This is a genomic window from Bacillus sp. J14TS2 (genome assembly GCF_018333015.1).
GTDB lineage: Bacteria > Bacillota > Bacilli > Bacillales > Bacillaceae_C > Lederbergia.
In genome coordinates this window covers 115,344-230,686 of record NZ_BORE01000009.1, presented here as the reverse complement: position 1 = coordinate 230,686, position 115,343 = coordinate 115,344, and the positions used below count along the sequence as shown (strand labels likewise).

The 115,343-nt window shown below is 37.9% G+C and carries 108 protein-coding genes, 1 riboswitch and 1 other annotated feature (1 of these 110 only partly in view); of the genes, 85 read left to right on the top strand and 23 right to left on the bottom strand.

Annotated features, from left to right (window positions below; translation table 11 throughout):
• Positions 1 to 302 precede the first annotated feature (302 nt).
• The 19 genes from KI375_RS15475 (at position 303) to KI375_RS15390 (ending at position 11,248) form a co-directional block, all read left to right on the top strand.
• Positions 303 to 593, top strand: coding sequence for a CD3324 family protein (locus KI375_RS15475; RefSeq protein ID WP_207449473.1), 291 nt, complete (start codon positions 303 to 305; stop codon positions 591 to 593).
• A gap of 174 nt (positions 594 to 767) precedes the next feature.
• Positions 768 to 1,190, top strand: coding sequence for a FosM family fosfomycin resistance protein (fosM, locus tag KI375_RS15470; protein ID WP_212974410.1), 423 nt, complete (start codon positions 768 to 770; stop codon positions 1,188 to 1,190).
• 68 nt (positions 1,191 to 1,258) lie between these two features.
• Positions 1,259 to 1,579, top strand: coding sequence for a VOC family protein (locus KI375_RS15465; RefSeq protein WP_244852686.1), 321 nt, complete (start codon positions 1,259 to 1,261; stop codon positions 1,577 to 1,579).
• 158 nt (positions 1,580 to 1,737) lie between these two features.
• Complete coding sequence (locus KI375_RS15460) at positions 1,738 to 1,926, top strand: hypothetical protein (RefSeq protein WP_212974364.1); 189 nt, start codon at positions 1,738 to 1,740, stop codon at positions 1,924 to 1,926.
• Positions 1,923 to 2,486: a GNAT family N-acetyltransferase gene (locus KI375_RS15455; RefSeq protein WP_212974363.1), complete on the top strand. Its 564-nt coding sequence runs from the start codon at positions 1,923 to 1,925 to the stop codon at positions 2,484 to 2,486. The genes KI375_RS15460 and KI375_RS15455 overlap by 4 nt, the downstream gene beginning before the upstream one ends.
• Positions 2,483 to 2,611: a hypothetical protein gene (locus KI375_RS27680; RefSeq protein ID WP_280528651.1), complete on the top strand. Its 129-nt coding sequence runs from the start codon at positions 2,483 to 2,485 to the stop codon at positions 2,609 to 2,611. The genes KI375_RS15455 and KI375_RS27680 overlap by 4 nt, the downstream gene beginning before the upstream one ends.
• Before the next feature lie 67 nt (positions 2,612 to 2,678).
• Positions 2,679 to 3,416 carry a GNAT family N-acetyltransferase gene (locus KI375_RS15450; RefSeq protein WP_212974409.1) on the top strand — a complete coding sequence of 246 codons (738 nt, stop codon included), beginning with the start codon at positions 2,679 to 2,681 and terminating at the stop codon, positions 3,414 to 3,416.
• A gap of 102 nt (positions 3,417 to 3,518) precedes the next feature.
• Complete coding sequence (locus KI375_RS15445) at positions 3,519 to 4,094, top strand: hypothetical protein (protein ID WP_212974362.1); 576 nt, start codon at positions 3,519 to 3,521, stop codon at positions 4,092 to 4,094.
• A 67-nt stretch (positions 4,095 to 4,161) separates the two neighbouring features.
• On the top strand, positions 4,162 to 4,569 hold the full coding sequence (locus KI375_RS15440) for a GNAT family N-acetyltransferase (RefSeq protein WP_212974361.1): 408 nt from the start codon (positions 4,162 to 4,164) through the stop codon (positions 4,567 to 4,569).
• A 100-nt stretch (positions 4,570 to 4,669) separates the two neighbouring features.
• The gene (locus KI375_RS15435) at positions 4,670 to 5,128 is read left to right on the top strand and encodes a GNAT family N-acetyltransferase (protein WP_212974360.1); all 459 of its coding nucleotides are present in this window, start codon (positions 4,670 to 4,672) and stop codon (positions 5,126 to 5,128) included.
• A 33-nt stretch (positions 5,129 to 5,161) separates the two neighbouring features.
• Positions 5,162 to 6,037: a phosphotransferase family protein gene (locus KI375_RS15430; protein WP_212974359.1), complete on the top strand. Its 876-nt coding sequence runs from the start codon at positions 5,162 to 5,164 to the stop codon at positions 6,035 to 6,037.
• A gap of 70 nt (positions 6,038 to 6,107) precedes the next feature.
• The gene (locus KI375_RS15425; protein ID WP_212974358.1) at positions 6,108 to 6,491 is read left to right on the top strand and encodes an NUDIX hydrolase; all 384 of its coding nucleotides are present in this window, start codon (positions 6,108 to 6,110) and stop codon (positions 6,489 to 6,491) included.
• 313 nt (positions 6,492 to 6,804) lie between these two features.
• Complete coding sequence (locus KI375_RS15420; RefSeq protein WP_212974357.1) at positions 6,805 to 7,569, top strand: endonuclease/exonuclease/phosphatase family protein; 765 nt, start codon at positions 6,805 to 6,807, stop codon at positions 7,567 to 7,569.
• A gap of 249 nt (positions 7,570 to 7,818) precedes the next feature.
• Complete coding sequence (locus KI375_RS15415) at positions 7,819 to 8,190, top strand: nucleotidyltransferase family protein (RefSeq protein ID WP_212974356.1); 372 nt, start codon at positions 7,819 to 7,821, stop codon at positions 8,188 to 8,190.
• 573 nt (positions 8,191 to 8,763) lie between these two features.
• Positions 8,764 to 9,444: a phosphopantothenoylcysteine decarboxylase domain-containing protein gene (locus KI375_RS15410; protein ID WP_212974408.1), complete on the top strand. Its 681-nt coding sequence runs from the start codon at positions 8,764 to 8,766 to the stop codon at positions 9,442 to 9,444.
• Positions 9,445 to 9,606: 162 nt separating this feature from the next.
• Positions 9,607 to 10,143, top strand: coding sequence for a GrpB family protein (locus KI375_RS15405; RefSeq protein WP_374706854.1), 537 nt, complete (start codon positions 9,607 to 9,609; stop codon positions 10,141 to 10,143).
• Between the two features lie 76 nt (positions 10,144 to 10,219).
• Complete coding sequence (locus KI375_RS15400) at positions 10,220 to 10,609, top strand: NUDIX hydrolase (protein ID WP_212974355.1); 390 nt, start codon at positions 10,220 to 10,222, stop codon at positions 10,607 to 10,609.
• A gap of 42 nt (positions 10,610 to 10,651) precedes the next feature.
• Positions 10,652 to 10,849, top strand: a complete 198-nt coding sequence (locus tag KI375_RS15395) for a hypothetical protein (protein WP_212974354.1) — start codon at positions 10,652 to 10,654, stop codon at positions 10,847 to 10,849.
• Positions 10,850 to 10,870: 21 nt separating this feature from the next.
• On the top strand, positions 10,871 to 11,248 hold the full coding sequence (locus KI375_RS15390) for a hypothetical protein (RefSeq protein ID WP_212974353.1): 378 nt from the start codon (positions 10,871 to 10,873) through the stop codon (positions 11,246 to 11,248).
• 250 nt (positions 11,249 to 11,498) lie between these two features.
• Here the strand turns inward: KI375_RS15390 and KI375_RS15385 are convergent, their stop codons facing one another.
• Together KI375_RS15385 and KI375_RS15380 are read right to left on the bottom strand one after the other, a co-directional pair.
• A complete protein-coding gene (locus KI375_RS15385; RefSeq protein WP_212974352.1) occupies positions 11,499 to 12,140 on the bottom strand; it encodes a histidine phosphatase family protein in 642 nt (213 codons plus the stop codon).
• A gap of 25 nt (positions 12,141 to 12,165) precedes the next feature.
• Positions 12,166 to 13,917 (bottom strand): alpha-glycosidase, encoded by a 1,752-nt coding sequence (locus KI375_RS15380; protein ID WP_212974351.1) that lies wholly within the window; start codon positions 13,915 to 13,917, stop codon positions 12,166 to 12,168.
• A 304-nt stretch (positions 13,918 to 14,221) separates the two neighbouring features.
• On the opposite strand from KI375_RS15380, the gene KI375_RS15375 reads away from it, so the two are divergent.
• Both KI375_RS15375 and KI375_RS15370 read left to right on the top strand, forming a co-directional pair.
• Positions 14,222 to 15,526 carry an ABC transporter substrate-binding protein gene (locus KI375_RS15375; RefSeq protein WP_212974350.1) on the top strand — a complete coding sequence of 435 codons (1,305 nt, stop codon included), beginning with the start codon at positions 14,222 to 14,224 and terminating at the stop codon, positions 15,524 to 15,526.
• Positions 15,527 to 15,546: 20 nt separating this feature from the next.
• Entirely contained in the window at positions 15,547 to 16,566 is a 1,020-nt protein-coding gene (locus tag KI375_RS15370) for a LacI family DNA-binding transcriptional regulator (RefSeq protein ID WP_212974349.1), read from the top strand.
• A gap of 197 nt (positions 16,567 to 16,763) precedes the next feature.
• Here the strand turns inward: KI375_RS15370 and KI375_RS15365 are convergent, their stop codons facing one another.
• Positions 16,764 to 19,391, bottom strand: coding sequence for a transglutaminase family protein (locus tag KI375_RS15365; RefSeq protein ID WP_212974348.1), 2,628 nt, complete (start codon positions 19,389 to 19,391; stop codon positions 16,764 to 16,766).
• A complete protein-coding gene (locus KI375_RS15360) occupies positions 19,388 to 20,398 on the bottom strand; it encodes a carbohydrate-binding family 9-like protein (protein ID WP_212974406.1) in 1,011 nt (336 codons plus the stop codon). The genes KI375_RS15365 and KI375_RS15360 overlap by 4 nt, the downstream gene beginning before the upstream one ends.
• A 423-nt stretch (positions 20,399 to 20,821) precedes the next feature.
• On the opposite strand from KI375_RS15360, the gene KI375_RS15355 reads away from it, so the two are divergent.
• From KI375_RS15355 to KI375_RS15305, 13 genes are all read left to right on the top strand, one after another.
• Positions 20,822 to 21,268, top strand: coding sequence for an NUDIX domain-containing protein (locus KI375_RS15355; RefSeq protein WP_212974347.1), 447 nt, complete (start codon positions 20,822 to 20,824; stop codon positions 21,266 to 21,268).
• 111 nt (positions 21,269 to 21,379) lie between these two features.
• Positions 21,380 to 21,550, top strand: a complete 171-nt coding sequence (locus KI375_RS15350) for a hypothetical protein (RefSeq protein ID WP_212974346.1) — start codon at positions 21,380 to 21,382, stop codon at positions 21,548 to 21,550.
• Positions 21,544 to 22,224, top strand: a complete 681-nt coding sequence (locus tag KI375_RS15345; protein WP_212974345.1) for an HAD family hydrolase — start codon at positions 21,544 to 21,546, stop codon at positions 22,222 to 22,224. The genes KI375_RS15350 and KI375_RS15345 overlap by 7 nt, the downstream gene beginning before the upstream one ends.
• A 39-nt stretch (positions 22,225 to 22,263) precedes the next feature.
• The gene (locus KI375_RS15340; RefSeq protein WP_212974344.1) at positions 22,264 to 22,722 is read left to right on the top strand and encodes an NUDIX domain-containing protein; all 459 of its coding nucleotides are present in this window, start codon (positions 22,264 to 22,266) and stop codon (positions 22,720 to 22,722) included.
• 420 nt (positions 22,723 to 23,142) lie between these two features.
• The gene (locus KI375_RS27810) at positions 23,143 to 23,457 is read left to right on the top strand and encodes a helix-turn-helix domain-containing protein (protein ID WP_306419828.1); all 315 of its coding nucleotides are present in this window, start codon (positions 23,143 to 23,145) and stop codon (positions 23,455 to 23,457) included.
• On the top strand, positions 23,423 to 24,298 hold the full coding sequence (locus KI375_RS15335; protein ID WP_306419827.1) for an RNA-guided endonuclease InsQ/TnpB family protein: 876 nt from the start codon (positions 23,423 to 23,425) through the stop codon (positions 24,296 to 24,298). The genes KI375_RS27810 and KI375_RS15335 overlap by 35 nt, the downstream gene beginning before the upstream one ends.
• Before the next feature lie 462 nt (positions 24,299 to 24,760).
• Positions 24,761 to 25,132 (top strand): metallophosphoesterase family protein, encoded by a 372-nt coding sequence (locus KI375_RS15330; RefSeq protein ID WP_212974343.1) that lies wholly within the window; start codon positions 24,761 to 24,763, stop codon positions 25,130 to 25,132.
• An 18-nt stretch (positions 25,133 to 25,150) separates the two neighbouring features.
• Entirely contained in the window at positions 25,151 to 25,273 is a 123-nt protein-coding gene (locus tag KI375_RS27675; protein WP_280528650.1) for a hypothetical protein, read from the top strand.
• A gap of 126 nt (positions 25,274 to 25,399) precedes the next feature.
• Positions 25,400 to 25,792, top strand: coding sequence for a hypothetical protein (locus KI375_RS27420; RefSeq protein WP_244852683.1), 393 nt, complete (start codon positions 25,400 to 25,402; stop codon positions 25,790 to 25,792).
• Between the two features lie 558 nt (positions 25,793 to 26,350).
• The gene (locus tag KI375_RS15320) at positions 26,351 to 27,007 is read left to right on the top strand and encodes a nucleotidyltransferase domain-containing protein (RefSeq protein WP_212974342.1); all 657 of its coding nucleotides are present in this window, start codon (positions 26,351 to 26,353) and stop codon (positions 27,005 to 27,007) included.
• Positions 27,008 to 27,027: 20 nt separating this feature from the next.
• Entirely contained in the window at positions 27,028 to 27,459 is a 432-nt protein-coding gene (locus KI375_RS15315; protein ID WP_212974341.1) for a GNAT family N-acetyltransferase, read from the top strand.
• Between the two features lie 57 nt (positions 27,460 to 27,516).
• Entirely contained in the window at positions 27,517 to 27,861 is a 345-nt protein-coding gene (locus tag KI375_RS15310; protein ID WP_212974340.1) for an ASCH domain-containing protein, read from the top strand.
• A gap of 22 nt (positions 27,862 to 27,883) precedes the next feature.
• Positions 27,884 to 28,324: a GNAT family N-acetyltransferase gene (locus KI375_RS15305; RefSeq protein WP_374706853.1), complete on the top strand. Its 441-nt coding sequence runs from the start codon at positions 27,884 to 27,886 to the stop codon at positions 28,322 to 28,324.
• A 183-nt stretch (positions 28,325 to 28,507) separates the two neighbouring features.
• On the opposite strand, the gene KI375_RS15300 is transcribed toward KI375_RS15305, so the two are convergent.
• Together KI375_RS15300 and KI375_RS15295 are read right to left on the bottom strand one after the other, a co-directional pair.
• Positions 28,508 to 29,917, bottom strand: coding sequence for an MDR family MFS transporter (locus tag KI375_RS15300; protein ID WP_212974338.1), 1,410 nt, complete (start codon positions 29,915 to 29,917; stop codon positions 28,508 to 28,510).
• 147 nt (positions 29,918 to 30,064) lie between these two features.
• On the bottom strand, positions 30,065 to 30,532 hold the full coding sequence (locus KI375_RS15295; RefSeq protein ID WP_212974337.1) for a MarR family transcriptional regulator: 468 nt from the start codon (positions 30,530 to 30,532) through the stop codon (positions 30,065 to 30,067).
• Positions 30,533 to 30,848: 316 nt separating this feature from the next.
• Here KI375_RS15295 and KI375_RS15290 point away from each other — a divergent pair, with 316 nt between their 5' ends.
• From KI375_RS15290 to KI375_RS15265, 6 genes are all read left to right on the top strand, one after another.
• Entirely contained in the window at positions 30,849 to 31,184 is a 336-nt protein-coding gene (locus tag KI375_RS15290) for a hypothetical protein (protein WP_212974336.1), read from the top strand.
• A 233-nt stretch (positions 31,185 to 31,417) separates the two neighbouring features.
• On the top strand, positions 31,418 to 31,954 hold the full coding sequence (locus tag KI375_RS15285; protein WP_212974335.1) for a sugar O-acetyltransferase: 537 nt from the start codon (positions 31,418 to 31,420) through the stop codon (positions 31,952 to 31,954).
• A gap of 113 nt (positions 31,955 to 32,067) precedes the next feature.
• Positions 32,068 to 32,799 (top strand): class I SAM-dependent methyltransferase, encoded by a 732-nt coding sequence (locus tag KI375_RS15280; RefSeq protein WP_212974334.1) that lies wholly within the window; start codon positions 32,068 to 32,070, stop codon positions 32,797 to 32,799.
• Positions 32,800 to 32,917: 118 nt separating this feature from the next.
• Positions 32,918 to 34,294 (top strand): VanZ family protein, encoded by a 1,377-nt coding sequence (locus tag KI375_RS15275; RefSeq protein WP_212974333.1) that lies wholly within the window; start codon positions 32,918 to 32,920, stop codon positions 34,292 to 34,294.
• 27 nt (positions 34,295 to 34,321) lie between these two features.
• Complete coding sequence (locus KI375_RS15270) at positions 34,322 to 35,155, top strand: class I SAM-dependent methyltransferase (RefSeq protein ID WP_212974332.1); 834 nt, start codon at positions 34,322 to 34,324, stop codon at positions 35,153 to 35,155.
• 21 nt (positions 35,156 to 35,176) lie between these two features.
• Positions 35,177 to 35,734 carry an AAA family ATPase gene (locus KI375_RS15265; protein WP_212974331.1) on the top strand — a complete coding sequence of 186 codons (558 nt, stop codon included), beginning with the start codon at positions 35,177 to 35,179 and terminating at the stop codon, positions 35,732 to 35,734.
• Between the two features lie 236 nt (positions 35,735 to 35,970).
• On the opposite strand, the gene KI375_RS15260 is transcribed toward KI375_RS15265, so the two are convergent.
• The gene (locus tag KI375_RS15260; RefSeq protein WP_212974330.1) at positions 35,971 to 36,786 is read right to left on the bottom strand and encodes a class I SAM-dependent methyltransferase; all 816 of its coding nucleotides are present in this window, start codon (positions 36,784 to 36,786) and stop codon (positions 35,971 to 35,973) included.
• A 236-nt stretch (positions 36,787 to 37,022) separates the two neighbouring features.
• Between KI375_RS15260 and KI375_RS15255 the strand changes: the two genes are divergently transcribed.
• Positions 37,023 to 38,135: an AbrB family transcriptional regulator gene (locus KI375_RS15255; RefSeq protein WP_212974329.1), complete on the top strand. Its 1,113-nt coding sequence runs from the start codon at positions 37,023 to 37,025 to the stop codon at positions 38,133 to 38,135.
• A gap of 152 nt (positions 38,136 to 38,287) precedes the next feature.
• Here the strand turns inward: KI375_RS15255 and KI375_RS15250 are convergent, their stop codons facing one another.
• A complete protein-coding gene (locus KI375_RS15250; protein ID WP_212974328.1) occupies positions 38,288 to 38,560 on the bottom strand; it encodes a DUF2277 domain-containing protein in 273 nt (90 codons plus the stop codon).
• 145 nt (positions 38,561 to 38,705) lie between these two features.
• Positions 38,706 to 38,954: a binding site (T-box leader), on the top strand.
• Positions 38,955 to 39,005: 51 nt separating this feature from the next.
• On the opposite strand from KI375_RS15250, the gene metG reads away from it, so the two are divergent.
• A complete protein-coding gene (metG, locus tag KI375_RS15245) occupies positions 39,006 to 40,652 on the top strand; it encodes a methionine--tRNA ligase (RefSeq protein ID WP_212974327.1) in 1,647 nt (548 codons plus the stop codon).
• 250 nt (positions 40,653 to 40,902) lie between these two features.
• Here the strand turns inward: metG and crcB (KI375_RS15240) are convergent, their stop codons facing one another.
• Positions 40,903 to 41,262 (bottom strand): fluoride efflux transporter CrcB, encoded by a 360-nt coding sequence (gene crcB, locus KI375_RS15240; RefSeq protein ID WP_212974326.1) that lies wholly within the window; start codon positions 41,260 to 41,262, stop codon positions 40,903 to 40,905.
• Complete coding sequence (crcB, locus tag KI375_RS15235; RefSeq protein ID WP_212974325.1) at positions 41,259 to 41,645, bottom strand: fluoride efflux transporter CrcB; 387 nt, start codon at positions 41,643 to 41,645, stop codon at positions 41,259 to 41,261. Before crcB (KI375_RS15235) ends, crcB (KI375_RS15240) begins: the two co-directional genes overlap by 4 nt.
• Positions 41,646 to 41,702: 57 nt before the next feature.
• Positions 41,703 to 41,761, bottom strand: a riboswitch (Fluoride riboswitch).
• A 227-nt stretch (positions 41,762 to 41,988) separates the two neighbouring features.
• Here crcB (KI375_RS15235) and KI375_RS15230 point away from each other — a divergent pair.
• Positions 41,989 to 42,837: a DUF72 domain-containing protein gene (locus KI375_RS15230; RefSeq protein ID WP_212974324.1), complete on the top strand. Its 849-nt coding sequence runs from the start codon at positions 41,989 to 41,991 to the stop codon at positions 42,835 to 42,837.
• A 36-nt stretch (positions 42,838 to 42,873) separates the two neighbouring features.
• On the opposite strand, the gene KI375_RS15225 is transcribed toward KI375_RS15230, so the two are convergent.
• The 6 genes from KI375_RS15225 to KI375_RS15200 form a co-directional block, all read right to left on the bottom strand.
• Positions 42,874 to 43,353: a GNAT family N-acetyltransferase gene (locus KI375_RS15225; protein ID WP_244852681.1), complete on the bottom strand. Its 480-nt coding sequence runs from the start codon at positions 43,351 to 43,353 to the stop codon at positions 42,874 to 42,876.
• Positions 43,354 to 43,725: 372 nt separating this feature from the next.
• The gene (locus tag KI375_RS15220) at positions 43,726 to 44,013 is read right to left on the bottom strand and encodes a hypothetical protein (protein ID WP_212974323.1); all 288 of its coding nucleotides are present in this window, start codon (positions 44,011 to 44,013) and stop codon (positions 43,726 to 43,728) included.
• A 106-nt stretch (positions 44,014 to 44,119) separates the two neighbouring features.
• On the bottom strand, positions 44,120 to 44,740 hold the full coding sequence (locus tag KI375_RS15215; RefSeq protein WP_212974322.1) for a hypothetical protein: 621 nt from the start codon (positions 44,738 to 44,740) through the stop codon (positions 44,120 to 44,122).
• Positions 44,733 to 45,599, bottom strand: coding sequence for an ATP-binding cassette domain-containing protein (locus KI375_RS15210; protein WP_212974321.1), 867 nt, complete (start codon positions 45,597 to 45,599; stop codon positions 44,733 to 44,735). Before KI375_RS15210 ends, KI375_RS15215 begins: the two co-directional genes overlap by 8 nt.
• A complete protein-coding gene (locus KI375_RS15205; RefSeq protein WP_212974320.1) occupies positions 45,596 to 47,572 on the bottom strand; it encodes an ABC transporter permease in 1,977 nt (658 codons plus the stop codon). Before KI375_RS15205 ends, KI375_RS15210 begins: the two co-directional genes overlap by 4 nt.
• 885 nt (positions 47,573 to 48,457) lie before the next feature.
• Entirely contained in the window at positions 48,458 to 49,696 is a 1,239-nt protein-coding gene (locus tag KI375_RS15200) for a Bcr/CflA family efflux MFS transporter (protein WP_212974319.1), read from the bottom strand.
• A gap of 194 nt (positions 49,697 to 49,890) precedes the next feature.
• Here KI375_RS15200 and KI375_RS15195 point away from each other — a divergent pair, with 194 nt between their 5' ends.
• Positions 49,891 to 50,679, top strand: a complete 789-nt coding sequence (locus KI375_RS15195) for an AraC family transcriptional regulator (RefSeq protein ID WP_212974318.1) — start codon at positions 49,891 to 49,893, stop codon at positions 50,677 to 50,679.
• A gap of 360 nt (positions 50,680 to 51,039) precedes the next feature.
• Here KI375_RS15195 and KI375_RS15190 read toward each other — a convergent pair whose 3' ends face one another.
• Entirely contained in the window at positions 51,040 to 51,477 is a 438-nt protein-coding gene (locus tag KI375_RS15190) for a GNAT family N-acetyltransferase (RefSeq protein ID WP_212974317.1), read from the bottom strand.
• Positions 51,478 to 51,907: 430 nt separating this feature from the next.
• Between KI375_RS15190 and gltB the strand changes: the two genes are divergently transcribed.
• From gltB to KI375_RS15140, 10 genes are all read left to right on the top strand, one after another.
• Positions 51,908 to 56,428, top strand: a complete 4,521-nt coding sequence (gltB, locus tag KI375_RS15185) for a glutamate synthase large subunit (RefSeq protein WP_212974316.1) — start codon at positions 51,908 to 51,910, stop codon at positions 56,426 to 56,428.
• A gap of 86 nt (positions 56,429 to 56,514) precedes the next feature.
• On the top strand, positions 56,515 to 57,984 hold the full coding sequence (locus KI375_RS15180; RefSeq protein ID WP_212974315.1) for a glutamate synthase subunit beta: 1,470 nt from the start codon (positions 56,515 to 56,517) through the stop codon (positions 57,982 to 57,984).
• Positions 57,985 to 58,012: 28 nt separating this feature from the next.
• Positions 58,013 to 59,251, top strand: a complete 1,239-nt coding sequence (locus tag KI375_RS15175; RefSeq protein ID WP_212974314.1) for an LL-diaminopimelate aminotransferase — start codon at positions 58,013 to 58,015, stop codon at positions 59,249 to 59,251.
• A gap of 14 nt (positions 59,252 to 59,265) precedes the next feature.
• On the top strand, positions 59,266 to 60,144 hold the full coding sequence (dapF, locus tag KI375_RS15170; RefSeq protein ID WP_212974313.1) for a diaminopimelate epimerase: 879 nt from the start codon (positions 59,266 to 59,268) through the stop codon (positions 60,142 to 60,144).
• A 28-nt stretch (positions 60,145 to 60,172) separates the two neighbouring features.
• Positions 60,173 to 61,498, top strand: coding sequence for a type I glutamate--ammonia ligase (glnA, locus tag KI375_RS15165; protein WP_212974312.1), 1,326 nt, complete (start codon positions 60,173 to 60,175; stop codon positions 61,496 to 61,498).
• Positions 61,499 to 61,630: 132 nt separating this feature from the next.
• Complete coding sequence (locus KI375_RS15160; RefSeq protein ID WP_212974311.1) at positions 61,631 to 62,953, top strand: ammonium transporter; 1,323 nt, start codon at positions 61,631 to 61,633, stop codon at positions 62,951 to 62,953.
• A 166-nt stretch (positions 62,954 to 63,119) separates the two neighbouring features.
• On the top strand, positions 63,120 to 64,199 hold the full coding sequence (locus KI375_RS15155) for a carbamoyl phosphate synthase small subunit (RefSeq protein ID WP_212974310.1): 1,080 nt from the start codon (positions 63,120 to 63,122) through the stop codon (positions 64,197 to 64,199).
• The gene (gene carB / locus KI375_RS15150) at positions 64,186 to 67,380 is read left to right on the top strand and encodes a carbamoyl-phosphate synthase (glutamine-hydrolyzing) large subunit (RefSeq protein WP_212974309.1); all 3,195 of its coding nucleotides are present in this window, start codon (positions 64,186 to 64,188) and stop codon (positions 67,378 to 67,380) included. The genes KI375_RS15155 and carB overlap by 14 nt, the downstream gene beginning before the upstream one ends.
• 228 nt (positions 67,381 to 67,608) lie before the next feature.
• Positions 67,609 to 68,601: a DUF294 nucleotidyltransferase-like domain-containing protein gene (locus KI375_RS15145; protein ID WP_212974308.1), complete on the top strand. Its 993-nt coding sequence runs from the start codon at positions 67,609 to 67,611 to the stop codon at positions 68,599 to 68,601.
• Positions 68,591 to 69,346 (top strand): exonuclease domain-containing protein, encoded by a 756-nt coding sequence (locus KI375_RS15140; protein ID WP_212974307.1) that lies wholly within the window; start codon positions 68,591 to 68,593, stop codon positions 69,344 to 69,346. The genes KI375_RS15145 and KI375_RS15140 overlap by 11 nt, the downstream gene beginning before the upstream one ends.
• Positions 69,347 to 69,561: 215 nt before the next feature.
• On the opposite strand, the gene hisF is transcribed toward KI375_RS15140, so the two are convergent.
• From hisF to KI375_RS15125, 3 genes are all read right to left on the bottom strand, one after another.
• Positions 69,562 to 70,338: an imidazole glycerol phosphate synthase subunit HisF gene (hisF, locus tag KI375_RS15135; RefSeq protein WP_212974306.1), complete on the bottom strand. Its 777-nt coding sequence runs from the start codon at positions 70,336 to 70,338 to the stop codon at positions 69,562 to 69,564.
• Positions 70,339 to 70,353: 15 nt separating this feature from the next.
• Positions 70,354 to 70,953, bottom strand: coding sequence for an imidazole glycerol phosphate synthase subunit HisH (gene hisH / locus KI375_RS15130; protein WP_212974305.1), 600 nt, complete (start codon positions 70,951 to 70,953; stop codon positions 70,354 to 70,356).
• Between the two features lie 170 nt (positions 70,954 to 71,123).
• Positions 71,124 to 71,891, bottom strand: a complete 768-nt coding sequence (locus KI375_RS15125) for a MerR family transcriptional regulator (RefSeq protein WP_212974304.1) — start codon at positions 71,889 to 71,891, stop codon at positions 71,124 to 71,126.
• 124 nt (positions 71,892 to 72,015) lie between these two features.
• Between KI375_RS15125 and mutM the strand changes: the two genes are divergently transcribed.
• The 10 genes from mutM (at position 72,016) to map (ending at position 81,331) form a co-directional block, all read left to right on the top strand.
• Positions 72,016 to 72,825: a bifunctional DNA-formamidopyrimidine glycosylase/DNA-(apurinic or apyrimidinic site) lyase gene (mutM, locus tag KI375_RS15120; RefSeq protein WP_212974404.1), complete on the top strand. Its 810-nt coding sequence runs from the start codon at positions 72,016 to 72,018 to the stop codon at positions 72,823 to 72,825.
• Between the two features lie 17 nt (positions 72,826 to 72,842).
• Positions 72,843 to 73,685 carry a deoxyribonuclease IV gene (locus KI375_RS15115; RefSeq protein ID WP_212974303.1) on the top strand — a complete coding sequence of 281 codons (843 nt, stop codon included), beginning with the start codon at positions 72,843 to 72,845 and terminating at the stop codon, positions 73,683 to 73,685.
• A 54-nt stretch (positions 73,686 to 73,739) separates the two neighbouring features.
• Positions 73,740 to 74,618: a putative RNA methyltransferase gene (locus KI375_RS15110; protein WP_244852677.1), complete on the top strand. Its 879-nt coding sequence runs from the start codon at positions 73,740 to 73,742 to the stop codon at positions 74,616 to 74,618.
• A gap of 585 nt (positions 74,619 to 75,203) precedes the next feature.
• Positions 75,204 to 75,773, top strand: a complete 570-nt coding sequence (locus KI375_RS15105) for an ECF transporter S component (protein ID WP_280528649.1) — start codon at positions 75,204 to 75,206, stop codon at positions 75,771 to 75,773.
• 87 nt (positions 75,774 to 75,860) lie between these two features.
• Positions 75,861 to 77,378, top strand: coding sequence for an ABC transporter ATP-binding protein (locus tag KI375_RS15100; RefSeq protein WP_212974302.1), 1,518 nt, complete (start codon positions 75,861 to 75,863; stop codon positions 77,376 to 77,378).
• The gene (locus KI375_RS15095; protein ID WP_212974301.1) at positions 77,353 to 78,135 is read left to right on the top strand and encodes an energy-coupling factor transporter transmembrane component T family protein; all 783 of its coding nucleotides are present in this window, start codon (positions 77,353 to 77,355) and stop codon (positions 78,133 to 78,135) included. The genes KI375_RS15100 and KI375_RS15095 overlap by 26 nt, the downstream gene beginning before the upstream one ends.
• Positions 78,136 to 78,437: 302 nt before the next feature.
• Complete coding sequence (locus tag KI375_RS15090; protein ID WP_212974300.1) at positions 78,438 to 79,331, top strand: LysR family transcriptional regulator; 894 nt, start codon at positions 78,438 to 78,440, stop codon at positions 79,329 to 79,331.
• Positions 79,332 to 79,565: 234 nt separating this feature from the next.
• Positions 79,566 to 80,081, top strand: a complete 516-nt coding sequence (locus KI375_RS15085; RefSeq protein WP_212974299.1) for an acyl-CoA thioesterase — start codon at positions 79,566 to 79,568, stop codon at positions 80,079 to 80,081.
• A gap of 32 nt (positions 80,082 to 80,113) precedes the next feature.
• Positions 80,114 to 80,485 carry a hypothetical protein gene (locus KI375_RS15080; protein WP_212974298.1) on the top strand — a complete coding sequence of 124 codons (372 nt, stop codon included), beginning with the start codon at positions 80,114 to 80,116 and terminating at the stop codon, positions 80,483 to 80,485.
• 99 nt (positions 80,486 to 80,584) lie between these two features.
• Positions 80,585 to 81,331 carry a type I methionyl aminopeptidase gene (gene map, locus KI375_RS15075; protein WP_212974297.1) on the top strand — a complete coding sequence of 249 codons (747 nt, stop codon included), beginning with the start codon at positions 80,585 to 80,587 and terminating at the stop codon, positions 81,329 to 81,331.
• 596 nt (positions 81,332 to 81,927) lie between these two features.
• Here map and KI375_RS15070 read toward each other — a convergent pair.
• Positions 81,928 to 83,958, bottom strand: a complete 2,031-nt coding sequence (locus tag KI375_RS15070; RefSeq protein WP_212974296.1) for a beta-galactosidase — start codon at positions 83,956 to 83,958, stop codon at positions 81,928 to 81,930.
• Between the two features lie 359 nt (positions 83,959 to 84,317).
• On the opposite strand from KI375_RS15070, the gene KI375_RS15065 reads away from it, so the two are divergent.
• The 11 genes from KI375_RS15065 to KI375_RS15015 all read left to right on the top strand — a co-directional run bounded on the left by KI375_RS15065 (position 84,318) and on the right by KI375_RS15015 (position 99,971).
• Positions 84,318 to 87,218: a glycoside hydrolase family 3 protein gene (locus KI375_RS15065; RefSeq protein WP_212974295.1), complete on the top strand. Its 2,901-nt coding sequence runs from the start codon at positions 84,318 to 84,320 to the stop codon at positions 87,216 to 87,218.
• An 18-nt stretch (positions 87,219 to 87,236) separates the two neighbouring features.
• The gene (locus tag KI375_RS15060; RefSeq protein WP_212974294.1) at positions 87,237 to 89,060 is read left to right on the top strand and encodes a sensor histidine kinase; all 1,824 of its coding nucleotides are present in this window, start codon (positions 87,237 to 87,239) and stop codon (positions 89,058 to 89,060) included.
• Positions 89,038 to 90,558 (top strand): response regulator transcription factor, encoded by a 1,521-nt coding sequence (locus KI375_RS15055; protein WP_212974293.1) that lies wholly within the window; start codon positions 89,038 to 89,040, stop codon positions 90,556 to 90,558. Before KI375_RS15060 ends, KI375_RS15055 begins: the two co-directional genes overlap by 23 nt.
• A gap of 15 nt (positions 90,559 to 90,573) precedes the next feature.
• Entirely contained in the window at positions 90,574 to 91,239 is a 666-nt protein-coding gene (locus KI375_RS15050) for a DUF624 domain-containing protein (RefSeq protein WP_212974292.1), read from the top strand.
• Between the two features lie 18 nt (positions 91,240 to 91,257).
• Positions 91,258 to 92,265: a DUF4340 domain-containing protein gene (locus KI375_RS15045; protein ID WP_212974291.1), complete on the top strand. Its 1,008-nt coding sequence runs from the start codon at positions 91,258 to 91,260 to the stop codon at positions 92,263 to 92,265.
• Positions 92,266 to 92,517: 252 nt separating this feature from the next.
• Positions 92,518 to 93,456: an ABC transporter permease gene (locus KI375_RS15040; protein WP_207450422.1), complete on the top strand. Its 939-nt coding sequence runs from the start codon at positions 92,518 to 92,520 to the stop codon at positions 93,454 to 93,456.
• 18 nt (positions 93,457 to 93,474) lie between these two features.
• A complete protein-coding gene (locus KI375_RS15035) occupies positions 93,475 to 94,359 on the top strand; it encodes a carbohydrate ABC transporter permease (RefSeq protein WP_212974290.1) in 885 nt (294 codons plus the stop codon).
• A 45-nt stretch (positions 94,360 to 94,404) separates the two neighbouring features.
• Positions 94,405 to 96,072 (top strand): ABC transporter substrate-binding protein, encoded by a 1,668-nt coding sequence (locus KI375_RS15030; RefSeq protein WP_212974289.1) that lies wholly within the window; start codon positions 94,405 to 94,407, stop codon positions 96,070 to 96,072.
• 144 nt (positions 96,073 to 96,216) lie between these two features.
• On the top strand, positions 96,217 to 98,532 hold the full coding sequence (gene yicI, locus KI375_RS15025; RefSeq protein WP_212974288.1) for an alpha-xylosidase: 2,316 nt from the start codon (positions 96,217 to 96,219) through the stop codon (positions 98,530 to 98,532).
• A 180-nt stretch (positions 98,533 to 98,712) separates the two neighbouring features.
• Positions 98,713 to 99,081 carry a cytochrome-c oxidase gene (locus tag KI375_RS15020; protein WP_212974287.1) on the top strand — a complete coding sequence of 123 codons (369 nt, stop codon included), beginning with the start codon at positions 98,713 to 98,715 and terminating at the stop codon, positions 99,079 to 99,081.
• 557 nt (positions 99,082 to 99,638) lie between these two features.
• Complete coding sequence (locus KI375_RS15015) at positions 99,639 to 99,971, top strand: L,D-transpeptidase (protein WP_207450375.1); 333 nt, start codon at positions 99,639 to 99,641, stop codon at positions 99,969 to 99,971.
• 66 nt (positions 99,972 to 100,037) lie between these two features.
• Here KI375_RS15015 and KI375_RS15010 read toward each other — a convergent pair whose 3' ends face one another.
• The gene (locus KI375_RS15010; protein WP_212974286.1) at positions 100,038 to 100,625 is read right to left on the bottom strand and encodes a hypothetical protein; all 588 of its coding nucleotides are present in this window, start codon (positions 100,623 to 100,625) and stop codon (positions 100,038 to 100,040) included.
• A 174-nt stretch (positions 100,626 to 100,799) separates the two neighbouring features.
• Between KI375_RS15010 and msrA the strand changes: the two genes are divergently transcribed.
• From msrA to KI375_RS14995, 3 genes are all read left to right on the top strand, one after another.
• Positions 100,800 to 101,756 (top strand): peptide-methionine (S)-S-oxide reductase MsrA, encoded by a 957-nt coding sequence (gene msrA, locus KI375_RS15005; protein ID WP_212974285.1) that lies wholly within the window; start codon positions 100,800 to 100,802, stop codon positions 101,754 to 101,756.
• 299 nt (positions 101,757 to 102,055) lie between these two features.
• Positions 102,056 to 103,063, top strand: coding sequence for a dienelactone hydrolase family protein (locus KI375_RS15000; RefSeq protein WP_212974284.1), 1,008 nt, complete (start codon positions 102,056 to 102,058; stop codon positions 103,061 to 103,063).
• A gap of 15 nt (positions 103,064 to 103,078) precedes the next feature.
• A complete protein-coding gene (locus KI375_RS14995) occupies positions 103,079 to 104,362 on the top strand; it encodes a Gfo/Idh/MocA family protein (RefSeq protein WP_212974283.1) in 1,284 nt (427 codons plus the stop codon).
• A gap of 292 nt (positions 104,363 to 104,654) precedes the next feature.
• On the opposite strand, the gene KI375_RS14990 is transcribed toward KI375_RS14995, so the two are convergent.
• On the bottom strand, positions 104,655 to 105,971 hold the full coding sequence (locus tag KI375_RS14990; protein WP_212974282.1) for an ABC transporter substrate-binding protein: 1,317 nt from the start codon (positions 105,969 to 105,971) through the stop codon (positions 104,655 to 104,657).
• Positions 105,972 to 106,150: 179 nt separating this feature from the next.
• Here KI375_RS14990 and KI375_RS14985 point away from each other — a divergent pair, with 179 nt between their 5' ends.
• The 7 genes from KI375_RS14985 to KI375_RS14955 form a co-directional block, all read left to right on the top strand.
• Complete coding sequence (locus KI375_RS14985; protein WP_212974281.1) at positions 106,151 to 107,008, top strand: helix-turn-helix transcriptional regulator; 858 nt, start codon at positions 106,151 to 106,153, stop codon at positions 107,006 to 107,008.
• A 349-nt stretch (positions 107,009 to 107,357) separates the two neighbouring features.
• Positions 107,358 to 108,698, top strand: coding sequence for a glycoside hydrolase family 28 protein (locus tag KI375_RS14980; RefSeq protein ID WP_212974280.1), 1,341 nt, complete (start codon positions 107,358 to 107,360; stop codon positions 108,696 to 108,698).
• Between the two features lie 18 nt (positions 108,699 to 108,716).
• Positions 108,717 to 109,577 (top strand): pectinesterase family protein, encoded by an 861-nt coding sequence (locus KI375_RS14975; RefSeq protein ID WP_212974279.1) that lies wholly within the window; start codon positions 108,717 to 108,719, stop codon positions 109,575 to 109,577.
• A 27-nt stretch (positions 109,578 to 109,604) separates the two neighbouring features.
• Positions 109,605 to 111,173 (top strand): glycoside hydrolase family 43 protein, encoded by a 1,569-nt coding sequence (locus KI375_RS14970; protein WP_212974278.1) that lies wholly within the window; start codon positions 109,605 to 109,607, stop codon positions 111,171 to 111,173.
• Between the two features lie 12 nt (positions 111,174 to 111,185).
• Positions 111,186 to 113,483 (top strand): glycosyl hydrolase family 95 catalytic domain-containing protein, encoded by a 2,298-nt coding sequence (locus KI375_RS14965; protein WP_212974277.1) that lies wholly within the window; start codon positions 111,186 to 111,188, stop codon positions 113,481 to 113,483.
• A 227-nt stretch (positions 113,484 to 113,710) separates the two neighbouring features.
• Positions 113,711 to 114,979 carry a nickel pincer cofactor-dependent isomerase, group 22 gene (locus KI375_RS14960; RefSeq protein ID WP_212974276.1) on the top strand — a complete coding sequence of 423 codons (1,269 nt, stop codon included), beginning with the start codon at positions 113,711 to 113,713 and terminating at the stop codon, positions 114,977 to 114,979.
• Positions 114,980 to 114,997: 18 nt separating this feature from the next.
• Positions 114,998 to 115,343, top strand: partial view of an SDR family oxidoreductase gene (locus KI375_RS14955; RefSeq protein WP_212974275.1) — the start only. The gene runs 425 nt beyond the window's last position; 346 of the gene's 771 nt are visible here — the first part of the coding sequence; the start codon lies at positions 114,998 to 115,000; its stop codon lies off the right edge, out of view.

The window sequence follows — 115,343 nt, the reverse complement described above, 5'->3', positions numbered from 1 at the left end:
ATCGTTTTTCCCCTTGTTCAGAGGGGTGGATCTATGAGTTAATAAGAGTGTCGGACCGATAGAATCTTTTCGGAAAGGAGGCTGATTGAAATTGATCACAAAATATGAGGTGATTTCCGCATAGCGGAAATCGCAAAACATGAGGCCGCATTTATATTGCGGTCTCCTTTTCTTTCCAGATCTAATGTATACTAAAAGTGAAAAGGTTTACTAAAATAAAACCAAATGAAAGGAGTTTTATTGATGAATGAGAAAATAATGCATGATCGACACATACATCTTAAAAGGAAGGATGTTCTTGCTTGTCATATAAAAATGGAAAAGAGGTGCTTCCCCCTCATTTGTTGAAGGAACTCCAGAAATATATTCAAGGAGAGCTTATTTATATTCCGAAGCAAACCAATCAGCGGGTAGGATGGGGAGAAGCCAACGGATCACGTCTCGCCCTAGCCAAAAGAAACGAAGAAATCTACCGATTGTATAGGGAAGGTCAGTCATTCGAGGAACTGGAACAAACCTATAATTTATCGATGGATAGTATTCGCAAAATTGTCTATAAAACACGTGAGCTTTATAGTGAAGTTCAACAATAATAAGAGCGAATAAATCTGAAGGCACTACCATTCATCTGAAATGGTGGTGCTATTTTATTTTAGCTTTTGACATTTTCATTAATTGTTGAAATGATATTAAAATAAACAAAATTCTTGATATAATGGAAAAGAATTTTATAGGAAGAAGGAGACATGAAAGAGAGGGAGATAAAGATGACGATCACAGGTCTAAATCATTTGTTATTTTCCGTTTCGGATTTAGAAACATCAATTGATTTTTATCAGAAAGTATTTGGAGCTAAATTGTTAGTGAAAGGAAGAAATACTGCATACTTTGACCTAAACGGCATGTGGCTTGCACTTAATGTAGAAAAAGACATTCCTCGTCATGAAATTAACGAATCATACACACATATTGCCTTTTCGATAAAAGAGGAAGAATACGATAGCATTTATGGAAAATTACTTGAATTAAATGTAAATATTTTAAAGAGCCGTCCAAGAGATGAAAGAGATAAGAACTCGATTTATTTTACCGACCCGGATGGGCATAAATTTGAGTTTCACACAGGTACTTTGCAAGATCGATTGGATTATTACAAACAGGAAAAAACACATATGGAATTTTTTGATTAATGATTATTCAAAATACTTGATTTTAGAAAAGAGGAAGTCAAAGAGAGCTAGAATAGGAGATGATCTTAATGGAGAAAACAGCCATAAAAAATCAAATGAACAGTGTCTTTGTTCATGTAACAAATTTGAAAGCATCGGCTAAATGGTATTGCGATTTATTAGCGCTACAGGTTGATTTAGATAAAATAGTATCACCGGTATTTAATGTGCCTGTAGTCGGAACCACCTCTTTAACATTAGATGATCATGCCTTTGATCCCGATTTCCAGCATAAACCTAGCTTAAGTGCGATTTTTAATTTTTATACGTCAGATATTGACGAAGCATATTATTGGGTTGAAGAAAAAGGCATTGAATTGTGCGAGAAATTGAGAGAGCAGGCGATATAGCTTGCTTCAACATCAAAGATCCAGATGGAAATATTGTAATGATTTGCGATTGTTGAATGTGGGTGGGACATATATACATTTGACGGGAAGAGGATACTCTATGAATTTGAAAAGTTACATTCCAATTCTGTATAGGAATGAAGAGGGGGAGTCTTAATTTGGTCCTATTTATTTTTATCAGTATGTATGTAAGTCCGATTTTAGCCCTTATTTTTTGTCTTAATCTTGTAGGAATATTAAAGAAAATAAAAAAAGATCAGCCTACAGCTAAAAACACATTCTGGTTATCTTTTTCATTTGTTCTAATTGTATGGAGTATTGCTGTAACAGCTTCTTTGGGAACATGAGGGGAGCGTTACTCGATAATCTACCCATTCAACCACAAGTCACTACATATGACCTTATGTATATTGAAACAAGTAAGTTTACCGAACTTAAAGGAAATCCTAACTGCTCTGTAGTAAAGGCAGCTAACGATCAAGTCTTAGAAGATGGCATCAATATTGATATTATTGCGAATCAAGCAGACATGGGTCTTGATTTTGCGAAGAGAAGAATAAACAGAAAAGCTGAGATTTATCGAAGTGCCGATAACAATCTAGAACTTTTTGTTTGTTATTGTGATGAAACACCGATTGGCAATATTGAATATATGCCCAAAAATAAAATTGCAAAATTAGAGGATTTTGATATCATTAAAGCCTATCAGCGACAAGGATTTGGTACGTCAGTCCTCAAACACTTATTAGAAAACGCATACAGAAATAAAATAGATATCGCCTATTTAATTACTGATAGCGCCGATTCTGCGAAAGAGATGTATAAAAAGAATGGTTTTACAAAGATTGGCGAGAAAACGGAGCTGTTGTTTTTCTTAAATAGGGACGAGGGAGGGGGTAGACTTTGAGTAGAAAAAGGATCACGATTATATTTCTTATTGGTATTTTAGTAGGTATATTGATTGTATCGCCTATTTTAACTTTTCTAGGAGTACCTTCATTTAGCGATTTTCTAACAAATATTTTTGGATAGGATCATCATCAAATATTTATCAAATTAGAATAATAGGTTACGAGAAAAGGGAGGGGTACCATTGAATATGACATATAATGAAATGCTGTATATCGTGCAATCGCAACTTGCAATAGACCTAAATTGCACAATCAATGATCTCAACGGAGAAAAGGACAGTATTGTTTTTGTTGAGGCCAAGGAAAATCCCGGGCGCAGACCATTTCCCAGGAATGCCCGTTATTTTGAAATTGTGTCTATGGGGAAATCGATTGTGGTATCAGCTACCCCTGAACGGTTATTGATCGCCAAAGCAATGATGCAAGGCAAGGACAGGGATAACGTATTTTCTTTACCCTTCATTAGGGGTCTTTACATACATTATTTACCTGACCCGAAAGGGATAAAGTCAATCTTACCAACGGAAAATTTCACTTTTTTATTAGTTGAGGAAGATGGAGTAGCAAATTTGCTTGAAAAAACAGGCTTTCACAATGCTATTATTTATGATACGAAACTTCCTTGGCAAACAGGTATGGCGATGCTTGCAAAGAAAGACGGTGAAATTGTTGGTGTGGCAGGGGCAAGCAAAACCTGCGGAAAATTGTGGCAAATAGGTATCGATATATTACCCGAATATCGCAATTTGGGATTGGCTAGTTATCTTGTAAATAAGTTAACTTTTGCCATATTGGAACGTGGAGATGTACCGTCTTATGACGTAATCGCAAGCAATCTTGCTTCACAAAAAGTGGCCCAAAGATCAGGCTATTTTCCTGCATGGATATCTGATTGGCGATGCAATTTTGATGGATTAGAAGCTTAATCGCTTCATTCTGTCTCAAGCTACTCCTTTAACTAAGGAATATTCTCCAGTCTCATGGATGCCTATTTGTGAATGCGCCTAAAAAGAAAGGACGGAAATTCAATGGATTTTATCATTTTTCATGGCTCACCTGGATGTGGAAAAACAACAATGGCTAGAAAATTTCATGAATATTATAAATCTCCATATTTCGAATTTGGCTGGATTCCTGAATTCAGGAGTCTAACGCCATCAATGAATATATCTCAGAAGCAAGAGGAACAATTATCTTTCGAGAACCTCATGTTAGTAGCAAAAAATTACAACAAACATGGATATAAAAATGTCATTCTAACGGATTTAGATGACATAAGAATGATCGATATACCAAATGAGCTTGGTAATTATAACTATGTCATCATCACGCTTTACGTTGATCGTGATGAAGTCATTAAACAAAGAATTATGACAAGGGATAATGGAAATCATTTTAAAGATTGGGAGCAATCTTTAAAAACAAATGCATTAATACAACAACGACAAAAATTACCGAATGAGTATCGAATACTAAATTCACGAGATGACACCGAAATGACATTTAAAGAAATTAAAGATATTTTGGAATTTCATATTCCTTCTGATTCAAATGATACTTCCCACGTATCTCGGAAAGACTTTTTTAGTTATATTTCTGAATAATTTTCTAGGTGTGACGCTCCTTTAAGGAACTAGTAGGGACTGATCTATATTTTCTCGAGGTGATTAAATGGAATGGTATAAAGATAACTACTTGATTAGTGATGAGCGCAATTTGATCGATTTAGAATCAGTTGCACAACTGCTTTCGTCAACATATTGGGCTTCAAATCGAACAAAAGAAACAATCATAAAAAGTATTGATAACTCAATGACATTTGGTTTATACGAAGGTGATAAGCAGATTGGATTTGCAAGAGTTATTAGTGACAAAGCTGTATTTTCTTGGATTTTGGATGTTGTCATTGCTGAAAATTATAGAGGAAATGGGATCGGTCAGTGGTTAATGGAATGCATATTAAGTCATCCAGAGATTAAACATACAAAGTTTGCTCTTGCTACTTTAGATGCTCATGATTTTTATAAAAAATTTCAGTTTGTAGACAATCAAATTCTGACAAGGACCCGGTTAAATTGAGAAGAGTTTTTAAACCAAAGGTACGAGATATTAAAATACTTATATAAAAATTACCTTAGATCGGAAAGATTGATAAATTAATAATCCTAGGGGGAATACAATGGAAATTGAAAAAGTTACATCACTCGAACAGTATGATTTGGATACACTCATAGATGATAGCTTATCTGAGGGATATAAATTTATAAATAGATTAGTAGATGAATATAAAGCTGGGAGTAACAGATTTGATAAAAAGGGTGAAGCACTTTATGTTGCAAAATTAGACGGCGAAGTGGTCGGCATTGGCGGGCTCAATATTGATCCATACCTTAGCCTTCCTGATGTAGGAAGAGTAAGACATCTATATGTTTTGCAGAAGTGCAGAGGTAATCGTGTAGGGAAGAAACTTCTAAACATAATAATCGTTGAAGCAAGAAAGCATTTTCGAACATTAAGATTATCAGCTACTGATAATCCAGTTGCCAATAATTTGTATATAAAATGCGGCTTTTCAGAAGTAGATGATGTTTATAAAGCTAGTCATATATTGGAAATATCAAAAGCTGATACTAAGTGATGGTGTGTAGCAGAGTAAGGGAGGCTTTAGTAAATGAATAGAAACCATATTGAAAGCATTCAACGGGTCTACCCTGACCTTTCTATTGAGGAATTTTATCCCAATGACATAGGGCAAAATAATGATGTGTTTATGGTAAACAAATCATTGGTATTTAGATTTCCAAAATATCAAAAAGGAATAATGTGCTTGAGAAGAGAAACAGAAATTTTGAATTACATTAAAAATATAGTTTCCATTCCTATTCCTAAGCCAATTTATCAATCTTTTGAAGAGATGGAACCGCAAAAAGTCTTTACTGGCTATAAACTAATAGATGGTGTTCCTATGTGGAGAGAAAGTTTAGAGGGTGTTAAAAGTGTTGAGGTAATTAAAAGATTAGCATCACAACTGGTCTCTTTCCTCTTAGAAATCCATTCTGTATCAAAAGAAACAGCAAGTAAAGATTTAAATCTAAAGATCAGTAATCCTCAAGAAGAAATGTCAATCCTCTATGATAAAATTCAAACTAAATTATTTCCTTATATCAGCCAAGAAGCTCAGAAAGAAATAACAAAATCCTTTAATACTTTTCTTAACGGGGAGGCGTGTACAAATATCGAAATAACCCTTATTCATGGAGATTTCGGAGCATCGAATATCTTATGGAATCCAGACATAAGGAAGGTTTCAGGGATAATCGATTTTGGTGGTTCTTATTTAGGAGATCCAGCGTATGATTTTGCTGGGATACTATCCAGTTATGGCAAAGAATTTTTTGATATATGCATGAATCTTTATCCTAATGGAGATCAAATTCGTGAGCGTGTAGAGTTTTATAAAAGTACATTCGCATTACAAGAAGCGTTGCATGGTTTTGAGAACCAAGATAGTCAAGCTTTCGAAAGTGGGATCAAGGATTATAAATAGATGATAGAACGTAGGCTTCCAATCCAGTAATGAACAGAATGAAATTTAACCGAAAAGAAGGGAAATGGCTATGAGAGATAGAGGTTCGGTAGTATTGATAAAAGATAAAAAGGTTGGATTGATTAAAAGGATTAGAGAAGGTTCTGTATATTATGTTTTTCCAGGTGGTGGTATTGAGGAAGGAGAAACACCTGAAAGAGAGGCTTTAGAAGAATTAGGGGTAAAAGTGAAAGTTAATGAGTGCATTGCGAAAGTCCAATTTAATGGAATACAATACTTTTTTAACGCAGAGATTATTGGTGGAGTATTTGGAACTGGAAAAGGTGAAGAGTATACAGATGAAAATAGAGATAGGGGTACATATTTACCAACATGGATAGAAATTGAAAAATTATCAACTATTGACGTTAGACCAAAAGAAGTTGCGTTACAACTACAGACATTATTGAAGTAAAAGGGAGAGGTCGCCCTTTCGCTTTTAGGTTGAAGAGTGCCTGTATTGGTATTATCTCTATGATTTTAGTGATTTTCACAGGTCGAACAGATCGTAGTTTGTTAGACTGACGATTAACTGTTTTTTGTATATCAAGTCTGGCACTAGGAAGGAAAACGGTGTGCTGATATTACCTTCAGATTGATTACTCCTCGGATATTATGGATGTTAAGTAAAAAGTGAAACAATAAAAGATAGCGTGGTCTGTTACTTTTAAAATAGCTAACGGTCTTGCTTTTTTAGTCTGAAACAATATTGAATGGAAGTGAGCTAGGTGAAGATTGCAACATTTAATTTATGGAACAAAGACAGTACTTGGTCAATAAGAAAAGGTTCAATTATTAAAGAGATATTAAGTATTAATGCTGATATTATTGCTCTTCAAGAGGTTCCCCGTATACAGGAAATTGAGTCGATTTCAAAACATGTTGATGTAAAATATTACAATTTTATGCAATATGAAGGTGAAGAAGAGGGATTAGCCATTTTATCTAAGTACCCAATAGAGTGCATAAGTAATAAAATAAATACTATATTAAATCAATGTGCACAAAGAGTTATAGCTAAGGTAAATGGTATGAATATAGGTATTACGAATGTACATTTAAATTGGGAAAGTGTATATCAGAGAGAGATGGAAATAATAGAGGTGGTAAATTGGATTTCCGAGAGTAATAGTCCTGACTATGAAATACTTTGTGGTGATTTCAACAGTACCCCTTATAAATCGAGTATTTATAATTTCTTAGTAGGTGAAGCATCAATAAATTCAATTGATACAAGTTGGATTGATTTAGGACAATCTTTAAAATCACCAACATTAGACTTCATAAACAACAATTGGTTACATAATAGAGATAACTTAAATAATATACGAGTCCCGGTTCGTTATGATTGGACATTATTAAAGTCTTGTTATCCTAAGGAAGAGTCTAAACTTTCTAATATTGAAATATTTGCAAATAAAACAACAGCTATGTACAAAAACTTCCCGAGTGACCATTATGGTGTATACGTTGATTTAGATTTTGGAAAGTAAATGATGCAAGAATGTGAAATAGATGACGGTGTTAGGAGGGAAACGTGCGAGTTTCGAATGCTGATATTACCTTTAGATTAATTTACTCCATCAGATATAGACAGAATTGTCAAAATGATAACTTTTTTTCCTTCAATCTAACTATAAGAGAATTAACTACTCCATTGAGTTTACACCAAGATAAGTTATCACTATGATACGGTCTTTTAAAAATATAATTATATGATCAATAACGGGAGAGTGTGTGAAATGAATGGAGAGACTCTAATACACCAATTCTCTAAAGAGATGCAAACTGAATTTGGACAAAACCTTAAGTCGATTATTTTATGTGGAAGTTATGTGAGAGGAGATAACACTGAAGATTCCGATATGGATATCTATTGTTACTTCGACCATTTAACTGCCACAGATTTATTCACAGTTGGAGAGGTCGTAAAGAAGATGCCTGTGTTGTACAAGAATTTTGAACTGAACACTCAGTGCATGACGATAGAAGAGTTCAAGAATCAAGGCTTTGCTAGGGCCTTTGTAGCACCTATTAAATACTTCGAATCAAGGGTTATATATGGCGAAGAACTAGGAACCAAACCATCACGTAATGATTTTATCCCGCATTAACGGGCAGTAATACCCCCACCTCAAGGCTTTAGAGAATACGGAGTAGCATAGGTGGGGGATAACTGCCCGTAAAAGCCCGATTGGTTCAACTAACAATCAGTGGGGGATGAAAGAAAACCCCCACTGATTGAAGGTTCACTTTATAGAGTTTTTCCAAAATGTTATCTCAGATACAGTGATGAGTATAAGGCATTATATGACTTCTATGGAACCAGCAGAGAGCTTAGCAGATGGACGATTAAAACGATGGGTTTTGAAACCTCTTTGTGTAGCATTGCGTGTTGAGAGATACATTAGTACGGGAAAGTTACCCCCGTAACCATACAGAACTTTTGGAGCAATCATCTGAATTACCTCAAGCTAAAGCAGTTCAATGGTTGCTAGACAAACACGAATCTGAAGCGACTATCTCCAATTCACCGAAGACTCTTTTAATCACGCTAATGAATATTGCTACTGAAGCTTCAAAGCGAGTGTCAGACTTGAGTGACAAAAATTAAACCGATTTTACTGATCACACAGAAGCTAAAATCAATAGTAAGTACAAATACATTTTTTGAAAAAGGTGATTCTATGAGTCTATTAAAAGGAAAAAAGGTTCTGATTACAAGTGGAGGAACTCTTGAAAAATGGGATAACGTAAGAGGACACACTAATTTAGCAAAAGGTACAATGGGATGCTACCTAGCGGAACAAGCATTGAGCTTAGAAGCAGAGGTCATATATTTGTACGGTTATTTTGCAAAACTACCAGAAAATCATGAAAAAATGCGCTTGCTTCAATTTGAAGGAATTTATGATTTAGAGGAAAAGATAAAAAAGCTTGTTCAATCTGAACATATAGATGTTGTCATAATGGCGGCTGCTGGCTCTGATTGGGTTATTGATCAAGTATTCGATCAAAAAGGAAATCGAATTTTGGAGTTTGGGAAAATGTCTAGTGATGAACCTCCAATCATTCATTTCAAGAAGGCTCCTAAAGTATTACCGCAAATAAAAAAGTGGAATTCAGACTTGGTGCTGGTAGGATTTAAGCTAGAACACACAAATGATGTTGATTATTTAATCGAAAGAGCTAAGCTACGAATGGAGACTTCCCATGCAGAATGGATGGTGGCTAATAAATCAGGTTCACTATATGGTGAGGAAGAAACCCATTATATCGTTACAAAAGATCAAAAACCCCTATGCTATTCAAGTAAAAAGGAAACGGCTATCGGTTTAATAAATTTACTAGCGACCCATTTAAACTAACCATTTATTCAATATACTTTCAGTCTATAGTCTATGCCGTAAAAAAGCACTTGTTCTAGGGATGATGCTTATACTAAGGGACTAAATCAAAATGAAATATCACTTTTTGAAAAAGAGAGTAGATATACCTTCTATGGAAAAAGGAAATAAGGGGGAAAGAGAGTGCCGTCACATTCTGGCATAGAGATTGTCAATTTCGATGAGCAATGGGGAGTAAGATTTCAGTCAATCAAACAAGTGATAAGTAAAAATTTAGGTGATTTGATTATAAAGATTGAGCATGTTGGAAGCACTTCCGTTCGAGGGCTTGGAGCGAAACCAATATTGGATATCGATGTTGTAATAGAAAATTACGGAATTTTCTCTAGTGTCATTAAAGGACTGGAAAGGATAGGATACTTTCACCAAGAAGATTGGAGCTATGAAGGTAGAGAAGCGTTTGGTAGAAAGGATCGTTCAACACCGTGGGATGGAAAAGGTACGCAATGGATGGAGCATCATCTGCATGCTTGTATTAAAGATAGTCAAGAACTTGCAAGGCATTTAGCATTCAGAGATTATTTGCAAACTAACCCTCAAGCTGTAACAGAGTATGAAAAGCTAAAAAGGCACCTAGCCAAAACAGCAAAAGACCGATCTTCCTATACAATAGGTAAAAAGGAATTCATAACTAACATAGTAGAAAAAGCAATGGAATAATAAATTAGATATAGCTCTTATTCAATTAATAACACTTGGCTTTGAAGCTGAACTACACGATCGGAGGTGTTCTATTTTGAGTTTAAAACTTTCCATCTCAATTAAAGGAATACTATTTAATCATGGACGCGTCTTACTTTTAAAAAATGAGAGAAACGAATGGGAATTACCTGGTGGAAGAATTGAAGAAAACGAGAGTCCAGAACAATGTGTAGTAAGAGAAATGCAAGAAGAACTTGGCATAAATTGTACAGTGGAAACGATCATTGATTCTTGGGTATTTGAAGTATTGAAAGAAAAGTTTGTATTTATTGTAAGTTATCTTTGCAAATGTGATGATCCTGCAAATATTCTCATCAGTGAAGAACATATAGAATATAAATGGGTGCATTTGGACGAACTGGAAGACATACATATACCCAAAGGCTATAAAGAATCCATCCATAAAGCCAAGTGGAGTCTGTAATAATAGCATAATATTTAATTTAAAAGCTAACGGAGGAGCGATATGTCTAAATATATAATTATTCGCACTGCTTATTTAGAAGATGAGCCAGCAATATTACATATACAACGTGAAGTTGTTGAAGAAAAGGATAATTGGCCTCCATATCATTCATTAAGTGGTTTGTGTAAATATGATCGGTTTGAAGGTGTGAATGAAAATTATCGGATTCAAGGGATTGCTTATTGTAAACTCCCTTAATTTAAGAATGGACGTGCATTAATGAAAATAAAACGAAGTTATTTTTTCTTAATAGTTTTATTATTAATGTTAGTAATAATGTTTTTATTGTATTTATTGAATTCTAGGCCGATTGGATCTATTAGATTATATGAAGATCTAAGTACAGCAAATGAATACAAAGACATTGAAAACCTTATTGATGATGAATACAACGATCAATTTAGAGAAACGGATTTTAAATTATTAAAAGCTAGTATGGATAAGGAGAGCCCAAATGTAATAAATGAGTACTCAATATTTGAGTACAATGATAAATGGGTACTGATTAAAAAATCTCCAGGAACTAAAAACAATATTTTAAATATAAAAGTCTTAGATGAAGATGATATTGAAACGTTGAACCAATTTTTTAACTAATTGTTATTTATAATGGCAAACTTATATTCTGAATCGCCCATCTTTACAAAGAAATACTAATTTAGATGTGTGTATGCAACAACTTGACGATTATACTCATAGGCAAAAAATATGAAAATCTCACATATTAATGAATTGTGAGATTTTCATACTAGCCTAAGGATATCAGGTATGCAATTCCAATTGTTCAAAGATAGCAGTGGAGGGGTGTTCAAAACTGACACCAATCCCAGCTTTTTCATAGAGCATTTTAGTTAAGAAGTGATTCCTCACTCAAATGCTCCGTCGATCCATAAGCAAATGTCCATTTATCATCTGAACGTACATATTTGTTTAGCGCGCACATTTTGAAATTAAAGCCATCCAGTGGTTCAGGATACATTAAAGCTTTTGCACCCGATTCCGCAGATGCCCAATGACCAACAACTAAAATGGTGCCATCGTAATTCTCCATGATTGCATCCAAGGTTTTTTTCACGCGATTTAATACATCTACCTCATAATCAATTTCAGGATATGTCGGACGAACAAGCGATTCATAATCAGGGTTTACATTTGGAAATATAGACAATGCTTCTTCTTTGGAGATGGTTTCAGGGTAGCCAGGGAACCAACCCTGATTAAGATGTTCAATAAATCCATGCTCTATATTAAAGGATTTATCTAATTTTTCCGCAACCTCTTGTGCTGTTTGCATTGTTCGAAAAAAAGGTGAGCAAAAAATATAGTCTACATTCTCCTTCTTTAAAAATTCCCCAGTCTCTTTCGCTTGAATAATGCCACGATGTGATAAAGGGATATCCTTCTTCCTTTTCAAGTAATGCCGACAATATTTATTATCATCAACATCAAGTCTGATACCATGTCGCAAAAATATAATTTCATTTACCATATTGAACACCTCTTATTAGCTGTAATTATTTATTTGAAACTTCTAATATAGCAAATCCCTTTGCACGCAGATCTACTATTTCATCATGCAGCTTATTTCCAGTCCATAAATCTATTGTTTGCCCTCTGAAAGGTTCAGGTAATGGAAAGGATTCCACTTTTTCGGCTAGGTTAAAAATCACTAACACTTTCGTCTCTTCTGTCTCTTTAATAAATGCAAAGCAATTGGAATTTGGCTCCCCAGACAAAAAGCGAAGATTTCCTTCATTTGCCAGTAAAGGCTGCTTTTTGCGGAGGGCAATTAATTTTTTAATATGTTCCAATAAATGCTGGTCTTGTTTGTCACTCTCCCAAATCATACATTTTCTACAGCCGGGGTCTTTGCCGCCATCAATGCCAATTTCATCTCCATAATAAATGCAAGGTGTACCAATAAAGGTTAAAAGAAATGTGAAAATTTGTCGCACCTTTTGTTTGTCTCCGGCACACTCATGCAAAACCCGTGGTGTATCATGGCTTCCAACTAAGTTGAATGCGTTTGCGTTAATAGGGGAAGGATACTTATGAATCACTGAAGTCATATTTTCAACAAAATGATTACAGTCAATGGTTTCTTTGGCAAATAAGTCAAGAATATTTCGGGTAAAAGGATAATTCATAACAGCATCAAACTGATCTCCGCGTAGCCACGGCATTGCATCATGCCATATTTCACCGAGTATATATAAATCAGGTTTTATCCCTTTAACAGCACTGTGAAAATCTTTCCAAAATGTATGATCTACTTCATTTGCTACATCAAGTCTCCAGCCATCAATATCAAATTCTTCAACCCAATAGCGTCCTACACGTAACAAGTAATCTTTTACCTCTTCGTTTTGTGTATTTAACTTCGGCATAAAAGGTGTGAAGGCAAAAGTATCATAATTGGGCATTGGCTCAGTAGATAATGGGAAATCCCTAATATGAAACCAATCTTTATACTTAGATGCTTTGCCTTTTTCAATCACATCTTGAAATTGCGGGAAGTAAAAGCCGGAATGATTGAAAACAGCATCAAGCATCACCTTTATCCCATTATCATGGCAGACTTGTACCAATTGTTTCAACGTTTCTTTGTCACCGAATTGTGGGTCGATCTCTAAATAATCGATAGTGTCATACTTATGATTGGAATAAGCTGTGAAGATTGGAGTAAAATAGATCCCTGTGATTCCAAGTTCCTTTAAGTAGGAAATATGATCAATTACCCCCTGTAAATCTCCACCAAAAAAGTTATCTGCCTTTGGTTCACGACTCCCCCATTCAAGTGTTCCTTTGGGATCGTTTTCAATATTTCCATTGGCAAATCGTTCAGGAAAAATCTGATACCATACTGTATCCTTTACCCATTCAGGTGCTTGAAACGTATCGGAAGTATGAACGAAGGGGACCGCAAAGTAGAATGCTGTATCCTTAGGTTCTTGTTCCGAAAATCCGCCTTCTCCAAAATAAACCTTTTCTTCTCCATCGCTAAGCTCAAAACCATAACGAAGCCGTCGATAAGGAGGTTTAATTACTACTTGCCAATAATCAAAAAACTGGTCAGTACCCGTTTTTTTCATCTTCAAGTTTTGATTCTGCCATTTTTTGTTAGACCAATTGTAGGGGTCTCCATAAATAATTTGGGCGGTTTCACAATCGCCTTTTTGCGTTTGAATCATAATATTTACGCTGCCATCAATGCAAACGTATGCATAATTATCAACTGGCCTATGTATAACAGGAGACTTATTCACTTTATCATTCCCTCCTTATGAATAATCTCTATTCGACTATAATGTAGACCATATGCAAGCTGATTGTCAACAAAAAATTAGAAAAATTTGTAATTTTTTGTTGACAAATTGTTAAATAGAGTATAATTTTATAGAAGATTTAGTGAAAACGTTTGCGCAAACGTATTGTCATTGTGTTATTAAGATGGGTGATAAGAAGGAGCTGATTATAAGACCTTTCGCAGCCCGGTAAGATTATTTTATAAATGAGCTAAAAATAGGCAAAAACAATGTCTAAATACACTATAATAGGAGTGAGTGAACGATGAAACGTTGGGTAAGCGGGATAGTTTGCTTGTTTGTATTTTCTTTACTGATGGTTGCTTGTAGTCCGAAACCAACGGAACAAGCAGCAGAACAAGAAAATGGAGAGAAAAAGCAAGAACCAGTCACTATAACCATGTCAGCATCCCATGTCAATGGGGAATGGTTAGAGGAAATGAAGGAAAAGGTTGAAGACAAATTCCCCCATATTACGCTTGAACTAGTGGATGTACCATCTGTGAATGACGAAGAATTTGCGGATTTGATATACAAAGGAGCTGTTCCAGATATACTTTCGGTCAGGGAACAACGTAGAGATTTTGCAAAAATAAGAGAATATGAGTTGGAGTATGATTTTGAGGAGATGATCGAAGCAAAAGGCTTTGACTTATCTGTTTATGATGAATCGATTATTGAGAGTTTACGAAATGCGACACCAACTGGAGGCATTGTAGGCTTACCCTATCAATCCAATTATTTTTCGATTAATTACAATAAAGATATCTTTGACCGTTTTGGGATTCCATACCCTGATGAGCCAATGACATGGTCTGAGGTTATAAATCTGGCAAATAATATGACGCGAGAAGTCGATGGTGTGCAATATCATGGGCTCACAATGAATTCATATCTCGCTTGGTTTATGTTCACTCAGTTTAAAGAGAACTTGATTGATCCTGATACGAATGAGGTTAATGTCATCAATTCAACAGCGATGAAGGATATTTTTGAAATGCTTGATAACTATGCCTCGATCCCAGGTAATGTGCCAGATGGGGAATGGGGTGGAGTTTTTGAAGAGGGCAATGTAGCAATGGAAGTGAATTGGGCGAGAAATTATGATGTTGAAGAGGGGATTCCAGGCGTAACCTTTGATTTTGCCCCATTTCCTACATGGGATGCCAATCCAGGTGTTGGTGTTGAACCAAATGTCTCTTCATGGATGATCATGGATACATCAGAACATAAAGACGAGGCGTTTGATGTAATCGCCTATCTCACCTCTGCTGAAGTTCGTCTTTCCTATATCCGGAAGGGGGCGGTTCCTGCGCTTGCAGACCCAGAAATTAAAGAACAATTTATGGCAGATATTGAGAACTCGGAAGATTATAATCTAGCTGCACTAGAAGAAGTAACACCATCAAGTGGACCACCTAAAATTAGTCTTTTTGAAAATGAAGCTCCCCTTCGCGAATTAATGGAAAAGTATGTAATTGAGAAGCGGGGGACAGATGTGAATTCATATTTGCGTGATGTTGAGAAGGAGTTAGAGAATTATGTTATTGATGAAGAGGGAAAGGAATAAAACTTGAAAGCAGGGGTAACATGTCAATAACCATAAAAGACGTAGCCAAGCGTGCAAATGTTGCTCCCTCTACTGTTTCAAGAGTCATTGCTGATAATCCAAGAATTAGTGATGAAACGAAAAAGAAAGTAAGAAAAGCAATGAAGGAACTTGGGTACCATCCTAATCTGATTGCGAGGAGTTTGGCTAATAAATCAACTAGTGTAATTGGCATAGTGATGCCGGAATCCGCTGACGTTATTTTTCAAAATCCTTTCTTCCCAAGCGTATTGCAAGGGTTGAGTGAAAGCGCTCATGAAAAGAAATATGCACTGCAGATGACAACAGGAAAAACGAAGGACGAAATTTTTGATGAAGTTGTCCAAATTGTTCAAGGTAGACGAGTTGATGGTCTTGTGTTATTAAATTCTCATGTAGAAGACCGCTTAATGTCTTATTTAATGAATGATGATTTTCCCTTTGTTGTGATTGGAAAACCTTATAAGCACGAGGAGCGGATTATCCATATTGACAATGATAATTTTCGCGCAGCTAAGGAGGTTACTGAGTATTTGCTAAGCTTGCATCACGAAAGGATCGCTTTTATCGGCGGGGATCGGGATCTAGTCGTCACAGTGGATCGACTTCTTGGCTATGAAAAGGCATTAAGAGAGGCAGGGATTGAGCTGCGTGATTCCTATATTGTTCATGCAGAGTTCTTAGAAGAAGGTGGAAGAGAGGCAATTGTCGAACTTTCGAAGCTAGAAGAGCCACCTACTGCATTAGTTGTAACAGACGATTTAATGACTCTTGGAGTCTTGCATACACTTGATGAAATGGGCATTTCCGTCCCAGAAGAGATGTCGATTGCTAGTTTTAATAACGTCTTTCTCGCCCAAATCACACAACCGCCGTTAACCTCGGTTGACATTAATATATTTTCATTAGGCTATGAAGCCGTCAAAAATCTCATTTTAAAAATTGAAAATCCCAAAGAGCCAGTTAAAAGAATTATCATTCCTCATCAACTGGTTATGCGCTCATCCTGCGCACCGCTTTAAAAAAATTATTTGAAAAGGCCATTTTTAGTAGATAACTAGAGATGGTCTTTTCTTTTATACTAAAATGCTGATAATACTAGTATCCCATTAAATAAGAATCCAATTTGATCATTAAGTAATAAAGATTTGAAAAATAAAAAGGAAAAAACTTTTAAGCCAATCCGAAGCAGACTCTACTGCTGCGGATTGGCTTAAGTTTATCCTAAAATTTGTTTATAGATATCGATTGCTTCTTTTGAGATCCCCAGTTTATAGCCTTCTGAAATATGGCGAATTTGCTGATTCTCATCCACTACATATACAATCGGCCATTCATTTCCGACCTTTTTGCCTGCTGGTATTGTCTGACCAATCACATTTAAAGCCTCTTCGCTGATGGTTTCTTTTAATAGCATCATGTTGTTTGGCAAATCACCTGCGGCCTGGAGTTGTTGGGCTGTTCCCCATTTTTCTTCTCGAACAAAGCCGTTTATTTGGACATCGAGCGCTTCCCACTCAGCTTTCATTTCTCTGAGCTCACGAAGTAAGTGTTTCGATGGTTCGCGGTCTGGTTCAAGCCAAACAAAGGTGGTTCCTTTTGCACCGATATTTTGAACTCCATTTAGCATGGTACCATCCACTGATTCTGCTTGATAATCCAAGTTTGCTTCAGCAATCACAGGAACATCATACACATGCTTAGGAAATTGTAACGGTACAGTCGTTTCTGCGTTCGCCTTCACTTGAAAATAGCGGAAGCGAATGAGCGCTGTGCCATCATTTAAGCGGATACTAGTCGTCAGACGGTAATACCCTGTAGGCAAAGCCAATTTCTGTTGCTCAGCTTCATCAAATTTGAAAAATAAGGATTGATAGCTCCCTTTTTCAAAACGAGCAATCGTAACATTTTCCCCATATTTGATTGGTTCTGCTGCATGTTCTTTCTCCCATAAAGCGAATCCTATTTGATCCGAGAAATCGGCAGTGTTAGGATCGATTGCACTATTACGGAATTGTACATTTTTCCATAATCCGTCCACCATATATTGTGGACGTTTATCACTTAGTTCAAGCCGTGCTGGAATGCCAATCGTTCTTGCAAGAGCGACAAATAATATATTCCGAGAAAGTGTGTCTCCTTTTTTCAATTTGAAGCTTCCAACAGGTGTCGCTGAGCCGCGAAAATAATTGACTCCCTCGACGATTTCGAATTCTCGATCTAAAAAATCTACCAAGAAAGGTGGATGATCCAGTGCAGCTTCAACCTTTTCTACTCCAAATTCTTTTAGGAAATAGGAACGATAAGATGTCAACATTTCAAAGTCCACACGTGGTCGTAAAATATACTGAGCAAAAATTTCATCATCAAGTTCAGGGAGTATGCTGTCTTTGACAATCATCGCTTGGATTAGGTGATCAGCTAATGTTGGACGAAATGTATCTGTTAAATCTTTTTCGTTTAAAACTTCTAGAAGCCGCAAGCTCCATTCTTTATATGGCTTGGAATACTCTTTTAGAAAGGCCGCTATTTCATGACTGTTTCCACGCGCTTTTTTTAGGACCTCCCACACTCTTGTTTTCGGTAAAGAGCACTCATCGGCAAGCTTATGGGCATCTTTCTCTGTTAAAAAGGTTGCTTCATAGCTCCCGCGAATATTAGCCCCATTTTTTACTCGATCATTATGTTTTTGTCTTTCTGCTGCTGTCACTTTCATATTTGCATCATCTGTTGGCTCGAAAGGGGGAACCATTTTGAAATCTACTTCAGTATCAACGGGTATCTTTTTGGTTAGGGAAATCGTGATTCCATCGGTTGCTTTGACATCACATTTGCCAAAGCCCCAGCCTTTAGCACCATATGCAGAAATATACACATCCCCAAGCCCAAGCGTTAATGCGGCGATTCCTTGTTCATCCGTTTCCTTTACAAGAATATTTCTTAATCCACCAAAATTAAATAGCTGAAATTGCACTTTGGCTTGTGCAGGTTGTCCTTCTTCATCTGTGCATCGCACTTGTATCGTCTTCGTTTCAGCGTAGAGATTGGTTAGATTAAGCTCAGAATACCAAGGATGGGCTAAAGTGATTTCCTCGGGACCATTATAATTGGCACCCACTTTAGTATGGATCAACATAGCGCGTTTTGCCGGATTTTCAAACCAGCCTTGATTTAATTTTGGCTCAGGCTCACAAGCGCCAAAGAAATACCATTTTCCGTCTGCCCAAGCTTCTACCCAAGCGTGATTGGAATCAGAATGAGCCCATAGTGGCGTATACACTTGTCTGGCTGGAATGCCAATGCTTCTCAGTGCTGCAACTGCAAGAGTGGATTGTTCCCCGCATCTTCCTAAGGCTGTACGTATCAATGTAAGTGGTGACACGGTTCGTGGGTCATTACCAATATAATTCGCTTTCTCATGACACCAATGATTGGTCTCTAAAATCGCATCCGCCATGGATAGATCTTGAACACGAGGATAAATTTCATCAAAAAAGACTCCACGTATATCTTCAATATTCTCGTTATTGATTCTATAAGGAAGAATAAAATGCAGAAAGAGTGAGGCTGGCACACGTTCACCCCATGGTACAACACTTTGAATATGAAAAGCTTCTCTTACATGATTCAATAATAGTGTGCCATCATAATCAGCTAAATCATTTAACGGCATGTATGCAAGCAAATATTCTAATGCCAGTTCCTCATCTTCTGTCTGTGCTTCGTTTAAGGTACCGAATAATTCTTTTTCTTTCCCCTTCGCCAATTCTCTTTTGTATTGAAATTTTTCCTCCATTTGCAATATAGTTTTATCATCTAATGTCATCGAAAGTGTTTGCTGACTCATATTGCCGACTCCTCCCATACCTTTCCATCTTCACGAATATAGATTCTCTTTTGTCCATCTGTACTTTTGACAGAGGCAATGAATGTGCGTGAAGTTGTTTCAATCTCCCAATCAACAGGCAGTTGCTGTTGTAATTCGTCACTAATATCGCTAGTAAAAGAATTATGTTCTGCGTAATAATTTCTCTGCCAATAATAAATTTTCCGCAGTTGCCACTTCTTTTCTTCATCCTTTGGGATCATTGGAAGTGGCTGATTTTTTGTATCCATAAAGAAAACATATCCCCATAATTCCGGATAATGCATGTTGATCACACCTTGAGGGGACCAGACCCAGTTGTCCTCAGGGTAGGGTTTAGCTGTTTCAGGATTGATTTTTTTCACATACTGTCCATTTTCCACTTCAACTTGCCACTGGACACGCGAGAAGTTGACCCGCCAAAATTCTCCTGATTTTGGTGGACGTCCATCGCGTGCACATTCTTTTAATATCTTCCATGGCATAGCGACTTCCACAGTCCACTTATGGTTCTTTTTTATTTGGTCAGGAGCATTGAGCTCACCATCAATGTGAACGGCTGTTTTCATGCCTGAAATGTCCCAGCCATTCACAGAAGGCCCTCCATCACGATAAGGCTTGATTAATAAAAGATCCCAAACTGTATTAAGAGCATTGATTTCAAATTCATAATAATGATGGGTATCGCCATCAGGGTCGATAAAAATCTCGAAATCGTTATCATGAAAGATTACAGAATCTCTCTCTGTCAATGTTGCCCAGATTTCATCTTCTATTAATTCTGCTCCAAAGTAAAAATATTCATCATCCCATAGCATTTTGACACGTGTTTGCTTATGGGGAAGGGGTTTCATTTCTCCTTCAATATCAACAAAATCCTCACTCCAAGGAGCTTGTTCCCAAAAAGGTTTATCAAGCCTTCCATCTAGTTCAAGTTTTTCAGACGTTTTTTGACAAAGATAGCGATTTGGTGAATAGGTCTGAATCATAGGTTCTGGTATAGCACTTTTCAATACAACACACCCTTTTTAAAATATAGCAATCATTCTCTTTTCTAGTATAAATGATATGGAACAGTTAGCGAGAATTCCATCTTCTTTATGGTATAACATTATGGAGAGAAAGTGGAAGTATTTTGCAAAAGGAGCAGTAGAAAAAGAATAGATTAGTAGGGGATGCTGCTGGAGAGTTATTTTGTTTGATGTACATCAACAAGTGACATGGGCAGATTCTTACAAGTAGCTTTAGAAAGATTTTGATACTAGTGGAGTTTGTTTTAAGTGGTGATTTTTAAGGAAATTCAGGTTAAGTTTTTGACATCCCTAGGTTATGATAGAGTTAAGGGTATGATAGCGCTTAGAACGTAGGAATGGAAACACCATTGACTTAAGTATCCCAAGAGGAGGTTAATAATGAAACCAAAACTACGAACGGAAGCGATTGCATGGCGTGGAAAGCAAGAACAGATTCAATTTTTGGTCCAATGTGATGATGAGGAATCATTTTATCGTTTTCCAGGTGGCACGATTGAATTCGGAGAAACCACTGATGTAGCACTTCAGCGTGAATTTCATGAAGAATATGGATTGGATATCCAAGTTAGGGATTTGAAATTTGTGTCCGAAAAATATCTGACCTATGGAGGAAACACGCAGCATCGAGTGACACTCATTCACGAGGTACAGTTACATGATCAAATTGTAGAGGAAATGAGACATCAAGAATACGCAGATGTGAAGATGGTGTGGCGTACGATAGATCAGTTAGGATTGAAAGAAGTTGCCCCCTTAGGGATTTTTGAATACCTCAAAAAATACTTTGAAATAGAGACAGTGCATCTGAGGAATGGGTTTAACTGACTTTTTAAAAGAGTAAGTAGAGGAAAGTATAGAAAAGATGAAAAAAGATGTGCAATATAGCTAATTATTATAATCAGTTTGATGAGTGGAGGAGGCCTAGGAAAATATTCAATGAAGCTCGCTAAAGAAGCTTACAAGGTAATATTAACTGATTTAATTCCAAAATTAGTTGAAAAATACAACCATTTCATTGACATAAAGCTTATGGAGAATAATTTATTTCACGGAATAGAGGAGAAATTCTTCTCTCCGACTATCAATAGGGAGAAAAGGTTATGGTAGAATCAGTCATTTTTGATATGGATGGAACACTATTTCGAACAGATAAAATTTTAGAATTATCACTTGATGATACATTTAGCTATTTACGGTCAATGAATAAATGGGATGAAGCAACCCCTGTTGATCAATATCGTGAAATCATGGGGGTACCCTTACCAAAAGTATGGGAAACTTTGCTGCCTAATCATAGCAGTACAGATAGAGAACGAACAGATGCTTATTTTCTAGAAAGACTAGTTGAGAATATAGAAGCTGGAAAAGGTGCTTTATATCCAAATGTAAAGGAAGTTTTTAGTTATTTGAAAGAGAATAACTGTTCAATCTTTATAGCAAGTAATGGATTAACTGAATATCTCAACGCCATTGTCCACTATTATCAATTGGATCATTGGGTAACTGAGACATTCAGTATCCAAGAAATTAAGTCATTAAATAAATCAGATTTGGTTCAAAGTATATTAAGGAAATATAACATGACAAATGCGGTTGTAGTGGGAGATCGCTTATCAGATATAAAAGCAGCGAAAGATAATGGTCTTGTTTCAATAGGCTGCAATTTTGATTTTGCCTGCGAAGATGAGCTCGTTCAAGCTGATATTGTGATTAATGATTTGATTGAGCTATTATCCATAACACCTAGGTTAATGGGAATGAAGCCTCATCCGCCAAGATAAAATATTTCTATAAAATGACATGAATGGGAGGGGAAGTCTGTGACAATATTGGTTAGTAACAAGGGGCATATTTTTCTTGATTTTTTAAGAATAAGTGAAAAAGATATTGATAAAAATGTGATTGGTGCCCCTTTAACTCATTCGTTAGTTGTGGCGAAACATAATGAAAAGTATCTATTGATGTTCAATAAATGGCGGAAACATTGGGAATTACCAGGCGGAATCATTGATGATGGTGAAACCGCAAGAGAATGTGCGACTAGAGAGTTAATGGAAGAAACGAATCAATCCATTGAAACTTTGACGTTCACAGGTTTAATGAAATTTCAATTAAAACCGGATGATAGACTGGAGTACGGGGCATTATTTAGTGGTGAGTTAATAGATCTAAATCCTTTTATAGATAACGATGAAGCAGAACAAATTGTGCTTTGGGATAAGGTGACAGATATTGGTACAGTAGATGAAATTGATGAAAAGCTACTTGAATATTATTAGATGGAGTTTTGAGTGAATACTAGCTAGTTCTTATGCTTAAGGTACTGGTTACTTCAATTTAAATTAAATTAAGAGGTTGAGGGTAATGAGAATAATTTATGCTTCAGATTTACATAGCAATAAGGACTTCTATTATTAAATATATGACCTTATAAATAATGTTCAGGCGGATGTATTTATTTTAGGCGGGGATTTATTTGCCTATTCAACTTCACATGAAGAACAATCAACTTTTATGGAGAACTTTTTAACAGCCCTCCGAAAGAAGTCCTCTTCCTCAGGAAGCTAAGCGAGCAGGGAGAGGATGAATTTCGGTCGGTGTAGACCGAAATATTTTATTTTCTTCCTATTCTCGCTTGATAAGGGGAATATATGTTTGGTATACTATGCATAACGTATAGGAGTGGAGAGGTGACGATCATGAAAAAGAGGGTTGGAAAGAAGTTCGTTTCGGAAACAGAGATACTTGTGAACTATCAATATGAAATCTATCCAAACGAAGAGCAAAGGGAAAAACTCGATACTTGGCTTCATTATTGTCGCCATCTTTATAACTCTGCCTTGATCGATAGGCATCGTATGTATCAGGAAGACAAGACAAACTATTCTCGTTACGATATGCAGAAGCAATTGGTCGTAGATAAGAAAAAATTCCCTTTCTTAAACGAAGGTCCCTTCTCAACCCCTTCAGGAGGTTTTCGTGCGGCTGGAAAAAGCATTCAATGGATTTTTTGACCAACGGTCTAAGTATCCAAAAATCAAGCAATACAAGGACTACAATAGCCTTACCTTTACCCAATTCGGTTACAACAAGAAAGGAAATCGGATGGCTTTATCGTTCACGGAAGATGGGAAGCTTTTCAATGGGAAACTTGGAAACGTTGACATTAAGATGCATCGTCCCATCGAAGGAGCCATCAAACAGGTCGTCATCAAGCGGAAAGGCGGTCGGTGGTTCGCCATTTTTAGTGTCGCAGGACAAGTGAAACCACAGCCCCTCCGTATTTTAGAAGCTATTGGCATCGATGTTGGCCTGAATAAGTACGCGGTCCTTTCCGATGGGACGGAAATTGAGAACCCACGCTATCTCCGGCAGACTGAAAAGCAATTACGCAAAGCACAAAAGAAACTTTCCCGCATGACTCGTGGTTCTGGGAACTACAAACAGCAGGCGGCCAAAGTGGAGAAGCTGCACATGAAGATTGCCAATCAACGGAAGGATTTTCTTCACAAGAAAAGTTACCGGATTGCGAACGACCACTCTGTCGTTTGCGTAGAAGACCTAAACATCCGTCAGATGGTCAGAAACCGTAAACTCTCGAAGTCTATTTCGGATGCAGGCTGGGGCATGTTCCGGAATATGCTTGGTTACAAATGCCGACGGAATGGCGGACTCCTTGTGAAGGTGATGCCTGAATACACAACACAGGACTGTTCTTCCTACGGAAACCGTGTGAAAAAGTCTCTGTCTGTACGCACCCATATCTGTACGGGATGTGGTGCTGTATTAGGCAGAGACCATAATGCCGCTCTGAATATCTTAGCAAAAGGTCTAGAACAACTTCAGATAGCCTAATCCAATAAAACTGTAGGGCAAGGTCATGTCCGAACAGTATAACCAACGCCTGTGGAGATCATGTAAGACGGAAATGGGGATTCCTCCATTGCGCAAAGATCTGTGAATCAGGAAGCCCCTTCTTCAAGCAGTCTGTAAGGACTGGTAAGGAGGGGTTGTTCACTTCCCTTTTTCACATCAATCAACATTCCTGTCTCCTTAATTGCAGGGAATACCGATTTATATTCTGTATTTAAGGAATTGAGAAATCGCTTAAGTGAAGAGAAGTACCAGTTTTTGAACAATAAGCCACACAGAATCGGTTTGGGGATACCGATTTTCGGTTTTCCAATAATTACACCAAGCCCTTTTAAATTAAAAAACTACTTTGAAAGGTGAGATCTTACAAATGATCATGTGATATGCGAATCTAGCTATATCTTAAATCAGACGGGTGAATCTCAAAAAGTATCAAGAGATTTTTTGAATACCTTGCCAAGTATAGAAGAAGAGATAAAATCCTTTTCCATTTCAGAATCAATATGGGTTACACATGTTCCACCAAGTGGGGGCATATTAGATTTGCTTAGAAATAAACAAACTGCTGGAAGCAAAGTAATAAGACAAAAAATAATGAAAGAAAAGCCCATTCTTTCCTTACATGGACATATTCATGAATCCCCGAGGATGTCAGGAAAATGGTATGAGGAGATAGGAGAAATACTTTCAATAAATCCTGGACAGGGTAATGAATTACATGCTGTGATAATCGACATTGATTCTACCACAATGAATGTTAAACATACTGTTTTTGGAGAGATGTCAAGACCCTTACCCCGAAACATAAGATGTTGAAATTTCATGGAGGAAACTATGACAATTATAAGTATTGATGGGGCCAGCGCAGTTGGAAAAACCACTACTTCTTCAAAACTTGCTAGGAAGTATGGAGGCTATTGGATACCTGAAGTAAATGCATTGTGGAAATCTCCATAACCGATATACCCAAAATGGTTTTTTGAGAAGCAAGTTGAAAGATGGTCGATCGCCCAAAGAAAAAGATCTACCTATCCTTTTGTAGTTATTGATATCGATCCTTTTCAGCCCCTTTGGTATAATTGGGTGTATGATTTTACCTTATTTGGTGGACAATCATTAAAATTTGTCGCTGAATTTTATCGAAAGAAACTATTAAATCATTCCATTGGTTTTCCTGATAAATATTTTGTGTTATATACAGACGAAGTTGAATTAAGAAAAAGGAAAAATGGTGATAACAAGAGACGACGTAGTGGTTTCGAAATGAACCTCAGAATGATTGAACCTCAAAAATGTTATTTTAATGCATTGAAGTCATTTAATCCTGATCTTGTTTGTTTTATTGCATCAGATGACACCGAAACAATTGTTGAAACAATTAATAGAACTTTACCAACTGAACCTTGTCAGCACACATTTTCAGTAGAGTTATTCGATTTTATTATAAATTGGCTTGCTTCCACTCGTGCGACCTAAATTTCTCTTTTTTCACCTTCCAGGATTATTTAATTAAGAAGGGGATTTTTAATAAAACTAATTTGGAGATGAAATCTATGTATAAAATTAGGCTGGCAACAATCGATGACTTACCAGTTATAGCATATGTAGATATTGATAGTCGTGAACAATCGGAGATAGCACTGCTGAATTCCTTTTGAAAAAATGAGTAATAGCTGAATGGTCATAATTATATCGTTGGAGGCTAATTATGTTTTTGTTTTATGCTCTAATATCGATTATTGGAGTGCTGACATTAATATGTATTCTCATAATCTTTGTATACAAAATTATACGAAATAAAAAGAACCCATACTCTTAGTTTACTTTAACAGTAATTATTTTCTTTTTAGCTTTAGCAACTTGGCAAGGCTTAAGGTTCTTTTATTAGATTTCATTGTGGTTTTTCAATCTACATTGCTGTAAGACGTAAGGAACTAGAAAGAACAATTTGTTATTGAAGTAATGGATCGAGATTTTCGGAAGGCTAAGAGGTAAGATGAGGATATTTGAATTGTATAAAAAATGAGGTGCAAGATGGAAGTTATATCCAGTGTGAAAACATTTCTAGGCGATGCAAATTTTAAATGGGCTATATGTGGTGGGTGTGCCATTGAACTGTTTATTGGGAAAACTACAAGAGCGCACACGGATGTTGATATTCTTGCGTTTTGGGAAGATCGACCAAATATCATTACGTTTATGATAAATAAAGGTTGGAGAGTTTTTGAAGCTTGTGGCGGCGGAAAGGTAATTGAGCTATTCGATGCTTCTGGGAGGCAAATGAAACGAAATTTATTTTGTTTTTCAGAAAATAACACTAGGTGTGCTTTACAACCAACAAATGAAATCAATGTATATCAATTTTCAATTAAAACTAATGAACAAATAGATTTAGATTATATAGAAATTCTATTTAATCAGAAGGACGAAAATTATTTTTACTATGTGAATGACGTTTCTATAAAACGATCTTTAGACGAAGCATTTCTCAAAAAAGATGGAGTTCAATATCTGTCACCAGAAATTGTTTTACTATATAAATCAACCTATTTAGACTCAATAGATGCAACTAAGCATAAACACGATTTTAAATGCTCCTTGCCTCTTTTATCGATAGAACAAAAACAATGGTTAAAAAGATCACTTCAAATATGTCAATCTGATACTCATGAATGGATTTCTAAAATATAAAACTTTATGGAGATGTAGAGATGCAAATCAGAGAAGCCACAGTAAATGATATTGAGGTATTAACTTCGCTGATGGAACAACTTGGTTATCCTACTACAATTGAAAGTATGAAGACACGAATGAATCATATTGAAGCGAGTCCTGATTATCATACATTATTAGCATCATATGATGGAAAAGTAATTGGAATGATCGGATTGGTGAAAGGCTATTATTATGAGATGGATGGCTTCTGTATTCGTATTGTTGCTTTTGTGGTGGATTCCAATTATCGTGGTAAAGGGATAGGGAAAAAACTTTTAGCAGAAGCAGAAAGCTGGGCAAGAAAAATTGGGGCTACTGGAATTGGATTAAATAGCGGAAACAGACCAGAAAGATTCACTGCTCATAAATTATATAAGAGTATGGGATATATAGAAAAAAGTATTGGTTTTGCAAAAAGTCTGATCTAAAACTTTCTTTAAAGAAATAACGTGGCAGCTTTAGATAAATGAGCAGGAGTGAAGGCAATGGAACACAAAATGGGACTTTATGAAACACCTTTTAATTCCATGAAGTCAGGTAAAAAAACCGTGGAAGTAAGATTATACGATGAAAAAAGAAGAAAATTAAACATAGGGGACACGATAAAGTTTACAAAACTTCCAGATAGTCATGAGACGTTAGAGGTTGAAGTGGTTGAATTAAGGCAGTATCCAACATTTACAGAAATGTACGAAAGCATCCCAGCAAGTGATTTTGATGCTGTTGGTGATACAGTTTCAGAAATGGTTAATCAGACTTATAAAATATATACTCCAGAAAAGGAGAAGGAGTGGGGCACTGTGGCCATCACAATAAGATTACTAGACTAAGTAAAATCTCTATCAAGGAGGGATGGCTTTGAAGTATGTAAATATTGTTGGCTTTCCTGATCAGCAGTTACTTAGTCAGATTCTAAGTCTACATGAAACAATTTTCAAAGATTCGGACATGTTCATGAGGAAGGCGAAAGATAAGCCGAGACTACTTTTTACAATTGGATTTGAAGAAGGAAAAGTTGTAGGATATAAAATTGGTTATGAACTAAATTCGGATATTTTTTATAGTTGGCTTGGAGGCGTTGATGAACAGCGTAGAAGCCAAGGGATTGCTTCAAAACTAATGAAGGAACAACATTTGTACATAAAAGATAAAGGCTATAAAATTGTCCAAACTAAAACAAAAAATAAATGGCGCAACATGCTTATTTTGAATATAAAATATGGCTTTGATGTAGTCGGAATAGATGCGGCTAAACCAAGTGATCCGAAGATTATCCTTGAAAAAGCTTTATAGTAATCGAACATACCAATCTTTGGAATTTTAGATTAGTAAATTTGGGAAGTTTGGTATAGGCGTTAGACAGACCCTATTTAGAAAAACATAGCGCTGTTTATATAGGTTTAAACAATTTTCTAAAGTAGGGGAGGGACATGGAAATGGAGAACCTGTGCTCAAATGTCAAGCACAGGTTCTTTGTTATGTCTTCTTTTTATGTGTGAGGAATAGGCTTGGGATGAAGATGAATGCAAGGATAATGGCGGATACTAAGAATCCGGCATGGTAACCTTTTAAACCATTGGCAATTGTTGGGTGCAATCCATGTATGACAGTTGCGACAACGGTTGCGATAATAGCCGAACCAAAGCTTGAACCAAGATTTTCAATAATATTAATCCCGACACCTGCTTCTGAAAGTTGTTTGTTGTCAAGTCCTGTATAAGCATCACTCGTCAACGGAAGCATAATCCCCCCAACACCAGTACCCCGAATAAATAATACGATGGAAATCCAAACCATACTTGTTTGATTTGTGATAAAGATAAGCGGAATAGATCCGATCAGCGAAAGAACAAGGCTGACCATAACCACATATTTCGCTCCAATCCTATCAATCATTTTTCCAATCAATGGTCTAGTAACGAGCATCCCAACACCTTGAGGGATTAACGCAAGCGCTGCTCCAATTGCTGTGAAATCACGAAAGTTTTGAAAGAACAATGGAAGTATTAACATAGGTCCCATGATGGAAATATTTGCTAAGAACAAACCAATACTAGATGCTAAGAAGCTCTTATGTGTAAACAAATTCATCGGAAGTACGGTTTGATTTTTTCTGATTTGATTATATATAAGGTAAATAATTGCTAAAATAAGACCAATACTCAGCCATAGGATTGTATCGTGATTATGAAATGAAGCATGGTCTGCTGCTTTCGTAATTCCGTAAATCAATGCTACACTCATTAAGGACAAATCAGTAATTCCAAAAATATCAAGTTTACTAGCTTTGTTGAAGGGTTCAAAGTCTGGAATAGTTTTCATCATAAGTGGGGCGGCAATTAAGACGATGAACACATTGATGAAGAAAATCCAATGCCATGAGGCACCATGAACGATAAAGCCTCCGATTACAGGTCCTAAGATTGGCCCGAAGATCATCGGTGTACTGACGATGGCCATAACTTTTCCTACATTTTCCGGACCTGCTGTTTTAACCAAGAGTGTCATCATAAGTGTGGTAATAATCCCGGCACTAAATCCTTGGAGCAAACGAAAGAAGATAAAGCTGGAAATGTCCCAACTAATTCCAATAAAAATAGAAATTACACCAAAGGCGATAACCGCGCCGACGAAGATTTTCTTTCCGTTAAATCTGTTCATCAACCAGCCAGATATTGGAACCGCAATCGCGAGGGCTAAAACATAACCTGTAATGGACCATTGAATAATATCTAATGTCGTATCGAAATCGTTCATTAGTTTGTCGATAGCAATGTTCACCATCGTGGAGTCAAACATTGGAGCAATGGCACCAAGTGCAATAGCCCAAGCAGCCGCGAGAATTTCTTTTGGTAATCCAGGTTCCTTTACTTTTTGTTTTGACATATGATTCTCCTCTCATAAGTTTTTGTTTCCTTGTCACCAAAAAGATAACACCATTTTGTTTCCTTGTCAACAAAAACTTTTTATGAAAAAACAGCCCATTCTCAATAGAGTTGGACTGTTTGTAATATTATAATTATGATTTTTGATCTAATTAATCGTTATCCCTTGCCTCTTTATTTCTGCATCTAAATGCTTACTATACTTTTCTACGAAACGAAGCATGCTGTCAAATTGTTCCTCTGTTACATGCTCGAATACGACTTTGTCCCGGTCTTGAAACTCTTTGTGTAGTTTTTCGTGGAGTGTATAAATTTTCTTTCCTTGTTCAGTGAGGCGAAAGTAGATTTCTTTTTTGTTATCCGGTTTCTGGTAACTTTCGATAAGTCCTTTTTTAATAAGTTTCTTCGTTAATTTACTGATGGCACCTCTAGTCATATAAAGGGATTCCGCAAGCTTTTTCACATTGGGATTTGTGTTTTTTTCAATGGATTCGATGCAATGTACTTCGGAAGGCATATGCCCCTTAAGACTTTTTTCCATCTTCTCCTTATTCAGCCAAGCCATTTTGTTAAATAAATCTCTAAAATTGATTAAGAGTTGTTCCTCTTTGTTCATGGGCTGTCCCCCTACTCGTTGGTACATCAACAATAGTATATCGTGATCCTGTTTCAGGTTCAACAATGTTAAAATTAAGTGAATTATGCGAATCAGCATTATATGATTTTTCCTGAGGTAAAGTCGAAAAATGTCGAAAACTTTATTTGACTGCAATTAACGAAATATGTAAGATTTTATCTAGGTCTATCTTCCTGCTTTACCTTCGTTTTATTCTCCGATAAATGAAAGCCTATTCATTTATAAAAAATTCTACGATTTTCTACAAACACACAATTCCTAAGTTTAAATCTATTTTAAAGGAGGAGTTATATCAGTGGGTCATGATATCTATTCATATAATCAAAGAGGAGATATATTACAGCATGTACGTTTTACAGCAGGAGATATTTATGCTCCTTGGTTTTACGATTTGTTTGATGCCCATCAATATAATGGGGGAGTGAGCGGCATCGGCGCGACTCTTAACCTATCATCTATACAAGTAGAGGAAGCTTTAGAAAGGTTTATGCAAATAGCGGATCACGCCTTTTTATATGAGAACAGCAAAGGGGAGATCTTTGATTGGCAGCAAAAATCAATCTTAACATTTATCGAAACCTGTCTAAAAATTGCCCGTGAAGAAGGCGAGGTAGAAGTGACCTTTGCTTAACAGTTAGCCCTCTCATTGATATACTCATATCAATGTCAAGCACTGACTGGAGAAAATAAATGTCTAGGTTGGAAGATAGACTTACAATAAAAATTGCTTCATTTACAAAAAGAAATAAATAGGATTGAATTAGATTAATGCTGTTATACTTAAAACAGAATGTGATTGATCATGCATTTAAAGTTGCTAGATAGTGTCATACATATATAAAGCGTCGAAAAGAGGGATTACCGTTGGACAAAAAGGAAAGGATCTATTACGAACGTGGGACAGAGGAACTTAGCATCAAAAGCATTCATTCCCAAAAACTTGTTCAGGAATTAAACAATATGGATGTTGAGAATTCTGAAAGAAAGGTTGAAATCCTTAGGAATTTATTTGGTAGCTTAGGTATTAATCCAAGCATTGAACATAATTTTCATTGTGACTTAGGATATAACATTCATGTTGGTGATCATTTTTATGCTGGGTATAATTGTACTATTTTAGATATGGCTGAAGTGAAAATTGGTCATCGTTGTTTGATTGGTCCGAATGTAGGTATATATACAGCAGGTCATTCGATTGAGCCAAAAGGAAGATATAAGAAGGGCTATGCCATTCCAATCGAAATTGGAAACGATGTTTGGATAGGTGGGAGTTGTGTAATTTTACCTGGAATCACAATTGGGAAGAATTCTATTGTTGCAGCTGGTTCTGTCGTGACAAAAGATGTCCCTTCCGACACAATCGTAGCAGGGAATCCAGCCAAAATACTAAAAAGTATTTAATTTTTTCTCGTATGAATGGCAGTCATATAGTAATAGTAAAGTGAAGACATGTGGTCTTCCTAAAATAATGAATGGATGCTTCTTTTATCTGAAGAATTGGAGTTGTATAATCGATGAAACAAAATAAATATGATGATCCAAATTTCTTTGCTGCATACGAACAAATGCCTCGGTCAGTGAAAGGTCTTGAAGGGGCTGGAGAATGGCATATAGTAAAAGAGCTAATTGGAGATTTAAAAGATAGAAATGTCCTTGATTTAGGTTGTGGCTTTGGTTGGCATTGCCGCTATGCTCGTGCGCAGCAAGCACGATCTGTAACAGGGGTAGATATATCCAAAAAAATGATCGAGAGAGCCCGTGAAATGACAAATGATCCTGCCATTTCTTATATAAGAGTGTCCATTGAGGATATTGATTTTTCCAATAATCAATTTGATATTGTCTTTAGCTCACTGGCTTTTCACTATATTCAGTCGTTCCAAACAATCTGTGAAAAAGTATATGAATGCTTAGTCCCTGGGGGAAGTTTCGTTTTCTCGGTGGAACATCCCATTTTTACTTCTCGAAATGAACAAGATTGGTATTATGATGACCAGGGAAATCGTATGCATTGGCCTGTTGACCACTATCAATCAGAAGGAGTACGGGAAACAAACTTCTTGAATGAGAGTGTGACAAAATACCATCGTACCATTTCAACCTATATGAACGATTTAATTTCATCAGGCTTTTTGATAAAAGCAGTGAAAGAATCCGTTCCTGCTGATGACATGTTAGAAGACCCTGAAATGAAAGATGAAACTCGCAGACCGATGTTTTTAATGATCGCAGCAGAAAAAACATAACTGATTCATCATAGCGAGATCAGGATATTTACTCTATCAGGCGAACAAATACATAAAAAATTAGTGATCTATTGGAGAAGGGAAAAGAACCAGATGAAAGAATAAAAGGAGATAGAAAATGAGGTTACAAGAAATCATCGAAATTATTAAGGGGAATTTTACTTTAGCTTTTACTACGGTCATAGTTTTAGGAATTGTCTTTTTTCTTGGGTATGTCATTATCTATAGAAAACTTTTAGGCGGAAAAAAACGCCTTTCAAGAAAACAATTGCTTTTTACAAGTTTATTTATTGGTTATTTTATTATGGTGATGGGTGTTACTTTCCTGAATAGAGGTTCAACCTATTCGGGTGGAGTGAATTTAGCCTTTTTTAGTTCATACCAAGAGGCTTGGAATAGTTTCAGTGTAAGGGAATGGCAGAATCTGTATTTAAACATTTTAATGTTTGTGCCGTTCGGAATCCTCCTCCCGCTATGGCATGTTCGCTTTCGAAAAGTGAGGTGGACGATTGGGATGGCGGCGATATTTACACTTTTTATTGAAACTTTTCAACTTCTAACAGGGTTTGGTATTTTTGAGTTGGATGATCTATTTAATAATTTATTGGGTGCAAGTATTGGTTATGGGATCATTATGGCTATTCTGACGATTAAAGATAGGGGAATCAAGCACTCTTTATTATATTTATCCCCTCTCTTACTAGTGGTCCTCCTATCCGGCAGCATGTTTGCTTATTATTATACGAAGGAATTTGGAAACCTTATCATTGTGCCGAATTATAAGACAAATATGGCTAGTGCCACGATCACGAATGATGTGCAGCTTGATGATCAAAGAAAAAATGTTCCGATTTATAAGGCACCAAGCTACACAAAGGCTTCTGGGGAGGAATTTGCTGAAGATTTTTTTAAGAGACAACAGCTTGATTCAGAAGATATGGAGGTTATATCATATCCAGATGATGCTGTGTATCGGATTGAGGGATATGATTTATGGTTTGAATACTTAGATGGAAGTTACCGATATGCAGACTTCTCCAGCTTTGATGCAACACCAAAAAATACGGATGAAAAAACATTAAAGGCAAGCGTAACAGCATTCGGAATAGATATCCCTGAGGATGCCGATTTTCAAAAAGTCGAAACTGGTATTTATGAATGGACGGCAGATAAAATAGCCAACGGGAATCAGCTTATAGATGGTGTTTTAAATGTACAATATTATCATGATGATACATTGAAGAGCATTGACAATCAGTTAATCACTTATGACAAGGTAAGAGATGTTCAAATAAAGAGTGAACAAGAAGCATATGATGAAATTTTAGCCGGGAAATTTAAGTATTCCCTTGCAAATAAACAACCCGAAACCTTACATATTGATCAAGTAGAAATCAGCTATTATTTGGATTCCAAAGGCTATTATCAACCGATATATGCCTTTCAAAGTACAATCGACGGCGGGGAAATGACGATCTATATTCCAGGGATATGAAAGATTTTGTAAAGGAGGTTTAAGCAAATGAATCAATTTAACTCTACTTATAATATTGCTCGTTCCAATATTGGGTTCGAGAATGAGGTTGATAGACTTCGGGTGCAAGCGTTGATGAGCTGGGAAAAGGAATTTAGAAACCTTAAGTGGTTTGGCTTATCTGATGGGATGAAAGTGTTAGAAGTTGGTTGTGGACCTGGATTTGTAACCGAGAAGCTTGTGGAGCATTTACCAAAAAGTGGAATTTCAGCATTAGATATTGATGATAGCTTGTTAGCAAAAGCAAAACAACGATTAAATAAGATAACTGATAGAGATATTGAATTTATCCAAGCCTCTGTGTATGATACAGGACTTCAAGATAATGGCTATGATTTTGTTATTGCACGCTTAGTTTTTCTACATCTTTTCGAGCCTAAGAAAGCAGCGATAGAAATATTTAGAGTATTAAAACCAGGAGGCAAACTCGTGATCATGGATGTAGATGATGGCATCTTTGGCATTATTGAACCAACAGTGGAGAATTTCCGTTCAGTGATCGATAAGCTGATTGCGATGCAAGGGGAAGCAGGAGGAAATCGTGAAATTGGACGTAGTTTACCGCGATTACTTGAATCATCAGGATTTTGTAATGTTGAAATGGATGCCATCTCTGTACATAGTGATCTAGTTGGCGTAGAGATGGTTAAAGAGCAATTTAACCCCAAGAGATTCGAAGCATTTTATAAAAAAGGCTCCCTCTCTAAAAGTGATTTTCAAAGCATTGAAAAAGCATTTGAAAATTTGCAGCAGAATCCCGATTCATTGGCGATGATGATTTTTTTTATGGCATGTGGCACCAAGCCTGTATCAGATACTTAATTCGGGATAGGAGGTGTTCCATTGAAATTTGTTCTATTATTCGGTCCCCAAGCTGTTGGGAAAATGACAGTAGGGCAAGAGCTAGCAAAAATCACGGAGTTGAAATTATTTCATAATCATATGACGATTGATTTACTTGAGCCTTTTTTCGGTTTTAGTGCGGAAATGTGGAGATTATCGACCTTATTCCGTGAAGAGGTATTTAAAACATTTTCCCAAAGTGACCAGTATGGCATGATCTTTACATTTGTATGGGCCTTCAACAAGCAAGAGGATTGGGATGCAGTTGAAAAAGTCTGTCATTATTTTCGTACTGAAGGAGCGGAAATATACTTTGTTGAGCTAGAAGCACATGTAGAAGAAAGGCTCAAACGGAATCAAACACCGAATCGACTTGAGCAAAAGCCAACGAAACGAAATATCAAACAATCGGAAGAAAACTTACTCAGTAGCATGGATACACTACGGTTAAATTCCGAAGCTGGAGAAATAAAAGAAGAGCATTATTTGCGCATTGATAATACAAAATTAAGCGCTGTAGAAGTTGCCCAGATGATTAAACATCGATTTCGTTTATAAATCGATGCATATGTTTTTGGTGTAAACTAGGAGGCTTGCTGGGAAAGATTGGTTAAATCCATTCTTTCACTTGTTGGTGAGTGAGGTTTTATGAGTTAATAAGGATGTCGGACCGATAGAAATTCGGAAAGGAGGCTGGTAACAGTGAGCACAAAATACGAGGTGATTTCCGCTTAGCGGAAATCTAAACGGGGGCCGCATTGATTGCGGCCCCTTTACATTTTTATTCACTGAAGTTATTTAATCCCAAGACGCATGCGGTAGCTAAAGAGGATGTCTTGGCTTTCTCCACCGAAAGCTTGTTGCACATGGTGTTGGAAGGCAGTGATCGCATCATGAAGGTCAGTAGCACCTAATTTTAATGCTGTCTGCAATCCTCCTTGGCTTAAAGCGATATTGGCATACCGAGTTGCATCACATTGTTCCCAATGATGAAACACAATTTCTTTGGAAAAAGAAAAAAGCTGAGACTCACGAATTTGTTGAAGATGTTCATCTTTATTCCATTTAAACGCTAATTGCTTGGCGGGTGCAAGTTCGGTCACACGAGATTCAGCAAGTGCAATCAGTGCTTGATAATGTTCCTCTACTTCCATTGTAAAAGATGGCGGCCAGTCACAGTCATAAGCGGCAAAGACTCCTCCAGTACGCAGAACACGAGCAAATTCACGCAATGTGGGTTGTGGATCCATCCAATGAAAGGATTGGGAACAGGTGAGAATATCGACGGAATCAGCATCGATATCTAGCTGATCAGACAGCCCCTTCACAAACCGAAGATTATCAGGCTCCTCCTGGGCTTGCCAATGAGCGAGGGCCGCTTTACGCATATCATCATTCGGTTCCACCCCAATTATATCCTTCGCTTGATCTAACCAGATGAAAGATGATAATCCGGTTCCACAACCGACATCCACTACTCGATTAGGCACCTGAGTCAAATATCTTGTTAGTATTTTGACGATAACATTTGGAGGAACGGGACGATTTTGATCATAAAACTGACTGTAGCCCAAAAAGCGCTCTATATTATTTGTACGAATATCCTGCATACGTTTCTCATCCTTTCTTTTTCTCATACATCGTTGATATGATTATAGCACAGACGGATTTAGAACATTTAGAAATATATAGTCTTAATTCTGCTAGTTGCCACTGATATAAAAGTAAAAAAGACTTTGGGAACGCATTCTAAATAAAATTCCTGTATAGTAGAAAGAAAGATTATTCATGTTCTAGCTTAGTAGGACATTGAAAGGTGTATGTGAAAGAAGGGTTCCTATCTTATATGCAATTTAAAAAAATTATTTTTACGTTTTTAATTGCCGCCATTGGCGGTTTGGTATTTCAGTTTCTACATATTCCTGTACCATGGTTATTAGGGCCAATGATATCTGTATTCATTACGATTAATCTACTTCGGTGGCCTTTGCTATGGCCTAGTTCACTGCGCAATACAGGCATGATCATTGTTGGCTACACAATTGGTCTATCCATGACTGGCACTGCTCTGCACGAAATGGGGCGGCAAATTCCATACATGCTTTTCATGACGATTTTATTACTGGTGTTTTGTGCAGGGATTGCTTATGTCGTTTCTAAGATTTCTGATAGTGATTATCGAACCGCCTTATTAGCGAGTATACCGGGCGGACTTTCACAAGTTTTAATTTTGGCAGAAGAAACGAAGGGAATTCATCTCGGAGTAGTGACGATCACACAGGTGATTCGCCTGATGATCATTATTATTGCAACGCCTTTGATTGTGATGCTTCCATTTTTTCGCGATCCAGCTGATGCTTTAGTCGCCACTGAATCTGCGCTTCCTCCTGATATAGTTGGAAGTTGGGCAGGTTTATTTCCCCGTTTGCCACTCTTTGCAATCGTATGTATTGTTTTTGCTTTTTTGTGTATCAGAATTAAAATGCCAACGGCTTATTTAATTGGCCCTGCGATCGGTACAGCAATCTTGCAAGCAATTGGCATAGCGGGTCCAGTTTTGCCTTCTACTCTGCTTAATATCGCGCAATTGTTGATCGGGACATATGTTGGCTTGCTTTTGAAACCGCAGGATATGCCGCATACCTTCAAAACCTTTGCGATTGCGATTGGGAGTGGCTTGTTGCTAGTGGTGGGCGGTATTGGTTTGGGGTTATTACTCACGCTCATTCAACCAATTTCAAAAGCTACCGGCTTGTTAAGCTTAGCTCCTGGTGGAATGGATCAAATGGGTATCATTGCCCATGCTATTCATGCTGACTTATATATTGTTTCCGGGTATCAACTTTTCCGCACGTTTTTCATCTTTTTTGCTGTTCCCCCTTTAGTAAAATGGTTGTTTACGAGAATGGAGCGGCAAAAAGGGAGAGAACAAGAGGGAAGATTAGAAAAAAATGGTTGATATTTGGAAGGACTATGAACAATATTTATCTTAATAAAGGGCTCCAGGGGCGTACTTTTAGTCGCTGTTCTATTTAAACCTGAGCCAAAGACAGGCAAAACGCCTGTCTTTAACTGAATATTTGCTTGCCTGGTAGCCGAACGCTTTGTGATTTAGTTTTTTCCAAATCTTTTTTCATTTCTAACTCGGGCTCGTTCCGCTTCTACCTGGCGATCTCGGGGAGTGGAGCTGGTAACAAGCGAGTTTAGAAGCTGTTCCGTATTAGCAGCAATATTTTCAACCGCATTATGAAAAGCCTGTTCGTTTACTTTAGAGGGCTTTTGATAACCAGATACCTTGCGGACAAATTGTAAGGCAGCTGCATGGATTTCGTCCTTTGTAGCTGGAGGATCATAGTTAAATAATGGTTTAATGTTTCGACACATGAGGAATCATCCTTTCTTTCGAAATATTTTTAAAATAATTGTATCATAATTTTTAATCTAAAGAGTCGAGGCAATATGTAAAACTGTTTTTTCGTTTTTTTAATCAACTTGCATTTTACTTGCAAAAGAATTACAATCTTTCTAAAGAAAAGCGATGAGAAGGAAAAGTAAAAAGGACTGTGTTTGATAGAGAGCTTCTGCTGGTGGAAATGAAGCAAACGAACCCTTTTGAAAATGACCTTTGAGCTTCGTACCGAAAGCCCGAGCAAGTAGGCTACGACGAGAGTGGCACTCGTTACAACAGCAGCAGTATCCCGTAAGGCGTACTGGGTGAGGCAAGTAGTGTGAGCTATTTGCGAATATAGGTGGTAACACGAGTCCAATCGTCCTAATCATAATGATTAGGGCGTTTTTTGTGTTCAAAAAATACAAGGAGGAATGAAGGATGACAATTTTTATAGGGGGGGCCTGGCCCTATGCAAATGGTTCTTTACATTTAGGTCATATCGCGGCTCTGCTTCCTGGTGATATTTTAGCGAGATACTATCGACAGAAAGGCGAAAAGGTATTGTATGTGTCAGGAAGTGATTGCAATGGTACGCCGATTTCGATTCGTGCGAATCAGGAAAATACAACGATTGAAAAAATTGCCAACCATTTCCATACGGAATTTCTAGAATGTTTTCAAAAGCTTGGATTTACCTATGATTTATACACACGAACTGATACGACACATCATCATCATGCAGTTCAAGAAATATTTTTAAAGCTTCTGCAGAATGGTTATCTTTACACCAAATCAATTGAGCAGGCTTATTGTGAAACAGACAAACAATTTTTGCCAGATCGTTTTGTAGAGGGAATTTGTCCGAATTGCGGGGCTAAAGCAAGAGGGGATCAATGTGATCAGTGTTCTGCGCTTTTAGATCCACTTGTTCTGATCGATAGACGTTGTAAAATTTGTGGAAACGAACCGATTATTAAAGAAACAGAGCATTTTTATTTTTCATTTAGTCGATTTCAACAAAAGTTAGAAGCGTTGGTGAAGCATGCGAAACGAGAGAATCGTTGGCGAGAAAATGCAGTGGATTTAACGGAAAGATATTTAAAGGAAGGAGTGCTAGATCGCGCTGTAACACGGGATTTACCCAATGGTGTTGATGTACCTGTACCTGAGTTTGCCCATAAGAAGATCTATGTGTGGATAGAGGCTGTTGCAGGTTATTTAACAGCAAGTCAGGAATGGGCAAGACAGAAAGGCGAAAAACTTGAGGAATGGTGGAATAAGGACACTATTGCCTATTATGTTCATGGGAAGGACAATATCCCTTTTCATACGATCATTTGGCCATCCATTCTCCTAGGGTTGAAGCAATCTCCTTTGCCTACTCACATCATTTCGAATGAATATTTAACGCTAGAGAAACGGAAACTTTCCACAAGTCAAAATTGGGCCGTATGGGCTCCTTACATTTTAGAGCATTACCACCCAGATTCGATTCGTTATTTTTTAACGATTAATGCACCTGAGAATCGTGATACCGATTTTTCTTGGCGAGAATTTATCTATAGCCATAACGGGGAGTTGCTCGGTGCGTTTGGAAATTTTGTTAACCGTACATTGAAATTTCTGGAAAAGTTTTTTGAAAGTCGAGTTCCGCAAGGCAGGGTGAACGCATCGATTCAAACAGAGACCGAGCGTTTATACCAGCTGGTTGGAGAACTGATTGAAACAGGTCATTTTAAAAAGGCGTTAGAGCTTATTTTTGATTATATCCGTCAGGCCAATAAGTATTTTGATCAGGAACAACCTTGGCTCCAGATCAAACAAGCTGGACCGGCTGCATCTGATACAATGACTACCTGTGTGTATATCATCTGTAATCTTGCCCAGCTTTTACAACCGTTTTTGCCATTTTCTTCTGAGAAGATTCGGCAAATGTTGCAAATCGAACAGGTAGAATGGCAGGTTCAGCTTGACTTACCAGAACGTATTTTGTTTGTTGAGCCTCTATTTGAGCGCTTGGATGAAGCGTTAATAGAGAAAGAATATGAACATTTAGTTCAGACCTCGAAAGACTCATCGCCCTGACTTCTATCGCCTTATAGAGAATTAAACACTGTATATAGACAGGAGAAATAAACATGGTACGATGATAAAAAGCGAATCATAGATTTGAGGAGGATGTATATGCATGATGAACATGATAGGATCAAGGGACTATTAATGGCTACTAAATAATAAAAGCATGGTGCTTGATCCTATACTAGAAGCAGGCGCATATCTGAAAAAGGATGTGCGCCTTCTAGGGGAAAGCCTTAAATAAATGACAGACAAGGGCCTAGAGTTTGCCGATTTGTATTCCGATAAAAGCTAGAAAAATCCCGAACGTGTAGCTAAGGCCAAGATAGAGCACAAGGGTTTTCCATTTTTTCTCCGCATGAAGCTGGATATTTTCTAATTTAAATGTGGAAAAGGTGGTAAAAGCCCCTAAAAAACCTATTCCAAAAAGGAGTTGTAGTGAATGCTCAAGATTTGCTCCAATGATTAAGCCAAGCAAAAAGGAGCCGGCCAAATTTACAATGAGTGTAGCGAGTGGAAAAGAAGAGGTATCTTTTCTTTTGATCCTATTGCTTACCCAAAAGCGGGCGATAGCACCAAAGAAACCTCCAACTGCTACCAAACAGAAGGATAGCGTCATACACTCATCCTCCTTTGGCGAGAGCCGAAACGGTAACCAAGCCATGAAAAAAGCAAGCCACCCCATACACTGAACAGGAGATAAAGCAAGGCAACGCCCCATTTACCAACGATCATTAATTCTACGGTTTCCACACTAAAGGTAGAAAAGGTAGTGAAGGAACCAATCAATCCTGTCCCAATAGCTGGAATCATGACAGGGTGGAGAAATTTCAGGCGTGGTAATGAGAGGGTGAGCCAACCTAAAATAAAACTCCCTAGCATATTTGTTAAAAAGGTTGCTATTGGAAAATCATAGAACCACACATGTTGAAAGGATAGACCGATGGCATAGCGCAAAGAAGCTCCAACCATGCCAGCTATACCTACCGCAGTATATTTCATTGCGATTCACCTCTATCAGAAAGATTCATTAAAATAAAACAGACTCCACCAGAGAACTTTCTGGTAGGAGTCATTAGCGTTCCGCAGTTTCGGTGAACTCCATCACCTATAGGATATGTCAGTATTGTATCAAAAAATCAAGATTAAGGCGAACATCCCTAAAAAAATACGGCTTACTTAGTTTGAATGGAAGTCAAATTCACTCTGAATAAGCTGCTGTTTTATCTTTTCAAATTCCTCTTCATACCATATATTTTGAGTAGACTGAATTTAATATCGGATCATTTTTTAAAATTCAAATGCACCTGTTCAATATGGTAAAATAATGGAAGGAGGGATTGAATTGATTTATATCGGTGTCACGGGCTGGGGGGATCATGATAGCTTGTATCCAGCGCAGATGAAGGCGAAAGATAAATTAGCGGAATATAGTAGTCATTTTCCAGTGGTCGAAGTGGATGCTTCTTTTTACGCGGTCCAGCCTATCCGGAATGCAGAAAAATGGGTGAGAGAAACACCGGACAACTTTCGATTTGTTGTAAAGGCTTATCAGGGAATGACAGGGCATCAACGCGGAGAAGAACCTCCTTTTGAAACAAAAGCAGAGATGTTTCAAGCATTTAAGGAATCCTTACATCCCTATCAAGAGGCGAATAAATTAGCAATGGTCTTATTTCAGTTCCCTCCTTGGTTTGATTGCAAAAAGGAAAATGTACAATATTTGCGTTATTGTAAGCAGGAGATGGGGGATCTGCCGGTCGCACTAGAATTTCGTAATCAATCGTGGTTCACCCCTACTTATCGAAATAATACGTTGAGTTTTATGAAACAAGAAGGGTGGATTCATGCGATTGCTGATGAGCCGCAGGCTGGTAATGGGTCGATTCCGATTGTACCGGTTGTGACAGATCAAAATCTGACGCTCGTTCGCATGCATGGTCGGAATGTTCATGGTTGGAATAAACCAAACGATGCAAACTGGCGGGAAGTTCGCTATTTATATAAATATAATCAGGACGAGCTATTAGAATGGAAAAAACGGGTCTTACAATTGCAAGACTCGTCTAAGGAGATTATTATCTTATTTAATAATAACTCGGGTGGGGATGCAGCAGGGAATGCTAAGGAGTTTCAAAAAATGTTAGACATTGATTATGAGGGTTTGGCTCCTAGACAGATGAACTTGTTTTAAATAGATATCGAAAACATAAGCAGTCTTCTTTTAAACTTACTCAGAGTCTGTCCCGACCAATTTGATCATAATAAGAAACGGCATATCGTTTGCCTTAAATAATGTCACGGCTTGAAATCCTAAATGTTTATAAAGCTTAATTGCTCGCTTGTTGAACCCTGCTACAGTTAAGCGGAAAGCTTTGGGTCGCTGTTGCTTTTGCAGATGTTGAAGGATAAAGGAAAGGAATTCTCGCCCAAAGCCTTGCCCCGTCCATTCCGGTTTTATGCCGAGGCCGATGTCAACGAGTTTATCCATGTCAGGATAAACGCCCACTTCATGTCCTGAATGAATTTGAGCAAAGCCCCCTGTGCAAAAAAAGCCAATTAATTCATTCTCTTTAAAAACACAGAAATAGTGGAGAAGTTCTTCTAATTCTTCTTCGTCGCCCTCTAAGTTATAAATCTCATAAGGTGCCTCATATTTCCATTGCATAATCTCCCGCGCATACGCTTCATTCATCCTTGTAATATACATGGCAGCTCCCCCCTTTTTTTTAGATAATCGAGCTTTTCGTTTGGTTTTATCCCGAGGCAACCATCCCTAGGCCACTTCAGAACATATAGATGTCCTAGCACCCCGATTACACTCGTTAATCATCAATGGGAGATAAAGGTCAACTGATGCAATCTCGTTTTATTATGAGATGTTTTTTAAAATTGTCTAGATAAAAAAACGAAAATGAGACCAATAGCCTCCTAAATAGGATGTGGAATGAAAAAAGAAGTTAGATAGTTAAATTCACGAGTGGGAGAGAAGTCAGTATTTAAGGGCAGGAGAAGTTTTAGAGTAGTTCATGGAAATGAGAAAAAACTGAATGTAGGTTGGCTAATTATCGTCACTTTCAAATTAAACTAAATGTGTACCGAACCAAAAGAAAAAAGCAATGACAGACGAATTAATGATAAATATTAGAATGATCAAAACGGATAACCACTTTTTTTCTTGCTTTTTAAACAATGGAAGAAAAATGGTTATTAAAGATACAACAGCAAGGACAAATGTTGCTCTTATATGTAAATTCAGAAAACTCGGATTAGTAAGACCAAATAATGGAAGAGTGTATAGCGAATAAGTAAAAAATATTACAATTGTAAGCGCTAAATAACTTCTCCACGTAAATTCCTTATTCTTCATTCCTTCACCCCTCCATTTATTTAAATCATTGGGAAGTTTCTGTATATCCCTATTTTATAATAATAACATAGTTTAAAAGATATATGGATTGTCCAACAATGATACATCATTTAAAGGCTCGTACTAATTGTACTACAGATAAAACTATTCCTATAAATAACAAGAAAAGCTTCAGGTACAACCAAATGTCATGAAAAAAATCTTCAAATATAAAAAGATGAAGCACAGGGAAAAAATTTCCAAGTGATACAACCTCTGTTACTGTATAGATTGCATTGATTGCTATGCTAATCTCCAGTGACTTTATGATGGTTAATAAAGCAAGGCCAATTAATTGATAAAAGATAAATAATAATAGCAGATGTAAAACCATTATCATATCCAAGAATTCTGATCCCTTCACCCAGATGAGCAAACTTGTTAATAATAAAATGATGAAACCATGCAATAATCCGTACCGTAGTAAATCGTAGGCTATGTTTTTCTTGTAGTAAGGTATCAATGTATCCGGTGCACCTTCATCATAAATTGAACTATACAGAAAAACTACATGTAATCCAGCAGCTGGTATAGCGATCCCTTGTAAAAATATATATGGTAAGTAAGATTCTTCAGGATAGCTTAGCAACATTAATAGTAATGTAAGCAAGTATCCCACAAATGGAATGATATAAATTCCTTTTAACAAACGGATGTCAAATTGAAAATGATGTTTTAACTTATTCATGAGAAGGGCTCTCTTTCAATAAAGTTAAATAGCCGTCAATCAATCTGGGTGGCACTACTTTACCGATCGGTTCGTTTGATAAGAATCTTACTAATATATGTGATCCGTTATCATCCAATTGAATCACTTCATGCTGAGATATGACTTCATCTAGTTGTTCAGGTAATATTTCTAATTGATAGACTTGCTGATTTGCCTTTTTTTTAAGTTGTTCCGGATCTCCCTCGAATATAACGTTGCCATCCTTAATGATGCCGATACGATTGCATAGAAATTCAATATCTTCTACTAAGTGCGAAGAAATAATAACGGTATGATTTTCTCCGAGTTTTTTTAATAAGTTCCGAAATCGAATTCTTTCTTCAATATCCAAGCCAGCTGTCGGCTCATCAAATAATAATACGGATGGTTGCCGAAGTAACAATTGAGCAATCCCAACCCGTCTTCGCATCCCGCCAGATAATTCTTTCATTTTTTTCTGTCCATGATACTGTAGATTCACTTTTTGCAGCACATCTTGAATTTTTCCTGCTATTTCAGCATTTTTTTCCCCTTGTAAAACGGCAATATGTTCTAATACCTGATAAACAGTCAAATCAGGATAAATCATAAAATCTTGAGATAAATAACCAATAGTATCTACCTTTTTCACATATGATTTTGTACTAATTAATGTTTGATCTAGATAGACATCCCCTGATTGAAAAGACTCTAGTCCTGCTAAGATTTTCATTAAAGTTGTTTTTCCCGCTCCATTTGGACCCAATAGTCCGTATACACCCGAAAAGGATAGATTAATGTCTGATAGAACCATTTTTTTCTTATAAGCTTTACTCAATTCTTCTACAGATATATTCACTCGTCTTTCCTCTCTTCTATAAGTGCTTTCACATCGTCCCAAGTCAATGTCTCGTCCATTTCAATATACCATTGCTTTAAAAATTTCCTTTTTTCTTCTATCTTCAATTTACTAAATTCGTAATAAATACGATAAATAGTTTCAAATGAAGAATGATGTGTTTCTGTGATAGGTTGATCAGAAAATATTTGGAAATCATATTCTTCCTTTATCATTAAACTTGATAAATTTTTCCATTCCTGAAACATATCATTTTTTCCTCTTGGTTCCACAGTAAGATCCATGAATTCTTCAACAAAATTACTTATCACCTCTGGGTCTGAAATAGATACCGTTATCCCTCCCACATTATAAATAAACTGTTCGGTATCAATAACACTAGTCGCCGGATCTGTAGTAAAAACTACTTTATTCGGTAAACTGGTGATTTTGGTTGAAGAAATTTGTTTTAATTCCTTTAAGATTGTTTCGAAAGCGTTTGTCACTTTCCCAATACGTTTGGACATTTTTGGCCAATCCGCAGGATAAGTGACTTCATAATCTTTATAATTCATTTGGTTACCTTGACCTTTTATAATAGAAATTCCGTTTGCGTCTCCTTCGTAGTGATTACCAACATTCGTCAAGTTTGTAAATAATACCCCATCTGCAAAAAGTTCAAAATGATATTGTTTATTTGTCTCAAAAGGGCTATCGGTAATATCTATATTAGTTAGATTAGTTGGCTTGTACATATGCTCTTCCCTTTTTTTCGGATACCAGGCTAGGTTGGCCGCTAAAATGGCTCTACTTCCTTCAAAATAAACTAATCCTGTATCAACTAGCTCATACTTAAATACGATTTCCTTAAAACTATCTGTTGGACTTTCAATTCGAACAATATCACCTTCCCGAGAGTACAAAGCATTTTCTCCATCAATCGTGATCTGATGAATAGGATAAGCGTGATATAATTGAAAAGACGGTTTATCCGTATTTGTCTTTTCAAATTTGATTTCAGCATCGACTCTATCATCTTCCAGCGTGATGCGATATGAAGCAATGTCATAGTTTAAATCTGTCTCCACATCTTGCATGTTTCTATAGCGTTCTACTTCTAATTCATTATCAGCATTATTAAATGTGCTTGTGTTAGATTGAATAGATAGGTAGCCTGTACCAAAGCTAACAAAAAGCAACAGAAGGACAATTGCCAATGTTCTATTCCTCTCTCTTTTTATACGCGCCCATTTTATTAATACTAATAACATTAGGAAAAGAAGAAGAAATAACCACGTTAGTATTCTTAATTCAAGGCCTATACTTGTATTGAAACCCATATAGGATACGTAGACAACATAGATACTGTTTGGCCCGATACTTAATAACGTTTCCCAGTCGGTTGATTCGACATTGTCAAAAAAAGAAGCTAATACTTCTTGGTTGATCCCTCCGGTAAAAAACCATATGATTAGGATAAAAATAATACTGATTTTCTTAGCCCCGAAGATAAGTGCAATAATAATCCCTGTCAATGCAGCAAAAAAAAGCGGGAAAAACATATAGTCCAATAAATAACGAAACAATGATCCATAAATCGAAGACCATTCTATACCAACAAATAAATAAATTATAAGAAAAATAAAATATACAATCGACAACAAGATAGCCTGAAAACTAATATGTACAAATAGTAACGCGGTTATCTTCTCCACAAGAATTTTATAACCATCCACAAAGAAGTTATAGGTACCATATTTTAATTCATTTGAGAAGGTGAGATAAAAATAAATCATATATAATACAGAAACCAATTGTACAACCACAATGATTTCAGCAGGAAGATCTCCATACTTTTCTCGATCAAACCATGTATTCATATACATAAAAATTCGAATGGATAGAAATAACATAAAACCGATACTGGCTGTAAGATAAAGTTTATTTCTACTCATATTTTTAAAGTAAAAAAGGTACAAACGTTTTAATCGCATACATATACACCTTATCCCTAATAAGTATAGAAAGAGAAACAACTATATTAGTTGTCACTCTCCATAATAGAATGTAAAAAGTCATAGATCAACCGCTACATGCCCTCTGGATCTTTTAGTGTGTCCATAATTTGACCATAATAAGTTTTATCCTTTTTTAGACTATTGAAAAGACATTTTAAATTAGCCGGAACTCCATGTTGCAGAAGCAGGATATATCATCGAGAATCGAAATCGCTTACATACAATCAATATTGAAAGAAGAAGAAATAGAGGCATGGGGACAAGTCTTTTCATGTGGATAATTGGAAATATAATGAGAAAGAAGATACTTTTCTATGTCTAAAATGAAAAGTGAGAGTCTCAAAAAGGATTGTACGAAGCTTTCAGACGAGATAACTGGTGAGATTATGGAAAACGTAAATTTGAAGCGGAACTAGTGTTGGTTTTCGGGAGCTAATTTGGGTTTCAACCGAATGTCCGTAAGGGGCAAACAGAAATCCAATGATAGATAACGGTAAACATTTTACAAAAAAGTTCCAAGCAAATATTTTATTGCTAAGGAAACTATAAAATTCTTGGCTTGTGGATAACTGCTTATGTCGCGGTCGGCATCCAGCTCCAGCCTAGCCCCTCGAGGTCAAATAACCCTGAACCTATGAAGGGAAAAAGCCCCTTCCTAGGTTCAGGAACATTTGCTTGTCGGAGGCCAACAGGATGTTGGTCAGAAAGGTGTTGCGACGTACAGGATGTACTAGTGCAGACGAAGCGACAGGACGTCGCGTTTGAGTCTGCCGCCAGGACGGCGCGAATTTAGCCTTTCTTCCTAGTTCAAGGCGCTTGGCTTTTTTTCTTGCTTGGAACTTTTTTGTTTACTATTTTTGGCTAGTTGTGTCCCGGTCTCACTTCCATATTCTCTGTGTGAGTTGTACGCTGTTCCTTCGTTAATCGGAAGAAAGCAATCATGCCGATCAAGGATGTGACAAATAAGACCGTGCCCATTGGGATAGCTGTTGCTTCATTGATCCCGACAAGGGGAGAGACAATTGATCCAAGTAATAATGGCATCATGCCTAAGACTGCACTGGCACTTCCAGCCCGATGTCCTTGTTTTTCCATTGCTAATGTAAAAGTACTGGTTGTAATCATGCCCATTGTGGTCATATAGATAAAAATACAGACAACAAGACTGACAAGTGGTCCTTTTATCACCGTCATGATTAGTAAAAGACTCGTTGCAGATACGGCGATAATGACAGCTATACGGAGCAGCTTTCTTTCATGAATGATGCCGCCAAAACGACCAATGATAAAACTTCCCATAATAATCGCCAATCCATTGATTCCAAACAGAATACTAAAAACTTGTGGAGAAACTCCATAGATTCCTTGGTAAACAAAGGGTGTACCAGATACATAGGCAAAACTTCCACCATGGATAAATCCAACGGTTAGGGCGTAACCTATAAAGGATCGATCTTTGAATAAACTTAATAAAGTTCCAACGGATTCCTTCGCTGAGCTTGGTAAACGTTTTTCAGGAGGTAAAGTTTCCTTCAAACGACTAGCAATCAGGAGAACAATACAAATTCCAAGGAAGCTTAGAAAATAGAAAATCGTATGCCAGCTTGCGAAAGGTAAAAGTAAGATTGCGCCGCCTGTCATCGGAGCAATCATCGGTGCTGCAGCATTGATAACCATTAATAGGGCAAAGAATTTGGTCAATTCTCTCCCTGTAAAGACATCGCGAACAACTGCACGTGATAGAACAAGCCCAGCAGAAGCAGTTAATCCTTGCAATAATCGTGCGATGACTAGGGTTGTAATATTAGGAGCCAAAGCACATAGAAGAGAAGAAAGGACAAACAAAGAAATTGAAATCAATAATGGAGTCCTTCTCCCTTTAGCATCACTAATCGGTCCAATAAAAATTTGTCCAACCGCAAAGCCAATTAAACAAGTTGTTAAACTAAGCTGAACAAGCGATGCATTTGCCCCGAGGTCACTAGCAATATCGGGAAAACTTGGTAAATACATATCAATATTCAGAGGGCCTAATATACCTAAACTACTAAGAAGTAAAACTAATCCAAACCGTTCTTTTCCTGTTGGATTATGGAGCATAACGCAAAACAACCTTTCTACTATGAACTGCAAATAGAGATAGTATACAGGAGAAAGGTGGTTATTGTCTAAACATAATAATCGAAGGAGAGTCAACGAATGTGCATATTCTCTATCGCCTGCATGGAGATTGCGTTTTTGATATAATAATCTTCTGTATAGGGAAATCGTTTCTCACTAAGGAGGAATTCAATGTGTTATCGATCAATCCTGAGCAATATATTCTCAAGCCTGCCTTTGCGACGATTAAATGTGAACCCCAGTGGAAATGGAGAAAAAGAGATAAACCAATGCCTAATTATGATCTTTTTTATGTATGGAGCGGGGAAGGGGAGGTTGTCCTTAATGGGAAGTCATTTCCAGTTGAAAAAGGACATTGTTTTCTATTTCGTCCAGGTGATGAAACAACCGCTACACATAACCCTCAAAACCCACTCGTGTTGACGTATATACATTTTGATGTGCTTGAAATTCCTCAAATGATTCCTTCTCCTCATCGAGTTCTATCTGATACAATCAGTTTTGAAGCTTTGTTGGCACAATATGTTCGCTTGTTTCTTGTAAAATCTTTTGGCGCTGAAGTTGAAGCAAAGCTTATTTTGAAACAATTAATCATCCATTTATTGCGAGAGGAAAGAGAAAATGTCGCTCAGATAACGAACACAAGTAATCGATTTATCGAAACGATTCATGAAATAGCTAATTATATTCAACAGCATCCTGGTGAACCTCATACGGTCGCAAGTTTGTCTGCTCGTGCTAATCTTTCACAAAAATACTTTTCACAAAAGTTTAAACAAATCATCGGCCAGACGGTGAAGTCCTACATTATCCAATCTCGCATAAAACGTGCCGAGCATTTATTACATTATGAAGGAATGACTGTAACAGAAGCGGCTTATACGCTTGGCTACAACGACCTCCATTTTTTCAGCCGTCAATTTAAAAAATACACGGGGAAAAATCCATCAGATATTCGTTGACCTATTAAATGTTCTTTCCTGTGCTTCAATTGTTCTCGATATTTTGATCCGATATGAGCAGTTCTTTTCGGAGAAACGGGAGTTCGTGCAGAGAATTACCCGGAATTATTGTAGAGGCTGGGACAAAAAATATTATCACCAAAAAAAGCGATCTAGTATGGTGGATGTACTCGCCCCGGAAATATACTTAGCTAAGTAATACATTGTTCGTCTTTGGAACTTAATATTTTAGTTATATCCCTGCCTCTTTTTTATTCCGTAAAAGCGTCTATGTCAATCTGTTCAACTATATGTAAATCTTTCTTTATTGTCGCTTAGAATAGTATTGATAAATTCCTGTTTAGATTGATTAAATTTTTTTCATACATTATTCGTTACAAATGTCTTTTTAAAATAAGTCGCCGATTCGTCATATCCTATTGCGTTATAAAAATTATGTGCTCTTCTAGTCGCAAGTGCAACCAATTTTGATCCCCGCACCGAGGCTAATTCCTCAATTTTTTCCATCATACACTTACCAATATCTTTTCCTCTATATTCTTCTAGTACAAAGAGTTCCTCTACCCAGCTCACTGTTCCATTGGCGAAGAATGCTGGATGATGAAATGCTAATACATAACCTATAAGTTTTAAGTCGGTTTCCGCAATAAGTATATCAACATTAGGATTTTGAAGCAGTTCAGAAAAAACTCTTGAGAAATCTCTTTTGTTTGGAGTAAAGCTAGTTGCAAGTTTTTCGGCTAAAGGAAATAACTCATTTTTGTCTTGAGAAGTTGCTTTCCTGTATTCAATATTCATTTAGGCCACTCCTATCTGATCTATTCGCTGTCCTTTTTTACGGGCCTATTATAGCAGAAGGGAGAAAGCTTGTGTAGAGCTGACCTAATATATTTAGAACGAGTTAAAACGCGGACATCACTCCCCTCATGGTGTTGGCTTTTTTGTTGTCCAGGAAAATATAAAATCCTAGCTTGTCGGTAATGTTCTAATTTTGGGATTGTCATCCAGGTCAGAGACTCGCAGGATGCGAGTCCATCGGTGTTTCGATAGGACGTCGAGCCTTTAACCAATGTTCCGCAATAATTGCTTGTCGCCCATAGGCACCCCCCTTGCGTTTTTCTATGCAGTCATCTGTGAATAGAGAGGGAAAAAAGTGCAAATCTTTCTCCTATAATTCTAAATCATTTAAAAATCTAGGATGCTACCATAAAGATACGAAATAAGGAGGATGCAAATGAAGAAGTCGGATAATCAACAGGGATTATATAATCCCCAATTTGAACATGATGCATGTGGCATTGCTCTATTAGCAGATATTAATGGGAAAAAATCTCATAAGCTGATCAATCAAGCATTAACTGCTCTTGAGAGGCTAGATCATCGTGGTGGACGAGGTGCTGATCAGCGATTAGGCGATGGAGCAGGGATTTTGACACAGATTCCCCATCAACTATTTCGACAAGAATGGATTAAAAAAAATGAAGAACCACTTGAAGCGGGGAAGTACGGAGTGGGGATGTTCTTCTTACCTCAACAACCGGATGCCAGAGAATTTTGTGAAAAAACGATAGAATCTGTTATCGAGAGCCAAGGATTATCCCTATATGGCTGGAGAACGGTTCCGACTGATGATCAATTATTGCATGCTCAAGCGAAAACAACTCAACCTGTGGTTCGACAAGTGTTTGTCCAATCATCTTATGACGAACCAGGCGATATCCAGTTTGAAAGAATTTTGTACCAAATTCGTAGAAAAATAGAAAAAGCTTGGATAAAAGCTGATGTATGTGAAGAAGGGCAGTACCATGCTGTGAGTTTTTCAGCAAGAACGATTATATACAAAGGGCTGCTTCTTCCTGAGCAACTACGGCATTATTATTGTGATTTACAAGATGAGTCGTACCAATCGGCGATGGCGATGGTTCATAACCGTTTTAGTACAAATACCTTTCCAAGCTGGAATCGGGCACAACCGAACCGGTTTTCGATGCATAATGGTGAAATCAATACGATCAACGGAAATATCAATCGGATGTTTGCAAGGGAGGCATTATTCCAATCTAATACACTGCCATATATAGGAGAATTAAGGCCGATTATCGATCTTAGAGGTAGTGATTCTGCCATTTTTGATAATGTATTAGAATTTCTTGTTTTGTCAGGATGGTCTCTCCCACACGTGATGATGATGATGGTCCCAGAACCATGGCAAAATAATCGTTTAATGGCCGAAAATAAAAAAGCCTTCTATCAATTTCATAGTGCGCTTATGGAACCTTGGGATGGACCAGCAGCAATGGGATTCACGGACGGTATTCAATTAGGAGCATGTCTGGATCGGAATGGCTTTAGGCCTGCTAGGTATGTAGTGACAGATGATGATTTCATCTATGTGGCATCAGAAGTGGGAGTAGTCGATATACCGGAAGAAAAAATTATTCGTAAAGATCGATTGAAACCGGGTGAGATGTTAATCATTGATCTTCAGCAAAAAAGACTTATCTTTGATGAGGAAATCAAACAAACGATCAGTTCCAAACATCCCTATAAAGAATGGGTCCAATCGCAAATCACTTCCCTCGAGGATCTCCCAACTGAACCTCCCAGCTTAAACGGTCATCGAACAGAGCAGACAGATGAAGAATTGGAAAGGTTGGAACGGATCCAAGATTCTTTGGGCTATACGATCGAAGAATGGGAGAAAGTCATTAAGCCCATGGCTTTACAGGGGAGTGAACCGATTGGATCAATGGGATATGATGCGCCATTAGCGATTTTATCTAATCAGCCACAGCCTTTATTCCATTATTTCAAACAAAAGTTTGCACAAGTTACAAATCCACCATTGGATGCAATTCGCGAGGAAATAGTGACATCAGTGGAGGTATTATTAGGGCCAGAGGGAAATTTGCTTGAACTTAATCCAAAAGATTACAAAAAAATCCGATTAAACACCCCTATTTTATTGGAAAAGGAAATGCTTAAAATTCGTTACCTACAAACGCCTGATTGGCGGACGGTTATGATTCCAACTATTTTCCCTATCCAGCAACAAGATGGAGAATTGGCACAAGGATTGAAGATTTTATTACAGTCAGTGGATGACGAGATTAGCAGAGGGAGTAATCTATTCATATTGAGTGATCGTGAAACCGGAAGAGATTTTTCCTCTATCCCATCGTTATTAGCTGTTTCAGCTGTCCATCATCATTTAATTCAAACGGGTAACCGAAGTAAGGTTAGTATCATTGTAGAATCTGCTGAGCCTAGAGAAGTACATCATTTTGCTTGCTTATTAGGTTATGGAGCGGACGCGATCTATCCTTATCTTATTTACCAAACACTGGATTCCCTATTAGAAACACGGCACTCTGATAAAAAGTCGGAAGCATCAGTTAATTATGTGAAGGCTGTAACAAAAGGAATCTTAAAGATTATGTCTAAAATGGGGATTTCAACTTTACAAAGCTATCAAGGTGCACAAATATTTGAAGCAATTGGCATTAGCCAGGAGGTCATCGATCACTATTTTCCAAGAACCGTGTCACAAATAGGTGGTTTAAGCTTAGATGACATAGCAAAAGAAGTACGAACTAGACATGTAAAAGCTTTTTCGGAAGACGAACCAACATTAGAGAGTGGATCTGATTTTCAGTGGCGGCATAATGGCGAGCTGCATCTATTTCGACCAGATACCATTCATACCCTGCAATATGCCTGTCGAACCGGTAAATATGAACTTTATAAAAAATACAGTCATCTGGTTCAGGAAGATGCTGATCAACACGTGACGCTTCGTGGGCAATTGAATTTTACACATAAACGAAAGTCCGTTCCATTAGAAGAAGTTGAACCAGTTGAATCAATTTTTACAAGATTTAAAACAGGAGCGATGTCGTATGGCTCAATTAGCAAGGAGGCCCATGAAGCCCTTGCCGTTGCAATGAATCGGATCGGTGGTAAGAGTAATAGTGGGGAGGGTGGAGAAGATCCCCAACGATTTCAACCACTCGCTAATGGTGATTTACAACGGAGCAAAATAAAGCAAGTTGCTTCAGGAAGGTTTGGTGTAACCAGTCATTATCTTGTCAACTGTGATGAGATTCAAATTAAGATGGCTCAAGGAGCGAAACCGGGAGAGGGAGGACAATTGGCTGGACATAAAGTTACGATTCAAATTGCCAAGACAAGAGGGTCCACTCCTGGGATCGAATTGATTTCACCTCCACCGCATCATGATATTTATTCAATAGAAGACTTGGCACAGCTGATTTACGATGTGAAAAACGCCAACCCGTATGCTCGCATCAATGTCAAATTGGTATCGGAAGCAGGAGTTGGAACAATTGCCGCTGGGGTAGCAAAAGCAAAGGCTGATGTGATCTTGATCAGTGGTTATGATGGCGGAACAGGAGCTGCTTCCAAGTCAAGTATTAAACATACAGGGATGCCATGGGAACTGGGAGTAGCTGAGACACAACAAACCTTAATGATGAATGGTTTGCGGAATCGCGTCACATTAGAAACAGATGGAAAAATGATGAATGGCCGGGATGTCGTTATTGCTGCCTTGCTTGGAGCAGAAGAATTTGGGTTCTCTACATTGCCCCTTGTCTCACTTGGCTGTGTAATGATGAGAGTTTGCCATTTAGATACTTGCCCGGTAGGAATTGCTACCCAAAATCCTGAATTACGAAAAAAGATGATGGGAACAGCAGATCATATTGTTCATTTAATGCATTTTATTGCTCAAGAAGTTCGAGAATATATGGCCGAATTGGGATTCCGGACAATGGATGAAATGATTGGTCAAACTGATTTGCTGACAATATCCGAAACTCAACATTGGAAAGGAAGGACTTTAGATCTGAAGCCCCTTCTCTATAGAAATGAAGGAATCTCGCGGTTTACATTACCGCAAGATCATCAACTGGAGAAAAATTTGGATTATCGTGAACTGTTGCCGATGGCTCTTACAACAAATGAGAAAAAATCCATACACGCCATTCTCGCAATTCATAACACAGACCGTTCGACAGGGACGTTACTAGGGAGTGAGATCTCACGAAATTATGGTGGAAAAGGCCTAGCAGAAAATACTCTTCAGCTTCATTTTAAAGGTTCAGCTGGTCAAAGCTTTGGTGCTTTTATTCCAAATGGAATGACGATGAAACTAGAAGGAGACGCCAATGATAATGTGGGGAAAGGACTTTCCGGAGGGAAGATCATCATCCACCCATCCAATCTAGCACGTTTTACTCCTGCTAAAAACATTATCATTGGGAATGCAGCATTTTATGGTGCAACTTCAGGGGAAGCCTATATTTATGGAATGGCTGGTGAGCGATTTTGCGTTCGAAATAGTGGAGCCCAGGTCGTTGTAGAAGGTATCGGTGATCACGGCTGTGAGTATATGACTGGAGGAAGAGTAGTCATTCTCGGTGAAGTGGGGAAGAATTTTGCAGCTGGTATGTCTGGGGGAATCGCCTATATTTATGACCCAAGTGTACGTATTAGTCAATTGTGTAATCTTGGGATGGTTATGCTTGAAGCTGTAGAGGACTTTACGGAGATGAACACAGTCAAATCAATGATTCAACGCCATTTTTACTATACAAAAAGTCAGACAGCGAAAAAAATCCTCGAACGCTGGGAGGAAGAAAGTACTCATTTTGTACGAGTGATTTCTAAAGAGTATAGACAACTGCTCACATCAACTTCACCAGCTAGTAATGGGCAGTATAAATAAAGCGGGACCTCGTTCATTATTCCCTTAGACTCTTGATGTGAGGAACCTACGGATGCGCAAGATAAAGAGAGATTGGAGGAAGTGATATGGGAAAAGCAACAGGATTTCTAGAACATCAAAGAGGTCATTTACAATATCGGCATCCTTTAGAACGGTTAAATGATTGGGAGGAAATAGCGAATCTTCCACCTGAAAAAAATTTGCAAGAACAGGCATCTCGTTGTATGGATTGCGCGGTTCCCTTTTGTCAAAACGGCCATTCATTAGCAGGGATGACAACAGGATGCCCAATCTATAACTTAATCCCGGAATGGAATGAGCTTGTTTATCAGGGGAATTGGAAAGAGGCTTATGAACGTTTATCTCGAACCAATCCGTTTCCAGAATTTACGGGACGTGCCTGTCCAGCGCCATGTGAGGGAGGTTGTGTCGCTTCTTTATTTGAGGAGGCTGTTACGATAAAAAATATTGAGAGAGCAATTATTGATAAAGCCTTTGAAAATGGATGGGTAAGACCTAAACCTCCAAGTTTCCGTACAGGGAAGCATGTGGCGATTATTGGCTCAGGACCAGCAGGGCTTACATGTGCGTCTGAATTAAATCGGAAAGGGCATCTAGTGACGGTATATGAAAGAGATGATCGGATCGGTGGATTATTGACCTATGGAATCCCCAAAATGAAGATTGAACAATCTGTGGTTGACCGACGAATCCATTTAATGGAGGAGGAAGGGGTGCGCTTTACAACAAATGTTGAGGTAGGTACCCAATTCTCTGTAGAAAAATTACACTTGGACTATGATGCGATTATTCTTTGTATTGGGTCGACACGACCGCGTAATATGAACATTCCTGGAAGTGACTTAAAAGGCGTACACTATGCGATGGATTATCTCCACTTAAATACCAAGAGCTTACTAGATGCTGATTTTGAAGATGAGCACTTCATTTCTGCCACAGGAAAAGATGTGATTGTCATTGGTGGAGGGGATACAGCCACAGATTGTGTATCGACAGCTCTTCGTCAAAATTGTAAAAGTTTAGTCCAATTCGATATTTATCCTAAGCGCCCTGAAACTCGTACATCTGAAAATCCTTGGCCGCAAGTCCCAATTGTTCACAAAATGGATTCTGGTCAAGAGGAAGCAGTGATGAAATTTGGTGAAGACCCCCGAAGTTATTCGACTTCAGCTCTTCATTTTATCGGTGATGAACGAGGAATGTTAAAAGGCATCAAAAGTGTAGAAGTCCATACTGAGAAAAATGAACATGGCCAAAAAATAAGAACAGAGATGGAAGATACTGAACGGGATTGGCAAGCTCAACTTGTTTTCATTGCGATCGGATTTGAAGGTCCAGAAACCCAGCTTTTGGAACAAATTAGTGTAGATGTCAATGAGCAAGCCACGGTTGCTGTTCCCAATGATTCGTATCACACGAGTCAGCCTGGAGTGTTTGTGGCTGGAGACGCAAGACGCGGCCAAAGCCTAATTGTCTGGGCTATTCAAGAAGGCATACAAGCAGCTCAACAATGTCATCATTACCTTATGGACTAGACATCTTCATGAATGAGAGGGAAACAGTATGACAGTAGATTATATACAGCACCAATTTGCAAACCGGATTGGTGGAGCAAATTTTGGAATAAAAGAAGAAATATATAAATTTGAAAAAATCAAACGAGCGAAGCAAGAGGCTATGAGAGCACAGCCAACGAAGGCACTGATCGATCTTGGGGTTGGTGAACCAGATCAAAAGGCAGATGACAGGGTTGTTCAAGTGCTGGCAAAAGAGGCGGGAAAATCAGAAAATCGCTTCTATGCTGATAATGGCGGACCTATGTTCAAGCAAGCAGCAGCGGAATATATGGAGCATGTATTCGGGGTGACAGGACTTGATCCAGAAACGGAAATTATGCACACCATTGGCTTGAAAACAGCATTGGCTATGCTTCCAGCAGCCTTCATCAATCCTGGTGATATCACCTTGATGCCTTCTCCTTGTTATCCTGTTTTGGGAACCTTTACCAAATATTATGGAGGAGAAGTGTTTGATCTCCTTTTGTTGGAGGAAAATGGTTTTCTCCCTCAATTGAATAGATTGGATGACGAAATTTTAAAAAAGGCAAAATTACTTTATTTAAATTATCCCAATAATCCGACAGGAGCAGTCGCTACGGGAGAATTTTTTGAGGAAGTAGTGGCTTTTGCAAAGCAAAACGAATTGATTGTTATCCATGACGCTGCCTATGGCGCACTTGTGTACGATGGAGAAGCGCCATTAAGCTTTCTTGCGACACCAGGTGCGAAAGAGGTAGGAATTGAACTTCATTCATTATCTAAATCATTTAATATGACAGGCTGGCGGATGGGATTTGTTGCCGGTAATGCCAAATTGGTCAATGCGTTTGCCACTGTAAAAGATAACCAGGACTCGGGGCAGTTCATGGCCATTCAACAAGCGGCTGCGTACGCATTACGACATCCTGAAATAACAGAACGCACAGCAGAAAAATATGAAAGACGTTTTCAATTATTGGTTGATGCTTTACGCGAATGTGGATTTGAGATTTCCAAACCAAAAGGCTCCTTTTTCCTCTATGTGAAAATACCGAAAAGGGTGGAAGATGGAGAGGTGTTTCAGACAGCAGAAGATTTTAGCCAATATCTATTGAGAAACCATTTAATTTCTACAGTCCCATGGGATGAAGCCGGCCATTTTATTCGTTTTTCGGTTACATTTCAAGCCTATGGAATTGAGCAAGAAAGGTACGTAATGGATGAAATGAAAAAGAGACTTGGCTCCGCAAACTTTATTTTTTAAGGACGATGATGAATATGTTATTTACCAAAATGCATGGATTGGGAAATGCTTATGTGATATTTAATGAATTGGATCAATCAAGCAAAGTGAGTGATTATGGCAAACTATCCAGACTAATATCGGATCCAAACTTTGGCATTGGTTCCGATGGATTGATCTTAATTCAATCTTCGACAAAAGCTGACTTTTGCATGAGGATTTTCAATGAGGATGGATCAGAGGGATTAAATTGTGGTAATGGTTTGCGGTGTGTAGCGAAATATCTCTATGATCATAAGTTTATGGCATTCAAGAGCTTTACGCTTGAAACAAAAAGTGGCGTGGTTGGGGTTGAAGTGGAAACCAATCACATGGGAAGAGTACAATCTGTCACTGTGGATATGGGAAAGCCGAAGCTGCAGAAAGGAATGATTCCGATGGTTGGGGATCCATTACAAACAGCAATCGATGAGCCTCATTCCTTTCTAGATAACGACTTTCGCCTTACCAGTGTCTCAATGGGGAATCCTCATACCATTTTATATACTGACAATGTTTCAGCATTTCCATTAGAAAAAGTAGGACCCATCATCGAGACCTCCTCACTATTCCCTGAACGAGTAAATGTCGGCATTGTTCAAATTATGAATCGCCAAGAACTGATCTATCGGGTGTGGGAAAGAGGTTCTGGACTCACAATGGCTTGTGGTACAGGAGCGTGTGCGGCGGTGGTGGCGTCGACTCTTAATCAATTATTGGATCGAAATGCTCCCATCACCGTCCATCTTCCAGGAGGGGATTTAATGATTAAATGGGACGAATATGGCCATGTTTGGAAAACAGGAGAAGCAGCCTATATCTGTCATGGGGAATGGGAACTGGATAAGACAGACGAACCACCCTATGCATGCTAGAGATGATCAATTATATAGGAGGAATATGATGAATAGAGAGACGATTATGACGATGGTGGAAGAACAGAATGTAAAATTTATTCGCCTGCAATTTACGGATATACTAGGTACCGTTAAAAATGTGGAAATTCCGGTCGACCAGATGACAAAGGCCTTAGATAATAAAATGATGTTTGATGGTTCTTCTATCGAAGGATTTGTCCGAATTGAAGAATCGGATATGTATTTATACCCTGATTTAGATACATTTGTTATCTTTCCATGGACGGCTGAAAAAGGAAAAGTCGCACGCTTGATTTGTGATATTTATCATCCGGACGGAACCCCTTTTGAAGGGGACCCACGTAATAATCTCAAGAGAATTCTTCGCGAAATGGAAGAACTCGGATTTACAAATTTTAATGTAGGACCTGAACCAGAATTTTTCTTATTTAAGTTAGATGAAAAAGGACAACCGACGATGAACCTAAATGATCAGGGAGGCTATTTTGATTTAGCGCCAACAGATTTAGGGGAAAATTGTCGACGTGATATTGTACTGGAATTGGAAGAAATGGGATTTGAAATTGAGGCTTCCCATCATGAGGTTGCGCCAGGGCAGCATGAAATTGATTTTAAATATCAAAATGCCGTTAAGGCGTGCGATGATATTCAAACCTTTAAACTTGTGGTAAAAACAATCGCACGTAAACATGGACTGCACGCCACCTTCATGCCCAAGCCATTATTTGGAATCAATGGGTCGGGAATGCATTGTAACCTGAGTCTTTTTCAAAAGGGGGAAAATGTTTTCTACGATCCCAATGGCTCATTAGAGCTTAGCGATACAGCGAGAAGCTTCTTGGCAGGAATATTAAAACATGCAGAAGCGTTTACCGCGATTACAAATCCAACCGTTAATTCCTATAAGAGATTAGTTCCAGGTTATGAAGCACCCTGTTATGTAGCATGGTCTGCTAAAAACAGGAGTCCGCTTATTCGTATTCCTGCTTCCAGAGGCCTGAGCACACGTGTGGAAGTGCGGAGTGTCGATCCAGCAGCCAATCCCTATTTAGCGCTGGCTGTATTATTGGCAGCAGGGTTAGACGGGATTCGCTCGCAATTGACAGCTCCTGAACCGGTTAATCAAAATATCTATGCCATGACAAAAGAAGAGAGAGAGGCAAATGGTATTCCTAATTTGCCGGCCAGTTTAGATCAAGCTTTAGTGGCATTACAAACGGATGAAGTGATGGTTCACTCTTTAGGCGACCATCTACTGGAAAACTTTGTGGAAGCCAAGCAAATTGAGTGGGATATGTTCCGTACTCAAGTTCACCCGTGGGAACGAGAACAATATATGACGCAGTATTAACGTTATTGATGATAGGAGTCCCTGCAACTGGGTTGGACAGATCGTAAATAATAGACTGATAGAAGTGCATGTTTATGAATGAAGGGGGGAAACTCGGTCACATCTATAAAGGAGATAAAGGGAGGAATTGGGATGGATGACTTATTTTTTATAAATAGTGTCTGGGTAATGTTAGGTGCCATTTTAGTTATTTTCATGCAGGGTGGTTTTATTCTATTGGAAGCAGGATCAACAAGAATGAAAAACGCAGGCCATATTGCAGGAAAAACCATTTTCTCTTTCGGTATTGCTTCTCTCGTTTTCTGGGCAGTGGGATATGGATTTATCTTTGGAGATAACGGGAATTTTTTTACGGGATTTACAGATTTCTTTTATTCCGGCTATGAAGTTGCCGGAAATATGTACTCAACACCAGCATTCTTTATCTTTCAAATGGCTTTTGCAGGGGTTTCGCTCGCAATCGCCTTTGGTGGATTTGCCGAACGAGCAAAGTTATCGGTCTATCTTGTGTTTGCCATTTTATTCTCAGCTTTTGTATATCCAGTGATTGCGCATTGGATTTGGGGAGGCGGATGGCTGTCAGAACATGGAAAGCAAGATTTTGCTGGTTCAACAGTTGTTCACTTGTCAGGTGCAATGGCTGCATTAGCCGCAACTATTCTGCTAAAGCCCCGCATTGGAAAATATAATGAAGATGGGACGGCCAATACGCTTAGTGGTCATAACCAAGTTTATACAGCATTAGGTGTTTTAATTCTATGGATTGGTTGGTTTGGATTTAACGCTGGAAGTACCTTGGGGGTCGAAGATGGATTTTTTGGCTTTGTCGCGTTGAATACGAGTTTAGCGGCAGGTGCTGGAGCCGTTAGTGCTATGTTAATTTCCTGGGTTATGCTAGGTAAGCCAGAGGTAACGACAATGCTAAATGGGACGTTGGCAGGACTTGTTGCCATTACCGCCTCCTGTGCATTTGTTGAAACATGGGCAGCAATTGTCATTGGGTTTGTTGCAGGCATCATTGTCTTCTACAGTGCTAGATTTTTTGAGAAAGCTAGAATTGATGATCCGATCTTTGCTTTATCTGTCCATGGAGTTGCAGGGGTATGGGGCACGCTATCAACAGGTTTTTTTGCAACACCAGAATTAGCAAGTGTAGGTAGTGCCGGTTTATTCTATGGTGGGGGTTTTACACAGCTTGGTGTTCAATTATTGGGTGTCGTTGTTTCTGGAGCCTATGCGTTTGTCGTTTCATGGTTCTTCCTTATCATCATAAAAAAAGTATTACACGGTTTGCGTGTGACAGAAGAACAGGAGCTGATTGGTCTTGATGTCAGTGAACACGGTAGCTATGGCTATCCAGAGGCCTTTCTAAAGAAAGAGCTACAAACAGACAGAACCAACCACCATGCCTTGGAATTACCGGTTACCCCATCTCACTTTACTCCTAGAGAATAGTAGAGAGTAAGTGGAGCTCTATGATATAGATTTTAATCATGTAACTCATCAGTCTAGTATTGGTGGGTTACATCTATGCATTTTGAAATCATTCCTACATCAACTCGTACAATCATATTGTCAAAGAATATCAATCAGCCAGCAGTGTGGACCGGAGGGAAATAAATTGAAAACAGGTTTCTTAAGTTTGGAAACGGGAGAACAATTCAAAGGGCAGTTAATAGGGGATTTTCATGGAAGCTCAGGAGAAGTGGTTTTTCATACGAGTATGACAGGTTATCAAGAAATTTTGACAGATCCTTCTTATATGGGGCAAATTGTTGTATTTTCATATCCTCTAATTGGAAATTATGGAGTAATGGATGGATTTAATGAGAGTCAAAGACCTTATATAAGAGGAATGGTGGCTGGAGAAATATGTACTGAGCCAAGTCACTTTGCTCATACAGGAACCTTACTCGATCTACTTGATCAATTTAACATTCCTGTTCTAACAGGGGTAGATACAAGGGCAGTAGTCAAAACCATCCGTAATAAGGGGAGCGTTCAAGGTGTAATTTCGGATCGACCTTTAGAAGGATTTTCTTTCGAAGCAGAAAATAACTTTTTTGAACATGTAACAACACGTAAAATAGAGCAGTTTGTTAATCCGGGGCTTCATATTGTATTACTGGATTATGGTTATAAAAAATCAATCGTGGATTATTTGTTGAAATGTCATTGTAGAGTGACCATTGTTCCCTATCATGAACCATTAGAGCGGATCTGCGCTATGCAACCTGATGGGATTGTCATCAGCAATGGTCCTGGGAACCCTATAGATGCTACCCGCCATCTACCTAAGATCAGAAAACTGACAAATCTATACCCGACAATGGGGATTTGTCTTGGCCATCAATTAATCGCCATGGCATATGGGGCAAAAACAACGAAACTTCCATTCGGCCATCGTGGGGGAAACCATCCAGTAAAAGACATGAAAACAGATAAAGTCTATATAACTTCGCAAAACCATGGATATGTCGTGCTAGATCAGAGCATTGATCATACACAGTTTAATATTTCGTATAAGCATATTAATGATGGAACGATTGAAGGGCTCGTCCATAAAGAAAAACCGATTATGACGATCCAGTTTCATCCTGAAGCTCATCCAGGACCTCAGGATACAGAGTTCATCTTTAATCAGTTTTTACAACAAATGATACCATCCAACAGGGGAGGTGTGTCCTATGCCATTCAATAAGGATATAAAAAAAGTATTTGTGATTGGTTCGGGACCGATCGTGATTGGGCAAGCGGCTGAATTTGACTATGCAGGTACCCAAGCGTGTATGGCGTTGAAAGAACAAGGCATTGAAGTGGTATTGCTCAATAACAACCCCGCAACGATCATGACAGATGAACAGATGGCTAACCGTATTTATATTGAACCAATCACGATCGAGACAGTTGAAAAAATACTCCAAATAGAGCGCCCTGATGGAATTATTGGTACATTAGGGGGACAGACGGGATTAAATTTAACTGTCCAACTTCATCAGCATAAAATATTAGAAAAGTATCATGTTCAGTTATTGGGAACATCTGTGGAGGCGATCCAAAAAGGGGAAGATCGGGAGCAATTTAGAAACTTAATGATGGAGATTCAGGAGCCGATTTCTGAGTCGAAAATCGTCGACAGTATTGAAGAGGGTTTATCGTTTGTGAAAGAGGTAGAATATCCTCTTATTGTTCGACCCGCGTATACATTGGGAGGGGCAGGAGGTGGATTTGCCGAAAATGATGAGGAATTGAAGAGTATATTAACAAGTGGTCTTTCTTTAAGTCCGATTCATCAAGTCCTTGTTGAGCGTAGCATCAAAGGGTGGAAGGAAATAGAATATGAGGTTATCAGAGATGACAATGACACTTGTATCATTGTATGCAATATGGAAAATCTCGATCCAGTAGGCGTGCATACAGGGGATTCGATTGTTGTCGCTCCTACCCAAACACTATCCGACGTTCAATACCAAATCCTTCGAAATGCTTCATTAAAAGTTATTCGGGCTTTAGGTGTCATTGGCGGCTGCAATATTCAATTTGCCCTCGATCCTAACTCCAATCAATACTATATTATAGAAGTAAATCCAAGGGTAAGTCGTTCCTCTGCATTAGCTTCTAAAGCTACAGGATATCCAATCGCCAGGATCGCAACTTTATGTGCGCTAGGCTATCATTTGGATGAAATCTTCAATCCGATTACAGGAAATACCTTTGCTTCATTTGAACCGGCCCTTGATTATGTTGTTGTTAAGCTTCCCCGTTTTCCTTTTGACAAGTTCCCTGATGCCAACCGGCAATTAGGTACACAAATGAAAGCAACCGGCGAAACGATGGCCATTGACCGGTCATTTGAAGGAGCGTTAAATAAAGGATTGCGTTCATTAGAATATAAAGCTTATGGTCTTTCCCATCCGCTGATCAAAACACAATCATCTCTTGAATTACAGCAGCATATGGAAGAAGCAACCGATCTACGATTATTTGCCATCGCAGAAGCTATTCGAAGAGGAATAGCACTTGATACAATTCAAGGAATGATTGCATTGGAGGCCATCATCCAGCCCTATTCCATTTCTGAACTTCCTTATGCACTGTTCAAACAGGCAAAAAAATGGCAATTGAGTGACCGATATATTGGCGAGTTAACTGGATGTAGTGAAAAACAAGTTCGAGAGCAAAGAAAAGCGCTGGGACTATCCCCAGTTTTCAAACAAGTGGATACATGTGCTGGTGAATTTGAGGCAGAAACTCCTTACTATTATTCAACATGGCAAGGGACGGATGAAGTAGAAAATTCTGATCGAAAAAAAGCAATGGTTCTTGGTTCTGGACCGATTCGGATTGGGCAAGGGATTGAGTTTGACTATTGTTGCGTGCATGCCGTTCTTGCATTAAAAAAACAAGGCTATGAAACAATTGTGGTGAATAATAATCCAGAAACAGTAAGCACTGATTACTCGATTGCTGATAAATTATACTTTGAACCATTAACCATAGAAGATATTCTGCCTATTATTCAAAAAGAAAAGCCAGAAGGTGTGTTTATTCAGTTTGGCGGTCAGACAGCTATTCAATTAGCAGTAGAATTACACAAAGAAGGCATCAAATTATTTGGGACTAAACTAGAAACCATCGATATACTGGAAGATCGACGACAATTTTACCAGCTCTTAGATCGACTAAATATCTCCCATATTGAGGGGGAGGTAGCGCATTCGTTGGCAGATTTAAAAACGATTGCAAATCAATTGGGTTACCCCGTCCTCGTTAGGCCATCGTATGTGATTGGTGGACAGTCCATGTTAGTTTTATATAATGATGATGAAATCGATCAATATATTTATCAAAAGCATTCTATGCATGACTGTTCTTGGCCATTATTAATCGACCAATATATACCTGGATTGGAATGTGAACTGGATGGAATCAGTGATGGGGAACGTATTTTTATTCCAGGGATTTTTGAGCATATTGAACGAGCAGGTGTACATTCTGGGGATAGTTTAAGTTTTTATCCACCCCAAACGTTAAGTGCCTTGCAAAAGAAGCAAATCATCACGTATACAGAGAAAATTTGTAGAGAAGTAGGGATAATTGGAGTACTAAATATTCAATTTGTTATCCATGAAGATCGAATCTATTGTTTAGAAGTGAATCCGAGAGCTTCAAGGACAGTGCCTATTCTCAGTAAAGTGACGGGAATCCCGATTATCGATCTGGCTGTGGCTGTTCAGTTAGGAGCAGTTTTAAAAAAAGCAGGGTTAGCAGAAGAACCCACATTTACTGCTGTGAAGTCATCGATATTTTCTTTTAATAAATTAGATCATGTTGACCCAGTACTAGGTCCAGAAATGAAATCAACAGGTGAGATATTGGGACTTGGCTTAACGTGGAAGCACGCATTGAAGAAAGCCCTTATGTATCAACAACCCGATAGGGGAAACAGTAGTCAACCATGGACGATTTTTTGTTCTGTATCGGATCGGGAAAAAGAGGCGTGGTTATCTATACAGAAAGATGAATGGGCAGCTGCAAATTTGAATTTGCTCGCTACCAGGGGTACGGCCCAGTTTTTACAGCAGCATGAAGTGGATGTCGTCTTCGTTGAAAAGGATAAAACCAGCTTAGAGCAATTATTTAAAGAACAAGGATTTGCTGGCGCTGTCATCATTCCAACATACGGCAACGAAAAAAAGAAACTTGGAAGTCTTATGAGGGAATTGTCATTACGTTATCATATTCCATTATTTACTTCTGTAGATACCTTTCGAGCTTTCATGGAATCACTCCATGTTAAAGAAGAAACGATTTTATCTCTGGATGCATATAGAAGTGAAACTTCAATCAGTGAAGGGGTTCCTTCATCACCCTCTGATTGAAATCGATCAAAGGCTAAGATCGCAACACGTATTGCAACGCCTTTGTGACCAATATCGTGTGGGCCTGAACAAATCGGATTTTTACTAGGTTGATCCCCCACTTACAATTCTAGGTTTTTCTGCTAATTCTTGAAGTGGGGATCTTACAGTCAGTGAATGCGGGATAGTTTCCAACAGGAGAATGAGCGAGGAGCGCTGGAGTTGACCGAATAAAGGAAGTGTCTAAGGATGCAGGATGTCTGTGCTAACTATACATCAATCAAACAATGGATCGATGCTAATTTTGTAGTTTATCAGAGCCAATCTGATACATTACAAGATTTTCATGATTATGTAACAAAGCAAATATTTGATGTAACCTTAAGGGAGATGACGAGAGATCATGGAATTCCTCCGTGTCGGTTTACCTGGTTTGTTACGGGGAGTTCTGGAAGATGTGAACAGGCATATCTTAGCGATCAAGACCATGGCATTGTATATACCTGTGAGAATAAAGATAGCGCTACTTATTTCCTTGAACTTGGAAGACGACTTACGACAAGTCTACAATGGATCGGTTATCCACTTTGCGAAGGGAATGTCATGAGCTCCAATCCATTATGGTGCAAATCGTTAAAAGAATGGGAAGCACAAATTAACCAGTGGTTCAAGGAAGATACATGGCAGTCATTTCGATATGTATTAATTTTCTTTGATGCGAGAGCGATTGATGCAAATGATCGTATTATTATTAAGTTAAAGAAATTGCTTCTTAAAAAAGTTCAGGAATATCCATATTTATTAAGAAGACTGTATGAAAATACGAGCTATACAATGAAAGCAATTGGGCTATTTCATCAATTTTTACCCATTCAACATGGTGCATATACGGGATGTATTGACCTAAAACAGCAAGCATATCTACCCTATGTGAATGCCATTCGGTTACTAGCAATAAAAGAGAATATTTTTGATTCTTCCACATTGTCTAGAATGAAATCTCTCTCTACCTATGAGGAGTATAAAATGATACTACTGATTCATCAGAAGAATTTTCGCAGATTAATGAAGTATCGTTTAAAATATTCTGTGGGCTTCAAGTATGAAGATGCTCGATATCTGAATGTACGAAATTTAAATAAGCAAGAAAAACATGAAGTAAAACGAATCTTAACAGATCTAAATAAATTGCTTCGATTTGTAGAAGCGAATGTTGGATGGGTGTCTAAAAATGAACGTTAATCCGCTGATTCAATGGTTCAAACAAATCAATCGAAGGTGGACTTCGGCTATGTATACGCCATTCATTGGAAAAAATACCGCCCAGCATCTTGCTTATGTAAGAAATTTACAAAAAGAGTTGGAAGGAGAAAAAAGCTTATATATTCCGCTCCAGCAAATGGACATCGTCATATTTGATATAGAAACAACCGGATTTTCTCCAGAACAAGGCGATCAAATTCTTTCCATCGGTGCAGTGAAGATTAATCATCATTTAAGGGAAGAGAGGGAAACTTTTTATTCCCTCGTCCATTATAATCAAGCTCTTTCGCAGGATATTCAAGATTTGACGGGGTTGAGAGAAGACGATTTAAAAAAAGCCCCGCTTCTTTCTGATGTCCTTATTCAATTCTATCAATTTGTACAAACAAGTACCCTAGTTGATCATCATGCGGTACATGAGAAAAGGTTTTTACAGTATTTTCATTGGAAATTATTCAAAAAGGTTTGGACACACAGAATTGTCGATACATCCCTTGTGTTTAAACTGATTGAGACGGATCATGATTTGATTACACTAGACGAGTATTGTCAATACGCAGGAGTTAAAGTTGTAAATAGGCATCATGCATTGGAGGATGCACGAATGACAGCTGAACTATGGTGTTTTTACGTGGAAAAGCTCAATGAAGTAGGTTGTTTAACTTTGTATGATATATATGAGCAATTGGCCAAGAAGGGAAGAGATCATCCAGCTATTTTTTGAAGGAAAAAGAGGTTCAGTTTAAAAAGTGGATATCTGAGGCTTATTTCTCATGCACATAAAACAACTTAAAATTAATGTTTCTCGACTAATCGTAGGAAAGAGGCTGAGACCAAAGGAAAAAAGTGTGTGTTCCCGCTCCGGGAGTATACTTCGCTAAGGGAATGAATTGTTCATTCTTTAGTTTAACATTTGAGTTTTGTCCCAGCCTCTTCATTCTATACTACTCGTATAGGAATGTTAGCTCCCTGTAAATAGGATTTGATTTCTGTTACGGTCAGTTCTTGATAATGTAATAAAGAAGCAACTAAAGCTGCATCTGCATGCCCGTTTACAAACACATCTTGTATATGAGAGACATGGCCTGCTCCTCCTGATGCAATAACAGGAATACGTACTGCTTCCGTAAGTGCCTTCATCAATTCAATATCATAGCCGTTTTTCATCCCATCCCGATCGATACTTGTACAAACAATCTCACCAGCTCCAAGCTCTTCTGCTCGTTGCGCCCATTCAATCGCATCAAGTCCACTTGTTTGATGGGCAGAATGGGTATACACTTCCCAACGTAGCATCTGATTATCTTCACTTTTTATTGGCTTTGCATCCAGAGCTAGTACGACGCATTGTTTGCCAAAGATATCAGCTGCTTCACTTAATAATTCTGGGCGATTGACAGCTGCTGTATTGACACCAACCTTATCTGCTCCAGCTCTGAGTACTTGTTTAAAGTCATCGATGGAGCGGATCCCTCCAACAACAGAAAAGGGGATATAGACATTTTCGGCTACTCGGCGGATCCAATCATATCTAACCTCATGCTGATGTAAGGAAGCAGTCGTGTCTAGATAAAGAATCTCATCTGCTCCTTGTTCAGCGTATTTCTGCCCTAGTTCCGCAGGATCGCCAATAACCGTTGGGTTGCGAAATTGCACATATTTGACAGCTTGCTCATTCGCCACATCAATAGCTGGAATGATTCGTTTTTTTAACATAGAAAAGTGTCCCCCTTAGAAGTGTCCGCAAAAATTTTGTAGAAGTGTTAATCCAGCTTCAGCACTTTTTTCTGGATGAAATTGTACACCGACAACATGGTCTTTGCCAATAATTGAGCAAAAGTCATGTCCATAATCTGTTGTCCCAATCTTGTCCGTTTCTCGAGCTGGGGAAACGAAGAAAGAATGAACAAAGTAAAAGTCAGTGCGATCAGGAATTTGCTGGAAAATAGGATGCTGCTGAACCTGATGCACTTCATTCCATCCCATATGGGGGACCTTAACCTTTTTTTGAAAAGGGAGAACATCTCCAGGGAAAATGGATAAGCATTCTGTTTCATTTTCCTTACTATATTCCATTAATAGCTGCATGCCTAGGCAAATACCGAGAAAAGGGATATCGTTATCAATGCTTGCTTGAATCGGCTGATGGAGTCCTTTTAATTGAATAATCTTCATCGCTTGCTTGGCATTCCCGACACCAGGAAAGATTAGCTTATCTACTCCTTTGAATTCAGAAGCTTCACTGATTAATTTTGTTTGGTAACCTAATTTTTTTATCGCTTTCTCAACACTATGTAAATTTCCGGCTCCATAATCAATAATCCCAATCATATTTTCCCTCCAAGAACTATTTTAGCATAACACTATTATACCTTTAATACGCTAATATAGTAAAGAGATAATTAAAAAAATAGCTATTCCTTATAATGGATGGAAGTTGAAATTGTCCCCTTTCAATTCATACATAAAGTATTGAAAGGGGATGGTAAATAGCTGTCTGATCACTTTTTATTTTTTTTCAGAAAAACCTGTATCGCATCGCGAAGAAGTTCAGCAGCTCCATCTCCAATTTTGTCATAATAAGCTTGGAAACGTTCATCTGCAACATACATTTCAGCAAGTCCAGCGTGAGCCTCTTCTGAATAGTTCGACCAGGAATACAGGAGCCACTCTTTATGTTTCGCTGCCGCTTGTTGGGCTAAATGGGAGTGTGGATCACCTAGAGCAAGTGCTTGCTGCAAAAGTATTGAGAACTCTTTTTCCAACGTTTGCATAGCGGTGTAGTCCTCTTCAGACATTCCGCGTAATTTTGCATTGGACGCATCAATGGTATGCTCCCCATATTTCTCGCGGATTTCTTCGCCATATTTCTCTTCATTTTCTTCAATCATTTTTTCCTTAAAAGCGGAAAATTTCTCTTTATTCGTCATTGAATATTCTCCTTTCTCATGTGCAATTGTCTTTTCAAGCATTTGGAGCAATTGGTCTAAATGGACCCGTTTGTGCACGAGCTGTGCATAATGCTGCTGTAAGGCCACGGTTTTATCAAATTGAGGGTCATTTATAATCGACACGACTGTATCTAAATCAACATCAAGTTCGCGAAAAAAACGAATTTGTTGCAAGCGATCAATCTCATTCTGCCCGTAGAGGCGATAACCGGAGCTATTGATTCTAGCTGGCTTCAGCAAATTGATTTCATCGTAATAGCGCAGGGTTCGTGTGCTGACTCCAGCTAATTTTGCCAATCTGCTAATGGTGTATTCCATTCATATCACCTCCTGATGATCCAATCATAAACCTTTACGTAACGTCAAGGTCAAGCGGAACTTACTTATTTTTTCCCTAGGTTGAGGAATAATGAGAAGATATAATGAAAATGGAGGATTACATATGCCAGAATTACCAGAAATGGAAAATTATAAGCATTTATTACAAGATAAAATTCAAGAGAAGAAAATTACTGCAGTGGCGATTCAACGTGAAAAATCGATCAATCTACCAGCAGAGCTATTTATCGAAAAAGTGTCGAATCAACAGATTAAAGGGGTGAGCCGTCGAGCTAAATATTTGATTTTCCATTTGCAAAATGGTGATCATTTACTGTTGCATCTCATGCTTGGCGGCTGGTTATTTTACGGGAAAACGGATGAAAAGCCAAATCGCACCGTCCAAGTACAACTAAGTTTTGGTGATCAGCATCTATATTTTATTGGGCTGCGATTAGGGTATCTGCATAATCTATCAACTGAGCAGCTGGAGGAAGAGCTAGAACCACTTGGACCAGAACCGCTTGATCCGAATTTCTCTCTTGATACCTTTCTAAAGCTACTTCAAACAAAAAGAGGCTCTTTGAAAACTGCGTTGATCGATCAGAAATTTATCGCGGGAATTGGCAATCGTTATTCAGATGAAATTCTCTGGCATGCCGGGTTGTTGCCAGAAAGAAAAGTGACTGAACTGGATCAAGCAGAAAAGGTTCGTTTGTTTCAATCAATCCAAACGATTTTACGGCAGGGGATCCAATCAGGAGGCTATATGGATGAACCTTTTTATCAAGGTGATCCAAAAACAGGGGGTGCGAAAGAAAAAATGTATGTACATGATCGTGAAGGGCAGGCATGCCCACGTTGCGGGAAGTCGATCGTAAAAACAGAAATTTCTTCGCGAAACACCTTTTATTGTCCAGATTGCCAAAAGTAAGATAGGAGGAAGTGTGAATGAAATTTGGATGTCATCTTTCAATTAAACAAGGCTATATAGGAGCGGCTAAGCAGGCTGTTGCAATGAATGCATCAGCTTTTCAATATTTCCCTAAGAATCCGCGCAGTCTTGGTATCAAGAACTTTAGTAAGGAAGATACAGAACGCTGTAAAATCTTTTGTAAAGCAAACGGCTTGATATCTGTCAGTCATTCACCTTATCCAAGTCATTTAGTTCCCCATAGTCAACAAAAGCGGCAAAATGTGATCGTTTCCTTGTTGAATGATCTGGAAATCGCGGATGCTTGCGGTTCAGTAGGTGTTGTCGTTCATTTTGGCAAGCCGCTTAATCAGGCTGATCCACTCAAAAGCTATCAATTGATGATACAAATGCTAGATGATATTCTTCAACAATGGGATGGAGAAGCGAAACTTTTAATCGAAAATAATGCGAACGTGCCTGGAAGTATGGGAACAACCTTAGAGGAGCTTGTGCAAGTCCGGACACTTAGTCAATATCCAGAAAAAATTGGCTTTTGTTTCGACACTTGTCATGCTTTTGCCTCAGGATTATGGACAGGTAAGAATTGGCAGGAGGTGTTGGATAAGGGACTAGCCATCGGTTACTTTGAAGAACTAGAAGTGATTCATTTCAATAATTCCAAATATCCAACCCGCCTCGGTAAAGACAGACATGCCCCGATTTTTGACGGCGGTTTTATCAAGGAAGATCAATTTGAACAACTGATAAGAACCCCGCAGTTGCAAGATATCCCTTTTATTTTAGAAACACCAAAGGAAGAATGCCCGCACGAACAAGAGATTCAACAACTACGGGAAAAATGGGGAGATGTGGAATAAAGCGTCCATTTATACTAAACTGAAGAGAAGAAAAGAGATGGAGGAGTGGCTTGATTGAAAAAAAGTAAAAAAATTCAAAGTGCGGAGCATGTGTCTGCACTAGTCTCAGCCTTCAAATGTCCAATTTGTGGTTCTTCCATGGAGGTTGAGGGGCTTAAGAGTCTTGTGTGTACGCGGCATCATACATTTGATTTTTCCAAACAAGGGTATCTTTATTTATTGCCACATTCTGTTAAAAGTCAATATGAAACAGAACTATTTGCAGCAAGACAGAAGATTATTATGGAAAGTAATCTATATACCTCCATCCATCAGGTGATTGCTCGACTGATTCAAACATATATCGATGTACCAGATACTCTCATGATTGATTTAGGGTGCGGAGAAGGCTCGCATTTACAAAAAGTTCTGGATGAATCAATAGGTTTACAGCTGAATGGGATCGGTCTTGATATTTCCAAAGAGGGGGTCAGCATGGCAGCGAAACAGTATGAACAACCGATTTGGCTAGTTGGAGATTTGGCCCATTTGCCGTTAGCGGATCACTCGGTCCATATCATCCTAAATATTTTGTCCCCTTCCAATTATCAGGAATTTAAAAGAGTTTTAAGCCAAAATGGACTCGTGATAAAGGTCGTTCCACGTGCTAATTATTTAAAAGAATTACGTGAAGCCTTGTTTGTACAGGAGGAAAAGAGGGAGTACAGCAACGAAGATACAATCTCCTTATTTCAAAAGCACTTTCACGTTGTGGAGAAGATTCGTTTCCATGAGACAAAGAAGCTTACGAAGAATGAGCTAGAAAATTTGGTGAGGATGACCCCGCTCTCATGGTCAGCAGCTCCCGATCTTAAGGAAGCATTCATGGAACACTCATCCCTTGACATCACAATTGATTTAGATATTTTGGTAGGAAAGCATATCGGTGAATAGTATGTACAATCATGATTCACTAAAAGACCGAATGATGCTGTAACATCAAACGGTCCATGTAATAGAATTGCTTTTAAAGGCGATCAGCACATGCTCATCTGCTTGTTAGGCTGGGACATTATTGAAATGTTAAGCTTCAAAAAGAACAATGTATTCCCTAGTGGAGAAATAATTATGGATCAAAAAATAAAACACGAACGTTATTGTAATTCAAATATTTATTGTAAACTTCAAAACAACGGTGTATAGGCTCTTACGTTGTGTTTACAGACTTTATTACAAGTTATATTGAACAAAATAGTTTTTTACAAATGGGATTATGAAATTGATTCATATAACTAAATTTTAAGAAAAAATTGCTTCCTCTCTTAAACTATTGTATAGTAAGGCTAATTACATAAAAGTCCGTCACGGGTGCTTGAGGAATCAGGCTGAGATTGTAGCTATAATCCGCTACTGACCGTTAATCTGATCTGGGTAATGCCAGCGTAGAGAATGATCAATTGATCACAGGGCCCTTCTCGCCGTCTGCGCATTTTTAGACGGCTTTTTTGTATTTTTTAAAAAAGAAGGGGTTGGAGAAGGTTGAAGAAATTAAAATTTACAGATTTATTGATTACTGTCATGCTTGGGGTTGTCTTTGGGATAACGATGAAATTTTGGGATGATTTATACACAATGATTAAGCCAATGCTGCCAGTTGCCCGGCAATTACTTTACGGAATGTGGTTTATGGTTGGACCATTTGCTTTTCTACTTATTCGCAAGCCAGGTGTTGCTTTACTTGCAAGTATTGCGGCGGCAGGACTATCCGCCTTCATTGGGCATGGAATTGAAGTCTTGATTTATGGATTTATACAAGGGCTAGGTGCCGAGTTATTATTTGCTATTTTTCGATACAGACGTTTTGGAATGGTCATTGCTGGATTAGCTGGTGTTATGTCTTGCGCCGCAGGCTTCTTGTTAGATTTGTTTTATGGATACGCGAATCTTGAGGCATGGGCACTTTTCGTCAAATACGGATTACGTGTGATAAGTGCCTTCCTATTTACTGGCGTATTTGCCTATTATATTGTTCTAGCATTAGAAGCCACAGGTGTAACGAATTTGATTCGCCCTGTTGCGAAGGAAGAATATACAGCATTAGATAAATAGGTAGAAAACAAGCGATCAGTTAGCTGGAAGCTAAGTATGAGCTTAACTATGCACTAGATTGATAGCATGGAAAAAAGGAGTCGGCATATGGAAAAACAACAAGACACAAATGCGCTTGCAGTCACAAATCTCCGTTTGAAATTTCCAAACGAACAATCTCTCGTATTTAAAGATCTATCCTTTTCGGTTTCCTTGGGGGAGAAGGTCTTATTACTTGGCCCAAGTGGCTGTGGAAAATCGACCTTGCTTCAAGTTTTGAGTGGAATTATACCTAATTCAATTGAGGTTCCACTTAAATATGAGGCAATCCAATTACCCGAATCATGGGGATTTGTTTTTCAAGATCCTGATACGCAATTTTGTATGCCATATGTGGATGAAGAGCTTGCATTCGTATTGGAAAATCTCCAGGTTCCCAGAAGCGAGATGGATGAAAAAATTCAAACAGCACTTGCAATGGTTGGGTTACAGGGACTTCCTATTCATACCCAGATTCATGATTTGTCACAAGGGATGAAACAACGATTGGCGCTGGCCTCAGTGTTATTACTTCAACCAGAGGTATTATTTCTTGATGAGCCATCGGCTTTATTAGATCCTGATGGGGTAAAACAAATTTGGCAATCAGTCCAAGAGGTGGCGGCAGAGAAAACAGTACTAATTGTCGAGCATAAAATTGACCAGATTGCTGATTGGGTCGACCATGTCGTGCTTTTTAAAGACAATGGAGAAATCCTAGCAGAGGGCTGCCCGGAAGATATTTTCCGCTTTTATAAACAGGAATTGATTCAATATGGGATTTGGTATCCTCAAGTTTGGAAAGAGTATTTACTGTCACCAGATTATGTAAGTCTTCAAACAGCGAGAGAAGAAGAATGTTTAAATCGTGCGGCCGCGCAGCCAGTGATTAAGCTTGATGAATTTAGCGGTTACCGAGGCAAAGAAGTAAAAATCCGAATCCCTAAGGCTGAGGTAGTTCCAGGGAGTTGGATCGGCATTATTGGAGAAAATGGAGCGGGGAAAAGTACGTTTTTATTAGCCTTAATGCAATTATTGCATACAACAGGTCAATATGAGCTAGAGGGAAAAAATATTCAATGGAAAAAGCGTAAAAGGACTTTGCCAGCTGGCCTTTCGCTCGTTTTTCAAAATCCTGAGCTCCAATTTGTGACGAATTCGGTTGTGGATGAACTTGCTTTTTCAGAACGATTAAAGGGAGCGGAAGAAGATATACTACAAAGAAAAATTCAACAAAGGATGGAACAATTTCAGCTTCCACCGAATGAAAAACGTCATCCTTTCCAATTATCAATGGGGCAAAAGCGACGCTTAAGTGTTGCCACTGCTTTTGGGACAGGAGAGAAGGTGTTAATACTAGATGAACCAACGTTTGGACAAGACGCGAAAAATACCTTTATGCTTCTGGAACAATTGGAGAAGCTACGTAAGGAAGGGACCACGATTATCATGGTGACGCATGATGAGCAGATTGTTGAACATTTTGTTACCGAGGTTTGGAGAATTGATCAAGGGGTGTTAGCTGAAGTTTTCCAACAAAATCCTCGAAAGGAGCGAGTTTATGCAGGAGCTGTTCACTCCAATTAAAGAAACATGGATTTATCGAGTAAATCCTGCTTTAAAATTTGTGCTATTCTTTCTCCTGTTGCTTATCGTTCTTTTTCAGCGAAATCTCCCATTTGTTTTTCATTTAACTGTTCTATATGGCATCCTTCTATACGGATGGAGTGGTTATTCTTGGAAAAAGTTAAGCCTTTTTTCGATCCCGATGGTTCTATCTTTTTTTTCATCTGCCTTAACGATGATTTTATTTGGCAAAGGAGTACATGTGTGGTGGTCTTGGGGCCTTATAAAAATTTCTGAAGAAAGCATCTATCATGGTTTGTTATTGGGGTGCAAAACCCTTTGCTTTGGGATGATTAGTTTAACATTTTTATTGACCACCCGTCCAATTATGCTTTTTTATGCCTTAATGCAGCAATGTAGGCTTACACCCAAATATGCTTATAGCTTCATTGCATCGATTCGATTGTTGCCGATGGTTGTAGAGGAACTAAAGACACGTTCAGATGCTCTAAAAGTCCGAAGGGTGCATTTTTCAGGAGGCATAAAAGGGGGATATGAGCGTTTGCGGATGTTTATGGTGCCTTTATTTGCCCAAAGCATTCGTCGAGCCCAAAGGGTTGCTGTTGCAATGGAAGCGAAAAGATTTCAAATGAATGCAAGCCGAACATATTATTATCCTACCATCTATACAAAAATGGATATCGTATTTCTTACGGTTGTTGCCATTTCGTTGTTTTCAGCTTATTTTTTCATTGGCATTATCCCTTATAAAATATAAAACAAATACTCAAAGCTTATGTTTCGCTCATACTAAGGGTAAAATCATCTTGGTTCTGGTTTAGAAAACTTTAAAATTCTTAGCTTGTGGATATCTAGTTTATGTCGTGATTTTAGTCTGCCGCCAGGACGGTGCGAATTTTATCATTCTTCCTAGATCAAGACGCTTTTATTCAACCATTTTGCCAAAAAATGTCTGATCGTTTATAGTACGGTAGTACATTCCTTCAAAAAGAGGCTATCAACCTTTGCTATATAGTGAGGAAAGGATTTCCTAAAACAATTAAACAGGCGGTGGTTATTGTGAAAACGCAACATCTACGCTATTTTTTGGAGGTGGCGCACACTAGAAATTTTACAAATGCCGCAGAAAATTTATATATTACTCAGCCAGCATTAAGTAGAATTATTAAGTCCTTGGAAGAAGAGATAGGAGCACCTTTATTTATTCGATCGCGAAAAAAGTTACTGTTAACAGATGCTGGGCACGTCTTAGAAAAGCATGCAAGGATCATTCATCAGCAGATTGATCTCCTGCATACAGATCTTGATTATTTATTGACATTGAAGAAAGGTCATATTCGTATTGGACTACCTTCAATTATTAACTCATTCTTTTTTTCAGAGATTTTGTCTACTTTTCATCAGAAATATCCCGAAGTGACGTTTCAATTGGAAGAAGATGGTTCAAAAGGAATTGAGGAAAAAATTGTCCATAACCAATTAGATATAGGTGTCGTTGTATTCTCAGGTAAGGGAGAAAACATAGAGTATTTTACTTTCGTCAATGAAAAACTGAAATTATTTGTACCATCTTCCCATCGACTAGTTGGTGAGAAGAATGTGGCATTAGAAAAATTAAAGACAGAGAAATTTATTATGTTTAATCAAGACTTTGAGATGCGGAATCTTGTTTTAACAGCATGTGAGCATGCTGGATTTCGTCCGGAAATTATCTCTGAAACATCGCAATTAGATTTTATCGAAGAAATGGTTGCCTACAACCTAGGTATTACATTATTGCCAGAAAGTACAGGTAAAGAACTAACAAGCGAAATTAAAACCATCCCAATTGTTCATCCCACTATTGAATGGAATTTGGCACTCATATGGAAAAAAGATGATTATCTTTCTCCACTTACAAAAGAATTTATCCAATTTGCGAAGTCAAAGTTAATGCGGATAAAACATACATAGAATGAGTTAGCCACTCTGCACGTATTCGAAAAAGTAGCTGTTCAAAACCAGTTTCATGGATTTTGAACAGCTTTTTTTATGGAATGCTGCTACTTAAATGAGAGCGATTCCATGTAAAAATGTTATAGAGGCTATGAATGAATGGCATTTTACGAATATAGTCGACAGGATTATAATCATCGTTATGCGAAGGGGATGAATCCTTTTCTTTTAAATTGTTATAGGGTGGTATGAATGGAAGCTAAAAAAGTGAAAGAAACACGTGTAGTTCAAACAGATCAAGTTTTGATTAATGATTTGAATAATTATCATACATTATTTGGTGGCGTACTGATGAAGAAAATGGATGCTTGTGCGACACTTTCAGCTAGAAGGCATGCGAGAGTCAAAGAATGCGTGACTGCGTCAACAGATTCTGTTAATTTTATCGACCCTATTCGTCAATCAGATTCTGTCTGCATTGAATCCTTTGTAAGCTATACAGGAAGAAAATCAATGGAAATTTTCTGTAAGGTGATTGCAGAAGATTTAGAGACAGGCTTTCGTAGAATTGCCACTACAGCCTTTCTAACCTTTGTGCCATTAGGTGGGGACAAAAAACCACTGGAAGTCGCGAAAATTATCCCAGAAACAGAAGAAGAAAAATATTTGTTTGAAACAGGAAAAGAGCGAGAACAAATTCGCAAACTAAAAAGACAAAAAAATAAAGAACTTGTAGAAAACTTAGTGTTAACAAAGCCATGGGATTAACCAGGAAATAATGAAAAAAGGAGATCAATAAAATGTTAGTAGCACCATGTTTACATGATTTAATGCAGGCAAAATATGAAATTGAGAATTTAAATAAAACTAGGCCGACACTATTTCATAAATTTATAAATATCATTCAACTGACTCGTCAATTGCATTATAAATATCAATTGATGGGAGCCATGATTATGGATGAAGACCCGAGTGAATTTATTACGAATACACATAACGATTATGTATTCTCCGTCTACAAAGCAGAAATTGATAAATTAAAAGCTGATCATACATTTCAAATTCTCAAACAATTTTTAGCAAGGAATAAAGAAATGAGCTATGGACATATTTGTAAATTAGCATTAGGCATTCATCCAAGTGTATTGGTTGGTCCAACGTTTGTCCGTTAGGGCCTAGTTTCAAGAGCGATCGTTTTTTCCATTTGTATTCGTTGACAATCAATATTAAAATGAATAGAGAGGTTTTAGGAAAAATGAGGTGGAAAGACGATGATTACATTAAAAACTGAAAGAGAAATTCAATTAATGCATGAAGCGGGTAAAGTATTGGCTGCTTGTCATAAAGAGATTGCAAGGCTTGTGAAGCCAGGAGTTACGACAGCAGAAATAGATCAGTTCGTAGAGAAATTTTTAGCGGAACATGGAGCTACTCCAGAGCAAAAGGGGTATAAGGGATATAAGTATGCCACCTGTGCGTCTGTCAACGATGAAATCTGCCACGGTTTCCCACGTAAAACACCGCTTAAAGAAGGCGATCTTGTGACCGTTGATATGGTGGTTAACCTTAACGGCGCTCTAGCTGATTCAGCATGGAGTTATGCGGTAGGGGAGGTTTCTGAAGAAACGAAAACATTGTTGGAAGTCACTAAAAATGCTTTATATAAAGGGATTGAACAGGCTGTAATCGGAAATCGCTTGGGCGATATTGGTCATGCGATTCAATCTTATGTAGAACCAGAAGGCTTTTCCGTTGTTCGAGAATTCACGGGGCATGGCATCGGCCCGACTCTCCATGAGCCGCCACAAATACTCCATTACGGTCTAGCTGGAAAAGGTCTGCGCTTAAAAGAAGGCATGGTCATCACAATTGAACCAATGGTAAATGAAGGTGTCTGGCAATCGAAAATGGATGATAATGGCTGGACGGCGAGAACAATGGATGGCAAGCGTTCTGCCCAATATGAGCACACATTAGCGATTACGAAGGACGGTCCTTTAATCCTGACAGAACAATAAGAAACGACGGAGTGGTCACATAGCAGCTGCATAAAGCTCTATGTGACCATTTTTATGTCTTTTTATTGCCCGGGCTGCCACGACCGTAACGCTAATGATGTTTCATGGAGAAAAGCGTAAGGGCGGGAGTATCGACCGTAACGCTAATGATCATTTAAAGAGAAAAGCGTAAGGGCGGGAGTATCGACCGTAACGCTAATGATCATTTAAAGAGAAAAGCGTAAGGGCGGGAGTATCGACCGTGCCGGTAATGATCATTTAAAGAGAAAAGGGTAAGGAGGAGAGCATCTGCCGTGCCGGTAATGATCATTTAAAGAGAAAAGCGTATGGGCGAGAGCATCTGCCGTGCCGGTAATGATCATTTAAAGAGAAAAGCGTAAGGGCGAGAGCATCGACCGTGACGTTATTGATCATTTAAAGAGAAAAGCGTAAGGACGATGACCACGGCCGTGTTGTTAATGAATTTATAAAGAGAGAAGCGTTAGGATAAAAGCAATTCGAAAGTGCCAGAAATAAAAAGAACTTGCCACAGCGGTCGCCTTGGCAAGTTAAGCAAAATTTAGATAGATTTCCTATTTCGTAGCTTCAGAGAACTTTTAGTCACTATCAGTTAAAATCATGACAGCATGGGCTTCAATTGATACGATTCCATTGACTGTTTCACCAGTAAGAAGATCACGTTTTTGCTCGTTTCCTAATTCAAACTGGCTCGTTTTATCATTATGATTCATAACAAATAAATAATCTCGGCCCTCTTTAACCCTTTTCGAGACTTCCACCCCAGATTCGGATGTTAATAGTGGTTTAATCTCTTTATCTGCACAGAGATCCGCAATGAGCCCTTTTAAAAATTCGCTATCTGGACTGGAGGCGATATACCAGGCTTCTCCAGAGCCAAATTGATTTCTAGTTACAGCTGGCATCCCTTTGTAGAAATCATTTCCATATTCAGCTATAACCTCAGCTCCCTCAGAATGGATGAGGTCGAAAAGAATATTGCATGTATATTCCCCATTTAAATGATTTGTTTTATCTTTCATGACGATACGATTATATATATCTGGATGGAGAGCATCAATTTCTTCAGACCAAATGCCCAATAGCTTCCTTAATTTTCCGGGATAGCCACCTGTTGTCACAAGATCATTTTCATCGACAATACCGCTAAAGAAAGTTGTCGCAAAAGTACCGCCATTCGCCACAAATTTTTCTAGTTTTTTATGATAATCCTCTTTGACCATGTATAGAACTGGCGCAATGATAAGGTCGTATTTGTCTAGATCCTCTTCAACGCCGATCATATCAACCTGAATGTTTTGTTGATAAAGAGCATCATAATATTTATGGACTTCCTTTACATAATCTAATGCCACAGATGGGCCGCTTGTTAAATCGATACCCCAGCGGTTTTCCCAATCAAAGACAATCGCTACCTTCGCTTCCACACGTGCATCAATTATTTGCTCAGAGAGCTGTCCTAATTCCTTGCCTAAAGCGGCTGTTTCTTGGAAGACGCGAGTATGCTCATGTCCTACATGCTCAATCACAGCCCCATGAAATTTCTCCGCTGCTCCAATAGACCGGCGTAATTGGAAAAACAACACCGTATCAGCCCCACGCGAAACTGCCTGATAACTCCACAATCGCATCACTCCTGGACGTTTAAGCGAATTATAGGCCTGCCAGTTTTGTTGACTAGGTGTTTGTTCCATTAACATGAAAGGCTTTCCACTTTTGAGCCCTCTCATCAGATCATGCGTCATCGCCGTCATGCTTATTGGTGTATCTATGGAGGGATAATTATCCCATGAAACGACATCCATCTCTTTTCCCCACTTGAAATAATCTAATTCTGGATAAAGCCCCATTAGATTTGTTGTAATCGGGATATCTGGCGTATACTTACGAATAGTCTCCCTTTCAATTTTAAAACAATCTAGTAAACTATCTGATTGGAAACGTCGATAGTCAAGAGAGATCCCTTGGAAATTGGTGCGATTGCCGTCCCATTCTTCACTCAATACATTTGGTGGGACTATTTCATCCCACTCGTAGAAGGTATGTCCCCAAAACGCAGTATTCCAAGATTGATTCAATGCATCGATAGACTGGTAGCGCCCTTTTAACCAATCACGGAATGCTTCCGCACAGTTATCACAATAACAATATCCTCCATATTCATTATTAATATGCCAAATTAAAACAGCGGGATGATCTTTATATCGTTCAGCAAGCTTTTCCACCATTCTTTCCGAATACATACGAAATGTTGGACTATTGGGACAGGAGTTATGTCTTCCGCCAAATTTACGCTTTCTCCCATTGTAATCCACACGTAAAACATCGGGATGCTTTTTTGCCATCCAAGCAGGATGTGCGGCAGTACTTGTTCCTAAACAAGTGTAAATTCCATTTTTATATAGACGATCGATTGTCGCATCTAATCCGGAAAAATCATACGTATTTTCATCTGGTTGATTATGAGCCCACGCAAACACATTTAAAGTTGCAACATCTATACCTGCTAACTTAAACATACGAACATCTTCATTCCAGACTTCTTCATGCCATTGCTCTGGGTTATAATCGCCCCCATACCATATCTTAGGTAATGTCTCGTTTATCATATTTTTCCACCTCTTCCATAATTAACCCCATCTTAGCTCCTCTATCTGAATCAGTCAACGAAAAAATCGAAACGTTTGGATAAAGGAAGATCTTTTTAATTAAAAAACACTAGAATGTCCACTTTATTGAGATAAAAACACTAATTTTGAATGATTTTCAAGCTAATTTGTTGTGTATTTATTGATGAATCCCTGTGCTATCATTAATAGTATCATTTTTGTGAAAGCGTTTTGACGATCGATGTTCATTTGAGTAAACGGCTAATATTAGGTGTCAAAAGTTCTATGAAAACAAAACCTAAAAGTGGCCCATGGACAAAATGTTGTGGCAAGCTACCAAAATCATAAGGGGGAAAGCAATGAAGGAGCAAAAGCAAGTATTCAAAGATATAAATGAGCCATTGGAAGCAAGAATAACCCATTTACTTGAGCTATTAACGCAAGATGAAAAAATCAGCTTATTATCAACATCACAAAGTGCCATTCCCCGTTTAGATATCAAGGAATACCAGGTTGGCGGCGAAGCAGCTCATGGGGTTGTAGATAGAAAGGGAGGAAAGACGACCGTTTTTCCACAGCCGATTGGATTATCTAGTACATGGAATCGCGAGCTAATGAAAAAGGTCGGTAGTGTTATTGGCGATGAGGCGCGTATTTTTTATGAACAAAATCAACAAAAAACAGGTTTAACCCTGTGGGCACCAACGATTGATATGGAGCGTGATCCGAGATGGGGGCGGACTGAAGAAGCGTACGGGGAGGATCCTTATTTAACAGGGCAACTAGCAACCGAACTGATTAAAGGAATGCAGGGAGAGGACCCGTTTTATATCAAACTAGTAGCAGCTCCTAAGCATTTCTATGGAAATAATAACGAGTACGGCAGAGAGCGGATTTCAAACAGCATTGACCCCCGTAATCGATATGAGTATTATTTAAAAGCTTTTGAACCTGCTTTTAAAGAAGGAAAGGCTTTGTCAATGATGACGGCATATAATGGGGTTAATGGTGTTCCGGCGATGCAAATTCGAGAAATAAAGGAAATTGTGAAGGAACAATGGAAAATGGATGGTTTTGTTGTGTGTGATGGCGGAGCATTGACTTTGAATGTTGAGGAATATGGGTATTATTCCTCCTTCGCCGAAGCTTTAGCCGATGCTTTGAAAAAAGGAATTGATTGCTTTGTAGATGATAAGGAACGAGTGGAAGAAGCGGCTCGGCAAGCTTTGACACAACAATTGATCACTGAGGAGGAGCTAACCGAAGCGATTGGTAATATGTTAAAAGTTCGTTTCCGCTTAGGCCATTTTGATGGTGACACGAGTAAAAATCCTTATTTCCAAATGGACCAAACTAAATTATGTTCTGAAGAACACGCGGATTTAGCTTTTGAAGCGACGAATGAATCGATCGTTCTTTTAAAGAACGCTGGGCAGATGCTTCCACTTCAAAAAGAAAAACTAAAAAAAATTGCAGTCATTGGGCCAACGGCAGATATTGTCTACCGCGATTGGTATACAGGCTATTCTCCCTATCAAATTACCCCTTTAATGGGGATTCAAAATAAATGTCATAATTATATGGTTAACTTTGTTAAAGGAAATGATAAAATAGCGCTGAAATCGTTAGACAAGGAAGCTTATATGACAATGGCCGCAGATAACAAAATAGTATTTCAAGCTAATTCTATTGGAGAAAAAGATATTTTTGAGATAGAGGAATGGGGGTGGAATGGAAATCTGTTGAAAAATGTAGCCAATCAGCGTTATATATGCCAAAACGAACAGGATGCAACGTTTAAGGCAAATAGTCAAGAGGTTTTTAATTGGTTTATTCGAGAAAAAATAGGCTTTCATCCAGTAGATGAAAATAAGGGAATGTACCATCTATCCACATGGCAGGGGGAATCATTAAAGGTTACAGAAGACAATGGATTGACAATAGGAAGCCAACCAGCTGTTTTTCAGAAGCAAATTCTATCATCAGGTATCAATGAAGCGGTCCAAGCTGCGAAAGAGAGCGATGTGGCGATTGTTTGCTTAGGGAATAACCCAATGCTAAACGGTAGAGAAACAGAGGATCGTTCTGATATTATCCTGCCAAAGCAGCAACAAAAACTATTGGAAGAGGTATACAAGGTAAATAATAATGTGGTTTTAGTACTGATTAGTAGCTATCCCATAGCTGTGAATTGGGCACAGGAACATATCCCTGCTATTCTCTATTCTTCCCATGGGTCACAAATGCTTGGGGAAAGTATTGCTTCCATTTTATTTGGCGATGAAGTACCATCTGGAAAATTAAGTATGACTTGGTATAAAAGCGTTCGACAATTACCGACAATTTTCGACTATGATATAATAAAGTCGAAAAGGACGTATCAATACTTTGATGAAGAAGTTTTATACCCTTTTGGTCACGGATTAAGTTATACAACCTGTAAATATGATCAATTACAACTTGATACAACAACGCTTTTAAAAAACGAATTGGTTTCTGCTCAAGTTTGCATAGAAAATACAAGTGAGCATCCCACCCATGAGGTAGTGCAATTGTATGCCACAGTTCAAGGTTCAGCTCTTCCAAGGCCACGTAAGCAGCTGGTAGACTTTAAGAAAATAAAGTTGCATCCCTTTGAAAAAAAGACAATTTCATTAAAAATGAAAGCGGATCAATTATTGGTTTGGAACGTGAATGAAGAGCAATATACGTTAGAAACAGGTTCATGTATTCTCTCTGTCGGTTCATCGAGTGAAGATATAAGATTAAAAGAATTTATTCGAATTCAGGGGGATAATATCACACACCGCTCCTTAAAAGAAGTAACGAAAGCTGAAAATTATAATGATTATGCCAGTGTATATCTGGATAAAGGTGAAAATGGTCTCAATTGTGTGACAAATCGATTGAATGGATGGATCTCATTTGAAAATGTTGAGATGATTGCTGAAAAACTTTGCTTGACATTGCGCGTGACTACAGATGGAGGACCTGGAAAAGTAAAGCTGAGCATCGATCGGATTGAGCATGCGGTAGTAACGGAGAAGGAATTTACAGTCAGCTATCCTGGAGAGTGGATCGATGTTCAATTGCCATTTACAGCTATTGCAGACTTACACGATCTATTTATCGTAATGGAAGGACCTGTCTCAATCAACACATTACAATTAAAAAAGAGAGATGGTTCTGAGGGAGAGAAATGGAAGCGCATATCATTAAGAAAAAAACATGGTTTCGGTGTAGTTGATATGATCATCTGAAGTCTAGGGGGTCAGGTGATGGCAGTGAAATATCTTATAAAATTAACTGGTACGATTACCAATAAAAAGGTAAAAATTAAATTATTAGGCATTTATTTAGTTGTAACTGTCATTCCTATCCTACTGATTGGATTATACCTAAATTACAGTATGCGAGATGTTGTTCTTAATAATACGATTAATGAAGTGAATGCAAATGTTGATAAGCTAGAAATGAGATTAAATACCATTTTAGATCGAGCTATTAATATCTCAGATCAAATCTACATTAGTAATGATTTAAAGAAGGTGTTGGGACAGGAATACAAAAACAATCTTGAAATTTATAACGCTTATGCCGCCTATCCGATCTTTACTAATTATTTACGCTATTACAATGAAATTGAAAATATTCGATTCTATATGACAAAGGAAATGATTACAAATTCGCAATTTGTCTATGCAGATCAAGAGACTAGGAATCAGGATTGGTATCAAAATGCAGTCGAGAGACAAGGACGGATTTCTTGGGAATATATGCAAGACAAATGGACGGAAAATGCCTACCTAACACTGACCCGGTCAGTTTATGGGGATGATCGTGAATTATTAGGGGTTTTAGCGATTGAGATTTCCCCTAATAATCTGACAGCCATTTCGAAAAGTGAGTTATTTGATGTGTTTGTTTCTCTAGATAATAAAAAAATTGTTCATAGCAAGGACCCGAGTTATTTAGGACAAGAGCCTTCTTTTATTAAAAAGGCCGATATACAAGAAGAATCGATTATTTATGATACAGAGTTTAAGGAAGAAAAATATAAAATTTATTTACGATCTTTTAAGCCTAGCAAAACTCTAGAAAATCAAATCCAAATTACAGCATTAATTCCGATTGATGATGTGATTAAAGATTCAAAAACCGTTTTATATAATGGATTTTTGATTGTGATGATTTGTTTGATTATTTCGATCACGCTGATAGGTCTCTTTATTAGATCATTCGACAAACGGATCCATCTGCTTCGAAATGCCATGAACAATATAGCGAAAGGAAATTTCACCATCAAGGAGCGGAGTTTGGGTGGTGATGAGATTGGGCAGGCGTATGATGATTTAGTGGTGACCGCTGATAGTATTAAACAGCTGATCAATGAAGTATATATTCATAAAATTAATGAAGAACAATGGAAAAGAAGACAAAAAGAGTCTGAATTTAAAATGTTAGCGAGCCAAATCAATCCTCATTTTCTCTATAACACATTGGAGATGATTCGTATGAAGGCGTTGATTAGTAAAGATCAAGAGGTAGCAAGAAGTGTTATGTTGCTTAGTCAAATGATGCGATCCAGTTTAGAAGTCTCTGATCAACCGATTTTATTAGAGTCTGAAATTAACTTAATCAAAACATATTTAGAAATTCAGAAAATGCGTTTTGGTGAAAGGGTTAATTTCAGTATTGACATTGAATGTGATATTCAAGACTATTACATATTCCCATTACTGCTTCAACCCGTTGTTGAGAATGCCATCATTCATGGGATCGATCAAGAAATGGAAGCGAGTATGGTAAAAATTAAGGTGTTCAAAACAGCTGATAACCTTGTGATCGAAGTCAGAGATAATGGGGTAGGAATCGCATCTGATGCCTTAATTTTATTAAAGAAAGGATTAGATGAATCAGAGGACAACACGCGACACAGTAGTGGGATTGGCATGAATAATGTCAATAAAAGGATTAAATTATACTATGGTGAAGCATATGGAGTCGATATTGAGAGTGATCATGGGATTGGTACAGTTGTAACATTGTTCTTACCTTCAAAGAAAGGACCGGATTCAGATGCGGAAATTACTAATCATTGACGATGAACCGATTATCCAAGAAGGGTTAAAGCATGTCATCCCTTGGGATGAATTTGGTTACGAAATTTGTGATGTTGGGATCAATGGCCGAGATGGTCTAAATAAGATTCGTATACATCAGCCGGATTTAGTGATGCTTGATATTCGGATGCCTGGATTGTCGGGGATTGATATTATTAGCCAGTTAAAGAAGGAAAATTTCACTACTAAATTTATCATTTTAACCGCTTATTCCAGTTTTTCTTATGCGAAGAAACTAATGGGTTTAGGGATTGAGCACTATTTACTAAAACCAATAGTGGAAACAGAGTTAATCCAAGTTCTTGGTAAAATTGAACAGGAAAGGATTGAGGAACAGAAGCTACAGGATCAACTAGCTTCCTATAATAAACTGAATGAGGAATGGACATTAAGGGCCTTATTGGAGGGAAAGCAAGACGACTTGGACGAACCTTTACTAAGAGAATTAAAGGGAAAGGAATTACAGCTTGTTCGAATTTGCGGCGACTTGAAGCAAAGTAATAATTCATGGTTAAAGGAAAAGGTAGCTGAAAATACAGAACATATAAAATTAATTAGAAAAGATGATTTTGACCATTTGCTGTTCATTCAGAACAGTCCTGTTTTTATGAAGCTGTTTTTGGCAAAAATGAGAAAGGTGTTTCGAGAAAATGGCAACCAGACAATTGTTTTGCTGATTGCAAGTGTAATCGACCGACCAGAAGCATTATTCACTGCTTACAAGCAAATAAAAGAATTAAGGAATTTCCATTTTTGCTTCAGTGAGAAGCAGATTTTGCACTATCAGGAGTTTACAACTTGTACGAAAGTTATGAAGAAACCAGATGAGGGACAAAATAGAAGAAAGCTTTATCATTATATAGAGTTTGGCGATAAAAGGAATATTAAAAAGATAGTTTCTGAGTTAGAACTTTATTACCGAACCAGCCACTTTTCAAAAGAAAGAATTAAATTAGAGCTCTTTGAATGGTGTGTTTCTTTATTTGATTTTATCCAAGAAAACTACTTAGATATAAATATTGTCGATAAAAATGTGTGGGAAAATAAAATAAATAGCCAAATAAATCTTCAGAGCATCATGCAACTGATTGTGAATGAACTATTGCTAATTAGTGAATCGCTCCATGGTGGTTCCCCAACAAAAGGGCATATTGTTGATAAGGTGAAAGAATATATTCATATTTACTTTAATGAAGATATCAGCTTAAAGTATGTGGCAAATTTATTCCATTACAATAGTGCCTATTTAGGAAAGTTATTTAAAAAGGAAACGGGAGAGTATTTTAACGTTTATTTGCATCAAGTACGGATTTACAAAGCGAAGGAATTATTGATGAGTGACAAATACAAAGTGAATGAGATTTCCAGATTAGTTGGATATTCCAATGCTGATTATTTTTATAAAAACTTTAAGCAGTATGAAAATATGAGTCCCAAGGAATATCAAATGAAACAGCGAAAGGGAATCACCAGCTAATGAAGAGGGATAAACATGGCTAAACCAGTGACCGACAGACCGGCATATATAATCATGAAGTATCTTTATTTTTTTTTTATGACGAATCTTTACTTTATTCTATCTAACCTATTATTTCTTAGCGTGTTTTACTTAGCCGACTTCGTGTTTGAAAATATTCTATTGTTCTATATTACGTTAATCCCAATGGGGCCGGCAATAACAGCTGTACTTTCAACGATGGGAAAATTAGTAAGAGAGAAAGACCTTCAAGTCACAAAGGACTTTTTTAAAGCCTATACACTTAACTTTTGGACAACGATGAAATATTGGTTGATTCAATTAACCATTTTATTAATTTTGGCGATTGATATTGGTTATTCCACGAATAACCGCAATATTTTTTCACCTGTATTTCTTCTATTGCTCGTTGTCTGTGTATTTATGATGATTTATGCTTTTCCGATTATTTCAAGATTTGAAGTGAAATTGAAGAATCTCTTTATTATTTCGATCTATTCCGTTTTCAAATTTTTCAGAGCAACTCTTTTAAATATTACTAGTCTGATCGCCTTTGGCATTATTTATTGGACTTTCCCGAGTATTAGCGTTTTATTTTCGATCAGCTTAATTGGTTATTTTGTGATGTTAAACTTACAACAACCATTAAGCTATTTAGAGTCGAAAATGTCTAAAGGATAGGAGGATGGAGGAACAACTTTGCGAAGACTTACTATCAAAACAACCAGTTTATTGATTATTTTTTTTCTGATTATCAGCTCCTTATTGGTTATCTTAGCTAAAAAGGAATCCCAATCGGGGGAACAGGTTTCTCGGGAATCAGAAGAAAATGCGGGGGAAACGCGGGATAATCAGCAAGCACAGCCGGTTCTTTCGATCCAACCAGATCAAGTTCACCACATCACACTTCAGGATGCTGAAGAAACTATTGAACTCTCACCTGATTCACCTTATTCAGAGGAAGAAGTTCGAACTAATTTGAGTGGATGGTATATACATCAACCTTATCGAAATTCCTATAGTGTGAAATATAATCCACTTGTCAACATGATATATGGGATAGAGGAATTAGAATGGGAAGAAATCATTGGCGAGGAAAAAAATCTTGAAATGTATGGATTAGAAACGCCGGATATGAAACTAACTTTTCAATCCGAAGAAGGGGAGGAAACCCTCATTCTTGGTGATCAGACTGGGGACGGGAAACGTTATGCAAAATTAAGTGATAGTGAGCAAGTTGGAACGATTGTGGAGGATGTTTTACAGCCTTACCAATTACAAGCGTTTGAGCTGGTCGAGAAATTCGTAAAAATTATTGCAATCGACGTGCTGGATCAATTGCAAATTAGTGATGGAGATCAGGAAATTGTCATTAAAATTGACCATCAATTTGATCAGGATGGACAAGGATCTCCAGTCTTTTTTATTAATGATCAAGAGGTAGGGGAAGATATTTTTAGAAATTTATATAAAGATATTGCTGGCTTATCTGTGCATGATGTTGTGAAGAATGCGACGTATCATACTCCTGAAGCCACTATGACTTACACGATCTTTCGAGATGACCAAGGGGATAAAAGCGAGATAAATGTGGAACTTGTATCTTATGATCAGGACAACTTTGCGGTATTTTTGAATGGAAAAGCAGATTTTTTACTGGGAAAATCGGTCTTTAAAAATATGCTTGAAAAGATCAAGCAAACATGATACCAGCAGAGAAGCATTTGATTCTTACTTTCAAAAGTAATAATCGAATGCTTCTTTATCGTTTTAGGAAACGAAATTCCGCAAGGCGGAGCTGTATGAATAAGAATATAAGCAGAAGTCTAATTTTTACGTGAAATTTACACTTTTTTAATAGGTATAAAGGGAAAACGATTTCAGTTAGCATACTAGATAAGGGATTAGTTGATTAGATTATTTGGTAGATGAGGGGGGAAAAATGTGGCAAAAACAGCTATGGAATTGAAAGGGAAAACAAATAAGCCATTAAATAATACGTGGAAAAAAATCAAAAGTCAAAAGGCATTAATCTTAATGTCTCTTCCATTTGTCATTTGGTTAATCGTTTTCAAGTATATTCCTCTCGCCGGATGGACGATGGCTTTTCAAGATTATTCACCTGCTAAGGGGCTTTTTGATCAAGATTGGGTAGGTTTAAAGCATTTTAAAGTACTATTTAAAGAGGATATCTTTTACCAAGCATTAACAAATACATTAGGAATGGGGGCTCTTGGCCTCATTTTTGGGACGGCTACCTCGATTGCCTTTGCTTTACTTATTAATGAAGTAAGATTACTAAAATTCAAGAAATTAACGCAAACGATTTCTTATTTACCCCATTTTGTTTCATGGGTCATCGTGGCGAATATAGTCACAACGATGTTAGCTCCAGAAGGAATAGTAAATAATTTATTAATGGCGACTCATTTAATCGACAAACCCATTGGATTTATGTCAAGTCCGAATATGTTTTGGGGAATTGTCACGACAGCTGATGTATGGAAAGAAACCGGCTGGAATGCGATCATTTATTTGGCAGCGATGACAGGGGTAGATCCGCAATTATATGAGGCAGCAAAAGTGGATGGTGCCAGTCGCTGGAAACAAATGTGGCATATTACATTACCGAGTATTCGACCGGTTATTATAGTGTTATTAATTTTAAATATCGGAAACTTAATTAATATTGGCTTCGAAAAACAAATGCTATTAGGCAATAATATTGTTGCTGAAAAATCGCTCGTGATTGACTTGTATGCGCTAAATTACGGGATCGGAATGTTCCGATATTCCTTCGGTACCGCTATTGGGATTTTTAAATCGGTTATTAGTGTCGTTTTAATCGTCATTTGTAATAATATTGCGAGAAAAACTGGGGATGGCGGAATCTATTAAGATAAGGAGAAAACAAAAATGAAACGCTTTAAGAAAATCACGCTTTTTGATTTCATTCTAACGATCTGCATGATTATAGTCATTATTATTACGCTATACCCCTTCCTTAATATATTGGCTATTTCCTTGAATAATGCTGTCGACACAGCTAAAGGGGGAATTTATATTTGGCCAAGAAACTTTACATTTGCAAACTATACAGAAGTTTTTGGTAGTAACGATCGTCTTTTACAAGCTTTTATCATGTCCGTGACAAGAACTGTCGTAGGAACTTTAACCGGAATTATTGCCAGTACAATGCTTGCCTATACATTAAGTCGGAAAGATTTTGTTTTCAATAAGCCGGTTGCAATTTTACTTGTGCTGACAATGTTTGTAAGCGGTGGATTGATTCCAGATTATATGTTGATACGGAATTTGGGTCTTGTCAATGATTTTATGGTGTATATTTTGCCGATGTTAATTAGTGCTTTTAATGTAATTATTATCCGCTCTTTCATGGATAATCTACCTAAGGCATTGGAAGAATCAGCGAAAATGGATGGAGCGAATGATTTTACAATTTTTAGCCGCATTATCTTACCATTATCATTGCCTGTGATTGCGACCATTTCTTTATTTTTAGCTGTTGGACAATGGAATAGTTGGTTTGACACTTATTTGTATGCAAGATCAAATGAAAACTTAACAACTTTGCAATATGAATTAATGAAAATATTAGATAATGCTAGTTCATCTGGCGGTGATATCAATTCACAAAATGCTCAATTTGTGTCTAAACAAACTAATCCACAGTCTTTAAAAATGGCCATTACAATCATTGCCACTGTTCCGATCTTGATGGTCTATCCTTTCTTACAAAAATATTTTGTCACAGGATTAACTTTGGGAGCTGTTAAGTAAGGTATCAATTTTTTGATATAAATATAACAAATGAGGGGGATTAAAATGTTTAAACGTAAATGGCCTTTGTGGTCAACCATGTTGGTTTTATTTGTAGGTGTTGCTCTTGCAGGATGTAGCGGTGACACAGATAAGTCATCAGGAGGCTCAAAATCTGATGAACCCATTACATTAACATTCTTTAATGCGGATCTGAATAGTGATGTATCATTTGATGATCCAGTTGCTCAGGAAATTACAAAGAGAACAGGGATCAAACTGGACATCCAACATCCAGTTGGCGGGGATGAGCAGGCCATTCCATTAATGATTGCCAGTGGTGAATACCCAGATATGATTTTTGCCAAAGGGGATATCGGAAAATTAATCGAAGCTGGTGGTGTTATTAAGCTTGATGACTTAATTGAAGAAAAAGGCGATAATCTGAAAAAAATGTATGGAGATCAATTTGATCGATTAAGAAATTCCCTTGATGATCCAAGTATTTATCAAGTAGGAACCTATGGTGTAGAAAATGCCTTTTGGGAGACAAGTGGAACAACGTCTATACAATTGGATGTTCTACGCGAATTAGGCTATCCGGAGATTAGAACGCTTGAAGACTACGAAGATGCATTAACAGAGTATATTGCAAAACATCCGGAAATCGATGGACAAAAAACAATTGGACTTTCCTTATTAGGTAGTGATTGGCGCTGGCTCATTACGGTTGGAAATCCAGCCGGATTCTCCCTTGGTATACCGGATGACGGTCAGTGGGCAATTGATGATGAAACCGGTGAAGCAACATACAAATTTATGATACCTGAGATTAAAGATTATTTTAAATGGTTAAATCACATGAATGATATTGGGTTACTCGACCCTGAATCTTTCACACAAACAGAGGATACGTATATTGCTAAATTGTCTTCTGGTCGAGTATTAGGAATTGCAGACCAAGATTGGAATTATCAAGATGCCGATAAAGCATTGAAAGCAGATGGAAAAGAGTGGAAAACGTATGCTCCACTACCCGTTACATTGAATGAAAATTATAAGTCTCAAGGACTAAAGGACTACGGTTTTGCTGGAGGGTGGGGTATCTCAATTAGTTCCACTTCAGAACATCAAGAAGAAGCATTTGAATTCCTTGATTGGATGGCCTCTGAAGAAGCACAAATTCTTGTGAATTGGGGAATTGAAGGTGAGAATTATGATGTAGTTGATGGTAAAAGAGTACTGCAGGACGATGACAGAGAGAAAAGAAAAACAGATGCTAAATATGCGGAAAAAACAGGGGTAGGTCAATATATCTATCCATTCCCACAATGGGGAAATGGTGCTGTTGATTCAAACGGTAATTCAATAACACCAGATACACAAGATGATATCATCGCCACATACACAGATGCGGAAAATGAAGTGCTAAGTGAATATGGAATGGAGAGTTGGATTGATTGGTTCCCTTCCACGGAGGAACTAGGAATCTCCAATCACGGTGCAGCTGCAAACTATACGATTCCAAATAATAGTGATTTACAAATCATTCAACAAAAAGCGGATGATTATACAGAACAAAAAATAACTCAAGCAATTCTTGGTAAACCTGCTGATTTCGATAAAGCTTGGGATGAAATCCAAGACAAGCTGATTGAAATGGATATTGAAAAGGCAAATGCAGAAATGACCAAAATTACCCAAGATACCATGAAATTATGGGGAACAAAATAAGCGAATGATCAATAGCGCTGTCCTGATGAAAGGGTTGACAATTCACTTAAATGAATAGCGAGTGATAATGTCAGACTTGGCAGGGACAGTCCCCTCATGTATATCTATATTGAATTATTGTGAAATTGAAAAGGGGTTCGTAAGATGAAATTTACAGATGGAAATTGGATGGTACGTGAAGGATACAGTATACACCATCCACATGGTGTACATGATTATGAAGTAAATAAAGATAGCGTCACGTTTTATACACCTTGTAAAGATATTAAGCATAGGGGGGACACATTAGATGGACCTTTATTAACGGTTAAACTATCCTCACCAATAGAAAATGTGATCCGCGTGCAAACTTGGCATTATAAAGGTGGACAAAATAATGGACCATTTTTTAATCTTGCAGAAGAGAAAAATACACCAATAATTACAGAAACAGATGAGGCTATATCATTTACGAGTGGTGATTTGAAACTAGTAGTTAATCAAAATCATTTTGGTTTTGATTTCTATCAGGGAAATCGAAAGGTAAATCAAGGTGATGCAAAAGGAATTGCCTGGATTAAAGGGCCCGAAGAAACAACTTATATGCGTGGTCAGCAAAACCTAAATGTTGGGGAACAAATTTATGGTTTAGGAGAGAGGTTTACTCCTTTCGTTAAAAATGGGCAAGCGGTCGATATTTGGAATAAGGATGGTGGGACAAGCTCTGAACAATCCTATAAAAATATTCCTTTTTATTTAAGTAGTGAAGGGTATGGTGTTTTTGTTAATCATCCCGAACAAGTAAGCTTTGAAATTGGTTCAGAATTAGTATCTAAAACTCAATTCAGTGTACCAGGCGAATATTTAGATTATTATATTATTAATGGTCCAACACCGAAAGAAGTCATTGGGCGCTATACAGATTTAACTGGGAAACCAGCCTTGCCTCCAGCCTGGTCTTTCGGTCTATGGTTAACCACTTCTTTCACAACGGATTATAATGAAGAAACAGTTAATCATTTTATTGACGGAATGGAAGATAGAGGCATTCCTTTAAGCGTATTTCATTTTGATTGCTTCTGGATGAAGGAATTTGAATGGTGTAATTTTGAGTGGGATCGTGATAATTTCCCCGATCCTCAAGGCATGTTAAATCGTTTAAAAGATAAAGGATTAAAGATCTGTGTATGGATTAACCCCTATATTGCGCAAAAGTCCAAGCTATTTGATGAGGCAACGGAAAAGGGATATTTAATTAAAAAAGTGAATGGCGATGTATGGCAATGGGATTTATGGCAAGCGGGAATGGGAATTGTTGATTTTACCAATCCAGCAGCTTGCAAATGGTATACAGACCATTTAAAACGATTAGTTGATATGGGGGTCGATTCCTTTAAAACAGATTTTGGTGAACGGATTCCAACAGATGTCGTGTATTATGATAGCTCCGATCCATATAAAATGCATAATTACTATGCTTATAAATTTAATGAAGTTGTTTTTGATTTTCTTAAAGAAGAAAAAGGTGAAGATCAGGCTGTACTGTTTGCACGATCTTCCACTGCGGGAGGTCAGAAATTCCCTGTTCACTGGGGTGGAGATTGCGATTCAACCTATGAAGCAATGGCTGAAAGTTTACGTGGCGGATTATCACTCACCTTAAGTGGATTTGGTTATTGGAGTCACGATATTGGTGGATTTGAAAGTACTGCGACTTCAGACGTTTTCAAACGCTGGACAGCGTTTGGACTACTATCAAGCCATAGTCGTTTTCACGGTAGCTCCTCTTATCGCGTTCCTTGGCTATTTGATGAGGAAGCAGTGAATGTGACTCGCCATTTTACGAAGCTAAAGAATCGCTTAATGCCTTATTTATTTAATGCAGCGATTGAGAATCGGAATACAGGGATACCAGTGATGCGTGCTATGGTACTTGAATTCCCAGAGGATCCAACTTGTCATATACTGGATCGTCAATATATGCTTGGAGATTCGCTTCTTGTTGCACCGATTTTTAATGCGGAAGGACTAGCCACATACTATTTACCAAAAGGAACATGGAGCCATCTCCTAACAGGGGAAGTCGTAGAAGGAGGAACATGGAGAAAAGAAACATATGACTACATGAGTCTTCCCTTATTTGTAAAAGAGAATGCAGTTATTCCAATGGGCGAAAGAGAAACAAGCCCTGAGTATGATTATGCTGATAATATGACATTCTACGTGTATGCATTAGAAGACGGAAAAGAGGTTTCCACAATTGTTCATAATATGGATGGTGAAAAGGTCGGACAAATTACTTTCATGCGCAAAGACAAAACGATAGAAATTCAAGCAAATATGAAGCAAAAACTATACCATGTTTGTTTTGTTGGACAAAACGAAATCTCATTTACCTCTTCAGGTGAATGGAAAAAGGAATTAATGGGCTCGGTAGTTTCCCCAGCCTCATCTGCTACGAGCTTTAAAATTCAATTCTAATATAGTGTCAAGCAGAGGCTAAGGCATCCAATGACTAAAAGACGTCGATTGGATGCCTTTATTTAATGAACTTTTATTTTCAAGCCTTGCATGTGTATATAGCTCCTGCCTTAAGAAAAAGAAGCATGTCATCCAACCTTTCATCATAGATTGTTAAGGAATGGTATAGGAGGTTGGTTCATGGGAGTAAGATTGATAAAAATCGCAGTCATTTATTTTTTAATTGGTCTTTTGTTTGGATTATATATGTCTGCTACACATGTTTTCAAGTTGGCCACTGTTCATGTTCATGTGAATTTGCTTGGTTGGATGTCTCTTGGGATAATCGGTTTAATTTATGTTCATTTTCCAAAACTTGAAAAGACTGTAGCGGCAAAGATTCATTTTTGGCTCCATAATATTGGATTACCAATCATGATGATTGGCATTGCCTGTGCCATATTAGGTATAAGCCCGATCTTTTTCCCCATTGCGACCATAGGCGGGGCCCTCACCGTTTTAGGTGTATTCTTTTTCGGTTATAATATTTTATGGAATTTACGCACTTAAGCATCTTACCTTCCTTTTGGAAGAGAGGATGCTTTTCCTTTTTTTGAAAGATAAGAAAGTCTTAAGAGTGCTTTAAGGCTAGGCAGTTGAGGCGCCATCGGCTCGAGGTTCGCAGAAGGGAGAGTCCATCGGCGTTGCGACGTACAGGATGTATTAGTGCAGACGAAGTGACAGGACGGCGCGTTTGTAGCTGTTCATCCTTACTATAAAAGTTTGTACGTAGCTAAACGGGCGCTTGTGCTTTTGTCCTTGTTAAGGAAACTATAAAATTCTTGGCTTGTGGATAAGTTGTAATTTTGAGTTTTGTCATCCAGCTCCAGCGCCTAGCCCCTCGAGGTCAAATAACCCTGAACCTATGAAGGGAAAAAGCCCCTTCCTAGGTTCAGGAACATTTGCTTGTCGGAGGCCAACAGGAAGTTGGTCAGAAAGGCGTTGCGCCAGGACGGCGCGAATTTAGCCTTTCTTCCTAAGATCAAGGCGCTTGCGCTTTTGTTCACTATAGGGACCATCTTTCATTCTATTCATACAATATCGCAAAACACCTAGGAGATGATGATATGGCATTATGGATTGATGTGTCGATTCCAAAGCATCAGCTCAAGCTATTTGATGGTTCTAAACTGATCAAAACCTATCCTGTTGCTATTGGAAAAATCGTCACACCTACACCTCATGGTTCTTATAAGATCATCAATAAACAACTTAACCCTGGTGGACCATTTGGCGTTCTGTGGATGGGATTATCCAAACCGCATTATGGTATTCATGGAACGAATAATCCTTCTTCAATTGGTAAAAATGTCTCCCATGGCTGTATTAGAATGTATAATCATGATGTATTAGATCTATCAAACCGAGTTTCAGTGGGAACGCCGGTTGTAATTCATTAAGAATGGTCACCTGCCACAGTGTTAAAAAGTAATCCCCTTCACTCACTTAGTGAATGAGGGGGATTATTAGTTGTTTTTAAGCTCATTGCCTTTAGATTTTTTTTGCAAATAAAGAAAAAGACTCGTAATTGCCTTCGAGAACAGGAAGACAATTATATAGATTAGAAAGATTTTAAAAAAGTTCATGTTAGGACCAAGCTTAGTAAGATGGATACTGGCAGCAATTGGTTCTACAATAAAGGCAAAAATAACAGCTAAGAGTAGGGTATAAAGGTAATAATTTTTTTGATGATTCAATGTCCATTGATACACAAGCATAGCACAAATAGGGATCAGAGAAGCTTCAAATGAAAAAGATGGGAAGAAAGGAATTGCGTAATATGGGTAATTTTTCAAGCCGAGGTACATAAAAGCTGTATCGGCATAACCAAACCAAGTCGTAACATTAAACCCATAAAAACCTATAAGAAATATTTTCTTACGATCAATGGTAAAATACAAGAAAATTAATGGGAGAATCAGTGTGGCAATAATTACCCAAAATTGCCATGAGTCAATATAAGAATACTTTTTCCAATATTCCGTGCCAACACGAATTAAATCTTGGTCGATTTCTACAAGTTTCTTTAAAAGTTCTGTTTGTTTTGAGGTCATTGTTTTGTACTCCAAAATTTTAATTATGTGTTATCTAGAGTACCCACTATTTGAATGAATATTCTCTATATCGATCAATGGCTTTTTAGAAAGTGGGGCGATACAATAGAGAAAAGTCCAGATAGTGTAATATGCTTGAAAATGGTTAAAATATATAAGAAGGAGTGATAAGAGATGGCTGAAGCTTATGAATTGGCAACCTTTGCGGGAGGTTGCTTCTGGTGTATGGTTTCCCCTTTTGATGAACAGCCTGGAATAAAAGAGGTGATCTCCGGTTATACCGGTGGACATACGGAAAATCCGACTTATGAAGAGGTGTGTTCTGATACGACAGGGCATGTAGAAGCTGTTCAAATCACATTCGATCCAAGTGTTTTCCCTTATAAAAAAATATTAGAATTATTTTGGCAACAGATTGATCCAACCGATCCTGGTGGGCAATTTGGTGATCGAGGAAGTTCCTATAAGACAGCGATATTTTATCATAATGAAGAGCAAAAAGAACAAGCGGAAGTCTCCAAACGTGCGCTCGCAGAAAGTGGCCGCTTTCAAAAGCCAATCGTCACCGAAATATTGCCAGCTGCTCCGTTCTACAAAGCAGAGGAAAGTCATCAAGATTATTATAAAAAAAATGCATTCCACTATAATGCTTATAAAGAGGGATCAGGACGAGCGCAATTTATTCGTGAAAATTGGAAAAAGCAAAAGACGGCTGAAGAACTTAAAAAAGAACTAACGCCACTACAATATGAAGTGACGAAACAGAATGGCACAGAGCCACCGTTTCAAAATGAGTACTGGGATAATACAGAGGAAGGAATCTATGTGGACATCGTATCTGGTGAACCATTGTTTAGTTCGAAGGATCAATATGATGCTGGGTGTGGTTGGCCAAGCTTTACACAACCGATTCAACGTTCGGAATTAAAGGAAAACCTAGACACATCATTTGGCATGCGCCGAATTGAAGTTCGTTCGAAAACAGCTGATTCCCATCTTGGTCATGTTTTTGATGATGGGCCTGGTCCAGATCATGCTCGATATTGTATTAATTCTGCTGCGCTTCGTTTTGTTCCGAAAGATAAATTAAAGGATGAAGGGTATGAGGAATTTTTAAGTTTGTTTCGTTAATTCTCGCCATTAACCCAATAAGCTATGAGCAGAGGCTGGGACATAACTAAAACGTTAAGCTCCAAGAACAATACATTTCCTTAGCGAAGTATATTTCCGGAGCGGGAATATGAATTTAGTAATTCGGTTTTGTCTCAGCCTCTTACATAAGAGAAAAACATATTAAAAAGTAGAAAAAGGACTTGTTCTTTTGAGCAATTTACTATAACATCTAAATAACAACGTTGTTATCCGACTGAAATAGAAAGCGTTATCACCATCGAGTTCGGCAGAGAAAACACTTGAAAGGAAGGAATTCTATGTGGTCTGCTGATTTATATTTGGACCGGTTATATAAAGAAACAGTGGCAGTTCAAACAGAAGTATATGATAAACAATGGAAACAGACGTTAAAGGAAAAGGTTGCAAAGGCACTAGGTGATTTTTCTAGCAATACAGAAGAGCAAACAGTGACGGAATTGGAAAAGGTAGATATGGGAGAGTATACACGCTATCGAATTGAATTGACAACGATGCCATCATTGAAAATGCCGATTTATCTACTAATACCGAAACATCATACTTTGCCATTGCCTACAGTACTTGCAATTCATGGCCATGGATACGGTCATAAAGAATTGGTTGGTCTAAACCCTGATGGCTCAGCTAGAGCGAAGTCCACCTATCATGAGGATTTTGCTGTTGATTTGGTCAAAAAGGGATTTGCCGTTGTTGCCCCGGAATTAATTGGGTTCGGTGACAGGAAACTACAAGAAGATCAGGGAAAAGGAAAGCCTAGTGACAATTCTTGCTATCGTTTGGCGAGTCAACTCCTTTTATATGGAAAAACACTAGCGGGATTACGAGTTCACGAGTGTATAAAAGTAATAGACTATCTGGAAACACAAAAGGAATTTGATTCAAGCAATATTGGCTGTATGGGGATATCGGGTGGTGGCCTTGTCACTGCTTTTACTTCGATTTTAGATGAAAGAATAAAAGCCACAGTCATCAGTGGTTATACGAATACGTTTGCAGGAAGCATTATCGATAGAAGGCATTGTTTAGACAATTATATCCCCAATATTTTACAGATAGCTGAAATGCCAGAGCTAATCGGATTAATTGCACCAAGAGCGCTTTTTATTGAAGCAGGGAAAGAGGATCCCCTATTTCCTTTGGAGCATGTCCAAACGGCTTTAACACAGCTGGAAAAAATGTATCGGGCGTTTGATGTTGAGCATTTATTAGCCTCCCATCTTTTTAATGGCGGGCATGAAATTAGTGGAGAGCGTTCTTATGATTGGTTAGTTGAGCAACTGAAATAAGAGGAGATGAAAAAATTGAAGAAAAAATATGTCTTAATTGGAACTGGCGGCAGGGCGGAATTCTTCTATGGCGCATTAGCAAGAGATTATAGGGATACTTGTGAACTATTAGCTTTTTGCGATATTAATCAAATAAGAATGGACTATGCGAATCGTTTGCTAGTGGAGAAATATGATCATCCAAAAATCCAGACATATCGATCTAGTGAATTTGCCAGGATGATTGAAAATGAAAAACCCGATTATGTTATCGTCACGACGGTTGACCGAACGCATCATACTTATATTATTCGTGCTTTAGAACTGGGGTGTGATGTGATTACAGAAAAACCAATGACCGTCGATGTTGAAAAAACCAAAGCAATTTTGGATGCAATTGACCGAACCGGGAAAAATGTGCGGGTTACGTTTAATTATCGCTATGCCCCTCACAATACAAAAGTGAGAGAACTTATTCGAGATGGAGTGATCGGAGACGTTCATTCTGTTCATTTTGAATGGGCATTAGATACACAACATGGGGCTGATTATTTCCGCAGATGGCATCGGAATAAACGCAATAGTGGCGGTTTGCTTGTCCATAAATCTACCCATCATTTTGATTTAGTTAATTTTTGGCTGAATTCTTCCCCAGAAACCGTATATGCTTCTGGTGGTTTACGGTATTATGGAAGAGAAAATGCCGAAACACGCGGTGTGACGAACTTTTATCAACGTGCTCACGGAAACGAATATGCCAAAGACGATCCATTTGCGATTGATTTAGAAGCTAATCCTCATTTAAAGGCGATGTATTTAGATGCGGAAAAAGAAGATGGGTACCAACGAGATCAAAGCGTTTTTGGTGACGGTATTGATATAGAAGATACATTGGGCGTCCTTGTCACCTATAAAAATAAAGCAATTCTTACTTATTCACTCAATGCCTATTTACCATGGGAAGGATTTATTATCACATTTAATGGAAGTAAAGGTAGATTAGAAGTGGTTGTCAGGGAACAATCTTATATTAATTCAGGTGGAAGTAAAGAGGATGAAGGGAAGTTAAAAGAGAAGACTATTCGAGTTTTGCCGATGTTTGGCAAGCCGTATGAGGTAGAGATTCAGGAAGGAAAAGGCGGTCATGGTGGAGGGGATGTGGTCTTGTTGCAGGATCTATTTGGTGTACCAACAGAGGATGAATTTAATAGGGCAGCCTCCCATATTGATGGAGCACGATCGATCATGACTGGAATCGCAGGCAACATCTCATTGAAGACCGGGCAAGCTGTAAAGATAGACGATTTGATTAAGCTTTAAATGACTAATGATATACCTTTTATACTGAATTAGCTGGCAGTAAGGTTATCGTTTTAAGAATTCTACATGGGTATAAAGCTTGTACAAATAATACAATCGGATCTCCATATTTTTTCACCATTAAAAGACAGTGAAATGTAATGCACCCCAAAAGTTAAGTGTCACTCTAACTTTGAGGTGCATTTTTATAGCATAATATTGTGAACAAATTAAACGAATATGGGGAAACTGAGCTAAAACAATTGGCAAAGAAGCATGGAATGAAATACAATACACCCTTTAAAAATTGATTTTATTCTTTTCCGGACATTTCTGCGATTACATTTCGGGTCTCATCATCCATCTTTCTTATAACAGTGTTGAGATCTTCGCCCTCAAGAAGTCGCTGATACGCATTGATCATGACAGATGCACTCTCGTATGGCGATCTTTTGGGGATTGGAGCACTATCTAATTTAAATAATGCGTCTACATTTTTCTCAGCCATAATATCTGCATGTTCTAATGCTGTTCCAAATTCCTTATACACCTCCTTATCGAGTAAAGGAGTTCCCCCGCCTGTGCTTACGGACCACTTTTGATAGTCTTCAGACATTAGGTAGGCAAGAACCTCAAAGGCGGCATCCGGCTTTTCACTTTGACTTGTCACGAACATAGTATTTAATAGTTCATTAGGAGCGTAATCCGGATAATCCCCACCCCAAACAGGGTATGTGACCCAATCAAAATTTAAACCGGCTTCATATTCACGCCAAGTAAGACCATTAGCTTGATCACGGAATGGGAATAATGCATAATCAAATGCCGTATCAGCACCTTCCGCATTATGCAGAAATGCTGCCAATTCCTCTGTTGACTCCATTTCAGGAAGGTTTCCGGGGATGTTTATAATTTCCTGTATGCGCTCTAGGAAAATACGTAACTCTTTATTATCTAAGATCGTAGGTTCGTTTGTTTCCGGGTCTACTAGGGTAGTACTTACTTGCTGCAAGCCAAGCTTACCCGGGAAGATGCCGTAATATTTTTTACCATCCTTTTCACCTGTTAATTGTTTTCCGAGCTCAATGACTTCATCCCAAGTCATATTGTCTGTTGGATAAGGGACACCGAAAGCATCGAAAATATCTTTATTATAAGTCATCACATATCCTTGTTTAAAAACCGGAAGGGCATCAAGTTCACCAATAGGAGAATTAGCTTTTAGGGATTCGATTATTCCTTGATCATATTTACTAAGATCAAGCCCATGTTTTTCAATTAGTGGCATCTGATCTCGAAGTAACTCAAGCTCTTGGAACATTCCAAAATCTGTTCCCATGGCAATATCAGGTATAAGTCCCTTGGCAAAGCTCTCTTCAATTTCCTCTTTCCCACTTGCTTGAATATATGTTAGTTTTATGTGTGGTAAAGCCTTTTTGATATGTTGATTAAAAGTGTTTTCAAATTCTTTCTCTCCCCAGTGGATCATCAATGAAACCTCTATTTGCTCGGATTCATCTGCCTCCTCTGTAATTTGGCCTTCTTCATTATTACTAGAAGCCCCGTCTACTTCCTTTCCACTAGACGTACTGCTACATCCCACGATTAAGATCATTAGCCCAAATATCATGAGTAGCCCCCACAACCTTTGCCTCATTTATACCCACCCCTTCTGTTAATGTTTTCTAACCATTTAGGATAACGCTTTCATAATACAGTACTAGAATGCTATACTCTATATAGTAATTTGCTCAATTTTCTAAGTTCCTTTGCTTTTTTTGTCCTTGAAGCGATTGGAGGGTTTATGAAATGGTAGATAACTTCGGTCCAAAGTATTATCTAGAGAATGAATCTTTTTCTATGCAGTTCATGCGCCGAAAAGGTTACTCATCTATGCCTACACCTCATGCTCACGCTTTTTATGAATTGTATTATTTACGTAAAGGGGAAAGAGTCTATTTTATTAATGGTAAAGTGTACACTGTCAAGAGTGGCGATATTATCGTTATTAATCCACACGATGTCCATCGAACAACGAGTTCATCTATCCCTGAATTCGAACGAATTTTAATTAATTTCACTCATGATTTTCTTGAATCAGATATTTTGTCATCAGACCTACATCTGCTTCCTTTCCAACATGGCTCTCAGCTAATACGTTTTCCAGTAAGGGAGCAGCCGAACACCGAACAACTTATTTTTGAGATGTTAAGGGAATGTAAGAAAAAACAGGCTGGTTACACCTTTTATGTAAAAGCACTATTAACAAAATTATTAATTCAAGTTTATCGCCAATCCTTTCAAGCGCCACCAGAAAATGAACATCCTATGCATGAGAAAATCTCTGAAATTGCCACTTATTTGCATCAACATTATCTTGAGGAATTAACATTGAAAAAAATTGCTGAACAATTTTATATAAGTCCCTCTTATCTTAGCCGGACATTCAAAAAGGTAACCGGTTTTTACTTCAGTGAATATGTCCAAGCAGTTCGGATGAGAGAGGCGAGACGCCAATTGATCGAATCAGATGCAAAGGTGCTGACAATTGCTGGAAATGTGGGTTTTCATTCGATCGCACATTTTAATAAGACATTTAAAAAAATGACAGGTGTCTCACCGATACAATTCCGTAAACAAAATAAGCATCTATCTTATGAGGAGTAAGAAAAAATATTTGTTAACGAGAGATTCTTGTAAATTAAGTTATGAGGGAAATACTCTTTATGTTGGAAGTATAGGAAATTCCCTGTCCTACAAGGAAAGGCGGAGATATGCGAGCAGTTAGCTTTACTAGCCAATATACTACGGTTAGTAGAGCTGACGTTTTTTTTTTGTATTCCCGGCTTTATCCAATAGCTTGTTCCGATAACAAAAAAAGCAAAGAAAGGTAAAAATAGAACATAAATCTGTATAGAGAATAGTAAAATCATCCGTTATTATGAAGGCGTTATCTTAAAAGCTTAAGTCTTATCATAAGGACTTAGTTTTGAATAGAAGGGGAGATTTACTAATTATGAGTATTTTTTATGATATTACAGAGTTTGGCGCGATTCCTAATAGCGTGGTTATGACAGAAAAGATTCAGAAGGCAATTGATGAAGCATACACAAATGGTGGTGGGACAATAATTGTGCCCGCAGGTGAATTTTTAACGGGTTCCTTACATTTAAAAGACAATGTCGAATTACATTTATTACCTGGCGCGAGATTAAAATTCTCAGATAATCCATCAGATTATCCAGTTGTACATTCTCGTTGGGAGGGAATATCCCAAAACGTACATGCTTCCTGTTTATATGCGGAAAAGGCAAAAAATATTGCTGTAACAGGATTTGGCTGCTTAGATGGAAATGGACAAAAATGGTGGGAAAGGGAACGTACTAAAACTGATAAGTCAGCTTATTTTCGTCCGAAGTTGATAAGTTTTGATTCATGTGAGCAGATTACTATAAAAGATGTCCGGATGATGGATTCACCTAGTTGGACAGTCCATCCTGTCAGAAGTTACAACATCACAATTGATAATGTATCGATTAAAAATCCAGCTAATTCCCCCAATACGGATGGAATCAATCCGGAGTCTTGTGAAAATGTTCGAATCAATAATTGCAATATAGATGTGGGCGATGATTGTATTGCCATTAAAGCAGGCACAGAAGAAACTATAGAACGGGAGTCCTGTGAAAATATCACTATCTCGAATTGTACAATGGTTCATGGTCATGGAGCAGTTGTGATTGGGAGCGAGATGAGTGGGGATATACGGAATGTGACCATCACAAATTGTATTTTCCAAGATACGGACAGAGGAATACGATTAAAATCTCGTCGGGGGCGAGGTGGGATCGTTGAAGATATCCGTGTAAATAATATTGTGATGGATCATGTAATGTCTCCATTTGTGATTAATTTGTATTATTATTGTGGTCCGCTTGGGAAGGAGAAATATGTTTGGGATAAAAAGCCATATCCTATTACAGAAGAAACACCTCATTTCCGTAGAATTCATTTTGCAAATATTACAGCTCGAAACATCCAGGCTTGTGCAGGTTTTATCTATGGATTAGCAGAATTATACGCAGCAGAAATCACTTTTTCAAATATAGATATTTCAATGGCGGAAAATGCCATTCCTGGACGTCCAGCGATGATGGCCAATCTAGAAAAAATGACCAATCGTGGGTTTTATGTTGGCTTTGCAAAGGATGTTTTGTTCGAACATATCACCATTGAGAACCACGAGGGCCCAGCATTTTATTTGGAGAATACGAAGGATATTGAAGTTCTTTATTGTAAATCTCGCCATACGAAGCAAAAGGAAAAATTAGTGGAAGAAGCAAATGCTGAAAAATAATGAATAGGATGGGCTGCAATGATTTTAATAGGAAAAGAATCATATTGTCATTTTTCTACTATTCAAGCTGGAATTGATTATTTGGAGCAAAAACCAGATAGTGAAAAGAAAAAAATGTTGATCCTATCAGGTGAATATGAAGAAATTGTGGAAGCTAGATTATCGAATTTTGAAATGGTTGGTTTGGGAGATGTAAGGATTATTGGTGAAAAGCATGCGCGGCAAATCCATGAGGATGGAAATGAAGTCGGGACATTTCGCACAGCTGCAGTATTCTTAGAAGGTGAAAATATTATCGTAAGGAACTTATGTATGATCAATCGATCAGGGCAAGGGGAAGATATCGGTCAGGCCATTGCCTTATTTGCCTATTGTCATCATGCCGAATTTCATCATTGTAGATTAGAAGGTCATCAGGATACATTATGTACAGGGCCACTACCCAATAATGTAAATGTTGAATCGCCGTATACCTACTGTAAACAATTATATAAAAATTGCTATATATCGGGGACAGTGGACTTCATTTTCGGAGGAGCAGCGGCTCATTTTATAGATTGTGAAATTAAGAGCCGTTATCGACCTAAGAAAGGGGGCTTTATCACAGCAGCATCCACACCTAAAGCTCAAGATCAAGGATATATCTTTGAAAATTGTTATTTAACGGCTGATTCAAGTGTTGAAAATGTCTTTTTAGGAAGACCGTGGAGAAATTACGCACAAACAACCTTTAAAAATTGTTATTTAGGCGAACATATTGCTCCAGAAGGCTGGAATGAATGGGACAAAAAGGAAAGTCTAGATACGATAAAGTATGAAGAGCTTCATTCAATAAATGGTAAAAATCATGCACGTCCTTCTTGGGTACATGTGAAATAATACAAAAGCAAAGGAGTTGTGATCTTTATGCATCATACACCAATAAAAAATCCAATATTAAGGGGATTTAATCCAGACCCTTATCTTTTAAAAGTAAATGGCACTTTCTATATTGCCGTTTCCTCCTTTGAATGGTTACCTGGAGTAAGAATCTATCAATCAAATGATCTTGTAAACTGGCAACATGAAACAGATATCCTCACGACACAGATTGATTTACGTGGAAATCCTCAAGGTGGGAGCATATGGGCGCCACAGCTTAGTTATGCAGATGGATTGTTTTATTTAGTCTATACGGATGTTAAAAGTACGAAACGTCCGTTTAAAGATAGCCATAATTACTTGATTACATCTTCATCCATCCATGGTCCATGGTCTGAGCCTGTTTATATGAATAGCAGCGGTTTTGACCCTTCCCTTTTCCATGATATGGATGGTAAAAAGTGGATTTTAAACGAAATTTGGGATTACCGTCTGACCACAGGAAATAAGTCAGCAGGAATTGTTCTTCAGGAATATAATCCGGAGCAGAAAAAGGTTGCTGGACCTGTTTATAAAATTTTTGATGGAACAGAACTTGCTAAAACCGAAGCACCACATATATACCGACATGGAAAATATTATTACCTAATTACTGCTGAAGGTGGGACAGGAAAAGGGCATGCTGTAACTGTTTGCCGTTCGGAGAAAATAACTGGTCCATATGAATTAGATCCCCAATATCCAATGCTAACTGCAAGGGATAAGCCGAATTCGCCTTTACAATCCTCTGGTCATGGAAGTATTGTGCAAACAGATGAAGGTAAATGGTATATGGCTTATCTATGTACAAGACCATTGTTAGGAAAAGCGGCAATCTTGGGAAGAGAGACGGCAATTCAGGAGGTCTATTGGACAGAGGATGGCTGGTTGCGATTAGTAGGCGGAGGGAATGCACCTGCTATTGAAACAGAAATTGTGACAAAACAAGCGGCAGAACAGAAAAAAGATACGAATTTTTATGATGAATTTAACGGTCTACTGAAAAAAGAATGGAATACACTCCGAATTTTAGCTGATGATACTTGGTGTGATTTAGATAGTCGACCTGGTTATTTACGAATGATTGCTGGGGAATCAATTCAATCTTTGTTTGAGCATCATCTTTTAGCAATTCGGCAAAAGGATTTCCATTTCAGTGCGGTAACTAAGATGGATTACCATCCTACAAAATTTAATCAAATGGCGGGTTTGATTCTTTACTTAAATGATAGTAGTTATTTGTATGCGTATATTACTAGTGATGAGGAAAAGGGACGTGTTATTCGACTGCTACGCTCTGAGAAAAATGAATTCATTTTATCTCCAGAGAAAATCCAGGTAGAGGATGGGGAAATCGAGTTGAGGATTGAAGGAGAGGGTGCGGAAGGTCAATTTTATTATCGAATTGCTGGAGAAAGTAATAATTGGCATCCCATTGGTCCTTCGCAAAATTTATTGTTTCTATCTGGGGGCTTCACAGGTAATTTCATTGGCATTGCAGTACATGATATGAACCAGATAGCTGGTTCATATGCCGATTTTGACTATTTTAAATATCAAGGGTTAGATGAATGAAATGATGAGGAGATGAAAATGGCTAATAAAAAAAAGCTGTGGTATAAACAACCTGCACAAGATTGGAATGAAGCTCTTCCAATTGGAAATGGTCGCTTAGGTGGTATGGTCTTCGGTGAAGTGGAGACAGAACAAATCCAACTAAATGAGGATTCAGTCTGGTATGGTGGTCCACGGGATCGGAATAATCCGGATGCTCTTCGTTATTTACCAGAGGTGCGAAAACTGTTATTAGAGGGAAAGTTGAGAGAAGCAGAGAAATTAGCGGCACTAACTTTTCCAGGCCTCCCATCATCTCAACGCCATTATGAACCACTCGGGGATCTACTAATAGAACTCCAACATAATGAAAAAGATTATACCAGTTATAGCAGAGAACTGGATTTACAAAACGGACTTGTCCGAGTGCAGTATACGCTTGGTCATGTGCACTATCAGAGGGAGATTTTTAGTAGTTATCCTGATCAGGTAATGATTATCCGGTTGACAGCCTCGGAAAAACGTTCGATTTCCTTTATGACGCATTTTGATCGAGGGAAAACTCGAAATTTGGATGATATGGAGCCATCTTCTGTTGATAGCCTTGTGATGAGAGGGATTACCGGTGGAAGAGAAGGAATCGCTTTTCAAAGTGTGGTCAGAGCCATACCAGAAAACGGCTCAGTGAAGACGATTGGCAATCGTTTAATTGTGACAGATGCTGATGCTGTGACTTTAATTCTTTCTGCAGCGACTTCCTATCGCTATAAAAGTCCAGAAGATCATTGTATAGAATTGATTAATCGGACGTCACAAAAAGAATATGGCGAATTATTTTCAACACATGTTGACGATTATCAAACCTTATTTAACCGTGTTGATCTACAGATCGAGGAACCGAAGGGAAAGCATGAGCTGGCAACAGATGAACGTTTAGAATTAATGAAACATGGAAAAGAAGATGTTGGTTTAGTCTGTACTTACTTTCATTTTGGACGATATTTATTAATTTCATCCAGCCGTCCTGGGTCTCTTCCGGCAACATTACAAGGAATATGGAATAATAAAATGCTTCCACCTTGGGACAGTAAGTTTACAATTAATATAAATACAGAAATGAACTACTGGCCGGCAGAGGTATGTCAGTTATCCGAATGTCACCAGCCTTTGTTTGATCATATTGAGAAAATGAAGAAAAGTGGACGAATCACTGCTCAAAAAATGTATGGTTGCCGTGGCTTTGTTGCTCACCATAATACGGATATATGGGCGGACACTGCTCCACAAGATATCTATATGCCTGCTACTATTTGGCCGATGGGAGCAGCTTGGTTGAGTTTGCATTTATGGAATCATTATGAATACACAGGGGATAAACAATTCTTATGTAAAGCATATGAAACTTTAAAAGAAGCAGCACTGTTTTTTGTTGATTTTCTTATAGAAACTGAAGATGGATATTTAGTTACCTCCCCGTCTGTATCTCCTGAAAATACTTATATTTTGCCAAATGGGGAAAAAGGAAAATTATGTCAGGGGCCATCCATGGACAGCCAGATTATCCACCAACTTTTTGAAAGTGTGATTGTTGCAAGTGAGATTCTTGATCAAGATAAAGAGTTTCGAAATGAATTATTACACATGATTAAAAAATTGCCTAAACCAAAAATTGGCAAATATGGACAAATACAAGAATGGTTAGAAGATTATGAGGAGGCAGCCCCTGGACATCGCCATATTTCCCATCTCTTCGCTTTACATCCAGGAAATCAAATTTCGCCAAGACATACACCGGCATTAGCCGATGCGGCAAAAGTAACCTTGGAGAGAAGATTAAAACATGGGGGCGGGCATACGGGGTGGAGTCGGGCGTGGATTATCAATATGTGGGCTCGATTAGAAAATAAAGAGCAGGCATATAACAACTTAATAGAATTATTAAAATCCTCTACTCTGTCAAATTTATTTGATAATCATCCACCATTCCAAATCGATGGTAATTTTGGTGGAATTGCTGGTATTGCCGAGATGTTGTTGCAAAGTCATATGAACGAAATTCATATTTTACCTTCCCTTCCTAAAGAATGGAAGAACGGAAAGGTACGAGGTTTACGAGCTAAAGGTGGCTTTGAAGTCGAAATAAATTGGAATGATAATACATTCAAGCATGGCAAGATAAAATCATTAAATGGTAATTTATGTACGATTAGAACTGCCATTCCAGTAGAGATTACAAGTGGTAATAAAAGAATAAATCCAAAACAACTTGGTGTAACTGTTTATCAGTTTGAAACAGAAAAGGGAAAAGAGTACAGGATAGCAGTTTTATAGACGGTAAAAATCACAGTAAAGTGGAGGAAATATGATTCAATAACTTCTGTTTTCATGATCCAGTTGTAATTTTTGTGCTATCTTGAAAAAGGGCTCATTTCTGGAAGAATAAATAATAACAACGTTTTCCTTGAAAATGTTTACAAAACAAATTGCCTGATCTATTATTAAAGAGATAGGAAATAGTTGGAATCTTAAGATCATACTTATAAATGGAGTGAATATCCGTGAGTATCATTAAAGAATTAGTCCAGGATATCCCAATTCCTAAATTGGCTAAAGTTAAACAACAATTTGATTCAAGTCAAATTGATGATTTAACAGCTGCTTTACAACCTCTATTGGAACGTGAAGAGATCAAAAGTAAAGTAAAGCCAGGCATGGAAATAGCAGTTGCTGTTGGAAGTAGAGGATTAGATCGTCTTGTGGAGATGACAGCTGTGACGATACAATTTTTAAAAGAGCTTGGCGCGAAGCCATTTATCGTCCCTTGTATGGGAAGTCATGGGGGTGCTACTGCTGAAGGACAGCAGGCTGTGCTGGAACATCTCGGTGTCACCGAAGAAAGTGTCAAGGCGGAAATACGTTCCTCCATGGAAGTGATTTGCTTAGGTGAATTGCCGAATGGTTTACCCGTTTATATTGATAAAATCGCCTCAGAAGCGGATGGCATTGTTGTCATCAACCGTGTTAAACCACATACCGCCTTTCGTGGTCCGATTGAAAGCGGTATTATGAAGATGATTAGTATCGGCTTAGGGAAACAAAAGGGAGCGGAAGCATGCCATCAACTTGGCTTCAAGCATATGGCAGAGCATGTTCCCGCTATGGCGAAAATTACGCTTGCAAAAATGCCGATTTTATTTGCTGTGGCGACGGTCGAGAATGCATTCGACAAGGTTCATACGATTGCTGTTCTTGAACCGAATGAAATAGAAGAAAAAGAGATTCAATTACTAGAATTAGCAAAGAGTCAGCTGCCAAAACTTTATTTTGACCAGATTGATGTATTGGTTATTGATAAAATTGGTAAAAACATTAGTGGCGATGGGATGGATCCGAATATCACCGGCAGATATCCGACTCCTTATGCCTATGGCGGTCCAGAAGTATCAAAAATGGTTGTCCTTGATTTAACGGATGAAACAGAGGGAAATGCGAATGGAGTGGGAACGGCGGATTTCACGACGCAAAGATTAGTAGATAAAATGAATCGAGATTTCACCTATGCAAATGGCTTAACCTCAACAGTAGTCGGCCCAACTCATATTTCTACAGCGTTAGCCAATGATCAATTTGCGATTCAAGCGGCCATTAAAACATGTAATATTTTGGACTTCACAAAAGTTAAAATGGTCCGAATCAAAAACACGTTAGAAATCGGCGAGATTGAAGTATCGGAGGCTTTACTTGATGATGTTCATAACCATGAACATATAAAGAAGGTATCTGATCTTTATGAATGGGAATTTGATGAAAATGGCAACTTATTTTAGGTTGATGGAGGGAAGAAAATGAGTTCAATGTTTGATCTAACTGGTAAGGTGGCAGTGGCGATTGGCGGTAATAGTGTTCTTGGCGGTTCGATTGCCAAAGGATTTGCCGAACATGGAGCAAAGGTTGCAATTGTTGGCAGAAATATGGAATCAGCTGAGAACGTTGTGCGGGAGATTGTAGAAAATGGTGGGGAAGCAAAAGCTTTTCAGGCTGATGTGAGTGAATTAGATACGGTGAAAAAAGTAGCAGACGAGATTGAAGAATGGGCAGGGGGCTACGATATTTTACTAAATGCTCCAGGTAAAAATAGCCCAACGCCTTTTTTTGATTTAGAGGTGGACGAATGGGACGATATTATGGATG

Bases quoted from the DNA above. Each gene is read 5' to 3' on its own strand.
- KI375_RS15215 (WP_212974322.1), bottom strand. From the start codon at position 44,740: ATGAATAAGTTAAAACATCATTTTCAATTTGACATCCGTTTGTTAAAA.
- KI375_RS15095 (WP_212974301.1), top strand. From the start codon at position 77,353: ATGCAGGAGCTGTTCACTCCAATTAAAGAAACATGGATTTATCGAGTA.
- KI375_RS15065 (WP_212974295.1), top strand. From the start codon at position 84,318: ATGAAGGAGCAAAAGCAAGTATTCAAAGATATAAATGAGCCATTGGAA.
- hisH (WP_212974305.1), bottom strand. From the start codon at position 70,953: ATGATTGGGATTATTGATTATGGAGCCGGAAATTTACATAGTGTTGAG.
- KI375_RS15220 (WP_212974323.1), bottom strand. From the start codon at position 44,013: ATGAAGAATAAGGAATTTACGTGGAGAAGTTATTTAGCGCTTACAATT.
- KI375_RS14965 (WP_212974277.1), top strand. From the start codon at position 111,186: ATGAAAATGGCTAATAAAAAAAAGCTGTGGTATAAACAACCTGCACAA.
- crcB (WP_212974326.1), bottom strand. From the start codon at position 41,262: ATGACGCTATCCTTCTGTTTGGTAGCAGTTGGAGGTTTCTTTGGTGCT.
- dapF (WP_212974313.1), top strand. From the start codon at position 59,266: ATGTTATTTACCAAAATGCATGGATTGGGAAATGCTTATGTGATATTT.
- KI375_RS15355 (WP_212974347.1), top strand. From the start codon at position 20,822: ATGAAACCAAAACTACGAACGGAAGCGATTGCATGGCGTGGAAAGCAA.
- KI375_RS15360 (WP_212974406.1), bottom strand. From the start codon at position 20,398: ATGATTCAGACCTATTCACCAAATCGCTATCTTTGTCAAAAAACGTCT.
- KI375_RS14990 (WP_212974282.1), bottom strand. From the start codon at position 105,971: ATGATATTTGGGCTAATGATCTTAATCGTGGGATGTAGCAGTACGTCT.
- KI375_RS15055 (WP_212974293.1), top strand. From the start codon at position 89,038: ATGCGGAAATTACTAATCATTGACGATGAACCGATTATCCAAGAAGGG.
- KI375_RS15390 (WP_212974353.1), top strand. From the start codon at position 10,871: ATGAAAATAAAACGAAGTTATTTTTTCTTAATAGTTTTATTATTAATG.
- KI375_RS15080 (WP_212974298.1), top strand. From the start codon at position 80,114: ATGTTAGTAGCACCATGTTTACATGATTTAATGCAGGCAAAATATGAA.
- KI375_RS15365 (WP_212974348.1), bottom strand. From the start codon at position 19,391: ATGAGTCAGCAAACACTTTCGATGACATTAGATGATAAAACTATATTG.
- KI375_RS15030 (WP_212974289.1), top strand. From the start codon at position 94,405: ATGTTTAAACGTAAATGGCCTTTGTGGTCAACCATGTTGGTTTTATTT.
- KI375_RS15345 (WP_212974345.1), top strand. From the start codon at position 21,544: ATGGTAGAATCAGTCATTTTTGATATGGATGGAACACTATTTCGAACA.
- KI375_RS15440 (WP_212974361.1), top strand. From the start codon at position 4,162: ATGGAATGGTATAAAGATAACTACTTGATTAGTGATGAGCGCAATTTG.
- KI375_RS15445 (WP_212974362.1), top strand. From the start codon at position 3,519: ATGGATTTTATCATTTTTCATGGCTCACCTGGATGTGGAAAAACAACA.
- KI375_RS15000 (WP_212974284.1), top strand. From the start codon at position 102,056: ATGTGGTCTGCTGATTTATATTTGGACCGGTTATATAAAGAAACAGTG.
- KI375_RS14970 (WP_212974278.1), top strand. From the start codon at position 109,605: ATGCATCATACACCAATAAAAAATCCAATATTAAGGGGATTTAATCCA.
- KI375_RS15035 (WP_212974290.1), top strand. From the start codon at position 93,475: ATGAAACGCTTTAAGAAAATCACGCTTTTTGATTTCATTCTAACGATC.
- KI375_RS15060 (WP_212974294.1), top strand. From the start codon at position 87,237: ATGGCAGTGAAATATCTTATAAAATTAACTGGTACGATTACCAATAAA.
- KI375_RS15125 (WP_212974304.1), bottom strand. From the start codon at position 71,891: ATGGAATACACCATTAGCAGATTGGCAAAATTAGCTGGAGTCAGCACA.
- msrA (WP_212974285.1), top strand. From the start codon at position 100,800: ATGGCTGAAGCTTATGAATTGGCAACCTTTGCGGGAGGTTGCTTCTGG.
- KI375_RS15250 (WP_212974328.1), bottom strand. From the start codon at position 38,560: ATGTGTCGAAACATTAAACCATTATTTAACTATGATCCTCCAGCTACA.
- KI375_RS15295 (WP_212974337.1), bottom strand. From the start codon at position 30,532: ATGAACAAAGAGGAACAACTCTTAATCAATTTTAGAGATTTATTTAAC.
- KI375_RS15145 (WP_212974308.1), top strand. From the start codon at position 67,609: ATGCAGGATGTCTGTGCTAACTATACATCAATCAAACAATGGATCGAT.
- KI375_RS15255 (WP_212974329.1), top strand. From the start codon at position 37,023: ATGCAATTTAAAAAAATTATTTTTACGTTTTTAATTGCCGCCATTGGC.
- KI375_RS27810 (WP_306419828.1), top strand. From the start codon at position 23,143: ATGAAAAAGAGGGTTGGAAAGAAGTTCGTTTCGGAAACAGAGATACTT.
- KI375_RS15320 (WP_212974342.1), top strand. From the start codon at position 26,351: ATGGAAGTTATATCCAGTGTGAAAACATTTCTAGGCGATGCAAATTTT.
- KI375_RS15410 (WP_212974408.1), top strand. From the start codon at position 8,764: ATGAGTCTATTAAAAGGAAAAAAGGTTCTGATTACAAGTGGAGGAACT.
- KI375_RS15450 (WP_212974409.1), top strand. From the start codon at position 2,679: ATGACATATAATGAAATGCTGTATATCGTGCAATCGCAACTTGCAATA.
- KI375_RS15200 (WP_212974319.1), bottom strand. From the start codon at position 49,696: ATGCTCCATAATCCAACAGGAAAAGAACGGTTTGGATTAGTTTTACTT.
- KI375_RS15310 (WP_212974340.1), top strand. From the start codon at position 27,517: ATGGAACACAAAATGGGACTTTATGAAACACCTTTTAATTCCATGAAG.
- KI375_RS15425 (WP_212974358.1), top strand. From the start codon at position 6,108: ATGAGAGATAGAGGTTCGGTAGTATTGATAAAAGATAAAAAGGTTGGA.
- KI375_RS15180 (WP_212974315.1), top strand. From the start codon at position 56,515: ATGGGAAAAGCAACAGGATTTCTAGAACATCAAAGAGGTCATTTACAA.
- KI375_RS15275 (WP_212974333.1), top strand. From the start codon at position 32,918: ATGAGGTTACAAGAAATCATCGAAATTATTAAGGGGAATTTTACTTTA.
- KI375_RS15280 (WP_212974334.1), top strand. From the start codon at position 32,068: ATGAAACAAAATAAATATGATGATCCAAATTTCTTTGCTGCATACGAA.
- mutM (WP_212974404.1), top strand. From the start codon at position 72,016: ATGCCAGAATTACCAGAAATGGAAAATTATAAGCATTTATTACAAGAT.
- KI375_RS15100 (WP_212974302.1), top strand. From the start codon at position 75,861: ATGGAAAAACAACAAGACACAAATGCGCTTGCAGTCACAAATCTCCGT.
- KI375_RS15435 (WP_212974360.1), top strand. From the start codon at position 4,670: ATGGAAATTGAAAAAGTTACATCACTCGAACAGTATGATTTGGATACA.
- KI375_RS27675 (WP_280528650.1), top strand. From the start codon at position 25,151: ATGACAATTATAAGTATTGATGGGGCCAGCGCAGTTGGAAAAACCACT.
- KI375_RS15455 (WP_212974363.1), top strand. From the start codon at position 1,923: ATGAGGGGAGCGTTACTCGATAATCTACCCATTCAACCACAAGTCACT.
- yicI (WP_212974288.1), top strand. From the start codon at position 96,217: ATGAAATTTACAGATGGAAATTGGATGGTACGTGAAGGATACAGTATA.
- KI375_RS15205 (WP_212974320.1), bottom strand. From the start codon at position 47,572: ATGCGATTAAAACGTTTGTACCTTTTTTACTTTAAAAATATGAGTAGA.
- KI375_RS14980 (WP_212974280.1), top strand. From the start codon at position 107,358: ATGAGTATTTTTTATGATATTACAGAGTTTGGCGCGATTCCTAATAGC.
- KI375_RS15225 (WP_244852681.1), bottom strand. From the start codon at position 43,353: ATGTATATTACAAGGATGAATGAAGCGTATGCGCGGGAGATTATGCAA.
- map (WP_212974297.1), top strand. From the start codon at position 80,585: ATGATTACATTAAAAACTGAAAGAGAAATTCAATTAATGCATGAAGCG.
- hisF (WP_212974306.1), bottom strand. From the start codon at position 70,338: ATGTTAAAAAAACGAATCATTCCAGCTATTGATGTGGCGAATGAGCAA.
- KI375_RS15430 (WP_212974359.1), top strand. From the start codon at position 5,162: ATGAATAGAAACCATATTGAAAGCATTCAACGGGTCTACCCTGACCTT.
- KI375_RS15350 (WP_212974346.1), top strand. From the start codon at position 21,380: ATGAAGCTCGCTAAAGAAGCTTACAAGGTAATATTAACTGATTTAATT.
- crcB (WP_212974325.1), bottom strand. From the start codon at position 41,645: ATGAAATATACTGCGGTAGGTATAGCTGGCATGGTTGGAGCTTCTTTG.
- fosM (WP_212974410.1), top strand. From the start codon at position 768: ATGACGATCACAGGTCTAAATCATTTGTTATTTTCCGTTTCGGATTTA.
- KI375_RS15260 (WP_212974330.1), bottom strand. From the start codon at position 36,786: ATGCAGGATATTCGTACAAATAATATAGAGCGCTTTTTGGGCTACAGT.
- metG (WP_212974327.1), top strand. From the start codon at position 39,006: ATGACAATTTTTATAGGGGGGGCCTGGCCCTATGCAAATGGTTCTTTA.
- KI375_RS14985 (WP_212974281.1), top strand. From the start codon at position 106,151: ATGGTAGATAACTTCGGTCCAAAGTATTATCTAGAGAATGAATCTTTT.
- KI375_RS15115 (WP_212974303.1), top strand. From the start codon at position 72,843: ATGAAATTTGGATGTCATCTTTCAATTAAACAAGGCTATATAGGAGCG.
- KI375_RS15385 (WP_212974352.1), bottom strand. From the start codon at position 12,140: ATGGTAAATGAAATTATATTTTTGCGACATGGTATCAGACTTGATGTT.
- KI375_RS15315 (WP_212974341.1), top strand. From the start codon at position 27,028: ATGCAAATCAGAGAAGCCACAGTAAATGATATTGAGGTATTAACTTCG.
- KI375_RS15175 (WP_212974314.1), top strand. From the start codon at position 58,013: ATGACAGTAGATTATATACAGCACCAATTTGCAAACCGGATTGGTGGA.
- carB (WP_212974309.1), top strand. From the start codon at position 64,186: ATGCCATTCAATAAGGATATAAAAAAAGTATTTGTGATTGGTTCGGGA.
- KI375_RS15140 (WP_212974307.1), top strand. From the start codon at position 68,591: ATGAACGTTAATCCGCTGATTCAATGGTTCAAACAAATCAATCGAAGG.
- KI375_RS15190 (WP_212974317.1), bottom strand. From the start codon at position 51,477: ATGAATATTGAATACAGGAAAGCAACTTCTCAAGACAAAAATGAGTTA.
- KI375_RS15415 (WP_212974356.1), top strand. From the start codon at position 7,819: ATGAATGGAGAGACTCTAATACACCAATTCTCTAAAGAGATGCAAACT.
- KI375_RS15375 (WP_212974350.1), top strand. From the start codon at position 14,222: ATGAAACGTTGGGTAAGCGGGATAGTTTGCTTGTTTGTATTTTCTTTA.
- gltB (WP_212974316.1), top strand. From the start codon at position 51,908: ATGCAAATGAAGAAGTCGGATAATCAACAGGGATTATATAATCCCCAA.
- KI375_RS15085 (WP_212974299.1), top strand. From the start codon at position 79,566: ATGGAAGCTAAAAAAGTGAAAGAAACACGTGTAGTTCAAACAGATCAA.
- KI375_RS15305 (WP_374706853.1), top strand. From the start codon at position 27,884: ATGGCTTTGAAGTATGTAAATATTGTTGGCTTTCCTGATCAGCAGTTA.
- KI375_RS15465 (WP_244852686.1), top strand. From the start codon at position 1,259: ATGGAGAAAACAGCCATAAAAAATCAAATGAACAGTGTCTTTGTTCAT.
- KI375_RS15395 (WP_212974354.1), top strand. From the start codon at position 10,652: ATGTCTAAATATATAATTATTCGCACTGCTTATTTAGAAGATGAGCCA.
- KI375_RS15370 (WP_212974349.1), top strand. From the start codon at position 15,547: ATGTCAATAACCATAAAAGACGTAGCCAAGCGTGCAAATGTTGCTCCC.
- glnA (WP_212974312.1), top strand. From the start codon at position 60,173: ATGAATAGAGAGACGATTATGACGATGGTGGAAGAACAGAATGTAAAA.
- KI375_RS15300 (WP_212974338.1), bottom strand. From the start codon at position 29,917: ATGTCAAAACAAAAAGTAAAGGAACCTGGATTACCAAAAGAAATTCTC.
- KI375_RS15010 (WP_212974286.1), bottom strand. From the start codon at position 100,625: ATGACCTCAAAACAAACAGAACTTTTAAAGAAACTTGTAGAAATCGAC.
- KI375_RS15270 (WP_212974332.1), top strand. From the start codon at position 34,322: ATGAATCAATTTAACTCTACTTATAATATTGCTCGTTCCAATATTGGG.
- KI375_RS15015 (WP_207450375.1), top strand. From the start codon at position 99,639: ATGGCATTATGGATTGATGTGTCGATTCCAAAGCATCAGCTCAAGCTA.
- KI375_RS15160 (WP_212974311.1), top strand. From the start codon at position 61,631: ATGGATGACTTATTTTTTATAAATAGTGTCTGGGTAATGTTAGGTGCC.
- KI375_RS14975 (WP_212974279.1), top strand. From the start codon at position 108,717: ATGATTTTAATAGGAAAAGAATCATATTGTCATTTTTCTACTATTCAA.
- KI375_RS15040 (WP_207450422.1), top strand. From the start codon at position 92,518: ATGGAATTGAAAGGGAAAACAAATAAGCCATTAAATAATACGTGGAAA.
- KI375_RS15020 (WP_212974287.1), top strand. From the start codon at position 98,713: ATGGGAGTAAGATTGATAAAAATCGCAGTCATTTATTTTTTAATTGGT.
- KI375_RS15050 (WP_212974292.1), top strand. From the start codon at position 90,574: ATGGCTAAACCAGTGACCGACAGACCGGCATATATAATCATGAAGTAT.
- KI375_RS15070 (WP_212974296.1), bottom strand. From the start codon at position 83,958: ATGATAAACGAGACATTACCTAAGATATGGTATGGGGGCGATTATAAC.